This window comes from Microvirga pudoricolor (assembly GCF_016892705.1).
In the GTDB taxonomy this organism is placed as follows: domain Bacteria; phylum Pseudomonadota; class Alphaproteobacteria; order Rhizobiales; family Beijerinckiaceae; genus Microvirga; species Microvirga pudoricolor.
Genome location: NZ_JAFEMB010000001.1, coordinates 845,248 through 957,274, shown reverse-complemented (window position 1 = coordinate 957,274; position 112,027 = coordinate 845,248). Strand labels below are relative to the sequence as shown.

The window sequence follows — 112,027 nt, the reverse complement described above, 5'->3', positions numbered from 1 at the left end:
TTTCGCTTCCGACGCGAACGCCAGGCAGGCCAAGGCGAGGATGGACGCGGCGAGACGCATGAGGCACCTATCGTACGGGAAGGTCCCTTGTAGCGGAGCAGGCGCGACCACGCATCCCTGATGAGGCGTCAACCTTAACGGCGAGACGAAGCCGTCTCAGGGTTTCCGCAAGCGGCGGACATTGGCCCGGACGTGGCGGCGATACCCCCTCACCACCTTCTGAGGCGAGCCGCCGGCCGCCAGGGTGAGCATGGCTTCGGAAAAGGCCGCCATCTTCTCCGTGACCATCAGCATGGATTCGGCCGGCGTTCCCCGCCCAAGGGCAATCTGCGACAGGCGGGTCCAGATCACGCTTTGGGATTCCATCATGAGGAGCGTGGTATTGAAGGTCAGTTGCATCCAGGGCAGCATCGGGAATCCTTCGAGGGCTTGCAGGAGATAACACCCCCGGCACGACATCCGATCCCGCGCCGGACGCAAGGGAGGTCTGCAAATCCTCCTTCCGCAGGCCGGCCCGGCCGTCGACGGGTTGGCGGAGCGCCGGTTTTGTGGCCATTCTTCTCCCGGAGCCGGAACGCGGCATCGTCATTCCCTTCTCCGCGCGTCGAGGGTGAATATTGGACTGGGACAAGATCAGGGTCTTCTACGAGGTTGCGGAAGCCGGGAACTTCACGCGGGCCGGAGAAAAGCTCGGGGTCAACCAGTCGTCGATCAGCCGCAATATCGGCGCCCTGGAGCGGGACCTGAAGGTGCCTCTCTTTCACCGCCATGCCCGCGGACTCATCCTCACGGAGCATGGGGACGTGCTCTACAGGGCCGCCCGCGAGATGCGGATGAGGCTGGAGGCCACGCGCCAGCGACTGGCGGAGACCAGCGAGGTCCCGTCCGGAGACCTGCGGGTGACCGCCACGGTGGGCATCGGGGCGATCTGGCTCGCGCAAAGGGTCTCGGAGTTCCTCGATCTCTATCCCAGCATCAACGTCCACCTCGTCATCACCAACGAGGAGCTGGACCTGGCCATGCGCGAGGCCGACGTGGCGATCCGCCTGCGCCGCCCCGCCCAGCCAGACCTGATCCAGCGCCGGCTCTTCACGGTGCATTATCACGCCTATGCGGCGCTTTCCTATATCGAACGCTTCGGCGAACCGCTGACGATCGAGGACCTCGACCGGCACCGCATCCTGTGCCTCGGCGGCGATCAGCCTGCCTTCATCCTGGCCATCCACAGGCTTTCGACCATCGGGCGTGGCCCGAAAGACCCGCGGCCGCGGCATTTCGTGGTCAATGACAGCCTAGCCTTGCGCCAAGCCATCGAGACGGGCGGCGGCATCGGTATGGCGCCCGCCTATTCTATGGACGCCAATGCCAAGGTCACGCGGGTCCTGCGGGATGTGGAGATGCCCACCTTGGACAGCTATCTCGTCTATCCCGAAGAGATGCGATCCGTCGCCCGCGTGCAGGTTTTCCGCGACTTCCTGGTCGCGAAGGCGCAGCGCTGGACCTACTGAACGCCCCCCTGCACCGATCCCGTGACGATCTCTGGCTCGAGGAACTCGACCGGAACTCCCGGCTCCACCAGCCGGACCAGCTCCTTGGCGTCCCAGTTGGTCAGGCGCACGCAGCCGTGGCTGTTCGTTTTGTCGATCTTGCTCGGTTCGGGCGTTCCATGGATGCCGTAGGTCGGCTTGTCGAGGCCGATCCACACGGCTCCCACGGGGTTGTTGGGGCCGGGGGGCAGGCGCAAGGCCTGGGTGTTGTTGCCCTGCTGGAAGTTCACCTTCGGCCGGTACCAGTATTCCGGATTGACCGCGACGGCCTTCACGGCATGCACGCCGCTCGGGGACGGCATCGCGGCGCTCCCGATGGTCGCCGGATAGGAGACCACGAGGGCGCCCATGGCATCGTAGCCGAAGAGCTGCTTCTTGACCTTGTCGGCCACGAGCCGCGCCACCTTGCGGGATGCGGGCTTGCCGACATTGGCTACCGTGATGGTCGCCCCCGCTTCCGTGAACGTCACGTCGGGGTTGATCTGGCGCAGAACGTCCTCGTCCATGTGGAACTTCTCGGCCAGGGCTTCAGCCGCATTCCGGTAGGCGAGGGTCTCCAGCTTGGCGAGTTCGGCGTAATCCTTGGGCAGGTCGGGAACGAAGGGCCCGGCCACGTCCTGGGGCTGGATGACGTAGGTCACGAGGGGCGGCGAGGGGTCGAGGCTCTCCAGCGCGCTCCAGACCTGCGCGTCCAGGATCCCGTTGACGGGAAGCCCCTGCATGGCCTCGAAGGCGGAGATCGCCTTGGCGACGTTGTCGCCGTAATAGCCGTCGATCACCCCTGGCGACGCATGAGCGCGCTTGAGCATGACCTGAAGCTTGAGGATCGCCGGACTCTGGTCCGCCGAGCGCAGGGCGACGGGCGTGAAGCCCGCCCCATTGGCGCCGGCGATGAGGTCGGCCCCGCTCATCCTGGTCTTGCCCGGGCGGACGGCCTCCCTGGGGGCCTCGCGGGCCGGCCGCGCGGCCTCCGGAACAGGCGCGGTCGGGCTCGGGACGGGGGCGGCTCCCAGCGGAGGCAGGGGGCTGACCTCGATCAAGGCCCTGACAGGCTCGTTGGCCGATGCCGGTCCCGTGATGAACCCCGAGGCCGCAAGGATGAACGCCAGATGAGATGCAGCATAACGCCCGAACATGAAACAAGCCCGCGAGAACAGAAAGGATCCGGTTGGTCTAAAATCATCTCTCCTGGTGCTTAAAAGAGCGTTTAAATGCGCCCGTCGGCCCTCCAATGCTGTCCTTTGTCGTAAGGATAAATCCCTAGATGATTTTATATTGTCAGGTGGTCCGATTTCCTCAGCTGTAGTCTCCCACAACGAAAATTCGAAAAAATCCGCAGATCTTGGGATTAGGGCCGTGGCCGCCCACGTATACGGATCGTGAGCATGCCCCCGAACCCCGATGTGATCGACCTCCTGCCGCGTCTGCGCCGCTACGCGCAGGCCTTGACGCGCGACAGCGCGGCCGCGGAGGATTTGGTCCAGGATGCCCTGGTGCGCGCCTACGAGCGCCGTCACACCTTCCGGCCCGGCGGCAACCTGCGCGGTTGGCTGATGTCGGTGCTCCACAACGTATTTGTCGACGGCCGCCGCCGCGCTCAAGCGGAGACCCGGAAGGTCGAGGGCGCGGCCGGCCTGGCCGACGAGGCATCCCAGCCGGATCAGGAGTGGCACGTCCGCCTCAGGCAGGTGGGGGAGGCCTTCTCGAACCTGCCGGACGAGCAGCGCGAGGCCTTGTATCTCGTGAGCATCGAAGGGCTGTCCTATCAGGAGGCCGCCCAAACCCTGGAGATTCCTGTCGGAACCCTGATGTCGCGCCTCGGGCGTGGCCGGGCTGCCCTGCGCGCTTTCGAGGAGGGCCGCGACGGCGCCGACACGCTTCGCCCCCGTCCCCAGCTGCGCGTCGTAGGAGGTCAGCATGAGTGAGCCCGTCACCAACGCGGATCTCGAGGCCTATATCGACGATCAGCTCGATCTGGGGCGCCGCATCGAGGTCGAGGATCACCTGTCCCGCAACCCTGGCGCGGCGGCCCGCATCATGGCGGATCTGCGCGCCAGAGACGCCTTGCGCGTCCTCTTCGCCGAGGCGCCATCCCGTCCCTCGGAGGCGACGCTCGATGCCGCGCGGCGCCTGAATCGGGGACTGGCCCGGCAGCGCGTCGCCCTCGCGCTCCGGCGTGCCGCAGCGGTGGCGCTCCTGGTCGGCCTCGGTTGGTTCGCCCACGGGCAGAACGGCTTCCTGGGCATCTCGGAAAGTGACGCGTCTCCGAAGCCGCCTGCTTTCGTCGAGGATGCGATCCACGCCCATCAGACGGCTCTGGTGCGTGCCCGCATGGCCTCCCAGCGTGAGGCGTCGGATTACGATCCCGCCGAGATCCTGCAGGAGACGGGCGTGTCCCTGCCGGCCCTGCCGAAGGATTGGCGCGTCAAGGACGTGCAGGTCTTCCCGGCACGGGCGGGGCATGGCGTCGAGCTCTCCGTCGATGCGCGGGAACTGGGGCCCGTCTCCCTCTATGCCGCCCGGGCCGGCACCTTCGGGGTCATACCGCCCTCCATCGCCCGAGGGCCCAACGGGCGCACGGTCTACTGGCAGACCGGAGAGCTCGTCTACGCCCTGACGGGCAGCGCCCAGGAGCCGTCCCTCGAGAAAGCCGCAGGCCGCCTCTCGGCCAGCCTGCGCTGAACCTTTTCAACGATCGCCAATGCACAAGGAAGCATGACATGAATACGCCTTTCGCCTGGAACAACACTGCGACGCGGGTCGGCTCCGCGGCGTTCGACGAGGGCCTGCGCCAGCACATGCTGCGGGTCTATAACTACATGGGCCTCGGTCTCGTCATGACGGGCGTCGTGGCGTTCCTGGTCTCGTCGACGCCCGCGCTGTACGTTCCCATCTTCTCCACGCCGCTCAAGTGGGTGGTGATGCTGGCGCCGCTCGCCTTCATCTTCTTCTTCTCGTTCCGGGCCCACGCTATTTCGGCCGCGACGGCTCAAACCCTGTTCTGGGTCTTCTGCGCCCTCATGGGCCTGTCGCTCGCCTCCGTGTTCCTCGTTTTCACGGGCACGAGCATCGCGCGCACCTTCTTCATCACGGCGGCGATGTTCGGCGCCACCAGTCTGTGGGGCTACACCACGAAGCGGAATCTCGCGGCCATGGGGTCGTTCCTGATCATGGGCCTCATCGGCGTCCTGATCGCGTCCGTGGTGAACATCTTCGTCGGCTCGAGCGTGCTGCAATTCGCCATCTCGATCCTCGGCGTCGTGATCTTCACGGGACTGACGGCCTACGACACGCAGTCGATCAAGGAGCAGTACGCGGAGGGCTTCGGCACGGAGGCCAACAACAAGCTCGCCGTGCTCGGCGCGCTCTCCCTGTACCTCAACTTCATCAACCTGTTCCAGCTTCTGCTGAGCCTCACGGGCCAGCGGGAAGAGTAATCGGTTCATCACGACAGGAGACACATTCGTGAACCATCAAGACCGGCATGCGATTGAACAGCTTTTCGGCAAGCTCGCCCAGGTGGAAACGCAGGCGTCGGCACCCGACGCCGAGGCGGCCTCGCTCATCCGTTCGCAAATCGCCCAGCAGCCCCAGGCTCCGTACTTCATGGCCCAGACCATCATCGTGCAGGAGCAGGCGCTCAGCGCCGCGCAAGGGCGCATCCAGCAACTGGAGCAGCAGATCGCCAGCCGTCCGGCCGGTGGAGGCGGCTTCCTGTCGGGACTGTTCGGCGGAGGCGCCCAGCCGGCTCAACGTCAGCCCCAAGCCAACCCGATGATGCAGCCGGGCCAGCCCTCAGGGCCCTGGGGCGGCGCTCCCGGCGCCCAGCCCGGCATGGTGCCGGGGCGTGGCGGCGGCGGCGGGTTCCTGGCCGGCGCGGCTCAGACCGCCATGGGCGTGGCCGGCGGTGTGATGCTCGGCAACATGCTCATGGGCGCTTTCGGCGGCGATGATGCGAAGACGGCCGATGCGGCAGGAGCGCAGCCCGAGCCGGAGCAGACCGCAGCCGCCGACGAGGGCGGCGGCATGTTCGACGGTTTCTTCGGCGGGGAAGACGAGGCTTAAGGCTCCGCTCATCTCAATGACATAATCCTCCGGCACGTCGCGGGTCCCGCGACGTGCCTTCCTTTTTTCCAGGAGATCTTCGTGCTCGATCAGGCGATGGCCGATATCGGCGGCTTCATCACGACCCATCAGGCTTGGGCCGGTCCGATCATGGGCGCCGTGGCGTTCGGAGAATCCCTGGCCTTCGTGGGCCTTCTGGTGCCAGCCACGGCCCTCATGCTCGCGGTGGGCGGCATGATCGGCACGGGCGCCATCGATCCGGTACCGGTCCTGGCCTGGGCCATCGGCGGAGCCGTGCTGGGCGACGCGGTCTCCTACGTGATCGGTCTGACCATGGGCATGGGCGTCTGCCGGCGCTGGCCCCTCAACAGGCATCGGAGCGCCGTCGCCCGCACGCGCCTGTTCTTCCGACGCTACGGCTTCGCCACGATCTTCCTGGGCCGTTTCCTGGGGCCGATCCGCTCCACGGTGCCGCTGGTGGCTGGCGTCCTGCGCATGGACCACCGGGCATTCCAGGTCGCCAACGTGCTGTCCGCCATCCTTTGGGTGCCGCTGATGCTGTCTCCCGGCTACCTCGCCGCCAAGAGCATCGCCGGGCAGGAGGGATCGCAGGAGGCCGACTGGATGCGGCTTCTCACGGTCGCGATCCTCGGCAGCATCCTTGTCACGTGGCTCATCGCCCGGAAGGTGGGGGCAAAGCCCCGGTTGCGGTCGGCCGCCGCCCGATCCCCGGCGTCTTGAGCTTCCGTCCCCTCCGGCCGGGATCGCGGGATTTCACACGTGGAGCGCTGTCGGCCCGGCCGCAATCCTCTCGCCGAGCGCCCCGTCAGGCTTCCGGTCCGTCACGAGGTCGGACAGACCGTCCAGGGGGCAGATCCGTTCGAGATGACGGCGGCCGAATTTGCTCGAATCAAGAAGCAGAACCTGACGCTCCGCCCTGTCGATCATGCCGCGTTTGACCCAGGTGGCGCCGGTCTCCACGTCCGTCGGCCCATCAACCGTCAGGCCGCTCGCGCCGATGAAGGTGACGTCGGCGTAGAAGCCCTTCAGGAAGGCGCAGGTCTCGGAGCCGTAAACGCCCCCCTCGCGACCTGAGACGTCCCCAGGGCAGAAAATGACCCGGGCGGCGTCGTTCATCGCGAGGGCCTGCGCCACCGCAAAGCAATTGGTGATGACCGTCACGCGGATCGCCGCGCGCGCGAGGGCATGGGCGAAGCGGGCCGTCGTGGAGCCGGAATCGATCATCAGCACATCGCCCGCCTTCACGAGGCCGACGGCCTTGGCGGCGATCGCATCCCTCTCCTCGACCGCAAGGGCCTCGCGCTCCTGATAGGCGGGCTGAAGGCCGAGCTGCCGCCCGGCGGCACCCCCATAGGTCCGGCTGACGAGGCCCTGCTGGGTCAGCTCCTCGATGTCCCGGCGAACCGTTTCGACCGAAACCCCAAGTCGTCGCGCGAGGTCCGAGGTGCGGACGGTCGGGCTGAGGCCGAGTTCGGACACGATAGCCCGTTGGCGGCGCGCCTTCTTTCCCTCAGGCAGGTACATAAGAATGATGTCCTGTGACCTAATAATGTGGTACTTTCCTCTAAAACGTTGGCATATTCAACATTAGTCTGCTTGATATCCCACATTTCCGTTTCTAGTCTCATCCATCGCCAAAGGCCTTCAATTCGTGTCCAGCGCCCCGTTTCAGCCCTTCACCGACGAGTCCTCCCGCATGAGGCCGCTCTCGAGCCTGCCGACATCGGCGGCCGCAGGCGTGCGGGTTGTCTTGAGCGACATCGACGACACCATTACGACGGACGGGGTTCTGAGCGCAGCCGCCTACGAGGCGCTCGAGCGGCTGCACGCGGCCGGCTTCCTGGTGATCCCGGTGACCGGTCGGCCGGCGGGCTGGTGCGACCATATCGCCCGCATGTGGCCGGTGGATGCGGTCGTGGGCGAAAACGGCGCTTTTTATTTCCGATACGACCGGGCGGCCCGGACAATGCTGGAGCGCTTCTGGGTGGACGGGGCGCAACGGGAGCTCAACCGTCAACGGCTCGCTGGCTTGAAGCACCGGATCCTCGACCAGGTGCCCGGCGCGGCGACGGCGAGCGACCAGCCCTATCGGCTGGCCGACCTCGCCATCGATTTCTGCGAGGATGTGGAACCGCTGCCCGAGGCTGAGATCGACAGGATCGTGTCCCTGTTCGAGGAGGCGGGCGCGCAGGCCAAGGTGAGCTCCATCCACGTCAACGGGTGGTTCGGCGATTACGACAAGCTTTCCATGACGCGCGTTCTGTTGGCGCAAGAGTTCGGAATCGACGAGGCGATGGCCGATACCTGCGTCATCTATGCGGGTGATTCTCCCAACGACGAGCCCATGTTCGAGGCGTTCCCGCTCAGCGTCGGGGTCGCCAACATCCAGGCTCTCGCGCATCGCCTGAGAACCAAGCCTGCCTATGTCACACGGGGCCACTCGGGCGAGGGATTCGTCGAACTCGCCGCCCTGCTGCTGGAGGCCCGGGGCGCGGCAGGAGGCAGGACGTGACGGGACTGTCATCAAAACAGGATCTGGCCGTGGTAACGCCGGCCGAACGGGTGGCGCAGATCGTGGGGGATGCGTTTCCCGCGCCGCGACCCGAGTCCTGTCGGCACGACGGCGACTGGCGGCTGCGACTGGTGACGAAGCCGGCGCGCAGCTTCGATCCCCTTTCCTGGTTCCGCAAGGCAAAACCCCATGTCTGAAATCGTCGTTGACGCCGTATCGAAAACCTGGGGCGGCGTCGGTGGCGTGGACCGGATCGGCTTCAAGGCGGATGCCGGCCAGCTTCTGGTTCTCCTCGGGCCTTCCGGTTGCGGCAAGTCGACGACGCTGCGCCTCATCGCGGGCCTCGAGGAAGTCGATGCCGGCACGATCATGATAGGCGGACGGGACGTGACGGCGCTGTCGCCCGCCGAGCGCCGGATCTCCATGGTGTTCCAGTCCTACGCGTTGTTCCCGCACCTGAATGTGGCGGAGAATATCATTTTCGGCCTTCGGGTGCGGGGCGTCGGGCGCGGCGAGCGCGACGCCAAGCTCAGGAAGGTCGCGGATCTCGTCGGACTCTCGCATCTGCTCGATCGCAAGCCGTCCCAGCTCTCCGGGGGGCAGCGCCAGCGCGTGGCGCTGGGCCGGGCGATCATTGCCGAGGCCCCCGTCTGCCTGATGGACGAACCGCTCTCCAACCTGGACGCCAAGCTGCGCCACGAGATGCGCACGGAAATCCGGGGCCTGCAGCAGCGCCTCGGTATGACCATGGTTTACGTCACCCACGACCAGACCGAGGCCATGACCATGGCCGACCGGGTGATCCTGATGCGCGACGGTCACATCGAGCAGAACGGCGCTCCCCACGAGCTCTACAACGAACCGGCCAGTGACTTCACGGCCCGCTTCATCGGAACGCCTCCGATGAACATCATTCCCTGGAAGGACCAGCTTCTCGGGGTGCGGCCGGAGCACGTGGTACTCATGGAGCGCGACGGCCTCCCGGCCCAGGTGAGGGCCGTCGAGTATCTGGGAGCGGACAGCATCGTGCTGTGCGACCTCGAAGGCGAGACCATGGCGGTGCGCCAGGCAGGCTATTGTTCCCTTCAGCCGGGAACCAAGGTCGGGCTCGGATGGGATAACCGTCACATTCATCTGTTTGAGAAGGACGGCGGGAAACGCCGCCATGACGGCGCGCGTCCTCATTGATCGTCTTGCCTCGGATGACGACGTCGCCCGAGCAAGGCAGCGCATGACAGGGAGGGTCTGATGAAGTTCTACACCAAGGCGTTACTGGCGGCCGGGATGATAACGGCCGCGGGCTGGGGATCTGGCACGGCCCACGCGGTCGACCTCACCATGTACTATCCGGTCGCCGTCGGCGGCCCCTTGACCAATGTCGTCGACGACATGGTTCAGCGTTTCCAGAAGGAAAACCCCGACATCAAGGTGCAGGCCGTGTATGCCGGCAACTACACCGACACGATGACCAAAGCCATGACGGCCATGAAGGGCGGCCAGCCGCCCCAGCTCTCGGTCTTGTTCTCCACCGATCTGTTCACCCTGATGGACGAGAACGCGATCGTGCCGATCGACGATCTGGTGGGAGCGGACGGCAAGGGTTGGCTCGACAGCTTCTACCCGGCCTTCATGGAGAACGGAAGGATTGGCGAGAAGACCTGGAGCATCCCCTTCCAGCGTTCCACCATCGTGCTCTACTACAACAAGGACGCTTTCAAGGAAGCCGGTCTCGATCCCGAGAAGCCGCCGGCGACCTGGGCCGAGATGGCCGAGATGTCCAAGAAGCTGGTCAAGAAGGATGCTTCGGGCAACGTTACGCGTTGGGGCGTCGAGATCCCGTCCACGGGGTACGGGTACTGGATGTTGCAGGCTCTCGCGATCGAGAACGATCAGCGCCTCATGAACGAGACCGGCAACAAGGTCTCGTTCAATGAGAAGAAGACCGTGGAGGCCCTGCAATACTGGGTCGACCTTTCGCGCAAGGATCAGGTGATGCCGACAGGCGCCATCGAATGGGGTACGCTGCGCACGGACTTTCTCGAAGGCAAGACTGCCATGATGTGGCACACCACCGGTAATCTGACCGCCGTGAAGGATGCCGCGAAGTTCAACTTCGGCGTCGCCATGCTGCCCGCCAAGGAACGGCGCGGGTCTCCCACCGGCGGCGGAAACTTCTACGTGTTCAAGAGCGCCACCCCCGAGCAGCAGAAGGCCGCGGTGACGTTCATCCGCTGGATGACCTCACCGGAGCGCGCCGCGGAATGGAGCATCAAGTCGGGCTACGTCGCCGTGACGCCTAAAGCCTACGAGACGGAGGCGATGAAAACCTACGTGCAGGGCTTCCCGCAGGCTGTCGTGGCCCGCGATCAACTGCAATATGCGGTTCCGGAACTGTCCGTCCACGAAAACGGCCGCATCTACAAGATCGTCAACGACGCCGTTCAGGCGGCCGTCACCGGTGCTCAGACGCCTCAGGACGCTCTTGAAAGCGCCCAGAAGCAGTCCGAGCGGGTCTTGAACCGCTACCGCTGATCCATGGCACTCAAGGAGCCGCGGCTACGGCTGCGGCTCCTCACCCCGGAGAGGATACGATGGTCGCCGCCGCCATGATCAGTGCTCGGCCAAAGACTGCGAAGCGGCTGCGCTGGGCTGCCAATGCCAATGCCTGGCTCCTGCTGCTGCCTGCGCTGGTTCTCCTGGCAACCTTCACCCATTACCCGATCCTGGCGACCCTCTATCACAGCTTCTTTTCGCTGGGGCGCAGCGGCCCCGCCACTTTCGTCGGGATCGAGAATTATCAGGCGATGCTGGAGGACGACGTCTTCTGGCAGGTGCTGCGCAACAATCTCGTCTTCGCGCTCGCCACGGTGCCGGCCAGCATCGCCCTGGCGCTGCTGATGGCGGTGTGGGTCGATCGAAAGATCACAGGGCGCTCGTTCCTGCGCCTTGCCTTCTTCACGCCGACCGTCCTGCCGATGATCGCGGTGGCGAACATCTGGCTTTTCTTCTACACGCCCGATTACGGATTGCTCGACCAGATCCTCCGGTTCTTCGGGTTCTCCGGCCATAACTGGCTCGGGGATCCCGGCACCGTCATGACGTGCTTGATCGTGATGGTGGTTTGGAAGGAAGCCGGCTTCTTCATGATCTTCTATCTGGCTGCCCTGCAGACGATCCCGCCGGAACTGAAGGAGGCCGCCTCGGTGGAAGGCGCCGGACGCTGGTATTTCTTCCGGCGCGTGACGTTGCCGCTTCTGATGCCCACAACCCTGTTCATCTCGATCAACGCCCTGATCAACTCCTTCAAGCTCGTGGATCAGCTTGTCATCATGACCAAGGGCGGTCCCAACAACGCGAGCTCGCTGCTGCTCTATTACATCTACGAAGTGGCGTTCAATTTTTGGGACACGACCTACGCGGCAACGCTCACCGTGACTCTCATCGCCATCCTGGCCGTCATCGCGATCACGAAGTTCGTCTATCTCGATCGAAGGATTCACTATCAATGAGGCATGATGGATCCCGCATCGAGACCGTTGCGGCCTGGACGCTGGCGCTATTGTGGCTTTTGCCACTCGCCTATTGCTTCTGGAGCGCCTTTCACCCGGCCGAATACGCCACGCGCTTCGACCTCACGGCGCCCCTGACCCTGGAAAATTTTGCGCGCGCCTGGCGTCAGGCCCCTTTCGCGCGCTATTACCTCAATACGGTTCTGCTCGTCACCATGGTGCTGGCAGGCCAGCTGGTCATCGCCACCCTGGCGGCCTACGCCTTCGCGCGGTTCCGATTCGTGGGGCGCGACATCGTGTTCGGGCTCGTGCTGGTCCAGCTCATGATCATGCCGGACGTTCTGATCGTGGAGAATTACCGGGTCGTCAGCGGCTTGAACCTCCTCGATACGATCCCGGCCATCGCTTTGCCCTACATGGCCAGCGCGTTCGGCATCTTCCTCCTGAGGCAGACTTTCAAGAGCGTGCCCAACGAACTGGTCGAAGCCGCTCGCGTGGAGGGGGCTTCATCCTTCGGTGTGCTCTGGCGGGTCTTCGTGCCGCTCGGGAAGACCACCTATATCGCCTTCGGCCTCGTCTCGGTCAGCTATCACTGGAACAACTTCCTGTGGCCTCTCATCGTCACGAACTCCGTCGAGAGCCGCCCCCTCACCGTCGGACTCGCGGTCTTCGGGGCGCCTGAGACGGGCGTCGACTGGTCGGTCATCACGGCTGCCACCATCATGACGATGGCGCCGCTCCTTCTGGCGTTCCTGCTCTTTCAGCGCCAGTTCGTCCAATCCTTCATGCGCGCGGGCATCCGCTGATGAAGCTTCTGACGTGGAACATCCAATGGGGGCTCGGCTGCGATGGTCGCCTCGACCTCGCGCGGATCGCGCGAACCGCGCGCGAGTGGTGCGATGCGGACGTCTTTTGCTTCCAGGAGGTTTCCGCGAATTTCGAGGCGCTGGATGGCGGCGAGAACCAGCCCCGCGTCCTGGCGGATCTGTTTCCGGACTACAGGCCGATCTTTCGTCCCGCCGTCGAGCTTGGAGACCGGGACGGCCGGTCGCGGGTCTTCGGCAACATGATCCTGTCCCGGTTGCCGGTCCTGCAGGTCACGAGCCACATGCTGCCCTGGCCCGCCGAGGAGGGACGCAGCATGCAGCGGCAGGCGCTTGAGGCCGTCGTGGCATCCAATCTCGGTGCCGTCCGGATCATGACCTGCCATCTCGAGTACCATTTCGAAACCCATCGGCAGGCGCAGGTGGCCCGCATCCTGGAGCTGAACGAGGAAGCTCAGCAACGGTCACGCCTGTCCTACCGCGACCCGTCGGACGGCCCCTACCGGGATCAGGACCGTCCCGTCGGCACCGTTCTCTGCGGAGATTTCAATCTGGGGCCGGACGACCCGCTCTACGAGGCCATTCTCACGCGCCGGTCTCCGGGCCAGCAGTCATTCGTGGATGCCTGGAGAGTTGTTCACGGCCAGCGCCCTCACGAGCCGACGGTGGGAATCGCCGATGCCAAGCAATGGCCGCAAGGTCCCCATTGTCGGGATTACGTCTTCGTCACGGAAGATCTTGCCCCTCGCATCCGATCGGTTCGCGTGAATGGCGTAACGACGGCATCCGATCATCAGCCGATTGCCGTAGAGCTGACCTGAGACAACCGTCGTACAGGTTCAGACGATCCAAAAGGACGAGTGGCTCAGGTTCACGTTGCCGACGATTGCGAATGCGACCGGCGCGGCGCCACCGGTGCCGTCGGGGTCGAAGAAGAGGACGCCCGCATCCTTGTTGTAGATGATCCGATCGGTGGCGTCATGCGCCTGAGCGCCTGTCCAGAACGCGTCGGGGCTGAGTTGTCCCTGGCCACCGATGCCGCCGAAGACCGAGGCCTTGAGCCAAATGGTATCCTGGCCGGGATTGAAATCGGTGATGACGTCCACGTTCGTTCGGCCATTGAGTTTCGTGTCGAAGACGAAGACGTCGCTGTCCTTGCCGCCTGACAGCGTGTCGTTGCCGGCACCGCCATGGAGCGTGTCGTTGCCACCATCCCCATTGAGGCGGTCGTTTCCATTGTCCCCCTTGAGAAGGTCACGGTGATAGCTGCCGTAGAGCGTATCTTTACCGTTGCCGCCCGACAGGGTGTTGTCACCGAGGCCACCATAAAGCTTATCGTTGCCGTCGCCGCCACAGAGCTTGTCGTTGCCCATGTCGCCGTAGAGGATGTCGTTGCCTTTGCCGCCATCGATGGTGTCGTTGCCGGTTCCGCCGAACAGGCGATCGTTTCCGTCCCGTCCGTAGAGCTTGTCCTTTCCGATGTCTCCATAGAGCCAATCGTTGCCCGCTCCGCCGTCCACGGTGTCGTTGCCGGGGCCGCCATAGAGCCGATCGGCGCCGTTCCCGCCAAAGAGCTTGTCGTGCCCTTCGGCGCCATAGATGGTGTCGTTCCCATCCAGCCCGTAGAGGGTGTTCCGGCCCGCATTGCCCGTCAGGGTGTTGGACAGGCTATTGCCGGTCAGATCGACGGGGCCGATACCAGCGGCGGACATCCGCGCGATGTCGTTCCCGTCGTTGAGCGAGTAGCTGACGCTGGCCAGGATGATGTCGTCGCCTTGCCCGATCCCTTCGATCACCTGCGTGGCCGCGTTCTGAACGATGTAGGTATCGTTCCCCCAGCCGCCCTGTAGGATGCTGACACCGCCGCCATCGTTGAGGGTGTTGTCGCCATCATTGCCGATGATGTAGGATCCGAAGGCATTTCCCGTCAGGGACAAGGGTGCCGTCCCGACGGCTGCCTGCAGGCGCTCGATCTCCGATTGTTCGGCCAGCGCGTAGTTCGCCCATGTGATGATCGTATCGTAGCCTTGCCCGGGATAATCGAAGACCCGGTCGGTGCTGAGGTCGACGTAGTAAAGATCGTCGCCCGCTCCGCCCTCCATCGTATCCTCGCCGGCGCCACCATTGAGGGTATCGTTGCCGGCATATCCGTCCATGTAGTCGCCGTTCGGCGACCCGGTGATGGAGTCGTTGCCGTTCATGGCGATCGCGGCGGCAAACGAGCCCGCCGCGTGAAACCTCCACAGGTCGCCGGCGTAGGAGAAACCATCGGATCCTGAAGATGCGTAGGTGATCCAGTTGGCGCCGGTGGCCGAGAACTGTAGCTCGGAAACATTGCCGCCGTTGGGGGCCGTCAGGTTCACTCCACGGTAGATGACTTGGACCTCAAGCGAGTCGTAGACCTTCTCTTGGATGGTCGCCTGGGTCGCGGCGTTGTTGATCTGTACGTTTGTGGGCGCGACGAACAAATCCCTCAGGCGGATGCCGGCCGGCATGTTACTGTAGAACTGAACGTTTGCCATTCTGCCTGATCCGCATGCGTGAGGCCGGGGCGCTACTCAATGCAGCGTTCCGGCGGGAGCGCAACCGCTTTCGTCTGGGACATGTTGCCTCGAACCGGCGGGACACGGACGTCCCGCCGGCCGGTCTCCATCAATCACCGAGGTTGAGCGGATCCAACTTCGCCGAGGAGTAGTAGAGGCCGTATTGCGTATCGCGGGAGGACTGCTTCTTGTCCATGGAGGCGAACTGGTCCCGCGCCTTGTCGTACTGGTTGAGCTGGTAGAGTGCCCAGCCGCGCAGGACGCCGAGGCCCTGATCTTCCTTCGACACCGCCGCCCGCTTGTCGAGGGTTGCGAGCGCCTCCTTGTAGTTCCCGTCCTTGAACTGGGCCACGGCCGCCTCGGCGAGCTGGCCGGCCTGTCCGCCGCCATTGCCGCCACCTCCGCCGCCGCCGCGCTTCGCCACGCGGGTGCCGCCCTGTCCCTTCGAGCCCGGCTTCTGGTCATATGCCTTCAGCGCGGCCACTGCCGGATACTGGGTGCCGTGCTCGGCCAGAACCTTCTGGAACAGGGCCCGGTCCTTCATGCGGTTCGCCGCCAAGGCCAGTCCGAGGACGTTGGTCTCGTTGGCGCCCCATGCCACCGACTTGGAGAACCAGGGGCTCGCCTTCTGGAAGGCGCCGGTATTGTAGTAGTACCAGCCCATGGCCTGAGAGCCGTTGACCGACTGCGCGGCCTCGATCACGCTTTCGGTGCGAGCCAGGCGCCCGGCGTCCATGGCGGCGGGCTTGGGCTCGGTGAGGGCGGTCGCGAGGATCTCGATGTAGAGCTTCGCGATCAGCGGGTCGGCGTCGCGCCATTCGTAGGAGAGGGTCTCGGCTTCGGCGAGCTGGCCCTGCTGGCGCAGCGCCAAGGCATATCCCTCGACCGCCTTCGGGATGCGGTCCCAGCTCATGGCTTGCTTGAACCAGGTCTGCGCCGTGGGCCAGTCCTTCTTGGAATAGTAGTACCAGCCCAGAAGGACGGCATCGTTGGCGGCCTTCTTCTGCGTGGTCAGCGTCTCGAAGCTGCGCAACTCACTGGCGATCACGGGCTCGCCCGTCGGATCGGCGGCGAGCTTGCCGACCTGGCGGCGCAGGAGATCGAGTTGAACCGACTCGAATTCCCGTCCCGCCCCCGGCCGGCGCTGGCCGACCGCGATGAGGGGCTTGATGGCCGTGGCCGGCAGAAGCTCAGCGGCCTTCTGGATCGTCGCAAGGCGCTCGGCCGGGTTCGGGCAGCGGGTCAGGATGTGCTTGTAGAGGTCCTGAGCGCGATCAACCTCGTTCGTATGAACCAGGGCTTCGGCTACACGCCACATGACGTCCACGTCCGCGCAGACCATCATGTCGGGGTGCGCCTCCGCGACGCTCAGCACGGATGCCGAGTCCTTGGCGTCGGAAGCCGCCACGAGCTGCTGACGCAGCTCCGCCAGCTCGAACTTCTTCACGAACTCGGCCGAGGGCTGCCAGGTCGGGTCGGTCGCGCGAATCTCATCCACCGCAGCGCGAACCTCGTCGAGGCGGCCGGTCCCGAAGAGGTCCCACAGCTTCTGATCCATGGCGGGATCGCGCGCTTCGTCGAACAGGTTGGTTGGCGGCTCCCAGGAGGGATTGAGAACCTTCAGGCGCTTGATCTCCATGGAGACCCGAGCGGCGTCGTTCTGCGAGGCGTAGAAGCGCAGCGCGCTCTCGTCCACGCTGCCGGCTGCGGCTTCGCGTTTCGGCTGAACGAGAGAGCGGCCCGCGCGCGGAGCGGTGAGCGCGCTCGTCCCGGACAGGGATTCGGACAGGCTGGGCTTGGCGGCCGCAGAGACGGCCGGACGCGCATTCAGGTCGAAGGGCGCGTCGGTATCGGTGCTCTCGGTTTGGACGGACGACAGCGATGCGAGAGGACGCTTGAGGCTGTCGGCCGCTTGAGCGCCGGACAGCACGAAGGCGGATCCGATGCAGCCGAGGATGAGGGCCATGTGCTTCATAGACATTCCGGATACCTTTCCTGCAAGGCGATGAGAGACAGGATGTGAAGGGTGGTGGGGTAATAGGCACCCATCTCCACGGTGCGGAGAGAGGGGTCGAGCTTCTGCTTGTCGAGGGCGCATTTGGCGGTGGCGATCACGGCCCTGAAGCCGGTTCCGCCAAAGGTGTCGAGGGCCCCGCCCGTCGCCAGATCCACCTCGAACGGACCGAGATTCAGTTTCTCGTTCCACAGGCCAGCGAAAGGCCGGAGAAGGTCGGGCTGTGGGACCTTCGCCCACGCCAGGTAGAGCGGGATGCGGATCGCGTTGTAGCTGAACCGCGCCGGAAACGACTTGGCGGGTGCCGGAGGCGCGGAGCCGACCGCGATCCAATCGGCGGGCAGCCGCATGGGGCTGAAGCGGCTGTCGCGGATCAGGCGCAATCCCGTGGCTTGGATCTCTGCCCAATCGGTCTCAGGTCCCAAACCCTTCAGGCGGTCGAAGGCCGGAAACACCCAATAGGACAGGTTGAGCACCATGCCGTCCGGGTGGTCCTCGGCCTGGAAGCCGACGCGGCCGGGAATGAGGGCCAGTCCGGCCGGGGTCTGGGCGGTGTTCAGGCGGCCGAGGGCTGCCACGATGGCGCGGGCGTCATCGACATACTCCGCCTTTTGCCATTTGGCGCCGGCCTCGATCAGCGCCCAGGCGATCAGAACGTCGCCATCGGAGGCGTTGTTGCGGTCCGTGACGTTCGGGCTGGCCTTCTCCTTCCACTGCCAGGCGGCAAGGCCGCTGGCGTCGATGTAGAGTTCCTTCTTGGTCCAGGTCCAGATCTCGTCGAAACCGGCGCGGTCGCCAGCCTTCACGGCGATGAGCATGCCGTAGCCTTGACCCTCGCTGTGGCTGATCTTGTTCACGTCGTCGATGACGCGCCCCGAGCGGACGAAGCGCTGCTTGTACTTGGCCCAGGCCTGCTGGAGCCAGCCGGCGGGAAGGCCTGCCTCGGCCGGAGCCTGCGTCTCGGTCGCCTGGGCGAGCGAGAGGCCGGTCCGGGGTTCGGTCTTGGCCGCGGCGCCCGTTGCGAGGGTGATCGCCGCGAGGCCCAGGAGAGCGGTGCGGAGCGCGATCATTCCCGCACTCCCGAGGAACGCAGCACGCGCTGGACCGCGAAGGTCAGCACCAGGAAGATGCCGAACAGGGCTGCCAGATAGACCGGAATGTTGCGGGAGAGCCAGCCGGCCGCGATGAGCCGGGTGTTCTCGACGTCAAACGGGGCGGTGGGGACGAGAAGCACCTCGCCGGACACGCGCGTCTCGACCGTGCCGTCATGGGCGTTGAAAACGGCGGCCTGGCCGACGAGGCGCTGCCAGAGCGAGCCCGACAGCAAGGTGTAGACGCTGTTCGACAGCTCGTCCGTGGTGGGCGCCAGGATGAGGGTCGTGGATTCGACCTGCGGCATGAGCTTCGCGCTCCAGCTATGGTCGAGGGCCTTCGACTGTGCTCCCTGGGCGACAACCAGCGTGGATTCCGGCGTGATGATCAGTTCGGGGGAGGGTGCCTTCACGAGACCGGCCCGGTCGAGGGAATGCATCACGACATCCTGCAGTCCCGCAAAAGCCGACCGCGCATAGGCTTCGAGGCCCGTGCTCCTGATGTTGCCGATGAAGCCCGCGGCATCCGACAAGGGACCGCTCGCCTGTGCGATCTGGGACGTCAGGCTGCCGACGGAAGCGGTCTGCTCCGCCTTCGCCAGGATGGCATCCGGCAGAGAGACCTGCTCGCCGATGGAGGCCACCTGAACGGCCTGCCCCAGGGAGCTCACGGGGGCGGCCTGAGCAGGGGCACCCTGCCAAGCCTGGCTGAGCTTCGCCGGGTTGATCCCGGCGGCCCGAATGGTCGCCTCGGGCATGTCGCCGTAGGCGCCGATCGCCAGGACGTGGGCCACGCCTTCCGGAGCGCGATCCAGATGGAAGCTCGCCTTGGTGACCTGGCCGGACAGGCTTGCCATCTTGGCCAGCATCGAGAGCGAGGTTTCGAGGGCCTGCGGCCGGGCACGCGGGACGAAGAGGTTCAGGTCCCTGGCTTCCGACATCCGCGAGAGACCGCCGGGGATGGCCGAGGAGATGTTCGGCATCGCACCGATGCGCGCAAGACCCGGGATTTGAACCTGGCTCGTCCCGGCCAGAAGGAAGCGTTCGCGCTGGTCGCCGAGAGCGACAGGCTCGCACTTGTCGTCATTGGGCGTCAGCGTCCGGGCTTCGATGTCGATGGTGTTGAGGCCCGGCTTGAACGCGCCCATGGGCAGGTAGATGCGGCGCTTGTCGAGAATTTCGCCGGATTCCTTTGCCATCAGAATGTCGGCGATGGGCGCACCGTTCACGCGAACCGTGAGCTTGTTTCCGGCCGCGAGATGGGGCGCGTAAGCCGCGTCCGCATCGAGGATCACACGCCCGTAATCCGCCGCCAGAAGGTCGGACGGGAGCTGAAGGCGCAGAGTCTGCCTGTACAGACGGCCGCGAAAGGCTTCCGACTCGAGGCCGAGATCCTCGAACGTCAAGGTCTCGCCGCCCTGTACCACGCGACCGTTCAGGTTCGCGAGCGCGCGCAGGCCGGCCGGGGAGCCCTGAGCCTTCGCGTCCTGAGCACGGGATGCGAGCGATGCGAGTGCCATGTCGAGCTCGGCATCATTTTCGCCCGTGACAATCAGCGTCGCCCTGCCGGTCTGCGCGTTGTAAAGGAGCTGCTCGCGTGAGCCCGTGCCGGGGATATGAAGGCCGGTGGCGTCCTTGACCTCGGCGGCGGTCCCCACCACCACGTCGAGACCCGCCTCGTTGGCGGAGTCGGGATTGATCTCGACGATGGTGTTGGCGAAGCGGCCGAACAGCACCGCGGCCTGGACTGCACGGGAGGCGCGGTTGAGGCTGTCGGAGTCGCGGCGATCCGCAAGGCGCACGGCAATCCGCGTGGCGCCGTTGATGTCCGGCTTGATGGCCGGAAGATCGGTCAGTTCGCGGATGTCGCCCGACACATTCGAGAAGACGAGCTCGCTCTTCTCCGGCATCAGACGCGTCCACAGCTCGTAGGTCGAGTCCGGCGAGCAATCGACGCGATGAGACTGGCGAACGGTCACTCGAACCGAATTGAACCCCGCCACGAGAAGACCGGGCGGAATGTTAAGGCTCAAGGTCTCAGGCCTGCCGGCGGTCTGCCGCGAGGTTTCACCCACGACCACGTCGTTGACCTTCACGATCATCTTGAAGGTTTCCGGCATCACCGAGATGGCGTTGACGTAGGACAGCTTCAGCTTGGCGGGCCGGTTCGCCTCGCCGGTCGTCATGAAGACGGGGAAATCGCGGACTCCCGCCTCGCCGTTGAGTTGACCGTCCTCGGCGCTCAGCGAGAGAGGACGGTGCCATTCGGGCAGGTTGATGGTGAGAGACGATAGACCCTGGGAGGTGGGGCGCGGGGTCGCTTCCGCCGCCAGGGCTTGCACCGAGACAAGGGACGTTGCGAGGATGAGGGCCGAGGCAAGACGCATGGGAGGCTCCAGATTCGGTTGAACCGTTGACGGCTTCCTAGTGATGGGAGTTGGCGCCGGCAGCACCGGAGCGGCGGAAGAGTGCGAAGTAGAGGCCGCGTAGGGTCTGCCTGAGGCCCCACCCCAAGAACTGGCCGGTGCCGAGAATGATGCTCCGGCCCCCCTGCCGCGCCGCGCGGATCCCGCGCAGGACGGAGAGGTCGCCATACATCAGCCGGGCGACGTAGCTGTACTCGGCCGCACCCATGGACGCGAAGGTCAGGCCGATCATGCGATCATCCTCGTTCGTCCGAACGCTGGCGATCTTGACCGGCAGGTAATGGTAAGCGGAACCGCTTCCCTGCTCGGCCGGAATGGCCAGCCGCGCCGAGGATTGCAGCCGCACCTGTCCGGGGCCGTGGGCCCGGACGAGCATGCCGCCCTGGGACACGTCGACGATCTGAACCGTCAGGATCGTATCGTCCACCTGGAGGGCGCCGCGGCCCTGGGCCGGGACGCGGTGGTTGCGGCGGCGCTCACGGCGCTCCGACACCACACCGAGCGCCAGGCCCGCCATGATCAGGTTGAACAGGTTCCACAGTCCGACGATCCCCAGAAGCCCGGCGGCGTCCGGCTCGTTGTGCAGCCGGTAGCCCACCATCACGGTCGCGGCCAGCAGCACGCCGAAGATCGCGAAGTAGGGCCAAGCCAGATCGGACAGACGGTCGTCGTCGGTCGCATCGCCCTTGGCCGTGACGTTGAAGGTCGGACGGCGCGGATTGCGGATGACGCTGATGATGGCGGGGAAGAGGTAGACGGACTGGACGTACTCGTAGAGTTCCGAGACCCAGGGCCAGCGGACGCGGCCATAGGCGTAGCTCTGCATCAGGAGGGCCGCCACCAGGTAGGTGAGGGTGTAGGCACCGAACTCGGCGACCGTCGCGTTGTAGATCTTCAGGTCGAAGAAGATGAACAGCAGCGGGGCAGCCAGGAAGATCATGCGCGGGATCGGGAAGAGCCAGAACATGCAGGTCGACAGGTAGCAGATACGCTGCGCCAAGCTCAGGCCCCGCTTGAAGACCGGGTTCTTCATGAGGAAGATCTGCAGCATGCCCGTGCACCAGCGGGTTCGCTGACCGATGAAGGACGCGAAGGTCTCGGGCTGCAGACCCGCGATGAGCGGCTTGTCCACGTAGAGGCTGGTCCAGCCCGACGAATGCAGCTCGAGCGCCGTCTCGCAATCCTCGGTGATCGACGTGCCGGCGAAGCCGCCGGCCTGCTCGAGGGCGGTGCGCCGCAGCACGGCTGCCGAGCCGCAGAAGAACGCGGCGTTCCACTTGTCGAGGCCCTTCTGGATGATGCTGTAGAACATCTCGTTCTCGGAGGGCATCCGGTCGAAGGTCGCGAGGTTCTTCTCGATCGGGTCGGCATTGATGAAGAAGTGCGGGGTCTGCACCAGGAAGAGCTTGGGATCCTCCGAGAAGTACCCGACCGTCTCCTTCAGAAATTCCTTCGTGGGGGCATGGTCGGCGTCGAACACGACCACGAGCTCGCCCGTGGACTGCAGAAGGCCGTTCGAGAGGTTTCCGGCCTTCGCATGGACGTTGCGCTCGCGGGTGAGATACTTCACGCCCAGCTTGCGGCAAAGCTCCTGGAGCTCTTCCCGGCGGCGGAGGGCCGTCTCGGAGACCTTCGGATTGGGCGACTGGACCTTCTGGTCGGTGCCGCCGTCATCGAGCAGGTAGACCGTCAGTTTTTCCTTCGGGTAGTCCATGTCCTTCGCGGCCGAGAGCGTAATGGCCAGAAGGCTCGCATCCTCGTTGTAGGACGGGACGAAGACGTCGACGGTCGGAGCCCTGTCCCGCGTCAGCTGCGGCGCCCGCGGCCGGGTGATGGGCCGGGCGATGACGAAGAGGCTCATGGCCAGCATGACCACGCAGAACATCTCGGCGCCGTAGATGATCACGCCGGGGATGAAATCCTGCAGGCTTGCCATGCTGGGCAGCGTGAGGGTGGTGCGCCAGTAGACGAAGCGCAGAACCACGAGAGCGCCGAGACCGAAGAACAGGTGCCGCCAATACCCCTTGAGGTTCAGCAGCTTGATGGCCAACATGCCCAGAAGGCAAACTTCCGCGATGGCCCATTGCGCGTCCGTGCCCACGGGCTGCAGGACGAGAAGGAGTGCCGCGCCTACCGCGACCGTCAGGAAACCTAGCGAAATCGCTCGCAGCATCAGCTGCCTCCTTTGCTACACACCGGAATCTGTTGTCGAAAGCAAATATTGGCTTTCGTCTGAGTATTCGCAGGCTCAGGTCCTAGGCATGAGCCGTCATGCGTCGTGCCGTTCGGAGGCCGCGACGTATTCATGCTCATGTCTTGTTGTAACTTGTTGCCCGCTACGCGTTTTTGCGTTGCGGTAAACTGTCAACAAATGTGACTTTCAGCAATCATCCTTAGTCCGAAGCGCTCATACGAATATGTGGTACTGGGAGAAGTGTCCGGTCCTCAAAAGGGAGTAGGGGGTCCTAAGACCGGTCGAGGCCGCGTCGCTTGGGGCTATCCCTAATGTGGGGCTTTGCGGGCAAAGCGACGCATACCCCTTCGGCGCCGTTTCGAAATTGTTCCGTTCAGGCATAAATCGCCTGCAAAGCCTTTGCAGTGCACCTTCGCGCCTCAAATGTCCGTCCCGGCGTCCGGCGTGACGTCTTCCCGTCCATGACGAGTCCTCGCCAGAAAGCTGGAACGCATGAGTAATTTTCTCAGCACGCGCGGCAATCAAATCGTCGATGGGCAGGGTCGGACGGTGAAGATCTCGGGCGTGAACTGGTTCGGGATGGAATCCGACCGCTACGCCCCTGACGGCCTTCACGCGCGGAACTACAAGGACATGATGACCCAGATGGCGGATCTGGGCTTCAACACCATCCGCCTGCCATTCTCCGACCAGCTCTTCGAGGCCGGTAGCCGGCCCAGGGACATCAACTACGGCCTGAACCCGGACCTGTCCGGTCTCACGGGTCTGCAGATCATGGACAAGGTGGTCGCTTACGCCGGCACGCTGGGCCTGAAGGTCATTCTCGACCATCACCGGTCGGCGGCCGGGAGCGGGCCGAATGCCAACGGGCTCTGGTACGACGGTGCCTATACCGAGCAGAAATGGATCGATAACTGGAAGATGCTGGCGGTGCACTACGCCGGCAACGACACGGTGATCGGCGCCGACCTCCACAACGAGCCGCATGGTGATGCCAGCTGGGGAGGGGGCGGATCCACCGACTGGGCGGCGGCGGCCGAGCGCGCCGGCAACGCGATTCTCGCCTCCAACCCCAATTGGCTCGTCTTCGTGGAGGGCGTCGAAGAGTATCAAAATACCTATTATTGGTGGGGCGGCAACCTCATGGGCGTGAAGGATCGCCCTATCCGTTTGAATGTGGGCAATAAGCTCGTTTATTCGGCTCATGACTACCCCAACTCGATTCATGAGCAGCCCTGGTTCAACGGCTCATCATTCGCCGATAATCTGCCGGCCAAGTTCGATCAGATGTGGGGCTACATTTATAAGAACAACATCGCGCCGGTTTATATTGGCGAGCTTGGCACACGACTTTCAGATCACAAGGACAAGCTATGGCTCGACAAGATCAAATCCTACCTGTCTGGTGACTTTGACGCCGACGGCAGGATCGACATCGCGCAAGGTCTGGAGGGCATCGGCTGGACGTGGTGGTCGTGGAACCCAAACTCGGGCGATACCGGCGGAATCCTGGCCGATGACTGGAACTCCGTCCTTCAGAATAAAATGAGTCAGATCTCCGGCCTGCTTTGGACGGGGCAGTTTCCGCGTCTAATCGTAGGCACATCGGGCGATGACGAATTGACCGGCACGTCGAGGGCTGACGACATGGATGGTTTGGCCGGCAACGACCGGCTCTACGGAGGCGACGGCGACGACGATCTCGACGGTGGCTCCGGCATGGACTACATGGCCGGTGGCCGCGGCAACGACACCTATCACGTCGACCATGCCGGGGATGGGATCGCCGAGAATGCCGGGGAGGGCCAGGACACGGTCCTCACTCAGGTCAACTACCGGCTTCCCTTCGGGCAATTCATCGAGAACCTTACGAGCGCGTCCGCTGGGCTGACCCTGATCGGAAACGAACTGGCCAATACCCTCACGGGCGATGCGGGATCGAACCTTCTCGACGGCGGCGCCGGCGCCGACATCCTGCAGGGGCTTGGCGGCAACGACACCTATCTGGTGGACAACGCCCTGGATGTGGTCATCGAAGCGGCGGGTGGCGGATACGATGTCGTCCGGGCCAGCGCGAGCGTCACCCTCCCGAGCTCCTCCGAGGTGGAACTTCTCACGGTCGCCACCGTCAAGGGCACGGCGCCGATCAACCTGACCGGATCCGATACGCCCAACATGATCGTCGGCAACGATGGACCGAACGTCCTGGCAGGAGCCGGGGGCAACGACACGATCTATGCCGGGAGCGGCAATGATCGGGTCAATGGCGGGGCCGGTCACGACATGCTGTTCGGTCAATGGGGAAAAGATGTCCTGACGGGCGGCGGCGGCCGGGACGTTTTCGTGTTCGACAGCAAGCCCCACGCGGCGAATGTGGACCGTATCGTGGATTTCGTCGTTCGGGACGACAGCATCTATCTTGAGAACAGCGTGTTCAAAGCCTTGGGCAAGAAGGGGTCCCTGGCCAGCCCCGCCCACCTGAAGAAAGAGGCCTTCTTCGCCGGCTCCGCCGCGCACGATGCGTCGGACCGCATCCTCTACGACAAGAAGACGGGCGTGTTGTGGTACGACAAGGACGGAACCGGCTCCGCCGCCGCCGTGAAGATCGCCCAGCTGAGCAAGAACCTCAAAATCAAGGCTACGGACTTCTTCGTCATCTGACCCCTCGGTCATCTGAGCCCTCGCCTGCGGGCCCTGGCCGCAAATTTATTTGCGGGTCCTGTCGGATCAGGACATTGTCACCCGTCTTTCAGGGTGATGAGATCATTTTCCATGCGTTACGCCATTCTCTGTTACGATTCGGAAGACGTCGTCGGCTCCTGGACCAAGGACGAGGACGCGGCGGTGATGGCCCGGCTTGGAGCGGTTCAGGACAAGCTGGCCGAGAAGGGACGCCTCGGTCCCGTAGCGCGTCTCCTTCCGACCACGGCAGCCACGACGATCCGGAAAGGCCGGGAGGCCCTGGTCATCGACGGGCCCTTTGCCGAGACCAAGGAGCAGCTCCTGGGCTTCTACGTGGTGGATTGCGAGACCCTCGATGATGCCATCGCGGTCGCCCAGGATCTGGCGAAGGCCAGTGGCTCCGCCGGAGCCTTCGAGTTGAGGCCGATCAGCTCCTTCAATCCGGGAGGCGAAGCGGCGTGACGGAACTGGCCTGGATCGACGCAGCGCTGACGTCGGCCCGTCCCCAGGCCCTGGGCGCCCTCCTTCGCTATTTTCGGGATCTCGACACGGCCGAGGAAGCGTTCCAGGAGGCTTGCCTTCGTGCGCTCAAGAATTGGCCCGTGAACGGGCCGCCCCGCGATCCTGCGGCCTGGCTCATCCTGGTCGGACGCAACGCCGCCCTCGACCATGCGCGCAAGCGCAGCCGGCTCGAAGCACTGCCGGAGGAGGAGCGGATCTCCGACCTTGGCAATGCCGAGGACGCGCTCGCCGAACGCCTCGACGGCGCTCACTACCGGGACGACGTCCTGCGCCTCCTGTTCATCTGCTGTCATCCCGAGCTGCCCGCGACCCAGCAGATCGCGATGGCGTTGCGGGTCGTGTCGGGTTTTTCCGTGAGGCAGATCGCGCGGGCCTTCCTGGTCAGCGAGAGTGCCATGGAGCAGCGCATCACCCGCGCGAAAGGGCGCGTGGCACGGGCCGGCGTACCGTTCGAGCCGCCCGGAGCCGTGGAGCGCTCCGAACGGCTCGCCGCCGTCATGGCCATGGTCTACCTCCTGTTCAACGACGGTTATTCCGCTGCGGACGATGCCGTACCGATGCGGGCTCAGCTCTGCGACGAGGCCATCCGGCTGGCGCGGCTCCTCTTGCGCCTCTTCCAAACCGAGCCCGAGGTCATGGGCCTCTTGGCTCTGCTCCTGCTCCAGCATTCTCGCGCTCCAGCCCGATATGCCGCGAACGGCTCCGTGGTGCTTTTGGAGGACCAGGACAGGGCATCGTGGGACCGGAAGCTCATCGGCGAGGGGCTGGCATTGGTCGACAAGGCGATGCGGCATCGAAAGCCCGGACCCTACCAGGTCCAGGCCGCCATCGCGGCGCTCCATGCGCGGGCCGCGCGGCCCGAGGAAACGGACTGGGCGCAGATCGACCGGCTCTACGCCAGCCTGGAGCGCCTTCAGCCCTCTCCCGTCGTCACGCTCAACCGGGCGGTGGCCCACGCCAAGGTTCACGGCCCCGATGCGGCGCTGTCCCTGATCGGGCCGCTGGAGGCGCAACTGTCCGATTATTTCCATTTCTTCGGAGTCCAAGGCGCGCTCCTGCTTCAGACCGGCCGTCATGGGGAAGCGAAAACCGCCTTCGACCGGGCCATCGGGCTCGCCCGCACGGCCGCGGAAGCCGACCACATCCGGATGCATCTCGACAGGCTGATGACGGACGCCCAGGGCTTCGGCGCAGGGCTCGCTTGAAAAGGGCGCAGGCTGCCGAGGGAGCCCTTGATGTCCTCCCTCGGCAGCCCGATCAGCGGGACAGCTTGTCGAGGGCCCTAATCAAGGCGCTGGCGTCGGGGCCAAGGGAGGACATCAAGCGGGCCTCGAAGGCCAGGGCTCGAGGGACGATATCGTCATAGGCCTGTCGACCAAGCGGCGACAGGGACAAGATCTCCTCTCGGCGATCCTCCTGGCTCTCCCGCCGTCGCAGCCAGCGGCGCTCCTCCAGGGCCCTGACGGCCCGGCTGACTTTCGTCTTGTGCATGGACGAGTGGGCCCCGATGGCCTTCGCTCCCATCTCGTCGAACTGCCCCAGGGTCGCCAGAACGCGCCATTCGGGGATGGTCAGGTCATGGTGTGGGCCATAGACGGTCCGGAAAGCCTGGGAGACAGCAGTGCTCGCCCGGTTGAGCCGGTATGGAAGGAAGTCCTCGAGGTCGAGCTTGATCATCGCGTTGTTAGTTACAAAATAGACGGTTACACATGTAACGGATTTCAGCGAGGTCGGCACCATGAATATGCAGGATATGGCGCAGCGGGCATCCGGCGCGGAGCGGGTCGAGAGCGCGATCCGGCGGGATTACATGTCCGGCTTCGGAAACGGGTTCGAAACGGAGGCCCTGCCGGGGGCGCTGCCCATTGGCCGGAATTCTCCCCAGAAATGCGCGTATGGCCTCTATGCCGAGCAACTGAGCGGCTCGCCCTTCACCGCGCCGCGCACGACGAATGAAAGGTCATGGCTCTATCGGATCCGCCCGACGGTTTCGCATTGGGGGCACTTTGAGAAAGTGGATGCAGGGTTCTGGCGGACGGCGCCGGCGCCCGAGGTCGATGTTCCGATTGCCCCGATGCGGTGGGATCCTCTGCCGCTTCCCGCCGAGCCGGTCAGCTTCGTCGAAGGCGTGCACTCGATCACCACGGCCGGAGATGCGGGCAGCCAGGCCGGCATGGGCGCTCATGTCTACCTCGTCACGCGCTCGATGGAGGACGAATACTTCTACAATGCCGATGGCGAATTGCTGTTCGTGCCGCAGCAGGGCAGTCTCCGCCTCTGGACCGAGTTCGGCATCATCGAGATCGAACCTGGCGAAATCGCCGTCATTCCGCGCGGTGTGAAAATGCGGGTCGAACTGATCGACGGGCCTGCGCGTGGCTACATCTGCGAGAATTACGGTGGAGCGTTCACGTTGCCCGAGCGCGGTCCGATCGGAGCCAACTGCCTGGCCAATCCCCGCGATTTCCTGACTCCCGTCGCCGCTTTCGAGGACCGTAAAGCGCCCTCTCGCATGTATGTCAAATGGTGTGGGTCAATTTGGGCTTGCGAGATCGATCGCTCGCCCCTCGACGTGGTCGCATGGCACGGCAACTATGCGCCCTACAAATACGACCTGCGGCGGTACTCTCCCGTGGGGCCCGTTCTCTACGACCATGCGGATCCGTCGATCTTCACGGTTCTGACATCGCCATCGGAAACACCCGGGACGGCGAACGTGGATTTCGTCATCTTCTCCGACCGCTGGCTGGTGGCCGAGAATACGTTTCGGCCGCCCTGGTATCACATGAACGTCATGAGCGAGTTCATGGGCCTGGTTTACGGACAATACGATGCCAAGCCCCAAGGTTTCGTCCCAGGCGGCATCTCGCTTCACAACACGATGCTGCCCCACGGGCCGGATGTGGAAGCTTTCGAGAAGGCCGGCAATGTGGAGCTGAAGCCTCATAAGCTTGAAGGCACGATGGCCTTCATGTTCGAAACGCGGTTTCCTCAGCGGGTGACCGCCTTCGCGGCCGGCTCGGAGACGCTGCAGAGGCATTATGGCGGCTACGGCCACAAGCTGCATACGCATTTCGACCCCACCCGGCCCTGACTGGAGGAGGCTCCGCTCGAAGATTTCTAGGCCGAAGCCGCAAAGGTCATAGGCCGTCTCTGCTGTGCTGCCTCGGCCGTCCTCGATAAGGATTCGAGGCGTGCCTCGTGCGCCTTCGCGGCGGGCATGTCGAATGTGGCCAGAACCTGTGCCCAGCGATGAGACCAGTCGTGGCGCAACAGGGACTGAACCGCATTGGAGTGGCTCGCCTGGTAGAGCCGATCGGGATCGCGTTCCAGCTTCCGAAGAAACGCGGGCACGTCATCGACGTCGAGCGGGAGGTCGATCACCGCATCGGTCCAGTCGAAATACTCGTCGAACTCCGGGCAGTCGGGCCTCGATCCCAGCATGACGGCTCCGCCGGCCGCTCCCTCGAAGTACCGGGTCGACAACGAGCGCTCTTCGCCGGCCTTCTTGATCTTCAAGCCGCTGGAGACCGTGTGGTCATAGGCGATGAAGAACTTGCTGCGCTTGATCAAGTTCATCGTCAGCGCGCGGCTCGACCGCCAGTCGGGCACCACACCGTGCTTCCAAACGTCATAAACGTAGAAGCGGCCATCGTCCTGCATCATGCGCAGGAGCTGGTCATGAATGACCGGGGAGCGCCGTCCCATGCTGTAAACGTCCACGTCGCGACGAGGCGGATTTGGGAAGGGACTTGCCTTCAGGCAATCGGCAGCCGTCGCCAGGAACGAGCAGGGCGCCTTCGTGTAGGATCCCAGAGCCTCAATGCTCGATTTGTTGAGGACAAAGACATGATCGAAGTCGTCGAGAAGCTTAAGTTCGCCACGCGTGGTATGAAACAGGCTCGACCAGCTCTCCAGAACGAAGGCCGCCGCCTTCTTCGATCGCTTGCGCCAGCCCTTGATGTTTTGCAGGTTCGCGAGATCGTTCGGGAACTGGCACATGTAGAAGAACAGGTCATAGTCCTTCTCGACCGAGACCGGGCTGAAGCTCGGAACGCGTGGGAGGCCTAAAAACGTCTTGGCTGCTGATGCTAGTCGATAGGCAAGGTCGCTGGCCAGGAAGTGCGGACTTGGCCTCGTTTTCCAGCCATCCGTATAGGGTCTGCCGAACGGAGCGATGACATCGACGGCCTCGACCGACGAGATGACGTCGAAGAATTCGAAGCTCTGACTGTTGAAGGGTTCGCGCCAAGCGTTGAAGTTGGAAGCCAGCAGGATCCTCGGGGCTGACATGACCATAGAGCTCCAAGCCTGAAATGAGAGCTTCGTTGCTTATCACAAACCCGAATCTACCGTAAGAGGTAGGTCGAGAGTATCCGGGACTACTCCGAATTGATCGCGCAAACCCGGGCAGCTCTGCGATCGCTGCGGTTCTGGCGACTCCCGCAGCTTGGTGGCCCTTCCGCGCGCTTGCGCCCAAGGCTCCCCGTTCACATGATCGTAAGGTCCCATTCCGCTTTGCCGAATGACCATGAAGGAAGCGGTTTCCTCGCTGAGTATGCCAGCGACACCATCGGTATCGGAATTTGTGCTCTGGCAACCTCGTTTGCTGGAGGGGCTGTGATTACCACGAATGAGGCGCTGCTCCACCTGTAAGACTGGGAACGATCAAACATTTGATAATGCGAATTTTCAAAAGTGCAGTTTAAATTCACACGGATTGCTCGAAATCAAGAACAATACTTTCTACGAGAACCTATCGGCGGGGCTGTGACTAGACAAGCATGAATTTGCTTGACCGAGGAGAGATCATGAAGGTCGTCATTCTGGCGGGCGGGTTCGGAACGCGGATCAGCGAAGAAACGGTTACCCTGCCGAAGCCCCTCGTCGAAATCGGCGGCAGGCCAATCCTCTGGCACATCATGAAGCTTTACGCCCATCACGGGTTGACCGACTTCATGATCTGCTGCGGCTACAAAGGTCACCTGATCAAGAAATACTTTCTAGAGTACTTCGAACGCAATTCAGATGTAACGGTCGACCTTCGCAACAACACGGTCGACGTTCACCGGGCGGCTGCCGAGCCATGGCGCGTGACCCTCGTGGACACCGGCCTGAACACGATGACGGGCGGTCGCATCAAACGGATGCGCGACTACGTCGGTGACGAGCCGTTCTGTCTGACATACGGCGATGGCGTCAGCGACATCGACATCAGTTCCCTTATCCAGTTCCACAGGCAGCAGGCTGCCCTAGCGACGGTGACGGCCGTCGCTCAGCCGGGTCGTTTCGGCGCTCTCGACCTGTCCTCCGATCGCCCCCGCGTAACGGGATTTCGTGAGAAGTCCGGCATGGACGGCCACATCATCAATGGCGGGTTCTTCGTGCTGGAGCCGGCCGTGTTCGACCTGATCGACGGAGACGACACGGTTTGGGAGCAGGAGCCCATGCGTCGCCTCGTTTCCGAGGATCAGTTGGCCGTGTATCGCCACCAGGGGTACTGGCAGAACATGGATACGCTGCGCGACAAGCATCTTTTGCAGGAGCTGTGGGACAGCGGAAAGGCTCCCTGGTACGTGTGGCGCGATGCCAAAATGCCTGCGCCCGCCCATGAGACGACGGCCTCGCGCTGAAAACCCCGAACGAAAGCTGAGGATGACATGAAGGTTCTATTCACCGGAGCCGACGGATACATTGGTGCCATCTTGGGCCCGAAGCTGCTCGAGCGCGGGCATGAGGCAGTCGGCCTTGATACCGGCTTTTATCGTCGCGGCTGGCTGTTCAACGATCACCGCACCCGGCCCATGGTGATGACCAAGGACATTCGTCAGGTGACGGCGGAGGACCTCGAAGGCTTCGACGCCTTCGTGCATCTGGCGGAATTGTCGAACGATCCGCTCGGGGAGAACGACCCTGAGCTGACGTCGATGATCAATCATCTCGGGTCCGTGAGGCTGGCCGAAGCGGCCCGCCGCGCCGGCATCCCGCGCTTCATCTATGCGTCGTCCTGCAGCATCTATGGCGCTGGAGGCGACGATGTCCGGACGGAGACCTCACAGGTCAATCCGCAAACCGCCTACGCGCGGTGCAAGGTCCTGGTCGAGCGGGACGTCGGCGCGATGACGGATGAGCACTTCGCTCCGGTCTTCCTGCGCAATGCGACCGCGTTCGGAGCAAGCCCGCGTCAGCGCTTCGACCTGGTCCTCAACAATCTGGCCGGATGGGCCTGGGCTTACAAGGAAATCCGGATGACGAGCGACGGATCGCCCTGGCGGCCGATCGTTCACATCGAGGACATCTGCGAGGCCATCCTTTGCGCTCTGGAAGCACCGCGTGAAGCGGTTGCCGGGCAGGCCTTCAACGTTGGCGACGACGCGCAAAACTACCGCGTGAAGGAAATCGCCGAGATCGTGGCCTCCACGTTTCCGGGATGCGAACTGTCCCTCGGCACCGACGGGGGTGATACCCGGAGCTATCGGGTCTCGTTCGCCAAGATCCGGGAGCATATGCCGAACTTCCGTTGCCGCTGGAACGCCGAACGAGGCGCCGACCAGCTGCGTACGGTCTTCGAGCATATCGGCTTGACCAAGGAGATGTTCACGGCCTCGCCGTTCACGCGTCTGCTGGAGCTGAAGTATCTCCAGGAGACAGCCCAGGTGGACCAGCGTCTCTTCTGGACCGCCATGGGCGCCAAGATCCCAGCCTCGGTGGCCGCCTAAACGGCGGCCCAGGCGGCGTCCTTCGGTGAAATGACCGTCACGGGCTCGGGCCAAGCGATGCCGAATGCCGGATCGTCGTAGCGCACGCCACCTTCCGCAGCCGGTGTATAGGGATGCGATACCTGATAGATGACATCGACGTCGTCGACCAGCGTCTGGAACCCGTGGGCGAAGCCGCCAGGCACATAGAGCAGGCGGCCGTTCTCGGCCGTCAGCTCGAAGCCCTCCCACTGCCTGTAGGTCGGAGACTCGGGCCGCAGGTCGATGATCACGTCCAGGATCGCGCCGCGGATGCAGCGCACCAGCTTGACCTCCTCATGAGGGGCCTTCTGGAAGTGCATGCCGCGCAGCGTGCCCCGCGCCCGGTTGTAGGAATGGTTGGCCTGGACGAACTCGCTCACGAGCCCATGGGCGGCGAACTCGTCCCTGCACATGGTTCGGGCGAAGTAGCCCCTGTCGTCACCTCTCTTCTCGATGTCGATCAACATCGCGTCTTTCAAGGTGGTCGGCGAGAACTGCATGGGATCCCTCGGAGGAAGAAGAGCTGAGGCCCCCAATGTTCAGCAGGGTACGAGCCTTGGCAAGGACGTAATCCCTAAGAGACAAACCAGCACAGTCGTTCAAAGAGATGGAGTTGACCCATGATGATCGTCGATACGGCCCTCACGAGGCGGATCGCAGAAGGGCATAAGCCGATCCGGGTCGCGATGATCGGGGCGGGCTTCATGGCAAGGGGTGTCGCGCTGCAGCTTGCCACCGCGTTCAAAGGCAGCATCCGGCTCTCCGCCATCGCCAACCGGACCCTGGACAAGGCACGGCAGGCCTATGCCGAGGCCGGTGAGCAAGACGTCGCGGTCTGTTCGACAGGGGCGGACGTCCAGGCGGCGCTTGCGGCGGACCGGGGCATCATCACCACCGATCCCATGTTGCTGGCCGAGGCTGCCGGCTTCGATGTCCTTCTCGAGGTGACGGGCGCCATCGAAGAGGCCCTGCCGGCCGTTCTCGCAGCCATCGAGGCGCGCAAGCACGTGGTCCTGATGAACGCCGAACTCGACGGGACCGTGGGACCGATCCTGAAGGTGAAGGCCGACAAGGCAGGCGTCGTCTACACCAATGTCGACGGCGATCAGCCCGGCGTCATCATGAATCTCTATCGGTTCGTTCGGGGAATCGGCGTCCGTCCCGTCCTGTGCGGCAACATCAAAGGCCTGCAGGATCCTTATCGGACGCCGACGACCCAAGCCGAGTTCGCCCGTCGCTGGGGCCAGAAGCCCAGCATGGTGACATCCTTCGCGGACGGCACCAAGATTTCCTTCGAGCAGGCCATCGTGGCCAATGCCACGGGGATGCGGGTGGCCAAGCGAGGCATGCACGGCTTCACGGTTCCAGCCAACACCCCCATCCAGGACGCCGCTCAGCTCTACTCCGCCGACGAGTTGCTGGAGGGCCCTGGCATCGTCGATTACGTGGTGGGGGCCTCCCCGGGCCCCGGCGTCTTCGTCCTGGGGACCATCGAGGACCCGAGGCAGCGCCACTATCTCAATCTCTATAAACTGGGCGAAGGTCCCCTCTACTGCTTCTACACGCCCTACCATCTCTGCCATTTCGAGGTCCCCAACACCATCGCGCGTGCTGTCCTCTTCGGCGATGCGGCCATCGCGCCGCTGGGAGCTCCGCTAGTCGAGGTGATCACGGTGGCCAAGCGCGACCTCAAGGCCGGCGAGACCATCGACGAGCTGGGTGGCTACATGGTCTATGGCGTTGCGGAGAACGCCGAGGCCTCGATCCGCGAGGATCTCTTGCCCATCGGCGTTGCGCCGGGCTGCCGTCTCAAGCGCGACATCCCGAAGGACCAAGCCTTGTCCTATGCGGATGTCGAGCTTCCGGAGGGACGTCTCTGCGATGACCTCCGGCGCGAACAGGCCGATTACTTTTTTGGTGGTCGAAACGCCGCGAGTGAGACGCTTCCCGCAAAGTCGCCGGTCATGGCCTGAGGGCCCTGACCGCTATCGCTCAGGCGTCGCGTAAGCTTTGCCGACCGTCAGGGCCTCCCGGACCCCCGCATCGTCATCGATGAAGACGGATTCCGGCTCGGCCCCGACCGCGTCGAAGTAGCGGCTCACGAAGCAGCGGAACGATGCGCACAGGGCGATGTCGCAGATCTGCCGATCCGTGAAGCCGGTCGATCGGAGGCGGTCGATGTCGTCCTGGGTGATTTTCGATGCGTCCGTGGCGATCTGCTCCGCGTAGGACAGCATGGCGACGTCCTTGTCGGGCAGCCCGGCCGTGCGGAAGTTCTTCTGCACCGCCAGAACGTCGTCCATGGATCCCAGGTCCGACACCAACTGCTTCGCGTAGACGTAAGAGCAATAGGTGGATGGAACCTGCTTTGCGGCGATCAGGGTGATCAGCCGCCATTCCCTGAGGCCCAGCGAGAAGCCCGCACGGATCCGATCCAAGAAATCCGTGTAGATCGGCAGCAAGTCGGGACGAGGCGTGAAGCTCTTGGCTGTCTCCATTACGAATCCCAGCTGAGATCTCTGCGCTGCGTAGATCTCGGCGACCCGGTCGGTGGCCTCGGGCTCTGAGATGGTTTGCAAATACATGGCTGGCTCTCGGCGACATCTTTCGGCAGCGGCAGCTTACCAGCAAATGCAGTCCGGTGCTTCAGGGCAGCGACACATTCTCATCGGAACCAAAAAACCTCGCCGATGCCTGAGCGGGGCCGAATCCGCTCTTTTCTTGGTGTGCATTTTGTCGCATGCTTTCGCTTCAAGGGCTGTGCAGGTCTTTGCAGGCGCAACGCCGCACCATATTGCTATAACGCTATATGATTGCAAATTTCTGCTTTGAAACACATTGACTATTGGGGGGCGTTGTTGTGACGGCATCGCAGGAAGGCGCCAGCAGAGACCTTTCACGGAATCGCCCTGCAATCTCGAGCCCTCGTGGGCATCGCATTGCTGCATTCTCGGCGTTCTTCGTCCTCGCCGTAGCGCAAGCTGGGTCCGCAGCCTCTCAGCAACCTCCCGCACCGTCGGTCGTCGTTGCTCCCGTCGCACTTCAGGACGTCACGGATCGGGTGAATTTCGTCGGCAACATCGAGGCGATGCAACAGGTCGATTTGCGAGCGCGCGTCGAAGGATTTCTGGAGACCGTTGCCTTCTCTGAGGGCGCCTTCGTCCAAAAGGACGCCCTTCTCTACCAGATCGAGCGCGCTCCCTATACGGCCGCCCTCGATCAGGCGCAGGCCAGCGAGGCGGCTGCCGAGGCGCAATTAGCCTCGGCCAATGCGACCTTGAAGGAAAAGCAGGTCGCGCTCGAGCGGCAGCAGACCCTGGCACGGCAGCAATTCGCCTCCCAGGCGGTTCTCGACCAGGCGACCGCCGAGCGCGATCAGGCCGCGGCGGCCGTGCAGCAGGCCAACGCTCAGATCCAATCGGCCAAGGCGCAGATCGAAACCGCAAACCTCAATCTGTCCTACACCACCGTGAAGGCTCCCATCGCAGGGCGGATCGGCAAGACCGCCTTCACGGTCGGCAATCTTGTGTCGCCCAGCAGCGGAGTGCTGGCCACGATCGTGCAGATGTCGCCGATCCGGGTGTCGTTCCCCATCGCCGAGCGGGATTACGTGACCATCACGCGGTTCCTGGCCAGTCCCGAAGGCAAGGCCGCGCAGGGGTCGGACGATCTGTTCAAGCCGCAGCTGGTCCTGCCGGACGGCTCACCCTTTCCCCAGCCGGGACGGATCGAGTTCATCAACAACCAGGTCGATGTCACGACGGGAACCGTGTCGGTCCGGGCCGTCTTCGAGAACCCCGAAAACCTGCTCCTGCCGGGGCAATACGTTTCCGTCACGGTCCAAGTCGGGCAGGCGAAGTCGCTCCCGGTCGTCCCGCAGGCGGCCGTCCTGCGCAACCAGCAGGGTCCCTACGTATTCGTCGTCGACAAGGACAACCGGGCCCAGATCCGCCAGATTCAAACGGGCATCACCACCGAAACCGGTTACGCCGTCACCAGCGGCCTGCAGCAGGGTGAGAACGTCATCGTCAACGGCACCCAGAAAGTGCGTCCGGGCGTCGTCGTTCAGGCGACTCCCGCGCCGCCGGCGGGCCGATAGCCATGCTGTCCGGAATCTTCATCTCGAGGCCGCGCCTCGCCCTCGTCATCTCCATCGTGATCACGATCGCGGGCCTGTTGAGCCTCATCAACATTCCTGTCGCCCAGTATCCGACCATTACGCCACCGGTCGTACAGGTCTCGGCCACTTACCCGGGCGCTGACGCCTCCACGATCGCCGCCACAGTCGGCGCTCCCATCGAGCAGCAGGTCAACGGCGTCGAAGGCATGATGTACATGTCTTCGACCAGCTCGTCCTCGGGAACCTACAGCCTTCAGGTCACCTTCGAGGTCGGCACCGACCCGGACATCGCTCAGGTCAACACGCAGAACCGCGTGGCTCTGGCCGTTTCGCAGCTGCCCGCCATCGTCAACAGTCTCGGCGTGAGCGTCCAGCAGCAATCCACCAGCATGCTGGGCGTCATCAACGTCTATTCCGAGGACGGATCCCAGGACCCGATCTCGATCTCCAATTACACCAGCATCAACGTGCAGCCCGTCCTGGCCCGCGTTCCTGGGGTCGGCTCGACCACCCTGTTCGGAGCTCTCAACTATTCCATGCGCATCTGGCTCGATGCGGACAAGATGACGGCGCTGGCCATCACGCCGGGCGATGTCTCGGCCGCGATCCAGAGCCAGAATCTGCAGGCCTCGCTCGGTCAGATCGGCGGGTCTCCCGCGCCGCCTGACCAAGTCATGCAATATACCATCGAGGCCAAGGGGCGGCTGCTCGAGCCCTCTGAGTTCGAGAACATCGTGCTCCGCACGGGCAGCGGAGGAGCGGTCGTCCGCATCAGGGACGTCGGGCGGGTCGAGCTCGGAGCCCAGTCCTACGGGCAGAGCTCCCAGCTCAACGGCGAGCCCGCGACGGCGCTGGCCCTGTATCAGCTGCCCAATGCCAACGCCTTGGCCGTCGCCAAAGCCGTCCGCGTCGAGCTCGCGGAACTCCAAAAGCGGTTTCCGACCGGCCTGAAAGCCGAGATCGTTTACGACTCGACGCTGTTCGTCTCGGCATCCATCGAAGAAATCGTCGAGACGCTCGCGATCACGGCCGTGGTGGTTCTGCTCGTCGTCTTCATCTTCCTCCAGGATCTCAAGGCCACGATCGTGCCGGCCGTCACGATCCCGGTCTCCCTGATCGGTGTCTTCGTGATCTTCCAGATCGTGGGCTTCTCCGCCAATACGATCAGTCTCTTCGCGATCGTTCTCGCCATCGGCCTCGTGGTCGACGACGCCATCGTCGTTGTGGAGAATGTCCAGCGCGTGATGGAGGAGGATGGTCTCCCGCCGGCCGAAGCCACCCGGAAGGCGATGGAGCAGGTGACGGGCCCCATCATCTCGACGACCCTCGTCCTGTTCGCCGTCTTCGGCCCTGTCGCGTTCCTGCCCGGCATCACGGGCGAACTCTATCGTCAGTTCGCCGTCACCATCTCGGCCGCCGTTGCGATTTCGGCCATCAATGCCTTGACCCTGTCGCCCGCCCTTTGCGCCCTCGTGCTCAAGCCGCCCAAACCCCACAAGCGCGGCCCCTTTGCCCTGTTCAACAAGGGGCTGGACTGGACGCGAGGACGGTACGTATCGTCGGCGGGCTTCATCGCCCGCCGCTCCCTGATCGCCGGTCTCATCATCGTCATCGCGGGTGCGGCGGCTGGTTACACGTTCCTGAAGCTCCCGACATCCTTCCTGCCCAATGAGGATCAGGGCGTCCTCTTCGTCGATGTCCAATTGCCCGATGCCGCAGCCTTGCCGCGCACCAACGCCGTCTTGAGCGAGGTGGAAGCGATCGCCAAAACGGTGCCGGGCGTCGCCAACGTCATTACCGTTTCGGGGTACAGCCTTCTGACCGGGTCGCCATCTTCCAGTAGCGGCCTCGGCATCGTGGTGCTGAAACCCTGGTCCGAGCGCACGACGGCCGAGACGGGGTTGAGGGCCATATACGAGCGGCTCGGTGCGGAATACGCGGCCCTGCCGGGCGCGAACGTCACGCCGTTTCCGCCACCGGCCATTCCGGGGCTTGGCGCCTCGGGAGGTTTCGACTTCCGGTTGGAGGCTCTTGGGGGGCAGCCTCCGGAGGAACTCGCCATAGCCCTGCGCTCAGTCGTTGCCGCCGCCAACCAGGATCCACGCGTCTCGCGGGCCTATTCCACTTATTCGGCGTCGGTCCCGCGCCTCTTCATCGACTTGAACCGCACCAAGGCGGAAAGCCTCGGTGTCGCTGTCAGCGACGTCTTTGGAACCATGCAGGCCATGCTGGGGTCGCTGTACATCAATCAGTTTAACTATCTCGGGCGGACGTTCCAAGTGAACATCCAGGCCGATACGCCGTTCCGCTCGAGCGTCGCGGATATCTCGCGTCTCTATGTCCGCAACAACCAGGGCCAGATGGTGCCGATCCGCACTCTTGCAGAGGTGAAGATGCGGCTGGGGCCCGATCTCGTCTACCGGTATAATCAGAACCCCTCGGCGCAGATTTCCGGCAACGCCGCTCCTGGATACAGCTCAGGCGACGCCATGACGGCCCTGACTGACGCCTTCAACAAGACCTTGCCGACCGGCTACACGTTCGAGTGGTCCGGCCTTTCCTTCCAGGAGGCGAGCCAGACGGCGGGCGGCATCGCGTTCGTCTTCGCTCTCGCCATGACGTTCGGCTACCTGTTCCTCGTCGCGCTCTATGAGAGCTGGATGGTGCCGCTCGCCGTCGTCAGCTCCATCGTGATCGCCGTGCTGGGATCGGTGCTGACGGTCTCGGTGCTCGGACTCGGGAACGATCTGTATACCCAGATCGGTCTGGTGTTGCTCATCGGGCTTGCGGCCAAGAACGCCATCCTGATCGTCGAGTTCGCCCTTGAGCAGCGCGCAGCCGGAAAATCCCGCTATGAGGCGTCTCTGGCAGGCGCGCGCATGCGCTTTCGGGCGGTGCTGATGACGGCGATCGCCTTCATCATCGGCCTAATCCCGCTTGTGATCGCGTCAGGTGCAGGTGCCGCCAGCCGTATCCATCTCGGCTTTACGGTCCTGGGCGGCATGGTGGCGGCCACGATCTTCGGCATCCTCGTCATCCCAGGCCTGTATGTGCTGTTCCAATGGATGGGAGATAAGGCCTTCGGCATTCCGGATGAGGGAGCCTCTCCGGCCGTCCCGGCCCGGGAGGACGACGGGAGCCTGCCGAAAGCTCCCGTCGGGTAAGAGGCTTAGTGCCCCGGCCCTAGAGTTGCTTGATCCAAGTCTGCGCCAAGGTGATATCGGCCTGCGATAGGCCGTGTCCCACGGGGAGAATCCGGTGCTGCACCAGAGCGCCGTTGGCCGCCAGGGAGGCCGCAAGACGTTCCGCATTCTCGGCCGGAATGATTGGATCGACGGCGCCCGAGACGATCAGAACCGGAAGGCCTTCCAGGTTGCTCGCCGGTGCATCCTGGAGCGGGACCATCGCGCGCAAGAGAATCGCACCTGCAAGGGATTGCGGACGGAGCTGGAGCATCGCGGCCGCGATGTTGGCGCCGTTGGAAAACCCGAGCGCGATGGGAGCGGGCAGCCCGTAGGCTTCCTGGGCCTCCGCCACGAAGTCCGCCAGTTCCAGCGCTCGGCGTCTCACGTCCTCCTCGTCGAACACGCCCTCGGCGAGCCGGCGGAAGAAGCGCGGCATGCCGCCCTCCAGGACCTTTCCGCGCGGCGACAGCAGGGCCGATCCCGGAGAGATCATTCGCCCGAGGGGGAGAAGGTCATCCTCGTTCCCGCCCGTGCCGTGCAGAAGAAGCAACGGGGGCGCACTCTCCTCTGTCGCAGGGACGAAGCGATGGATGAAGGACAGGTCGGTTGTGGGGGTCATGACGGACCTCTTGAATAACACGGCTGGGTGGCTGCGCCGCCCGGACCGGGCGGCGCAAGGAGCGTCGCGTTCAGGCGACGACGGGCAGGACGGACTCGATGGCCTCTCTCCGGCTTTCCAGAAAACCGGGAAGCTTCAGCGACTGACCCAGCGCGTCTGCCGCTTCGTCGACCGCGAAGCCCGGATCGTCGGTGGCGATCTCGAACAGCAGACCGCCCGGCTCCCGGAAATAGACGGCCCGGAAGTAATCCCGATCCTTCTTTTCCGTAGTGCGGATCCCATGATTGCGGGCAAGCTTGTCCACCATCTCGGCCTGGACCGCGTCGCTGGCGGCCCGGAAGGCGATGTGATGGACCGTCCCGGCGCCCGGGCGTCCCGGGAGGAAGCCACCCGCTTCGCGCAGATCCACGATGCCTCCCGCAGACGCGTCCGAGACCTTGTAGCGGGTCACGGTGCCCTCCCGTCCGACTTCCGTGAAGCCGAAGACGTCGCTCAGGATGGCTCCCGTGGGGGCTGTCTTCTCGAGGAGGAGGCTGACGCTGTGAAAGCCCCGGATCGCATGCTCGGCTGGGATGTCGGACCCGTCCCAGGCGGGCTCGCCGTCGATGCCCGGAACCGCCACGAGGGCGAGCCTCATGCCGTCGGGATCCCGGAAAGACAGCACGGTCTCGCCAAAACGCTTCTGCGGGACCTCGTGCGAAACGCCCTTTTCGACCAAGCGGTGAGCCCAGTAGCCCAGCGAGTTCTCGGGGACGCGGAAGACCGTTTCCTGCGTTTCGCCGATGCCGATCCGGCCGGCAGCGGCGTGTTCCCAGGGAAAGAAGGTCAGGATCGTGCCGGGATGGCCTGCCTCGTCGCCATAGTAGAAGTGGTAGGTGCTGGGATCGTCGAAATTGACCGTTTTCTTCACCAAGCGCAGCCCGAGCGTCCGGGTGTAGAAGTCGAGATTGCGACGGGCCGGGCCAGCCATGGCGGTGACGTGGTGGATGCCGTTCTGACGCATGGGAATGTCCTCGTGACAGAGGGGCGCTGCGCCCCGTTGATCCAGAGATATGCCAATTTCGGCCCGGCGCCATGGAAACTCGATTGCGTCGGCGCAATGTTAGAAGTGCATGTCTGAAGATTGAATTGCACTGTTGCCGCGAGCATTGTCTTGCCACTGCGGACCAGCCCGGTCCAGGAGACACAACCATGATCGACAATCGCCTCGCTCCTTTCGGTGCGTTCATTCTCCGTGCCGCCCTCGGCATCATGTTCATCGCCCATGCCTACCTGAAGATTGCCGTCTTCACCGTTCCAGGCTTCGCCGGTTTCCTGACTCAGGTCGGCTTTCCGGCCTTCCTGGCATGGCCCATCATCCTGGCCGAACTCGTCGGCGGGGTGGCGATCCTGATCGGCTTTCATTCCCGGATCGCGTCGGCCGTCCTGCTGCCCGTGCTGCTCGGCGCCCTCGTGGTGCACGCGCCGAACGGATGGGTGTTCAATGCCCCCAACGGAGGCTGGGAATATCCTGCGTTCCTGGCCTTTGCCGCTCTCGCCCATATTCTGGTGGGTGACGGCGCATTCGCGATCAAGACCATGATTTCGGGTTCGCCGAGCCGCGAAGCACCTTTGCATCGGGTGGCGTAAGGTCCCAACCCCCGGATCCGGCAGCACGGGCGTGCCGCCGGATCCGGACGAGACAGGAGACGCGATGGGCGAGCCCTTCAAGAACTTGGCCTGGGACGATTTTCGCCTCATCAAGGCCGTTGCCGATATGCGAAGCCTGCCCGCAGCGGCGGCACAACTCGGCGTCAACCACTCGACCGTCTTTCGCCGCCTCGGCCAGATCGAGGCGGCGCTGGGCGTGACGCTGTTCGAGCGTCACCGCGCGGGCTATGCCCCGACCGCGGCTGGCGAGGAAATGATCGCGTTGGCGCAAAGGGTCGACCAGGACATCACGGCCTTCACTCGCAGGATCGCAGGCCGCGAGATCACGCCCGCCGGGGAGATCCGCGTCACGACCAACGATTCCCTTCTGATTCATCTTCTCACGCCGCTCTTCGTCGCCTTCAGGCGACAGATGCCAACCCTGCGGCTCGACGTGGTTCTGGCCAATCAGGCTCTCAATCTGTCCAAACGCGACGCGGACGTCGCCATTCGCGCCACCGATCACCCGCCTGAAAACCTCGTCGGCCGACGCGTCGCTACCATCGCATGGGCACTCTATGGGCGCAGAAGCGAATTCAGGTCACCGGAGTCCATCGACCCAGATCGTCTGTTCGACCATGACTGGGTGTCGTTGGGCGAGAGCCTCATCGGGCTCAAGGCGGTGAAGTACGTTCAGGATCACGTCGCGCAGACGCGCATCGGATACAGGGTCAATACGGTGCTCGGCTTGGCCGAGGCAATCCAGGGAGGTCTGGGGATCGGCCACCTGCCATGCTTCATCGGCGACGCGAGACAGGACCTCGTTCGCCTCGGGCCGATCCGGCAGGAGTTCTCGGCGGACCTGTGGCTGCTGACCCATCCCGACCTGAGGCACTCGGCCCGGATCCGTGCGTTGCTCGACTTCCTGGCGGCTGAGATCGCTCACCGCAAGTCCTTCATCGAGGGAGCTCACCCGATCGCGCCCCCGGCAGATGGGTAAACGCATCTAGGCGGTCAGATCGGAAAACGCCGTCACCTTGTGCAGGAACCCATAATTCAGGATGGTGCAGCCGCCTTTTTCAAGCCTGAGATGACCGGCATCCTCCCATTCCCGGAGACACTTGTTGGTGCTCTCGCGGGAAAAGCCGACGGTCCTGCCCAGTTCCTTCTGAGTGATCGTGATGCGGTTCGGGCGGATGCCGCCAGGGCTCTCCCTCTGCTGATCCGAGAGCCAGAGGAGCGCCTTGGCAAGTCTCGTCGGCAGGTCGGCGAAGGCGATCTCCTCGACCTGCTCGCTTGTCCGGCGCAGGCGGCTGCTCACGAGCGACAACACCTTGAGGGCCATGGAGGGGTTGCCGGACAGGGTGGCATTGAAGTCCCGACCGTCGACGGTCAGAAGATGGCATTCGGTAAAGGCAACCGCATCGGCCGTTCGGGTGTTCCCGTCGAGCAGGGCGATCTCCCCGAAGACCTCGCCGGGTCCGATCAGGTTCAAGACGATACCGGAACCGGCAGGCGATAAGGCACGGATCTGAACCAGACCCGACAGGACCCCAAAGAGCCCCAGTGCCGTATCGCCCTTCTCGAAGATTCGTTGACCCGGCGTGCAGTGACTCATGCGAACATGGCTGGCGAGCCGTTCCATCAAATCCGGCGGGATATCGCGGAAGAGCGCAAGCTGCTTCAGCAAGAGCCGCCTATCGGACGCCGCAACCCTAAGATCCACCGAGGAACTCCCGCGCGAGGCTTGTTCATGTCAACATAAAACTATTATCGATCTTTTGAAAGTTAGGCTTCCAATGTCGAGAACCGGACGCCGCTCTTGAAGCGTATGCTTTGTCTGTTGCGTCGAAATCATACCGGCGGCTCATTCGCAAACTAGGACCACATGAGTCGCTGGACCGTGCTCGCGAGCATCGTGGCTCCCAGAACGGCGAAGATGAGACCGGCGGTCTTGTTCGTCAGGTTGAGAAACCGGTTCGACACATAGTTTCGTGCAGCGGCGACGCCCGAGCTCAGGACGATCCACCAAGTGGCGGATCCGATGAAGACCCCGATGGTAAGGGGCAAGGGCATCAGGTGATGGCCCGGCAACGTCACGGCCGGGAGTGCCGCTGCGAACAGCAGGATCATGAGGGGGTTAGTCAGGCTGTAGGCAAGCGCGCTGACGTAGTGGCGAACCCATTCGCCCTTCTGCGCCTTCGGCGTCTCCACCGCGACGCTCCGGCGAAGCATTCGGGTGGAGAACCATATGAGGATTCCTGCCGAGATGACGGAGAGCCATGGGGCGCTGCCTCTGGACCAGGTTTCGAGAAGGGCGTCGAGGCCCAGAGCGACGGCGGCCCCGAACACGACATGAACCGTCGCGGCGCCAAATCCGGTCGCCAGTCCCGCCGATAGGCCGTAGCCGAGCGTTCGCTGGATGCAGAGCAGTCCCATCGGACCGATCGGAACGGCCACCATCAAGCCAACGATGATTCCGGACATGAGCGTCGTTGCAAACCCTGACATCCGGCGATCCTCTTCTGGTGCCGGATATGTATTCCCAAACAGGTTGGACTGGATGTGAAGGCGGTCACACTTCGTCGAAGGAAGTTTAGTTTGTGTCTCGCAAGCAGAAAGACTTCTCAAGCCGTCGCCTGCACTTCCCATCACGGTTTCTTGCGCGACAGACCCGCTGCCACGTGAGAGAAAGCTTTTCGTGCGTCGGACCGACCAGATCTTATACGAAAGAGATGTACGCCATCGCTGACTGACCGACTACCATGGCAGCTGAGAACACGACGACCGGCGGGCGTCTCGCTCCTCCGTTCAAAGAAGGTTCCACATCAGGAGGATACGATGTCCCATCTTACACGCCGTGGCGTGCTGGGCGGCCTGTCTGGCGCCGCCATCCTTTACGGAGCAGGAGCTCGCGCCCAGACCGCCAAGCTCCCCGCCAATCCCGTGACGCTCAACATCATCGATGTGGCCGGAAACCTGCAGCTGACGCAGGTTGCGATCGAGCGCTTCGCCCGCGAAAACCCGAAGCTCGTGTCGCGCCTGACCTTCAGCCGCGCGCCGTCGCCCGAGTTGCCGGGCAAGCTCAAGGCCCAGCAGGACGCGAACAAGGTCGATATCGATCTGGTGCTCACGGGGCCTGGCGCGATGTCCGACGGCATCCAGCAGGGCCTGTGGGTTGACGTGTGGAAGTCCCACGCGGCCAGCTTGCCCAAGCCCGAGGATACTTATCACGAGCAAGCCCTCATGATGCAGCGGAACTTCGGGCAGGATCAGGGCGTGGCCGTGGTCTATTCCCCGTCGGGTCCGTTGTTCGAGTACATGCCCGACAAGGTCAAGTCCGTCCCGAAGACGGCCGCCGATCTGCTCGCCTGGGTCAAGGCCAACCCCAAGCGCTTCACCTATGCGCGGCCCGTCAATTCCGGTCCGGGCTGGACGTTCCTGATGGGTATGCCCTACATCCTCGGCGACAAGGACCCGAAGGATCCCATGAACGGATGGGACAAGACTTGGAGCTACCTCAAGGAACTCGGGACCGGCATCGACTACTATCCGGCCGGAACGGGCGCCACGATGAAGGAGCTGGGGGAGGGGACCCGCGACATGATCGTGACGACCTGCGGCTGGGACATCAACCCTCGCGCTCTCGGCATCGTGCCGAAAGAGGCGAACGTGTTCGCGCTCGACGGAACCCGCTGGATTCCCGACACCCAGTTCATGTGCATCCCGAAAGGCGTGCCGGACGAGAAGATCGCCGTTCTCTTGAGCCTGATGTCGTTCATGCTCAAGCCCGAGCAGCAGGCCGTGACATACGATAAGGGCTATTTCTATCCGGGCCCCGCCGTCAAGGGCGTTACCCTCGCCATGGCGCCGGAGGAAAGCCGTGCGGTTCTCCAGGAATACGGCCGGCCATCCTACGACGAACTCATCACCAAGCTGCCGACCGAGACGCCTCTCACGCCCGAGCGCCTGGTCGCGGCCTTCCGGCGATGGGATCAGGAAATCGGCAGCGCAGTGAAGTAAATCCATGCGCTTTGCCGTCATCGGACTCGACCACCGCCATATCTATCATATGGTCGGTGGTCTCCTGGAAGCCGGCGCAACCTGCGCCGGCTACGATCCGGCCTCCAGCGATCCGCGGGTCCTGGAGGGGTTCCGGGAACGATACCCGACTCTGTTACCTGTCAGCGACCGCCGACGCCTGATGGAGGATCCGTCCGTCGACGTGATCCTGTCCGCTGCCGTTCCGTGCGATCGCGCGGGCATCGCCGTGGAGGCCATGGGGCACGGCAAGGACGTGATGGTGGACAAGCCCGGCGTCACATCGCTCGATCAGCTCGCCGCGGTCGAACGAGCGGTTGCGGAGACGCGGCGGATCTTCTCGATCTGCTTTTCCGAGCGGTTCATCGTTCCGGCCACTCTCGTGGCGGAGAAGATCATTCGGGACGGCACGATCGGTCGTGTCGTTCAAACCCTGGGCATGGGCCCTCATCGCCTCAACCGGGCCATACGGCCGTCCTGGTTCTTCGACGCGCGGGCCTATGGCGGCATCCTGTGCGACATCGCCTCTCACCAGATCGACCAATTCCTGCATTTTACCGGTTCGACGGACGCCAGCGTCGTCACGTCGTCCGTCGGGCATTTCGGATCCCAGGACCTGCCGGACTTCGAGGATTTCGGCGAGATCCTTCTCCGCAGTCCCGAGGCCAACGGGTACGTCCGGGTCGATTGGTTCACGGCCGACGGTCTGCCGACCTGGGGGGACGGGCGTCTTTTCATCCTGGGGACGGAGGGCTCGATCGAGCTGCGCAAATATGTCGATCCGGCCGGACGCTCGGGAACGGACCATGTGATCCTCGTGGATCGGAATGGCACCCGCCACATCGACGCCAGCTCAGAGCCCCTGACCTACTTCCACAATTTCGTCGCCGATGTCCGGGACCGCAGCCAGACCGCCATGCGCCAGGACCACGTCTTCGCCGTGTGCCGTCTCGCCCTCGAAGCGCAGGCCCAGGCGGCGCGGCTCCGCCTTCCCCCCGCCAACGCCCTTCAGGACAACGCCTCGCCATGACAAAAATCGGTCTGGCCGTCATCGGCCTGGGGCCTGCCGCGCAGCCCCATTCCAAGAGCCTTTTGGACCTCGCCGATCGCGCCGAGGTGATCTGGGCGGCCAGCCGCTCGCAGGAGCGGGCCGAGGCCTATGCGAGGCAGTTCCCGTTCCGAACGACCACCGACATCGAGGCCGCCATCAACGACCCGGCCGTCCAGGCAGTTCTGGTGCTGACGCCTCCGAGCACGCATCTCGACGTCGCGGAGCGATGCTTTGCGGCGGGCAAGCATGTTCTGGTCGAGAAGCCGCTGGAGCTGACCCTGCAAAGGGCGGAGCGCCTCGTGGCCGCGGCGCACGCCGCGAATGCGTGTTTCGGCGTCGTTCTCCAGCATCGCTTCCGGCCCGGCAGCGTGAGATTGCGAGAGGCCCTGGCCTCGGGAGAACTCGGATCCGTCCAGGCAGGCTTCCTGGCCGTCCCCTGGTGGCGTCCGCAGAGCTATTACGACGAGCCGGGACGCGGCACCTTGGCGCGCGACGGCGGCGGTGTCCTGCTGACGCAGGCCATCCATTCGCTGGACCTGTTCCGGTCCCTCGTCGGCGTCTCGGACGTCGTCGCGGCGGATGTGACGACCACGAGCCTCCACCGCATGGAGACCGAGGATTACGTGGCGGCGCTGCTGCGCCTGGGAAACGGCGCTCCCGGAACCCTGATGACGACGACGGCTGCCTATCCGGGACATCCCGAGCGCATCGAGATCATCGGCACCCAGGGCTACGCGTCCCTGATCGGCGGAACGCTCCAAATCTCCTTCCTGGACGGTCGAAGTGAAACCGTCGAGGCCGAGGGGAAGACAGGCAGCGGCGCCAGCATCATGGATTTCCCGCACGATGCCCATCGGGCCGTGATCGCTGATTTCCTCGATGCGGTTCAAGAACGGCGCCAGCCGCGGGTCTCCGGTGCCGAAGCCCTGGAGAGCCAGCGTCTTGTCAACGCCATCCTGCAAAAAGGCGTAACACCCTAGGGCTCACCGAGCCGGCTCACGAGCGCGTCGACGTCGTCCATGTTCTGGTAGATCCCGAACCCGATGCGCAGGCGGTCGTTCCGGTAATCCGTCACCACGTTGCGGGATTTCAGAAGCCCATAGACCTTTCCGGCATCGGACATCTCAAGAGAGAGGAAGTTCCCGCGGCGGTCCCGTGCGGGCAGCCCCGCATGCGCCTGAGCATCAAGCCCGAGCGCCCGGGCACCGGAGACGAGGAAGCGCTCCTGCAGGTCGAGGGAGTGCTCGTGAATGATCTGGGGCGTCATGTGCCGCTCGGACAGCCAGCGCATGACGGCGTTGAAGCGGTAGAGGCCGGACGGATCGAAGGTCGACCCCATGAACCGCCACCCGTCCTCGCTGTAGCCAATCCAGCCGGATTGCGCGCCGGTCAGGTTCCCGAAGGCCGCAAACCAGCCGGTGTCGCGCGGCCTCGGGCCCCATCCCGGCGGGCAATGCATGAAGCACGCGCCTTCGCCTGCCATCGCGTATTTGTACCCGCCGGCGAGGTAGAAGATCCTGCTGGCCAGAGATGCCACCGAGGTCGGGCGGGCCATGAAGCCATGGTAGCCGTCGACGACGATCATGGCGTCCTCCGGAGCCTCCAGGAGGCGATCGATGTCCACCGCGAAGCCGGAATTGAAAAAGACCTGGCTCACGAAGATCAGGTCCTGTCCGGCGGCCTTTGCCAGAAGGCGGTCTTCGAACGTGTCGAAGGGCTCCGCCGGCACCCGTGTGACAGAGACGAGCCCGTCTTCTTCCAGCCGCGCCACCTGGCGGCTGAAGGAATGGAATTCGCTGTCGGTGGTCAAGATGCGGGTGGGACGTCCGTCCGGAAAGCAGGAGAGGATCCGCTTGACGAACTCGTGGGTGTTCGGCGCGATGGCGATCGTGCCCGGATCCGGAAGGGACAGATGCGCCGCCGCATGGGCGCGGAATTCCTCCAGCACGGGTCCCAGCACCGTCTCCCATTTGTCGTCCATCAGCCGGGCCGCGTCCTCCCAGGCCTGCAGGTGCGCCTCCCGCGTCACGTCCGGCCAGGGGTGATGACTGTGCGCCGCGAAATGCAGGCGGCCGGGATCGGAGCCGAGAAAGCGGGAGAAGTCAGGGCGCAGGTCGAGCATGGATCTTGCCGTCTCTAGAGTTTGGTGCGGACCGACCAGAGTTCGGGAAAGAACGACTTCTCCAGCGCGTGGCGCAGGTAGCCGACGCCGGCGCTACCGCCCGTGCCGCGCCGCATCCCGATGATCCGTTCCACGGTTTTCATGTGGCGGAAGCGCCATTGCTGGAAGGCGTCCTCCAGGTCCACGAGCTCTTCGGCCAGCTCGTAGACGTCGAAATGCGCATCCGAGTTCTTGTAGATCTCGATCCACACCCGCTCGACGGCCTCATTCGGCTCATGAGGTTTCGACAGGTCGCGGCCCAGCACATCCTCCGGGATCGCATAGCCCCGGCGGGCCAGAACCCGCATCGTCTCGTCATAGAGGCTCGGTGCGTGCAAGGCGGCCTCAAGCTTTGCCAGAAGATCCTCGCGGTGCCGGTGAGGCCCGATCTTGCCGGGATCCTTAGCGCCGAGCTTGAACTCGACAAGCCGGTACTGCCACGACTGAAATCCCGAGGAGCGTCCCAGGGTCTCGCGGAACCGCAGGTAATCCGAGGGCGTCATGGTCGAGAGCACCGTCCAGGCTTGGATCAGCTGTTCTTGGATGCGGTTGACGCGGGCAAAGCACTTGAAGGCAGGCTGGAGCTCGTCGGCCCGCAGGTGGTCGAGAGACGTGTCCAGCTCGCGGTTCAGGAGCTTCAGCCATAGCTCCATCACCTGATGGATGACGATGAAGAGCAGTTCGTCGTGCTCGTTCGTCAGTGTGATCTGGGCGGACAGAAGGGTGTCGAGCTGCAGATAGTCGCCATAGCTCATATCCTTGGAAAAGTCCGTCTGAATGCCTTCCTGTTCCCGGGACATGCAACTCTCCATGACTTGGCTTGCCGGCCCACGGCCTCAGGCGCGTTCCGCCAGCCGCACAAGGTGGTCGACCAGATTATCGCCGGGATCGACGAGACCGTCGAGAACGTCGAAGTGATGAGCTCCGGCCACCTCATGGAACCGAGCCGCGACCCCCGCCTCGCTCCAGCGCTCGACGATGTCGCGGGACTGGCGGTGGAACTCGCTGCTCTCGGCCCCTCCGACGATGGCCTCCAGATGCCCGGATGCCGGAGGCGGCCAAAGGATCGGGCTGAGCCTGCGGGCGTCGTCCACGCTCAGGCCGAGAGCCTTGTTGATCGAGGTCGGCACGAGGGGGCTGAGATCGAACAGGCCGGAGATCGGCATCGCGGATTTCACGGGGCGCCGGGGAGCGTCCGTTCGCGCCATCAGGCAAGCCGCGAGATGGCCACCCGCCGAATGTCCCGTCGCCACGATCGGGCACCCTGTCCGTTCCATGACGAAATCGGCCGCCCTCTCGATATCCGCTACGATCTCGGCAAGGGTCACCGCCGGAGCCAGGCGGTAGCTTGGGATGGCGACCGTCAACCCGCGCTCGTTCGCGCCGCGCGCCAGATGGCTCGCGGAGGACTTGTCCAAAGCCTGCCAGTACCCGCCGTGAATGAAGAACACGATGGGGCCGTTCCGGTCTCCGTTCGAGGCGAAGAAGAGATCCAGCCGATGCCGTTTCTCCGGTCCATAGGACAGGTCGAGTTCGCAGGCGGCAACCTCCCTGTAGGCGGCCGCGTCGCGGTGCCAGCCGGCGATGTTCTCTCCGTGCCCCGGGACCCGCGCACGGTTGTTGTATTCGGCTTCGAGGTCGACCGCTTCGGACATGGGGGCGCGGGTTCCGTTCATACGTGGAGGTAACGATCCTTGAGGGTGGAATCGGACATCAGTTCGGCGCTCGTGCCGGACCACACGGAGCGGCCTTTCTCGACGATCACATGGCGGTCCGCGAATCCCGCCAGCACATCCACGTTCTTGTCGATGACGAGGATGGACTGGTTCTCCGATCGCAGGCGCTTGAGGCAGGCCCAAATCTCGGCCCGGATGAGAGGCGCCAGGCCTTCCGTGGCCTCGTCCAGGATCATGAGTTTCGGGTTGGTCATGAGAGCCCGGCCGATCGCCAGCATCTGCTGTTCGCCGCCCGAGAGCTGCGTGCCGAGATTGGCGCGGCGTTCCTTCAAGCGCGGGAACAGGTCGTAGATCGCGTCGAGGGTCCAGCGGCGTACGCCGCTGCGCGCCGCCGCCGTCGCAACGAGATTCTCCTCGACCGTCAGCGTCGGAAAGATCTGCCGCCCTTCCGGAACGAGGCCGATCCCCGCCTTCGCGATGCGGTAGGGGGCGAGGCCCGCCATCGGGGCGCCCTCGAAGCGGATGTCGCCGCTCCTCGCCGGGAGAAGACCCATGAGGGTTCGTATGGTGGTGGTCTTGCCCATCCCGTTACGACCCAGGAGTGTCACGACTTGGCCGGTTCCGACCTCGAAGGAAATGTCGAACAGGACCTGCGCAGCCCCATAGGAGGCCTGCAGATTGCGCACGGACAGCATCAGGCCGCCTCCTCTCCGAGATAGGCGCTGCGCACCTCCGCATTGGCCCGGATGGCTTCGGGCGAATCCGTTGCGATCAGACGGCCATACACCAGCACGCTGACGCGGTCCGCAAGAGAGAAGACGGCGTCCATGTCATGCTCGATCAACACGATGGTGATGCGCCCTTTGAGGCGTCTGAGGGTCTCGACGACCCGTTGAGCGTCCTCATGGCCCGTTCCGGCCAAGGGCTCGTCGAGAAGCAGGACCTTAGGCTGCGTCGCCAGCCCGATCGCGAGTTCGAGCTGTCTTTTCTCGCCGTGGGACAAAAGCCCGGCCGGGATCGCGGCGCGGGCTCCAAGGCCGACGAGATTCAGGCACTCCATCGCAGGCTCGTTGAGGTCCGCCTCGAGCGAGGCATCTCCAAGGAACCGAAAGCTCGAGCCGGAGCGGGCCTGCACCGCGAGGGCGACGTTGTCCAGGGCCGAGAACTTCGGCAGGATCGAGGTGATCTGGAACGAGCGGGCCAGGCCATGACGAACCCGCTTGTGCATCGGCAGGCCGGTCACGTCCCGTCCATCGAAGAGCACCTGACCGGAATCCGAGGATGCAAGCCCCGAGATCTGGTGGATGAGCGTGGTCTTGCCGGCCCCGTTGGGGCCGATGATCGCATGGAGCTCGCCCGCCTGCACCGTCAGGTCCACGCCGTCCGTGACCACGAGGGCTCCGTAGGCCTTGCGCAGGTTGCGAAGCGCGAGCTGAGGCTCATTCATGGCGGCCTCCCAGCATTCCCATGATGCCGCCGCGGGCAAACAGCACGATGAGGATGAGGAGAGGACCGAAGACCATCTTCCAGTTCTCGACCAGCCTGGCCTGCATGTCGGTGCTCAACATGAAGCCGAGCATGTGAAGGATCTCCGGCAGGAATTCTTCGAGAAGGAGAAAGGCGGCGGCGCCGAGGACCGCGCCGTGAAGCGATCCGAGGCCGCCGAGCACCACCATGAAGATCAGCTCGCCGGATCGTTGCCACGTCATGAAGGCGGGGCTGATGAACTCGGCCTGATTGGCCAGAAGGCAGCCGGCCAGGCCCGCCATCATGCCACTGATCATGTAGGCGACGAGCTGGTAGCGAAACGGATGAAAGCCGATGGCTTCCATCCTGGTCGCATTCTCGCGGGAGCCGCGCAGGACGCGCCCGAAGCGGGACGCCACGATCGACCGGGCCAGCACATAGGTGCCGAGCAGGCAGACGAAGCAGACCCAGTACAGGGCGAAATCGCCCTTCAGGAGCGGCAGGCCCGCCACGAGGCTGCGGGCTGCGAGGGTCATGCCGTCATCGCCGCCATAGGACGCGAGCGAGGTGGCGAGGAAATAGAGCATCTGGCCGAAGGCCAGGGTGATCATGATGAAATAGACGCCCTTCGTGCGCAGCGAGATGGCGCCGGTAACGAGACCGAACAGCGCCGAGGCCGCCAGAGCCACCGGCACCTGGACCAGCGCGTCCTCGACGCCGTGGGCCGCCAGGATGCCGACCGCATAGCCGCCGATGCCCAGGAAGGCCGCGTGGCCGAAGCTCACGAGCGCCCCGTAGCCGAGGATGAGATCGAGGGACATGGCCGCGATGCCGAAGATCATCACCCGCGTCAGGAGCGACAGCACATAGCCTTCGGCGCCCGAGAACGCGGCGAAGACGGGCGCCAGCACGAAGGCTCCGAACAAGATGACGGGAAGCCATTCGACACGCCGTCGCTGGCCTGTGATCGCAACGGGACGCGTTTCGGCGATTGGGGACATGCGACGGCCTTAGCGTTTCGCGGGAAAGAGGCCGGCCGGCCGGAAGAACAGGATCGCCGCCATGAAGATGTAGATCAACATCGGCGCGATGGCCCGGCCGGTCTGGCTGGCATTCGCCGGATCGAGAACCAGGCGAAGAAGGTTGGGCGCGAAGGAGCGTCCCACGGTGTCGACGAGGCCGACCAGGATGGCGGCGAGGAAAGCCCCGCGGATCGACCCGATGCCGCCGATGACGATGACCACGAAGGCCAGGATCAGGATGTTGTCGCCCATGCCGGGCTCGACGGACAGAATGGGGGCCACCATCGCGCCGGCGAAGCCCGCCAGCATGGCTCCGAACCCGAAGACGATCATGAACAGCCGCTTGATGTTGACGCCGAGGGCCGCCACCATCGGGGCATTGGAGGCGCCGGCGCGCACCAGCATCCCGACCCGCGTGTGGCTCACGAGACCGTAGAGCAGCGCCGCCACCGCGAGGCCAGCCGCGATGATCGCAAGGCGATAGACCGGATAGAGCAGGCCGTCGGCGATTTCGATGGAGCCCGAGAGGATCTCGGGCACGGGAACGTTCAACGGGGCCGCTCCCCAGACGAACTTGACGCCCTGGTTCAGGAACAGGATCACGCCGAACGTGGCGAGAACCTGATCCAGGTGGTCGCGGTCGTAGAGATGGCGGAAGATCAGCACTTCGAGAAGAAGGCCGAAGGCTAGCGCGGACGGGAGCGCCAGGAGGAGGGCGAGGCCGAAATTCCCGGTCCAGGCCGTGAAGGCGGCGGCCAGGTAGGCGCCGACCATGTACTGGACCCCGTGCGCCAGATTGATGAAATCCATGACGCCGAAAACCAGCGTCAGTCCGGCCGCGATGAGGAACAGAATCAGGCCGAACTGGAGGCCGTTGAGGGCCTGAACGAGAAAGAGGGTCGCTGTCATCGGCTTTTCATGGGCAAGCGATCTCCAGGGCGCGGAGGGAGCGGGCGGAGGGAAGGAGCGGACCCGCCGTTCCGGTGGCGCCGGGGGAGCACAGGCCCCGCCCCGGCCAAGGGCCGGGACGGGCACGAGAGAGACCGCTCAGTTCGTCGCGGCGCATTCCTTCGCATAGGCGTCCACGTAGTCGTCGAAGACCTTCTCGACGATTTCAGTCTGGAACTTGCCGTCAGGGCGCTTGGCGGCTTTCACGAGGTAGAAGTCCTGGACCGGGAAGCCGTTGGCACCGATCTTGAAGTCACCGCGCAGGGACTTGAAGTCGGCTTTCTTGAGGGCGGCCCGCACCGCGTCCTTGTTGTCCATCTTGCCGCCCGTCGCCTTGAGGGCGGTGTCGATCATCTGCGCCGCGTCGTAGGCATGCATGGAATAAGACCCCGGCACCGAGTTGTAGGCGGCCTCGTAGGCCGTCACGAACTTCTTGTTCTGGGGCGTGTCGAGATTGGGGGCCCAGTTGGAGCCGCCGAGCATTCCGATGGCGGCATCCTGTTGGGCCGGAAGGGTGGATTCGTCGACCGTGAAAGCGGACAGGAACGGGATCCGATCCGCAAGTCCGGCCGCGCGATACTGCTTCACGAGGTTCACACCCATGCCGCCCGGCATGAAGGTGAAGATCGCGTCGGGCTTCATGGAGGCGATCTTGGCGAGCTCCGACTGGAAGTCCAGGTTGTTCAGCGGCACATAGGATTCCTCGACGATCTCGCCCTTGTAGTGGCGCTTGAATCCTGCGAGCGCGTCCTTGCCGGCCTGGTAGTTGGGGGCAAGCAGGTAAACCTTCTTGTAGCCGCGGTCCTGAGCTACCTTGCCCAGAACCTCGTGGTTCTGGTCGTTCTGATAGGACGTCGCGAAGAAGTACGGGTTGCAGCTCTTGCCCGCGAGATTGGACGGGCCCGCATTCACGCTGATGTAGAAGGTCTGCGCGTCCACGATGGGCTTGTGGACCGCCACCGCGACGTTCGAGAAGATGGGGCCGACGACGAAGTCGACCTTGTCGCGCTCGATGAGGCCCTTGACCTTGGTCACCGCCACATCGGGCTTCAGCTCGTCATCCACCACGATGACCTCGACGTCGCGTCCGCCGAGCTTGCCGCCCATTTCCTTGACGGCGAGCTGGAACCCGTCGCGCGCCTGCTGCCCGAGCACGGCGGAAGGGCCCGACAGGGTCAGCAGCAGGCCGACCTTCAACTTTTCCTGCGCCAGAGCCGGGACGGCGGCCAGGCTGAGGGCTGCCGTCAGGCCGAGGGACTTCATCGTAGGATTCATCATGCACTCCCGAAAGTGGCTGTTCCCCGCGCACGGTTTGCCGTGCTGCGATTGCTCTCCGGCTGGGCGTTGTGAGTCGCCTTGCCGGTCTCCGGCGGTAATCTGCCGCAATTCCCCGGCCGTTGCTACTCGGGCTCCCGTCCTATGGTTTCCATGCGCGTTTCGGCCACTGGTCCATGATCGTTCTGATGTTCAGGATTGCCAAGTATTATTTTAAGCTTTAAATATTTTGAGAGCTTCGGCAAGCGGATTTCCGCGTGAATTCAAGCGCGTCCGCTAACGGTTGCGTGACCTTGCCGGCTGCCGTCAGCGGCAGCCGGGAGCGTGCCCGGCTGGTGCGAGGGATCATGGCGAGGGGAGCGGGTGATGGCGCATACGGCTCATGTGGACACCTTCGCGAGAGACAACCTGCCGCCCCAAGATCAGTGGCCGGAATTCCTCTTCGCCCGCCCGGAGCTTCAGTATCCCGAGCGCCTGAACTGCGCGACGGCCTTTCTCGACCGGTGGGTGGACGAGGGCAGGGGGGAAGCGCCTTGCCTGATCAGCCCGACGGAGACGCTGACCTATCGGGCGTTGCAGGATCGCGTGAATCGCATCTGCAATGTGCTGGTGGACGATCTGGGGCTCGTTCCGGGCAACCGGGTACTCCTGCGTTCCGGCAACAACCCCATGATGGTGGCGCTCTACCTGGCTGTACTGAAGGCCGGGGGCGTGGTCGTGGCCACCATGCCGCTCCTTCGCGCCAAGGAAATCGCCTACCCGATCGCCAAGGCGAAGATCTCCATCGCGTTCTGCGATCATCGCCTGATCGACGAGATGGAGCGGGCCAAGGCGCTCTCGCCGGGCCTGGGACAGGTCGTGACTTTCGGAAGCGGCGCCCCCGACGGCCTGGAAGCGCGGATCGCGGCCGCGTCCCCGATCTTCGAGGCGGTCGACACGGCGGCTGACGATGTCTGCCTCATCGGCTTCACATCCGGCACGACGGGCGAGCCGAAGGGCACCATGCATTTCCATCGGGACATGCTGGCGATCTGCGACGCTTACGCCGGCAACGTGCTGAAGGCCGAGCCCAGCGACCGCTTCATCGGCTCGCCGCCGCTCGCCTTCACGTTCGGGCTCGGCGGAATCGTTCTCTTCCCAATGCGCATCGGTGCGTCCACGATCCTGTTGGAAAGGGCCGGGCCCGACGACCTGCTGCCCGCTATCGGACAATACGGCGCCACAATCTGCTTCACGGCGCCCACGGCCTATCGGGCGATGCTGCCGAAACTCGCGGAGCATGACATCTCGACCCTGCGCAAATGCGTGTCGGCAGGGGAGGCGTTGCCGAAGGACACGTTCGAAGCCTGGAAATCCGCCACGGGCCTCAAGCTCATGGACGGCATCGGCGCGACCGAGATGCTGCACATCTTCATCGCGGCCGCCGAGGACGACATCCGCCCCGGTGCCACGGGCAAGCCCGTGCCGGGCTATGAGGCCAAGATCATCGACGAGAACGGCCAGGACGTCCCGCCTGGAACCGTCGGCCGCCTCGCCATGCGCGGACCGACCGGTTGCCGCTATCTCGCGGACGATCGGCAGCGCAAATACGTCCAGAACGGTTGGAACGTCAGCGGGGACAGCTACCTCATGGATGAGGATGGGTACTTCTGGTACCAGGCCCGCTCCGACGACATGATCGTGTCCTCCGGCTACAACATCGCGGGCCCCGAGGTGGAGGCGGCGCTTCTGTCCCATCCGGCCGTGGCCGAGTGCGGCGTCGTCGGGGCGCCCGATGACGGGCGGGGCATGGTCGTCAAGGCCTACGTGGTCCTCCGTCCCGGCACGCAGGCCTGCGCCGAGCTGACGCGGGCGCTGCAGGATCACGTCAAAGCCGAGATCGCCCCCTACAAGTATCCGCGGGCCATCGAATTCGTGGACGCCCTGCCACGTACGCAGACGGGCAAGCTGCAGCGCTTCGAACTGCGCAGGATCGCGGCCGAGCCCAGCCCGGAGGACGCGCTGGCGGGCTGAGGCAGCGGACGCCCCGCCTCGCATCAGGCGGGGAGGGTTGATGCGAAAATGTTTTAAGCTTAAAATAAATCAGACACGCGCTCGGGGTTGGAGCTCTCATGAAAACGGCGATCATCGGCGGCGGCCCGGCTGGGCTCTATTGCGCGATCCTTCTGAAGAAACAGTGGCCGCAATGGGATGTGGCCGTCTATGAGCGCAACCGGGCCGACGACACCTTCGGGTTCGGCGTCGTGTTCTCGGACGCGACCCTCGACAATTTCGAGAGGTACGACCGCCCGAGCTACGACCGGATCACCCGCGAATTCGCCTATTGGGACGACATCGCCATCCATTTCCAGGGAACGGAGCACCGCATCGGCGGCAACGGCTTCTGCGGCTGCTCGCGCCGCACGTTGCTCCTGATCCTGCAGGACCGGGCGGTTGAACTGGGGGTCAGGCTCCACTACGAGACCGACGTGGACGACGAAGCCCTGGTCGCCGACGCGGATCTCGTGGTGGTGTCCGACGGCATCAACAGCCGCTTCCGGGACCGGTTCGCGGAGCATTTCCAGCCCGAGGTGGACCTGCGGCCCAACAAGTTCACCTGGATGGGGTCGACCAAGCCCCTGGACGCCTTCACGTTCATCTTCCAAGAGACGGAGTGGGGACCGTTCATCGCCCACGCCTATCAGTACGAGGCAAACCGCTCGACCTGGGTGTTCGAGACCGATCCGGAGACCTTCGAGCGCGCCGGGCTCGAGGGTAAGACGGAGGCCGAGGCGGCCGCTCTCATGGAGAGCATCTTCGGCTGGTTCCTGGACGGGCACCGCATCCTGACCAACCGGTCGATCTGGCGCAATTTCCCCATGATCCGCAACAAGCGCTGGGTGATGGGGAACAGGGTCCTGCTGGGCGACGCGAAGGCGACGGCGCACTTTTCCATTGGTTCGGGCACCAAGCTCGCCATGGAGGATGCCATCGCGCTCTATGAGGCCCTCCTGCGGGAACGGAGCGTGGCGGACGCGCTCGCCCTCTACGAGACGGGCCGGCGGGAGGAGGTCGAGAAGACCCAGCATGCCGCCGACGTGTCCCTGGTGTGGTTCGAGCACGTGGCGCGCTTCTGGGGGTTCGACCCCGTCCAATTCGCGTTCGGGGTCATGACCCGCGCCAAGGCCATCACTTACGACAATCTGCGCCTGAGAGCGCCGGACTTCGTCGCGGCCGTCGACCGTTCCTTCGCGGAACGCGTCAGACGCAACGGCTTCGACGTCTCGGTCGACAAGCCCGTCGTTCCGATGTTCCAGCCTTTCCGCCTGCGGGACATGGTTCTGGAGAACAGGGTCGTGGTCTCGCCCATGGACATGTATTCGGCCCGGGACGGCGTGCCGGGAGACTGGCACCTCATGCATTACGGCGCCCGCGCGGCCGGCGGTGCAGGCCTCGTCTTCACCGAGATGGCCTGCGTGTCCCCGGAAGCGAGGATCACCCTGGGCTGCGCGGGCCTCTGGAACGACGAGCAGGAAGCGGCCTGGAAGCGCATCGTCGACTTCGTCCATGCTCATTCGGCCGCGAAATTCTGCCTCCAGCTCGGCCATGCCGGCCGGAAGGGGGCGACGAAGCTCATGTGGGACGGGATGGATCGGCCCCTGGACGAGGGGGCGTGGGACATCGCATCCGCGTCGGCCATCCCTTATTTTCCCGACAGCCAGGTCCCGCGCGAGCTGTCCCGCGCCGACATGGAGGTGATCACGGAGCAATTCGTCGAGGCGGCCCGCCGCGCCGAGCGCGCAGGCTTCGATATGATCGAGCTTCACTGCGCCCACGGCTATCTGCTGGCGAGCTTCCTGTCGCCGCTCACCAACCGGCGCACAGACGCGTATGGCGGGACGCTCGAGAACAGGCTGCGCTTTCCGCTGGAGGTGTTCGAGGCAATGCGGGCGGTCTGGCCGGCGCATAAGCCCATGTCGGTGCGCATTTCCGCGACCGACTGGGCCGAGGGCGGCGTGACGGGGGACGATTCGGTGGAGTTCGCCCGCGCCTTCGCCGAGCGCGGCGCCGATCTGGTGGACGTGTCCACGGGGCAGACCGTGCGCGAGGCGCGCCCGATCTACGGCCGCATGTTCCAGACGCCCTTCTCGGACCAGATCCGCAACGAAGCCCACGTGGCGACCATGTGCGTCGGCAACATCACGACCGCCGACCAGGTCAACACGATCCTGGCGGCCGGTCGCGCCGACCTCGTGGCGCTTGGGCGCACGCATCTGGTCGACCCGTCCTTCACCCTGAAGGCGGCGGCCTGGTACGGCGCAACCTCGATCCATTGCCCGCCGCAATACCTGCCGGGCCGCGACCAGATCTTCCGCAACAGCGTCCGCGACCGGCAGGATCTCGAGGACCTCAAGATTCGGGGCAAGCCGAAGACCCGGGCCGAACTCAAGATGGAAGGGCGCGAGAAGCCCCTGGCGGCGGAATGACATGAGAAGCGATTTTCAGGGCCGCCACGCGCTGGTGACCGGAGGCGGGCGCGGCATCGGGCGCGCGATCGCGTCGAGCCTCAAGGACGCCGGCGCCAGGGTCACGATCCTCGGCCGGGACCGGGCCGCCCTGGATCGCGCCGTCTCCGAAGGGGGCGCTCATCGAGGCCTCACGGCCGACGTGACCGATGCCGCCAGCGTGCGCGCCGCCATGTCCGAGGCCGCTGCATCGGATGGACCGATCGACTTCCTGATCGCCAATGCGGGCGCCGCCGTCTCGGCGCCTTTCTCAAGATCCGGCGAGGACGTGTTCCGCCGGATGATCGACGTCAACTTCATGGGATCCGTCCATGCCGCCCAAGCGGCGCTGGAGCCCATGACGAAGCGGGGTTTCGGCCGCATCGTCGCCATCGCGTCCACGGCCGGCCTCAAGGGCTATCCGTATGTGAGCGCCTACTGCGCCTCCAAGCATGCCGTCGTGGGCTTCGTCCGGTCCCTCGCCTTGGAGACGGCCAGGACCGGCGTCACGGTCAACGCGGTCTGTCCGGGCTTCGCCGAGACCGATCTCGTGGAAGAGAGCCTCGACCGCATCGTGAGCAAGACCGGACGCTCCCGGGAGGAGGCCTTGAGCGAGCTGGTCAGGCACAACCCGCAAGGCCGGTTGATCCGGCCCGACGAGGTCGCCGGCACGGTCCTGTGGCTGTGCGGTGATGCGGCCGCCTCCGTGACCGGGCAGGCCATCGCCGTCGCCGGAGGGGAGATTTAAGATGAGCTCGCAAGTCCTGCCTCTCGATGCGGAGACGAAGGCGGCCGAGAGCCCGGAGCACCACCGTGAGGAATTGCGCTTGTGGCTGCGCCTTCTCACCTGCTCGACCATGATCGAGGGAGAAATCCGCCGCCGCCTGCGCGAGCGGTTCGACGTGACGCTGCCCCGTTTCGACCTGATGGCCCAGCTCGACAAGGCGCCGGACGGAATGACCCTGTCGGACCTGTCGCGGCGCATGATGGTGTCGAACGGAAACCTGACCGGTCTCGTGGAGCGGCTCGCCGTGTCGGGGCACCTCGACCGCCGGGTGTCAGCGACGGATCGCCGGGCGCAGATCATCAGCCTGACGGAGGCCGGCCGGGCGGAGTTTCGCGCCATGGCGGCCGCGCACGAGACCTGGATTGCCGAGTTGTTCGGCGACCTGAGCGCGAAGGAGCAGAAGGATCTCATGCGGCTCCTCGCCCGCACCAAGTTTTCCGCCCGCAACGCCATGACCGGTGAGACCGTATGACCCGCTATGCCAATTCCGTCACCTTGCCTCTCTCGGCCTTCACGCCGCGGCATTTCCGTCTCGCGGTGAACGGACCGGTGGCGACCGTGACCTTGGATCGTCCCGAGAAGAAGAACCCCCTGACCTTCGAAAGCTACCGGGAGCTGACCGACTTCTTCCATGCCTGTGCCCATGACGACGAGGTCAAGGCCGTGGTCATGGCGGGGGCCGGGGGCAATTTCTCGTCCGGAGGCGACGTCTTCGAGATCATCGGACCCTTGGTCGACATGGACACGAAAGGGCTCACGGCCTTCACGCGCATGACCGGCGAACTGGTCAAGGCCATGCGGGCCGCGCCGCAGCCCATCGTGGCGGCCGTCGAAGGCATCTGCGCCGGGGCCGGGGCCATCGTCGCCATGGCGTCCGATCTGCGCATCGCCGCGCCGGGCGCCAAGGTGGCGTTCCTCTTCAACAAGGTGGGCCTCGCGGGCTGCGATATGGGCGCTTGCGCGATCCTGCCTCGCATCATCGGCCAGGGACGGGCTTCGGAGCTTCTTTATACGGGCCGTTTCATGAGCGCCGAGGAGGGCGAGCGGTGGGGCTTCTTCAGCCGGCTCGTCGAGTCCGCCTCCTTGCTGGGCGAGGCGCAGGATCTCGCCAAAGCCATCGGCACCGGCCCGACCTACGCCAACACCATGACCAAGCGCATGCTCGCCATGGAATGGGCGATGTCCGTCGAGGAGGCCATCGAGGCGGAAGCCGTCGCCCAGGCCCTGTGCATGACGACCGAGGACTTCGCGCGGGCCTACCGGGCCTTCGCGGCGAAGGAAAAGCCCGTTTTCAAGGGAGACTGACGTGATCGACGCCAGCTTCCTGGCTTGGCCCTTCTTCGAGGACCGCCATCGCGAATACGCCGCCCGCCTCGGTCCATGGGCCGAGACGGCCCTGCAGGGCGCCGTCGACCATCACGATGTGGACGGCACGTGCCGGGGGCTCGTGCGGCTGCTGGGCCTGGACGGATGGCTGAAGGCCGTCGTGCCCGAAGCCTATGGCGGACTGTTCCCGGCGTTCGACGTGCGGACCCTGTGCCTGACCCGGGAGATCCTCGCCTACCAGGAAGGCCTGGCCGATTTCGCCTTCGCCATGCAGGGGCTTGGCACCGGACCTATCACGCTGTTCGGCTCGGAGGAGCAGAAGCGGCGCTATCTGCCGCGTGTGGCGGGCGGGGAGGCCATCGCGGCCTTCGCGCTGTCCGAACCGGAGGCTGGGTCCGACGTGGCCGCCCTGAGCACCACCGCGACGCCGGACGGCCCGGATCACGTCCGTCTCGACGGCGTGAAGACCTGGATCTCGAACGGCGGCATCGCGGACCATTACGTGGTGTTCGCCCGGACCGGCGAGGCGCCGGGTGCGCGCGGGCTATCCGCCTTCATCGTGGATGCCGACACCGCGGGGCTGTCGGTCGAGGCGCGCATCGAGGTGATCGCCCCCCATCCGCTGGCGACGCTGCGGTTTTCGGGGTGCAGGATCCCGCTCTCCCGGCGGATCGGAGGCGGGGGCGAGGGCTTCAAGATCGCCATGGCGACCCTGGACGTGTTCCGTTCGACCGTGGGAGCCGCGGCCCTCGGGTTCGCCCGCCGGGCCATGGACGATGCCCTGCGCCATTCCTCCACCCGCCGGCTCTTCGGTGCACCTCTGAGCGACCTGCAATTGACCCAGGCGGCGCTTGCCGACATGGCGACCGGGATCGACAGCGCGGCCCTCCTCGTCTACCGGTCCGCCTGGACGAAGGACGGGGGCGCGGCTCGTGTGACGCGAGAGGCCGCCATGGCCAAGATGTACGCGACAGAGACCGCCCAGGAGATCGTGGACAAAGCCGTTCAGATGATGGGCGGCCTCGGTGTCACGAGAGGCGTGAAGGCCGAAGAGCTGTACCGCGACGTTCGCGCCTTGCGGATCTACGAGGGAGCGACCGAGGTCCAGAAGATCGTCATTGCCCGTGAGATGCTGAAGATGGCCGTTACGTCCGCTTCGCGCACCAACACGACCGATAATACCCCTGCCACGTCCAAGGCGTAACAGGGAACGTGCGAGGAGAAATGCCGTGATGGACACGAGAGCGGAACCGGCCCCTGCCGACGGGCACGAGACCCTGAATCCGAAGAACTGGCCGGTTCCCAAGGGTTACGCCAACGGCATCCTGGCGGACGGGAAGCTCCTGGTCACGGGCGGGATCATCGGCTGGGACGAGACGGGCCGCTTCCCCGACGGGTTCGTGGCGCAGGCCCGCAAGACGTTGGAGAACATCAAGGCCATCCTGGCGGAAGGAGGGGCGGAGCCGAGGCACCTCGTGCGCCTGACCTGGTACGTCGTGAGCATCGACGAATATCTTGCGCACCTTCGGGACCTCGGCCAAGCCTACAAGGAGGTCCTCGGCCGGCACTATCCCGCCATGGCTCTCGTCCAGGTCGTGAGACTCGTCGAGACGCAGGCCCTGGTCGAGATCGAGGCGACGGCGGTCGTGCCTCGGTCGGCTTGACCGCCGCTTCACGGTTTGTTGAAGCGGTTTCGTGATCGCGCCACGGCACTCGGCCTCTGAGCGGCAGGCGGGCGTTCCCGCTTGCCTCGTCCGAGCCGCAAGGGGCGCTGAGGGTGAGAAATTGGGCGGAACTCGGGCCAGTCCCGAGGCCATGGAGTCAAGTTCCATGCCGAACGCGCCCTCAGATCCCTCGGGCGGTGTACCGCCTATGAGCCGGTCGTTCGTTCTTGCAGTCGGACTCGTTCCTTCTATCCTCGTCGAATGGATTGTCTCACGCCGCCATAGCTGACGCTGCAGCCTGTCGATCAGACCTCACTTCGAGGAACGAGATCGCACGTCCATGGATGCCCGAGCCCAGGTGCCGCATCCTCAATTCCCAAGAACCAAGCAGCGTTCTGCAACGGGCCATGATTCATGAAGAGCCTCAACTCATCCTATATTCCGGCTGTCGATCACATCCGGGCCTTCGCGGCCGTTCTGGTGCTGTTTCAGCATTGCTACACGCGGATCGGCGGACGGCTCGCGGAGGGCTACGGCGGTGAACTCATCGGGACGCCGGCGCAGAACCCGCTCCAGTCGCTCATGATGGAGGGGCATACGGGCGTTGCGCTCTTCATGGTGCTGAGCGGTTTCATCTTCACGCACATTGCCTACGGGAAACGCATCCTCTACGGGCGCTTTCTGGTGAACCGGATTCTGCGTATCTATCCCCTGATGCTGGCGATCTTCGTAGTCGGTTGCATCGTTCGCTTCTCGGAGGTCGAGCCGCTCGGCGTCTTGGCGGTGCTGGCCATTCCGTTCCAGATCCTGGATCCCGTCGATCTCTGGTTCGTGCCCGATCTCTATCCCTTCACGACCCTGTTCTGGACGATCGCACCGGAATTTCAGTTCTACCTGCTGTTTCCCCTGCTCCTGGCGCTGGTGTACCGAAACGGCCCGGTCGTTCTGGCCGTGATGATCGGCGGAGCGCTTCTCCTGCGCGGGCTTCTCGTCCTCGACGGTGCGGATGCCCATGACATATCGTACTGGACGATCTTCGGCAGGATCGACCAGTTCCTCATCGGCATGGGCGCCGCCCTGGCCTATCGGGCGTGGTCCGGGGCATGGGTCGGGCTGCTTTGCCCGGTCGCGGTGGGCGCCATGCTCACCCTGCTTTACCTGTACAATCAGGCGGGCGGACTGCCCAACGCGCAGATGTGGAAGATTGCCTGGCCGCCGGTCGAGGCGGTGGGATGGGCAGCCTTCATCATCGGGTATCTGACGCTCGCGCCGGGCCTGCCGACGCGCTTGTCCGCCTTCCTCGCGTCGATCGGCGAGATCAGCTTCTCGATGTACCTGCTCCACGTCTGCGTCATTGCGGCGGTGCTTCAGCTCGGCCCGCTCGACTTCGGACTTCAGCCCTTCGGCGCGTCCTTGGTCAACGGGCTTTTTCTTGTCCTGCCAGGAACGATCGCCGTCTCCTGGGTCACCTTCCGCCTGATCGAGCGCCCGTTCCTGCGCATGAGGGTTCGGTATCTCCAGGAGATGCCGCAACCGTCCCCGGCAGGCCTCAAGGCGGCCGTGCCTGCCGAGTGACTGTTTCGCTAGATGACGAAGAAATCCTTGTAGGTCATCTTCAGATCCTTTGAAACCTGGGCGAACTTGATCTGCTCGGCCGAACCCGTTCCATCCGGGTCGTAGTAGAGCGCTCCGGTCTTCTTGTCGTAGATGATCCGGTCGCTCGCGTCGTGCGCCTGTTCGCCCTTATGAAAAGCGGACTTCATGAGTTCGCCGGCCTTGCCGACCTTCTTGAAGAACGCGTTCTCGAGGTAGATCGAGTCGTCGCGAACGTTGAAGTCGGCAATGCGGTCGACATTGTGCTTGCTGGGCTTCGTGTCGAACACGAAAGCGTCCCGGCCGCTTCCGCCGAACAGGTTGTCGTGGCCGCGTCCGCCGTGCAGCCAGTCGTTGCCGCCGCTGCCGTAGAGCCAATCGTCCCCGCCGCGACCGAAGATATGGTCGTTCAGGTCGGACCCGCGCAGGCGGTCCGGCCACCACAGCCCATAGATCCAGGCATCCGTTGCGGCGGGCTGTTCGGGCACGGCGCCCGAGGGACCGCCAGGCGCGGGGGCCTCCGAGACCGGCGGAAGGGTGACCCCCGGATCGTTGCCGTTGTTCGGGGGCTGCTGGACGTTCGGAACGAGTTCCGTGATGTTGGCGGTCCCGTCCTGGAACCGGATGGCCTCAATCCCGATCAGGGTGTCGAGGATCTCGCCGGCGCCGTTGCGAACGAGAACGGACCCATCGGTCTGATACGTGAAGGCGTAGTCGTCTCGGCCGCCGTCGAGGATGGCGGTGTCGAAGCCGGAGCCGCCGTCGAGGTAGTTGCGCCCTGCGCCTCCGGCCAGCATGTCGTTGCCGACGCCGCCGAACAGCCGATCGTCGCCGGAGCCGCCGTAGAGCCAGTCGTTCCCGTCATTGCCAAGGATGATGTCGTTCCCGGCATACCCGTAAACGATGTCGTGGCCGTCCCCCGCTTGGATCACGTCGTCGTAGTTCGTGCCGTAGAAGGTGTCGTCCCCTTCGTTGAGCCGGTGCACCCAGTTGCCGAGTTGGTACTCCGTCGCCGTGAGAGCCAGATCGAGGCCCGTCACGGTGAGCGGCAGGCCGCCGAATTCCACGGACTTGATCGTCGGGCGCCCGCCTTGGGCGTCCACGGAGTAGGTCGCGCTCATCGTGTCGGCCGCGCCGTTGTGGATGTTCCAGCGGCTGACGCTGAGCGAAACGTCTCCCGATGTGCTCGCCGGGCCGTCAGCCCATTTCTGGAACGAAAGGCCCAGCCTGTCCTTGGCGAAGCCGAAGTCGCTCTCCATCAGCATCGACATGTCGATGCCGTACCCTGCCGTGCTGCCTAGAGAAAAAATGGCCAAGGGACACCTATCCGTTTAACAAGTTACTTTCAGCCCATATCGCAAAGTGAGTATATGTTCATCCTAAGGTCAGTTATTGACGATAGGTACCGATCATAACACTGTCATTTGCAGCTATGTCTGACGGCGTTTAAATTATATTTCCGGCTCGAATGGTCAATTTACTAACAAGTGTGAAAAATTATCTTCTGCATTAATTACATATGATATGAGAATTCATTGGGCGTACTCCAGGGCCTGGGAGTGGTTAGGCCGTTGGTCTGTCGCCTTGGCACCCGGCCGTCACGGCCGCGCCCGGGGGGATTCCTCTCCGAACTGGGGGCGAGGCCAGACTTTTCCTCGAAATCCGAAGATGGCGGCTGTAAAGCACCGTCTGAAACGCTATGTCCGTGATTTTGGTAAGCAGGATGCTGGCCGCGGCATGGCGCGAGCCGATCCTGGGAGGTCACCGAGCGTTGGAACGTCCACCCTCAGCGTTGTCCCCTTTCCGGCATCGGATTTTCCGGGACGTCTGGTTCGCGAGCCTCGCGTCGAATTTCGGAGGTCTGATCGAGTCGGTGGGAGCCGCCTGGCTGATGACGTCTCTCGGCACTTCGGCCGGCATGGTCGCCCTGGTACAGGCCTCGACCACGCTGCCGATCATGCTGTTCTCCCTGGCGGCGGGGGCGATCGCGGACAATTTCGACCGGCGCAAGCTGATGCTGACGGCTCAGATCTTCATGCTGGTCGTCTCCGTGGGCCTGACGGCGTTCACCTATTTCGGCCTCATGACGCCTTGGCTCCTTCTCACGTTCACGTTTCTCGTGGGATGCGGCATCGCCTTCAACGGACCGGCCTGGCAGTCTCTCGTCGGCGAGATGGTGCCCCGTTCCGATCTGCCCGGCGCGGTCGCCCTCAACAGCATGGGGTTCAACATCGCCCGAAGCGTCGGACCGGCGATCGGCGGCGCGATCGTGGCGGCGGCCGGCGCCTTCGGGGCCTTTGCGGTGAATGCCGTCAGCTACGTCGGTCTCATCGTCGTGCTGGCGCGCTGGCGCCCCGAGGCCCCGCCAAGGCTTCTCCCTCCGGAGTCGCTGACCACGGCCATGTCGGCGGGCGTCCGTTATGTTGCCATGTCTCCGAATATCGGCGCCGTCCTGATCCGCGGCGCGGCGTTCGGACTCGCGGCCATCGCCATCCAGGCCCTGATGCCGCTGATCGCCCGCGATCTGGTGGGCGGAGGACCTCTGACATTCGGGCTTCTGCTGGGCGCGTTCGGTGTCGGCGCGGTCTGCGGCGCCTTGGGAAGCGCCCGGTTGCGCCAGTCGATGTCCATCGAGGCCATCGTGCGGCTCGGCTTTGCAGGTTTTGCGGCCTGTGTGATCGCCGCCGGCCTGAGCCGATCCACACCCCTCACCATGGGGGCACTGGTGATCGGAGGGGCCAGCTGGGTTCTGACGCTGTCCAGTTTCAACGTCACCGTGCAGTTGTCGGCGCCCCGCTGGGTGGTTGGCCGCGCCCTCGCGCTCTACCAGATGGCGACCTTCGGCGGGATGGCCTGCGGCAGTTGGATCTGGGGGTCGCTCGCTGAGCGCTATGGCGTCGGGTCCGCCCTTCTCATCGCGGGCGCCGTTCTTCTTGCCGGAGGCGCATTGGGGCTGCTTTACCGGCTGCCGGAACTGCAATCCCTCAATCTCGATCCGCTGCGCCGCTGGACCCAGCCGAACATCGCGCTGGACATCAGACCGCGCAGCGGACCGGTCGTGGTGACGATCGAGTTTCTGATCAGGGAGCAGGATGTCGTGACATTCCTCAGCGTGATGGCAGAGCGGCGCAGGGTGCGGCGCCGCGACGGCGCCCGTCATTGGACGCTCCTGCGCGACCTGGAGAATCCGGAGCTTTGGATCGAGCGCTACCACTTGCCGACCTGGGTCGAATATGTGCGCCATAACCAGCGGATCACGCAGGCCGATGCGGCCATCGGGGAGAAGCTGTGGGCGATGCATCAGGGCTCGGGACGGCCGAGGGTGCATCGCATGATCGAGCGGCAGCCGAGCTGGCTGATCCCTGATCCTCTGTCATCCGTTCCGGACAACCCCCGCTCGGTTACGGACACGACCGGACTGTCCGGACCGTGAATGCCCTTTCAGGCAGCGGGATGGGTTGAGTTTTCCGGCCCGGGGGCCGATCCGCGACACCCTCATGCGGCTCGCGTGGACCAAGCGTAAGAACACCGTTCACCCTGCGGCGAGCATCTCGTCCAATTGATACTTGATCGTCCGGTAACACTCGCAGGTAGCCTCTTCCAGGGACGCTGCGTCGTCAATTCGAACATATCCTCTCCCCGAGGCGAGCCCATATTTCCTGAGAGATTTGAGCGCCAGCGTCACGGCGGGCCGATGGACCCCCAGCGCCTCCGCGAGATACTCGTGGGTGACGCGCAGCTCGGACTTCCTGATCCGGTCGCGTGCCATGAGGAGCCAGCGTCCCAGACGGGATTCCAGGGGGTGAAGGGCGTTGCAGGCCGCGGTCTGGAGCATGGTGAACACCACGATTTCGGCGTTGCGCATGGCCATGTCCCGGATCCCGGCGCTCTCCTCCACCAGCTGCTTCAGGCGGATGGCGCTGATTTTCAGGGCCTTCCCTCCGAATTGGACGATGCCGCGCCGAAAGGGACGCCGGGTGCCACCGGCTCCGGCGACCAGACCGAGAGCGCCCTCGAACCCGACGGCCCTGCCTTCGAACGCACTTCCGTCCGACATGATCATGATCACCGAGATGGAGCCCTCCAGAACGAAATGAACATCGTTCACGGGAATGCTGACATCGAGCAATTCGTCTCCTCGCCTGAGATCGACGGGAACCAGATCTCGCGCGATCCGCCTCTGGTCCTCTCGCGGCAGGAGGTTCAGCAGCCGGTTTTGCTGTAAATCCTGGATTGTCGCGGCCATTTCGTTCCATTCCGCCTGGTAAGACTAAGTTCTAACGTCTTTTGATGAAAAAAGGGCCAAAAACGGTACGCTTCCAGACAGACTGATAGGCCGTACTTTGGACAATCTTCAATCTGTGGTCGACAAAATCAGGGTCCTGCAAGGGACCTTAAAGGGTCGCCCAGCATAGCCCAACATCAATTCTTAAGGGTTGCCTTATGCATCAGGACGAAGTGGAGGCGGTTGCTCGAGCGTTCTATTATACCAATGAAAACGCCCGAGGGTGGCATCTGGAGCCGGAACGGCTCAAGCTAAGCTTTCTGGAGAAAGCTAAGGCCGCCGTCACGGCCATCGAGGATTTTCGGCCGCCCCTCCCTGTTCGGCAGAACCTTGAGAACGGCGAGGAGCGCAGTCCGGCGGACAAGCTGGCCGAAAGGCTCCGTCTGGCACCCGCCAAATTCATTGCCGTGCTGACGGGGCCCCGGCATGTCTTCCACATGGCCAATCATCCCTATCGCCATCTCGTCGGCCGGCGCGCCCTCACGGGGCGCCCCGTCCGGGAGGCCTTCCCGGAGGTCGAAGGGCAGGGCTTCTTCGAATTGCTCGACCGAGTTTACGAAACGGGGGACGCCTTCACGGGAATCCGGCTGCCTTTCCTGGTCCAAGCACGGCGCGGACGCCCGCCGGAGCAGCGGCTCATCAACCTGACCTATAAGCCGATCACCAGCGAATCGAGCGATCGCCTCGGCATCCTGGTCGAGGGGCGTGACGTGACCGGCTTGATCGCCGTCCCCTAGGGGACGCGCCTCAACGTTCCTCGTACAATTCCAATGGAAGCCCGTCGGGATCCGAGAAGAACGTGAAGCGTCTGCCCGTGTGCTCGTCGATGCGGATTGTCTCCACGGCAATCCCATGACTCGCAAGATGCGCCGCGACAGGCTCGATCGCATCCACTGCGAAGGCCAGATGGCGGAGGCCGCAGGCTTCCGGGCGACTGGGCCGTTCCGGCGGGCACGGGAATGAGAACAGCTCGATTTGGGCGGCGCCGAGCCGGAGATCGCACTTCCACGATTGCCGCTCCGCCCGCCACACCTCCCGAATGATCGGAAGACCCAGAACATTCGCGTAGAAATGCTTGGAAGCCGCGTAGTTCGAACAGATCACCGCGACATGGTGAATGGCCTTCAGCATGAGGGAGCTTCCTTGGGATGATCGCCGCAGCCGGATGTGCTAGCCACGTTTCGGCTGTGAACCGGCGGGTTCGGCCGATCTAGCAGTGCCACGCAAGGTGGGCGGAGCGCCGACGGATTGGCGTGCAATGAAGGTCGTCGGCAGAACTCGCCGCGCCGGAGTCTCCGACTGTCCGGTAATGCGATCGATGAGAACCGCCGCACTGCTCGCTCCCAGATCGTAGACGGGCTGTGAGATGACGGAGATCGGCGGGCTCGTCACGCTTGTCCAATCCGCATCGTGGAAGGCGATCAGAGAAAGATCCTGCGGAATCGTCATGGCCAGGGAGCGGATCGTCTTGAAGACCTCGAAGGCCACGACATTGTCCGAGGCCAGGATCGCGGTCGGGCGTTCGGGCCCCGTCAGGAGATCGGCGATGATGCGGCTTGCCATGCCCCGCCGGGCCGCTCCGAGACGGATGTAGCGTTCGGGCTGGTCGATGCCTGCATCCCGGCTGGCGGCCAGAAAACCTTCGATGCGCTCCAGGACCGTGCTCAGGCTGATCTGGTGGGGTCCGCGATAGACCGGGTCGTCCGACGCCGTGGCGGAGATGTAGGCAATGCGGCTATGACCTGCGGCGAGCAAAACGCGCGTCGCAGCCGCCGCGGCGGCGCGATCGTCGGTCACGACGGCATCCACCGTGACGTCGGGCAGGGAGCGGTCGAGCAGGACGAGAGGGCGCCCCGAGCGCTGCACGTCCCGCAGATGCTGCGTGTCCGACATGGATGCCGGGGTGACGATGAGGCCGTCGACGCGCTTGCCGAGCAGAACCTGCACGGCCGATCTCTCCTTCGCGGCGTCTTCTCCGGAATTGGCCAGAAGCACGTTGAATCCGGCCGCGAGGGCGGCGTCGCTGATCCCCCGTACGGCTTGGCCGAAATAGGGGTTCTCGATGTCGCCTACGACGACGCCGATCGTCTGGGAGCGGCCCGTGGTCATGCTGCGGGCCAACTCGTTGGCCCGGTAACCCAACCCGCGGGCGGCCGCCAAAACCTTCTCCTTCACGGCCGGGCTCGCGGTGCCGTAATTGCCCAGCACCCGAGCGGCCGTGGCTTTGGAGACGCCGGCGGCGCGGGCCACGTCCTGGACGGTAACCAGCCGCTTGGGGAGGATGGATGAATTCATGGGCCGAGACCTAAGGGACATTTAGGAAAACCGTCAAGCAAATCGCGCTATTGACAAGTGAGACCGGTCTCAAATAGCCTTGAAACCGGTCTCAAGCCAGCATTTCTTGCTTTGTCTTCGGGGAAGCTTCGATGCGGACGGTTCGCCTATCCTGTAGTGTCATCCGCGGGTCATCACCCATCCGGTCGGTCCGGACCTTGGGTCACCGGTTGCGGATCCTCCGCGACGGATGGGCCGCGTGGATGTCGGTCGTGATCGAGCGCTTGTGCGATCCCGTTCCGTCTCGACCCTTGCCGCTTCCGATCCGGATCGGGACGCGATCCACCCCATCCCGCAATCCGTAAAGGTCTCTGGTCCGTGTCGAAGAAAGTTCGGTGGGGTGTGCTGAGCACCGCTCAGATTGGACGTAATCATGTGATCCCGGCCATGCAGGCGGGTGAAGCGACCGAGATCGTGGCCATCGCGTCGCGGGATGAGGCGCGAGCCCGGCAGGCGGCGACGGAGCTCGGCATTTCAAAAGCTTACGGGTCCTATGAAGCTCTGCTGGCCGATCCCGAGATCGACGCCATTTACAATCCGCTCCCGAACCACCTTCACGCCGACCTGACGATCTGGGCCCTTGAGGCCGGAAAGCACGTGCTGTGCGAGAAGCCCATCGCTCTCGACGCCAGTGAGGCGCGCGCCATCGAGGCGGCGCAGACGCGCACCGGCCTCCTGGTGGCGGAAGCCTTCATGGTGCGTTTCCATCCGCAATGGCGAAAGGTCCGTGAGATCGTCGAGAGCGGCCGAGTGGGAGAGGTTCGCGCCATCCAGACGATCTTCTCCTATTACCTCACCGACCCCGAGAATATTCGCAACCAGCCCGATATCGGTGGCGGAGGGCTCTACGACGTGGGTTGCTACGCCATCAACACCGCCCGCTACGTCTTCGGCTCCGAAGCCGAGCGGGTGATCGGGCTGTTCGATCTCGATCCGGATCTCGGAACGGACCGGATGACGAGTGGTCTTGCGGAGTTTCCGGGACGTCGGCACCTGGCCTTCACCTGCGCGACGCAACTCGTCCCAACCCAGAGCGTGACGATTCTCGGCACCAAGGGCCGTCTCGAGATCGCCATCCCGTTCAACGCCCCGGCCGGAGCCGAGACGACGATCGCCTTCGACGACGGAAGAGACCTGAACGGCGGCGGACGCGAAACCATCACGATCCCGGCGAGCGACCAATACACGCTCCAGGGCGACGCCTTCTCGCGGGCCGTGCTGGGAGAGGAGCCGCTGCCATGGGGCCTCGCCGATGCCGTGCTGAATATGCAGGTGCTCGACGCCCTCTTCCGTTCGGCGCAATCGGGCCAATGGGAGCGCGCCGGCTGAGGTGCATCGCGGACATTTCGGATTCATTCGAACACGACGAAAAGCCAAGAAGGGAACATCACTTGACACCGTCCTCATCCTTGCGGGTCGCCGTCATCGGCGGCGGCATCTTCGGCGTCTCCTCGGCCGTTCAACTTGCACGCCTCGGAGCGCAGGTGACGCTCGTCACGGAAGCTGGGTTCGCCAGCCAGGCATCCGGGCGTTCATTGGCATGGCTGAACTCGGCGCGTTTCCGGTCGGCCGAGTACCACCAGCTGCGCCTTATCGGCATTGATCGGTACCGCACCTTGGCGGCGAAAAATCCGGGCGTGAACTGGCTGCGCTTCGACGGCGGCCTGACATGGGATGCGGACGACGCTTCCAACAAGATCGCCGACGCTTTCGCACATGAGCAGAGCATCGGCTACGATGCCCAACTCCTGGCGCCCGACGAGGTGGCCGCCGTGACCCCTGGCGTGGACCCGAAGGCGATCACCCGGCAGGGTGCGATCTTCAACCCCGGCGAGGGATGGGTCGATCTGCCCTCGCTGATCGGCGTCCTGCTGGAAGAGTTCGCCGCACGAGGCGGCAAGGCCATCGCGCAAGCCGGTCGGGCCTCGGTGGAGTTCAAGGCCGGCCGCGCCGTGGGAGTTTCGACCGCTAACGGCACCCGCGTCGAAGCGGACGCCGTACTCGTCGCCACGGGCGCCGCCGTTCCGGAGGTTGCAGCCCAGGCGGGATACCGAATTCCGGACGCGACTCCGATCTCCCTGCTCGTGAAGTCGAAGCCCCTCAAGGTCGCGCTGCGGGCCGTGCTCAACACGCCGAACGTCGCGCTCCGTCCGACGCCCGACGGGTCGGTCGTCTTCGACTCCGCGTGGTCCGAAGAAGAGGTGAGCAAAGGGCCCAGGGACGTGCGCGAAGTGCCGGGCTCCGTCATCGAGCGCCTCGCCGCCGAGGCGTCAGCCGTGCTCGAGGGCAATCCCAAGATCGAGGTCGAATCCTACGGTGTCGGACCGAAGCCCGTTCCGCTCGACGGCGAACCGGTTCTTGGAGCGGTCGAAGGCATTCCCGGCTACTACGTGGCGTTCAGCCACAGTGGCGCCACGATGGGCCTGATCGCCGGCGAACTGGTGTCCCGGGAGATCGTGACAGGCGAAGTGAGCCCGCTCCTGGCCAGGTTCCGTCCGAGCCGCTTCCCGCAGGAGACACAGGCCTTGGCCTCCTGAGGCCGGGACCTCAAGGGAGAAATCCATGAAGGATAACGATCGCCGCGACGGATGGACGAAAAGGCCGGAGGTTTGCGTCGCGCTCACGGGCGTGGACAAGTGGTTCGGCGCCGTCCAAGTGCTCCACGATATCAACCTTGAAGTGCGCAAGGGTGAGAAGGTCGTCGTCTGCGGTCCCTCGGGATCGGGCAAGTCGACGATGATCCGATGCATCAACCATCTCGAGAAGCATCAGAAGGGCCGCATCGTCGTCAACGGGACGGAGTTGACCGATCACAACCGGGACATCGACCGGGTTCGCCGCGATGTCGGCATGGTATTTCAGAACTTCAATCTCTACCCGCATCTCACCGTTCTGGAGAACTGCACCCTTGCGCCTCGCTGGGTGAAGGGTGTCGCCAGGAAGGACGCCGAGGCCTTGGCGCTCGGCTATCTCGAGCGCGTGAGGATTCCCGACAAGGCTCACTTCTATCCCAGCCAGCTCTCCGGAGGGCAGCAGCAGCGCGCCGCCATCGCTCGCTCGCTGTGCATGAACCCGAAGATCATGCTCTTCGATGAGCCGACATCGGCGCTCGATCCCGAACTGGTGCGCGAGGTCCTGGACACGATGGTTCAGCTTGCGCGCGACGGGATGACGATGGTCTGCGTCACCCACGAGATGGGCTTCGCCCGGCAGGTAGCCGACCGCGTGATCTTCATGGATGCAGGGCGCATCGTGGAGACGGCTGCGCCGGAAGAGTTCTTCGGCAATCCACGCGAGAGCCGGACACGGACGTTCCTCAAGCAGATCCTGCATTAGGGCCGTCGATCCTCCGCGGCCCCCCAGGAAGCCGCGGCAACAACCAACGGGCGAAGAACGTCCACCATCGAGAAACCGAAAACCCAAGGGAACAGTGACTATGACAAACCTTTCCAAGATCCTCAGAGGCACGGTCGCGTCGCTTGGCTTCGCGGCTGCTGTCGCAAGCTTCGCCGCGTCCGCCTCCGCTCAATCCCTTCCGCCGGTGCCGAAGGCCATCAAGGACGCGGGCGTCATCAAGATCGGCGTCAAGTGCGACTCGCCCCCCTTCGGCTCGTCAGGCCCGGACGGAAAGCCGCTGGGCATTGAAGTGGAGATGGCCAAGCAGATCGGCACCTACGCCCTCGGATCGCCCGACAAGGCCGAACTGAGCTGCGTGGCCACCGACGCGCGAATTCCGTCCCTGACCGGCGGCAAGATCGATCTGATCATCGCGACCCTTGGCAAGACGCCGCCGCGTGAGCAGGTCATCGATTACTCCGACATCTACTATTGGGGCAGCAGCCGCGTGATCGTGCCGAAGGACAGCGCGGTGCAGAAGCTCGCCGACCTCGACGGCAAGTCGATGCTGATCGTGAAGGGCGGGTCCCAGCTCAAGTGGCTGAAGGATCGCATCCCAGGGATCCAGTTCGTGCAGCTCAACACCAATGCGGACAACATCCAGGCCCTCCAGCAGGGCCGTGGCGACGGGTATGTGGGAGACGCGATCACGATCGCGACCCTCGCCAGCAACTACCCGAACCTGCGCGTCCTCAATGAAGAGGTGGATCTCGGCTTCAACGGCGTCGGCATCCGCAAGAACGAGCCCGAGCTGAAAGCCTTCGTCAACGCCGTTCTGAAGAAGCTGAAGGACGAGAAGTACTTCTCGAAAACCGTCCCGACCTTCGTGACAGACCCTGTCGTGGCCAAGGAAATGATCAAGTCCTTCGAGACCAATCCTCCGGCAACGAACTGAGCCACGCGTCTTGTCCCCGGCGGCTCGCCGCCGGGGCATGATGCTGTCTCGCTTACGGCTTCACCTTGGGAAGGCGGACGACGATGGACTTCACGTACATTCTCGATGCCCTGCCGGATCTCATGTCCGGCCTGAAGATGACCTTGATGGTCAGCGGTCTTGCGATCATCCTGTCGTGCCTCATCGGCGCCCTGGGGGCTGCCCTGAGGACGAGCGGCTTCAAGCCGGCGGAATATGCCGTGAGGGGCTATGTCGAGTTCATTCGCGGCACGCCCTACCTGGTCCAGATCTTCTTCATCTTCTACGGCCTTCCAAGCTTGGGGCTGCGGTTCTCGGTCTTCTGGTCAGGCGTCATTGCTCTGACTGTTTGGGCCAGCGCGTTCCAGATCGAGAACTTCCGGGCCGGCCTGGCTGCGGTCGGCCGCGGCATGAACGACGCGTCCGCGTCCCTTGGACTTCACCGGTGGCACCATGCCTTGTTCGTGGTCCTCCCGCTCGCCGCCCGAGCGGCCCTGCCGTCGTCCATGAACACCCTCGTGGCAACCGTGAAGAATTCCGCCTATCTGCAGGCCATCGGCCTCGTCGAGCTCACCTTCGTGGCCGTGGACCGGATCGCCTATGACTTCCGCGCCATCGAGATGTTCTTCACCATCTGCGTGATCTACCTGCTCTGCGTCTTCGCCCTGTCCGGGCTGGGACACCTCGTCGAGCAGCGGCTCAACCGACCGTTCGCCGGGAGATAGTCGATGCTTCTTCTCGAGTTCAAGTCATTCCTGCTCGATGGGCTGGCGCACACCCTCCTCCTGTCCCTCGTCATGATCCTCGGCGGAACGTTCTTCGCGATCCTCTTCGCCGGTGGACTGTCCCTGAAGTCGAAATGGCTCAGCCGTCCGGTCTACATGCTGGTCGAGTGCTTGCGCGACATTCCCCTGATGGTGACGGTGCTGCTGGTCTACTTCGTTCTCCCCAATGCGGGCATCTCGCTCAACCCGTTCTGGTCGAGTGCGCTCAGCGTTTCGGTCTGGGGTGGCGCGAACGGCGCCCATATCATCCGCGCCGGACTGGCATCGGTTCCGAGCGGCCAGAGGGAAGCGGCTCTGGCTTTCGGGTTGAGGGGCTGGAAGGGGCTTCTTCTCGTTGTCATCCCGCAAGCGATGCCCGTCATCCTGCCGCCCTATGTCAGCCTCGTGACGGGCCTGGTTCAGGCAAGCTCTCTCGGCGCGGTGATCGGCGTCAACGAACTCCTGCGCTCGGCTCAGATCCTGATCGAGCAGACGACCATCTCCCGCGGTGGAAGTCCGGCATACCTGATCTATGGGACGATCCTGATCGTCTATTTCGTGCTGTGCTGGGCGATATCGGTGCTGGGGGCCAGGCTCGAACGTTACTTCGCAAGGCCTTATCAGAGGCAGCCGAGTGTCCAAGCCAAGCAAGTCGAGGGCCAGACCCTGCCGGCCGCCATGCTCGACGTCAAGGCTTGAAACGGATCTGGCGCAGGCCCGTGGGAGAGGGGAGCCGCCTGTTGGGCTCCCCTTGTGCGTTCAGGACTTCACGAGGCCGACGGACTTGAGGATCTCCCCGACGCGGCTCTGCTCGTCCTTGATGAAAGCCTTGAAGGGATCGCCGGCGAGATAGTAGTCCTCCCAACCGCGAGCTTTGAGGATCTCGGCCCATTCCTTCGACTTCACGACCTTCTCGATCGTTTCCGCAAGAGCCTTGCGTTGATCCGCCGTGATGTCCGGGCCCGCCATCACGGCGCGCCAGTTCACAACCTCGACGTCCATGCCCTGTTCCTTGAGAGTAGGGACATCGGCGCCGGCCATGCGCTTGCCGGACGAGAGGGCGAGCGCCCGCAATTTGCCGGCCTTGATCTGGCTTTCGAACTCACCGTAGCCCGAGACGCCCGCCGTCACCTTGCCGCCCAGCATGGCCGCCAGCGCCTCCCCGCCGCCCGAGAACGCGATGTAGTTCACCTTGGCCGGGTCGGCGCCGGCCGCCTTCGTGAACAGGGCTGCGAGAATATGATCCGCGCCGCCTGCGGAACCGCCTGCCCAGGTGACCTTGGCCAGATCGGCCTTCACGGCGGCTTCCAAATCCTTCACGGTCCTGATCGGTGAAGTGGCGGGTACGACGATGACAAGCGGATCGCCCGTCAGCCTTGCGATGGGAGTGACCTGATCGAGATTCACGGGTGACTTGTTCGACAGGATCGCGCCCAGCATCGTGATGCCGTTGACCATGAGCTGGTTCGGATCTCCCTTGGCCGTATTGACGAACTGGGCCAGTCCGATGGTTCCGCCCGCGCCCGTGACATTGGTGACCTGCACATTCTTGGAGAGGCCGGTTTGCGTGATGACCTGCTGAAGCGAACGCGCGGCGGCGTCCCAGCCTCCCCCGGGGCCAGCCGGGGCCATGATCTTCAAGTCCTGCTGCGCGAGCGCCGAGGATGCGAAAAGGGCGAATGCCGCGATGGCGGCGCCGCGGATCGTCTTGGACATATGGCTCACGAGTTCCTCCCTTGGGTTGCGTGAGATGATGAAAGCCGATCGAGGATTCGATCAGCCTCCCTTGGACGGCGTTGCAGTTCGCCGCAGGGAGTCACCGTCGCCGGTGATCTCCGGTGCATGTGGCTCGCGGCTTGTCGTCTCCGCGTTGGTGACACGATGCAGAATGAGGGGGATGATGCCGCCGCCACGCAGGATCTCGACCTCGAGCCGCGTCTCGATGGCCGCCATGGCGTTGAAGGTCTCGCTTTCGCCCGAAACCCGTCGGATCGTAACGGACACGGAGCGGCGCGGCCCAATCTTTTCCGGATCCGCATCGACTTCGATGAGGTCGCCGGGCTTCAGCCCGAGCGTGTTCGGGTGCCGGTCCGCCGGCAGGCGCAAAGGCAAAACTCCCATGCCGATCAGGTTCGATCGGTGGATGCGTTCGAAACTCGACGCGAGAACAGCCCGCGCGCCCAGAAGGGCGACACCTTTGGCGGCCCAGTCGCGGGACGAGCCCATCCCGTAGCGCTCGCCCGCCACCACGACGAGGGAGGCCCCTTCCCGGGCGTAGCGCCCGGCGGCTTCATGGAGCGGCAGTCTTTCTCCGGTCGTCGCGTGAACCGTGAAGCCCGGTGCGATCCCAGGCACGAGAAGATTGCGGACGCTTCGGTTCGTGAACAGACCCCTGACCATGGCCTCCCAGTTGCCGCGCCGCGCCGCGAACACGTTCAGGTCGCGACGATCCTCGCCTCGCTCGACGAGGTAATCGGCAGCCTCGCTGGCCTGCGGAACCTGTCCGGCCGGGGAGATATGATCGGTCGTGATATCGTCCCCGAGGACGAGAAGCGGGTGGGCGGCGTACGTGCCCAGCAGCGTGCCTTTGTCGAAGCTTGCGAAGGGTGGGCGCCGGATGTAGGTGGATCGCGGATCCCAAGGGAAGAGCGCGGTGGCGGGAGCGTCGAGCACGCGCCATGTCTCGCTGGCTTCCGCCTCCTCGTAGGACAGGTCGTAGTCGCTTCTCTCGCGTGCCGTGGCCAAGGCGGCGTCGATTTCGTCGCCCGTCGGCCACAGGTCCGACAGATGAACGCTCTGCCCGCACGACGAGCGCCCGATCGGGTCCAGGAGGATGTCCCGGTTCACATCGCCTGCCAGCGCGAAAGCGATCACGAGCGGAGGAGAGGCCAGGAAGCCGGCTTCAAGCTGGGGGTGGACCCGCCCGGGGAAGTTGCGGTTGCCGGACAGCACGGCCACGGGAACTATGCCGCGTTCCTGGATGGCGTGCTCGATCGGAGAGGGCAGGGGCCCCGAATTCCCGATGCATGTGGTGCAGCCGTAGCCGACGATGCCGAAACCAACCGCTTCCAAATCCTCCAGCAGACCGGATCGGCGCAGATAGCGCTCGGCGGTGGGGGAGCCGGGTGCCAGCGACGTTTTCACCCAAGGCGGCGGCGTCAGGCCCAAGCGGCGAGCCTTGCGGGCGAGGAGGCCCGCCGCCACCAACAACCTTGGATCGGATGTGTTGGTGCAACTCGTGATGGCCGCGATGGCGACCGCGCCGTTGCCGGGCGTTCGCGCCGGGGCGTCGCCGCCACGGCCCGCCAGCAAGGGCGCCAGAGCCTGCACGGTCGCGCCGGCACGGATCCGATCCTGTGGACGGCTCGGGCCAGCGAGGCTGACCTCGACGTCATTCAGGTCGATCTCGATCGTGCGGGTGTAGCGCGGAGCGGCATCGGGATCGAACCACAGGCCCTGGTGCTTGGCGTAATGTTCGACGAGGAGAACCTGGTGTTCCGAACGACCGGTCTCCCGGAGGTAGCGCAGTGTCTGGGCATCGATGGGAAAGAACCCGGAATTGGCGCCGAACTCCGGCGTCATATTGGCGATGACCGCGCGATCGCCCGCGGACAGGCTCGTGACGCCCGCGCCATAGAATTCCACGTAGCGGTCAGCGAGATCGATCTGGCGCAGCCTCTCCGTGACAGTCAGCGCGAGATCGGTGGCCAGCACACCCTGCTTCAGTTGTCCCACGAGGCGAACGCCTACCACGTCCGGGACGCGGATCATCACCGGCATCCCGAAAAACACGCTCTCGGCCTCAAGGCCTCCGACGCCCCAACCCAACACACCGATGCCGTTGATCATGGGAGTGTGGCTGTCCGTGCCGATCAGAGTGTCGGGCATGGCCCAGCGCACGCCGTTCCGGTCCACACTGCTCACCACGGTCGCCAACCGCTCAAGATTGAGAGTGTGCATGATGCCTGTGCCCGGCGGATGAACGCGAACGCCCGATAGGGTGCGCGTCGCCCATTTCATGAAACGGTAGCGTTCCGCGTTGCGCGCGAATTCGCGCTCCATGTTGCGCTGCAAGGCGTCGGCTGAGCCGAACACGTCCACGGCCAGGGAGTGGTCGGTCGACACATCGACCGGAAGAACCGGGTTCAGGCGCCTTGGGTCGTGGCCGGCCTCAGCCAGGGAGGCGCGCATTCCGGCGATGTCGACCAGAGCAGGCCCACAGGTCGTGTCGTGCATGAGCACCCGGCCTGGAAAGAATGGAATCTCGTCCTGGCTGCATGCCTCCCGAAGCCAGCCGAGAATGGCAGCTTTCGCGCGAGAGGCATCCGACCCCGCATTGCGCAGGACGTTCTCCAACATGATGCGCAGGATGTGGGGCAGTCGCGGCAGCGCGTCGCCCGCCGCCTCAGGGAGGTTGACAACAGAATAGCACTGCCCGGCAATCGTCAGCTTCGCGATTGGAAACATCGACAAGCGGCGCTCTCCCTACGGCGATCAAAGGGTCCCCGTTGTGATGCTTCGTCTCTCGCGGACTATCCTAGATGCATTAGGCGTCGCGGAGGTTTGACGGCCGATCACACTAACTTCTTATCGATTACATTAAATATATATAAAATGCAATGCATAATGTGAAGAAGAAATGCAAAACTCGATTGGTCGTATAAAGAATTAGCTGGCGGCCCGGGGACCGGTTTCGGCGGACGGCTAGCCGAGCTGTGGGCTCTTGATGGCGCTCGCCCCCAGAATGTGGGTTCTCAGGAAATCGGATGCTTCCTGGCGCTGGCCCGCTTCGATCAAGTCCAGGATCTGCAGGTGCTCGCGGGATTGGACGGGCAGACGAGAGCGATCGACGGTCACCCGGTACTCGATCAGCCGCCGCAGGCGGTTGACCCGTCGGACGGCGTCCAGGAAGAAGTCGTTGTGTGCGCAGGCGATAAGCATTTCGTGAAATTGCGAGTTGGCCTGAAAGAGGTGATTGCGGGACATGCGTTCGTACCCGCCATCGAGGATGGCCTGCTGCTCCGCGCGGGCCGCGCGAAAGCCCCTTCCGTCGATCCGGAACGTCTGCAGGAGAAGAGCCTGCGACTCGATCGCGGCTCGGAACTGGTAGGCCTGTTCGTAGCCCTCCCGCGACGTCAGGCCGGCCCGAAAGGCCCAGCCGTTCCCGGGGAGCCGCTCGACCCAGCCCTCCTCGGAAATCCGGTGCAGAACCTTGAGGAGGCGGCTTCGAGCGACGGCGTAGAGCCGCATCAGCTCGTTCTCGGTCACGCGATCCGGCAATCCTCCGGAGAGGCGATCCTCCGCGATCCGGAAATACAGGTCGTCCTCGGGCTCTGGATCCAAAAGGCCCGCGCCGCTGTCCGGCGCGAGGTCCCGTGCGTCCTTGGCCAGAAAATAGCCGCGGTAAGGCTCGAGCCGCACGATCTCCAGCTCTTCGAGATGCTTCAAGGCCGCCGCGATCGGCGCGCGCGACACCCGCAGCGCGTCGGCGAGGGTCTGGGCCGGCAGGTGCTGGCCGGCGGATAGATTGTTCTCACGGATGTGCTCAATGATGCGAGCGGTCATCTGAAGCGAGAGACTAGGCCGGGCCATCCTGTTGCAACCTCATCCGCCAGGGTGTCGGAGCGGCGCAATGTAGCGGGAAGCCAAGGGCTTTCAAACCTGCTTCCGTTCGAGACGTCTCAAGAGCGGTAGGGTTTCGACAGCCGCCATCTCGGAGGATCATGCCTGGACGAGTGACGAGCTGGGCTCCATGTCCGGACGGGCGGCCCCCGAGATGCTGCGCACTCTCCCAAGGAGACCGCAGGGCAAATTCCGTAAGGAAGCTTGATCTCATGCCGGGCCGAAACCTATCCCGGAAAAACCACCGTCTTGCGTCCGTTCAGGATGACGCGGTCTTCCAGGTAATAGCGCACGGCCCTCGCCAGGACGCGGCGCTCAATATCCCGGCCTTTGCGAATGAGGTCGTCGGGCGTGTCACGATGGCTGATGCGTTCGACGTCCTGATCGATGATCGGCCCCTCGTCGAGGTCGGACGTCACGAAATGGGAGGTCGCTCCGATCAGCTTCACGCCACGTTCGTGAGCTTGGTGATAAGGCTTGGCCCCCTTGAAGCCGGGCAAGAACGAGTGATGAATGTTGATGCAGCGTCCGGCCAGCTTGGCCGACAATCCGTCCGAGAGGATCTGCATGTATCGCGCAAGCACAACGAGGTCGGTCCGGGTCTCACGCACCAACTCCCAAAGCTGCGCCTCCTGCTCCATCTTCGTGGTCTTCGTCACGGGCAGGTGATGAAACGGGATCGCACCAAACTCGTCATGAGCATAGCTCTCGCGGGGGTAATTCGACACGATGCCGCTGATGTCCATGGGCAGCTCGCCGATCCGCCAGCGATAGAGTAGGTCATTCAGGCAGTGGTCGAACCGCGATACCAGGAGCATGACCCGTTGTCGCCGGCTCTGGTCCTGAAGTTTCCATGCCATGTCGAAGCGGGACGATACAGGTTCGAACGCCGCCCTCAAGTCCCCGGCGGTACTCGCGTTATCGGCAGTCGCGTTGAAGACGACCCGCATGAAGAAGTGGCCGCTCTCCTCATCGTCGAATTGCTGGGCATCGAGGATGTTGAACCCGCTGTCGTAGAGGTGGGTCGACACCGCCGCGACGATGCCCGGAACGTTCCGGCACGACAGGGTCAGAACGAAGGACTGGGTCGACATGTCCGGCGGTCCTTGGAAAGGCGGTCAGGCGCTCGGTTATGGCACAGGGCGGCCCGCCTCTTGCGGAGGCGGGTCGACATGGACGGGGGCAGGCCTCTAGGGAGCCACGCCAGGATCGGCCTGAGCCTCATACGTCTCGGTCTCACGGTTGATCAGAAGGCCGCTGGCCGGGTCCTTCTCGACCACTCGCATGTAGACGTTCTGGACGATGTCCCGGGTGGCGGGATCGATCCGGATCGGGCCGCGTGGGCTTGTCCAGGCCAGGCCCTTGACGGCCTGGATGGCCTTATCGGGATCGGGTTTGCCGCCGGTGGCCTTGATCATCTCATAGAGCACGTGCGTCCCGTCATAGGCTGCGACAGCCGCCGGGTTCGATACCGCCCCCGGATGGGTCTTCGTGAGGGCTGCGACGAACGCCTTGTTCTCGGCAGAGGGATGGACGGCGGAATAGTGATAGCCCGTCTCCAGTCCCAGAGCCGCTTGGCCTTGCTCCTGGAGGTCGGTCTCTTGGGTCTCCGAGGTGCCGAGAAAGGCGATTCCCTCCTTTTTGAGGCCGTTTTCATAATAGGCTTTGACGAAGCTGTAGGTAGGGGGGCCATAGGGCAGGAAGACGAACAGGCCGTCCGGCTTCTGCGCCCGGATGCGCTGGAGGATCGGCGTGAAATCGGTAGTGTTGAGCGGCATGCGGATCGCCTCGACGACCTGGCCGCCCCCCGCCTCGAAGGTCTTCTTGAAAGCCGCCTCCGAGTCGACGCCAGGCCCATAATCGGCGACCGCCGTAACGACCCGTCTGATCCCCTTCTTGAGGGCATTCTTCGCCACGGGGATCGTCACCTGCGGCAGGGTATTGGAGGTGCGCACGAAGTAGTCGGACTTGCTCACGACGGCGGAGGCCGAGGCGTTGAAGATCACGGTGGGGATCTTGGCCTGGCTGGCAAGTGGAGCGACCGCAAGGGCGTTGGGGGTGAACACGAAGCCCGCGAGGTACTGAACCTTGTCCTTGACGATGAGCTCCTGGGCGATCGCCCGCGACTTCTGGGGGTCGGTTTGGGGCAGATCCTTGAAGATCCATTCGATCTTGATGTCCGGCGAGGGCTCGCCGTGCTGGGCCACATAGGTTTCGACCCCTTGGCGGAAGGGGGTTCCGAAGGATCCTGCGAAGGGGCCTGAGAAGGGCCCGATCACGCCGACCTTCACGGTCTCGGCCGACGATGCAGTACCGGTCAATGCCAGTACGGCAAGCGCGCTACCGATCCAGACGCAACGCCTGATGCCCATGTTTCGCTCCCGTGCATTTGAGGTTTTAGCGTTCGTAGCGTATACGTATAGCTGTTTAACGGTCAACAATATCCCTTGGTATGAGCCAATCTTAACCTACAGAGATGTTCACCAAGAGATAAACCGTATACATAGCGAATGCTGAAGGTCTCGATGAGCTCATTGATGGCTTAGAGGGCGAAGGACCGAATGAAGCTGGAGAAAACCGCATGAGCGACGATTCGCAGTCTCAGACGCTCAGGGCCATCCTGGGCTTGCGCGGCATGATTATCGATGGCGAATTGCCTCCCGGTTCCCGCGTTTCGGAGACCGTGGTGGTGGAGGCGCTGGGAGTCTCCCGCACGCCAGCCCGCATGGCGCTGGTTCGGGTCAAGGATGAAGGGCTGCTTGAGCAGCTGCCCAGTGGAGGTTTCGTCGTCAGCAGCTTCACGGAGGGCGAACTCCTGGACGCTATCGAGATTCGCGGAACCCTGGAGGGCATGGCGGCCCGCTTCGCGGCCGAACGGGGCGCGCCATCCTCGGTCCTGGGCCAGATGGAGCGCTGCGTGGCCGACCTGGATCGAGTGGTATCGAAGCTCGATGACACCCTCGATCTCGACGATTACATGATTTTGAATGATCGCTTCCACGAGCTCCTGCTCGAAGCCTCCGGAAGCGCGATGGTCACGCGTTCCCTGGACAGGATCAAAAGCCTCCCGTTCGCGGCTCCCAACGCCTTCGTGAAGTCGTCGGGTTCGGACAGCCCCCAGGTCAAGACCATCCTGTCCGTCGCGCAGGACCAGCACCGCTATATCCTGGAGGCGATCCGCAATCGCCAAGGAACGCGCGCTCAGGCACTGGCCATCGAGCACTCCTTCTCGGCCACGAAGTATCTGCGCTTGGCTCTGGAGAGCGAAAGATCGTTGGAGAATGTCCCGATCCTGCGGCTTCTGCGGCTGCGGACAGTGGGCTGACGTCAGACCTTCCGAAGCGGTCCGACGCCCGGGCACCCAGAGCCTGCGGCATTCGCGGCAGCCGACAAACTCATACGACAGGGAAGACCGATGAACATTCAGGAAATGCGCAGGACGCCGGCCGGTTACTTCACCACGCGGTGGGGCCTGCCCGAATACACCGACTGGATCGACGAGAGCATGTCCTGGAAGGAAAATTGCTATATCGGCGACTGGTCCTTCCTGTGGGAGCGGCGCTTTCGCGGGCCGGATGCTCTCAAACTGTTCTCCGACACGTCGGTCAACTCATTTGCCAAGTTCGACATCAATCAGTCCAAGCACGTCATCCATACGACGGAACAGGGCAAGGTCATCGCCGAGGGAATCCTGACGCGGCTGGGCGACGATGAGTTCATGCTCTTCGGCCGGGGCACGTTCTGGGTCGATTACAAGCTGCGTCACGGCACCTACAACGCGACGTCCCAGGTGGATGACTGGTTCAACTTCCAGGTCTCGGGTCCCAAAGCTCTGGCGGTCGTCGAAAAGGCATCGGGCCAGAATCTGCGCGACATCAAGTTCATGCGCAACGGTAACATCACGATCAACGGTCGCGACGTCCTGGCCTTGCGTCAGGGCATGGCGGGAGAACCGGGCTTCGAGCTCCAGGGACCGACGGAATACGCGGCCGAGATCTATGACGCCATCCTGAAGGCCGGAGAGGAATTCGGCATCCGCCGCCTCGGTGGCCGTGCGGCATTCATCAACCACCTCGAGGCCTGCTTTCCCACCATTGTCACAGACTACCTCCCGGCGATCTTCCATGACGAGATGAAGGAATATCTGGCCGAGTTCAAGGCGGCGATGCCCGGCTTTGCCTCGACCTTCAACATCGCGGGCAGCTTCGAAGCCGACGACGTCTCGGCGTGGTACCGGTCTCCCGTCGAACTCGGCTGGGCCAAGAACATCAAATTCGACCACGACTTCATCGGCCGGGAAGCCCTCGAACATGAAGTGGCCAACCCGAAGAGGGTCATGCGAACGCTGGTCTGGAACCCGGACGACGTCGTGGACGTCTACGCATCCCTGTTTCGCAAGGATCGGCCCTACCACTTCATGGAGATGCCGCGGGATCAGCGTGGCTTCATGTACGCCGACAAGGTGGTGCAGAACGGGGTGGAAGTCGGGGTGTCGACCTCGCGCGGTTACAGCTATTACTTCCGCGAGATGCTCTCCCTGTGCACGATCTCGGTCGAGAAGAGCGAGCCCGGTACTCAGGTGGACGTCGTGTGGGGCAACCCCGGTGAACCACAGAAGACCGTCAGGGCGACGGTGGCGCCGGCACCATACAAGGAGGATCACCGCCGCGTCGACTTGGCCAAGTTCTGATTGCCCATCGCCTAACTTACGCCAACCGTCGCAAGCGGGACTGCTATGCCCCGCTTGCCCGTCGTCCGGCGCGCCTGCTCTGCAAAGCGCTGCCTGAAGCCCCTCTCACGCTGCGCCGGGGAGTTGGGTGATCAGCTTGTCGAGAGTGATCGGGTAGTTTCTCACGCGGATGCCGGTCGCGTTGTAGACCGCATTCGCGACCGCCGCGCCGACCCCGCACAGACCAAGTTCGCCAACGCCCTTCGCCTTCATGGGTGAGGACATCACGTCGACCTCGTCGAGGAATATCACCTCCTGGTGGGGAATATCCGCATGCACGGGCACTTCGTAGCCCGCGAGATCGTGATTGACGAAGAAACCGCGCCGCGTATCGACGGCGAGCTCTTCCATCAGGGCGCCACCCACACCCATGGTCATCGCGCCGATCACTTGGCTGCGGGCGGTTTTCGGGTTGAGGATGCGGCCCGCCGAGCAGACCGATAGCATGCGTCGCACCCGCGTTTCGGCCGTTGCCGCATCGACGCCCACCTCCACGAAGTGGGCCGCGAACGTTGACTGCTGATGCGTCTTCCTCAGATCCCCGAACTCGATCGTATCCTCCACGACGACCTCACCGTTGCTGGCGGCCTGGGTCAAGGGTGCCCGCCGGTCTCCCGACCGGACTTCGCCGTCGGCAAAGACACAGTCCTTGGAGTTAAAGCCGAGCCTCTGCGCCACAGTCTCACGCAACTTCACGCAAGCCGCATACACACCGGCGGTCGCGCTGTTGGCACCCCACTGGCCGCCGGAGCCTGCCGCGGCCGGGAACGTCGAATCGCCAAGTCTGACCTCGACCCGCTCGATCGGAAGGCCCATCATCTCAGCCGCTGTCTGGGCGATGATCGTATAACTGCCGGTACCGATATCGGTCATGTCGGTCTCGACCGTCACGACGCCGCGACCGTCGAGCCTGACCCGGGCGCCTGACTTCATGGTCAGGTTGTTGCGAAACCCGGCGGCAACTCCGATGCCCTTGAGCCAGCGTCCCTCCCGTACGGTCGCAGGGCGGGCGTTGCGGGCCGACCAGCCGAAGCGCTCCGCGCCGATACGCAGACATTCCACAAGTTGACGATGGGAGAAAGGCCGGTTCGGATTGCCGGGATCGACCTGCGTGTCGTTGATGACCCGAAAATCAATCGGATCGAGCCCGAGCCTCTCGGCCATCTCGTCCATGGCGATCTCGAGCGCCATCAAGCCGGGAGCTTCGCCCGGCGCCCGCATGGCATTCCCCTCAGGCAGGTCGAGCGTTGCCAAGCGGGTGCCTGTCAGGCGGTGGGCGCCCGCATAGAGCAACTTCGTCTGATCCACCGCGTTCTCGGGCTCGCCGTCCGGCAGGTTGCCTGACCATCCCTCGTGAGCAATGGCCGTGATCTTGCCGCCCCGTTCGGCACCAATCCTGATCCGTTGGATGGTGGCCGGCCGGTGGGTCGTGTTATTCATGAGAAACGGCCTGGGCAGCGCGATCTTCACGGGACGCCCGGTTGCGCGAGCGCCAAGGGCCGCCAGGATCATGTCCGACCGAACGAATAGCTTCGACCCGAACCCGCCGCCGATATAAGGAGAGACGACGCGCACGTCCGCGGGTGGGATCTTGAGGGTTTTCGCGATGTCCTCGACACTCCAGGCAATCATCTGGTTGGATGTCCAGATCGTGAGCTTGTCGCCATCCCAGGAGGCGAGGGACGCATGCGGTTCCATCATCGCATGCGACTGGTCCGGCGTTGTGTACGTTTCGTCGAGCCGCACGGCCGCGTTTGCGAAAGCCGTTTCGAACTCACCGACCTTGTCGTCCGACCCGGTCGGTCCCAGGCCCTCTCTTTCGGCAGCTAGGTCAAACTTGCCGTCCGCCGCTTGGTACGTCACCTGGATGAGAGAGGCAGCTGCGCGGGCCTGCTCGAAACTCTCTGCCACCACGATAGCGATGGCTTGATGGTAATGCTCGATGTCGGGGCCGCCCAGGAGCGTCGCGACATTGCGGGAGCCCTTGCCCAGTTCGCCGGCCTCTTCGGCCGTTACGACCGTCACGACTCCCGGTGCGGCCCGGGCGCGCGAGAGGTCCATGGAGACGATCCGACCTTTGGCAATCGTCGACCCGACCGGGTAGCCGTAGGCCAGCCGCGAATCCGGATCGTGCCATTCATAGGCATAGGTCGCGGTGCCCGTGACCTTGAGAGGGCCGTCGACCCTGTCGACCGCCTGGCCCACGACCTTGAGCTGGTCGATCGGGTTCGTCGTCTCCGGCTTGTCGAATTTCATGGCTCAGCTCCTCGTCTCGTCCAATACGGAACCGAGCGCTCGCTCGACCAACGGCATTTTGAAAGCGTTATCATGCGTGGGCTTTGCGCCTGCCAGCAACCGTTCGGCCGCTGCCTTCGCCCCCCGAGGGAGCTCGGCCTCGGCGGCCTCGACTCGCCAGGGCTTGTGCGCGATGCCACCCACGGCCACGCGGCCGGTTCCATCCTGCTGCAGGACCGTCGCCACCGACACCAGGGCGAAGGCATAGGAGGCGCGGTCGCGAACCTTGCGATAGACGTGCTTTCCGCCGACCGGGGACGGCAGGGTGACCGCCGTGATGAATTCGCCTGGTTCCAGTACAGTTTCGATATGGGGCGTATCGCCCGGCAGGCGGTGGAACTCCGCGATGGGGATCCGGCGCGTCGTGGCATCCGGCTTGACCGTCTCGATCGTCGCGTCGAGAACGCGAAGACCCACGGCCATGTCGGACGGATTGGTGGCAATGCAGGCCTCGCTCGTGCCGACGATGCCCAACTGACGCGAGAATCCCCCGATGGCGGAGCAGCCCGAGCCGGGCTGACGCTTGTTGCAGGGTTGAGCCGTGTCGTAGAAATAGGGGCACCGGGTCCGCTGAAGGAGATTGCCGGCCGTCGTTGCCCGATTGCGGAGCTGCCCGGAGGCGCCGGCGAGGATCGCCCGCGAGAGCACGCCGTAATCGCGCCGCACCCGCTCATCGGCGGCGAGATCGGTATTTCGCACCAATGCTCCGATCCGCAAACCGCCCTCGGGTATGGTTTCGATCGTGTCGAGCCCCAGCCCGTTCACGTCGATCAGGTGGGAGGGCGTTTCGATCTCGAGCTTCATCAGATCGAGCAGGTTCGTGCCGCCCGCGATGAACTTCGCGCCGGGGTTGGCAGCGGCCGCAGCAGCCGCCTGGACGGGGGATGCGGCTCGTTCGTAGGTGAAGGCTCTCATCCTTGCCTCCCGGCGACTTCCGTCATGGCCTCGACAATGTTCGAATAGGCTCCACATCGGCAGATGTTGCCGCTCATCCGCTCTCGGATCTCCTCGTCGCTCGCCGTGACCGGCTGCATGAGGTCGGGCGTCACATGGCTCGGGATTCCAGCCTTGATCTCGCCCAGCACGGCTACACCGGAACAGATCTGTCCGGGCGTGCAGTAGCCACACTGGTATCCGTCATGCTTGATGAAAGCTGCCTGCATGGGATGAAGCTGATCGGGTGCGCCGAGGCCTTCGATCGTGGTGATCTCCATGCCTTCGTTCATGATCGCGAGCGTGAGGCAGGAATTGACGCGGCGTCCGTCGATGAGAACCGTGCAGGCACCGCACTGGCCGTGATCGCACCCCTTCTTGGATCCGGTGAGGTGCAGATGCTCGCGCAGGGCGTCGAGAAGGGTCGTGCGGGTGTCGAGTTCAAGGGCGTGGGCCTGACCATTGACGGTCAGCGATATGTTCGACAAGGCGGCTCCTCCGGTTGAATTTGGCTGGGCTTTTACCGCAGCAGGGACGGCGGTCATGGCCGCCAAGGTGCTCCCGCCGACCATCAGGTCGCGACGGTTGAGTTCAAAATCGTGGGGGACCGACATGGCGGGTCGAAGCTCCTTGCGTAGAGGGGCTGGCGGTCTATCGCAGGCGGGGGCGCCACCTGATTCATGGACACAAATTGCGTCTGGTTGGAATTAGTCTAGGGTAAGGCCTGCGGAAAGATTGTGCCGCCACTAGGATGGAGTGCTGTCCGAGACCAGCGAGCGGTCCCGCCACCCATGCAAAGCAGTCGACCTTCATCGAGACGCTTGGCCGTCCCCGGAGTCAGATTACGGACTGAAAGGACTGACTCACGATGTCGTGACGCAGAGCCGGTCCAGGGGCTATCTTAGGATAGAGCCAGGGGAGGCGAATTTGCAGTCTGGCGGGCAGGGCCGAGCGGTTGCCCATTGTAAGAGGGAGGCGCTGCCCTGATGCAAGGCAATCGCGGCGGATCGTGCCGCAGGCCGCCGACCCCGTTCAAAAGTGTGCAGCCGCAAGGACTTGTGTACAGGCTCCCGCGGGACGCACTTGTTTCAGGCCATATATGCAACCGCATAATATTTGAAGGTTGTCTTCACCAGATCGCCGCCGCTATGTTCCGCTTATGTTCTAGAACAATACAGCCTGGCAAATCGTAAGAACGCTATTCGATAAAAATCTGATGCTTGATATATCAGATTTCAATGCTTAGGATGTTTATCAGGTCGAGCAAGAGGCATCATGGCGGAGAGTGAACGGGTCGTCCCGGTCCATCCTATCTTTCTGGCAAATCTGCGCGATCATGTGCATCACAATCTCCGTGACGCAATCGTCGCAGGGCGATTCCAGGACGGAGAGCGCCTCAGCGAGCGCGACTTGGCGCGCGAACTTGGGGTCAGCACGACGCCGCTGAAGGAAGCGCTCAGGCAACTCGAATCCGAGGGCCTCGTCCGAACCGAGGCTCGTAGAGGGGTTTATGTCACCTTCGGCGCACAGCAGGCGGAGGAGATGTCCCTCGCACGAGCCGCTCTGGAAAGCATGATCGCGCGTCTGGCCGCCAAACGGGCTGAGCCCAGCGACGTCGAGCGGCTGAGAGATCTCGTCCGGCGCATGGAGGGGGCGACGGCCGCAGGCGATATCACCCTCCTCATCGACCTCAACGAGGCGTTTCATGGTCATATCCATGAGGCGTCGGGCTGCGACTACCTCTGCCGGCTTCAAGCCAAGCAGCAGATGTACAATCACACGATCAGAGTCGGACTGCTTGGCGAAGCGGAAGAGCGGGGTCTTGCGCTCGGCGAGCACAGAGCCATCGCGGAGGCGATCGCAACAGGTGACCAAGACGCTGCGGAACGGATCATGCGCGATCATGTCGTGCGGTCCGGCCAACGGCACGTCCAGACCGTATTCGGCGCAACGCGCCTGGGAGACACGATATGACGATGGAACGTGTGCGCGCCTCATTGCACGGCATTTCCGGTATTCACGTTACGCCCTATTCGCAGGATGGAGGGCTCAACGAAGCCCTCGTGCGGCAGATCGTTCGGCGGATCGCCGATGCCGGCATTCACAACATCGTGTCTGGCGGTAACACCGGTGAATTTTTCAGCCTGACATATGACGAAGTGGTGCGCTTGCAGGCTGTCGCGCTCGAAGCGATGGGTCCGAACGCCGTGCGCACGGCTGCCGTCGGCCGGTCTCTGTCAGAAGCCATAGCGACCGGCCGACATGCGATTGCGGCCGGCGCCGAGGCTTTGATGATTCATCATCCCCTCGATCCCTTTGCGGCGCCCAGCGCCCAAAGCGCATACTTCCTGTCGATCGCGGAAGCCGCCACTGTCCCGGTGATGGCCTATCTTCGGTCCGATGCGCTCCCCGTCTCGGAATTGGTCCGCATCGCCCTGCATCCGAATGTGGCAGGCATCAAGTTCGCGACCCAGAACCTGATGCTTCTGGCGGAGTGTATCCGGGGAACGGAGGGCTCGCCGGCGGTATGGGTGTGCGGGCTTGCCGAAGGCTGGGCTCCGGCTTTCTACGCGATGGGTGCGAGAGGCTTTACGTCGGGATTGGTGAACGTGGATCCGGAGCGATCTCTTGAGATCTGGCGGGCACTGGACGAAGGTCGCTATGCCGACGCGCGAGGACTCATCTCTCCCATCGCGGCATTCGAGACGCTGCGCACAGGGCACAACAACGGTGCGAATGTGACCGTGGTCAAGGAAGCCCTGATGCTTGAGGGATGGGACGTTGGGGCCGTGCGCCTGCCGGGCCTGCCCCGGCTTTCCGAAGCGGACCGTACGAAGCTCGCATCGGTTCTGTCGGATCTAGGGCGGCCCGTCGGACTGCCTTCGGCAGCTGAGTAAATATCTGAAATGACAAGAACAGGCGTTCGAACGCCGGAAGATCCGAGCATCTGGAGAGGGAAACATGACGAAAAATCCGCGTGATCTGTCGCGCCGCCACGTATTGGGCGGTGCTCTTGGTTTGGCCGGTGCGGCAGGCCTGAACCTCCCTGCATTGGCGCAGGTGGCAAAGCCAAAGAGCCCCCTTTCGATCAATATCATCGATGCGGCCGGAAATCTGGCGCTCACCCAGCCGGCATTCGACAACTACCGGAAGGCCAACCCGGACCTGATCTCGCGGATGACCTTCACCAAGGCGCCGTCCCCCGAGCTCCCAGGCAAGATTCGTGCACAGCAATCGGCCAACCGCGTCGACATCGATCTCGTCATCATCGGGCCCGACGCCCTCTCGGCAGGACTCGCGGACGACATCTACCTCAACGTCGTCGAGGAGCATCGAAAATCGCTCCCGGACCTTCAGGCGATCTATCTTGATCCCGCATGGCGCATGCAGGAGCTCGCGAAGGGACGCGGGGTCGTCGTCAGCTACTACCCGTCGGGCCCGCTGCTCGAATATGCCCCGGATCGCGTGAAGACGCCACCGACGACCGCCGAGGAACTCCTTGCCTGGGCGAAGCAAAATCCGAAGAAGTTCATCTATGCGCGTCCGGCCAATTCCGGTCCCGGCCGCACGTTCCTGATGGGGCTCCCGTATCTCCTCGGGGATTCGAACCCGAAAGATCCGATGAAAGGCTGGGACAAGACCTGGGCCTACCTGAAGGAACTGAACAGCGCGATCGAATACTATCCGGCCGGCACCACGGCTACGATGAAGGAGTTCGGCGACGGCACCCGCGATATGCTGGTGACGACCACGGGCTGGGACATCAATCCCCGAGTTCTCGGCATTGTGCCGAAAGAGGCTAAGGTTGCTTCCCTCAAAGGCTTCCACTGGGTCGTGGATGCCCACTACCTCAGCATCCCGAAGGGCGTAGCCGCCGAGCGGATCCCGGTTCTCGTCGACTTGATCGGACACATGCTCAAGAAAGACCAGCAGGCCTATGCTTATGACGAAGGCTATTTCTATCCGGGCCCGGCGGTGAAGGACGTGCCGCTCTCGATGGCTCCTCAGTCGAGCCAGGATGCGATCCGCGAATACGGCCGCCCGGAATACGAGAAGCTCATCGCCGACAATCCCAAAGAGCTGCCGCTCGAGCCCGAGCAACTCGTCCAAGCCTTCCGGCGATGGGATGAGGAGATCGGGTCGAAAAAGTAATGGCCCATGACCGCGCTCGCTCCAGCAAAGCGAGCGCGGTTGCCCCTGATTTCCATGGCCGGACAATTCAGGCTTACCTGAGCGATATGAAATTTGCCGCGGGCTGGGCCGGGGAGGCGGCCCCTCTTCTGAACTGATGTCAGAGGCAAGCTCCCCGGTGATCCTATCAAGGCCAGGAGCGTAACGACAGCTTGGCATCTGCGGAACTTTGAATATGAAGATAACAGCTCTCGAGACAATCCAACTTCCCCACCTCAATAATATCCTCTGGCTACGCATTCACACTGACGAAGGATTGATCGGTCTCGGAGAAACGTTCCGCGGTGCGGATGCGGTCGCCACCTATCTGCATCGCGAGGTTGCGCCCATTCTCGTCGGTCGAGATCCCCTGGAGATCGACGCGATCTCGAAGACACTCACCGAGACTTATGTCGGATTCCGCTCTTCAGGGGTGGAAATGAGAGCGGCCTCGGCTGTCGACATCGCCTTGTGGGATCTGTTCGGGAAAGCCGTCGGACAACCCGTGCATCAGCTGCTCGGCGGTCTGTCGCGCCCCCGCATCCGGACTTACAACACCTGCGCCGGATACACGTACAACAAGTCCGGCGCGCGCCGCTATATCGGCGACCGGGATACCCCTGCCGAAGGCCCATACGAGGATCAGATCGCGTTCACCCGCGATGCCGGCGCCCTGGCTCAGAGCCTTCTCGAAGAGGGGATCACGGCCATGAAGATCTGGCCGTTCGACCCTTACGCGGTGACGAGCGGCGGCAATTTCATTCACCGGTCGGATCTCGACAAGGCGCTGGAGCCGTTCCGGCTGATCCGCGACGCGGTGGGTGACAAGATGGAGGTGATGGTTGAACTCCATTCCATGTGGGATCTTCCCTCCGCCCTTGCGATCGCCAGGGGATTGCAGGAGTTTCGGCCCTTCTGGGCGGAGGATCCGATCAAGATGCAGGATCCTGAAGCCCTGGCGACGTATGCCATGCGGTCCGGCCTGCCGGTCTGCGCCAGCGAGACCGTGGCGACGCGCTCTCAGTTTCTCGAACTGCTCCGCAAGGGGGCGGCCGACTATGTCATGCTCGATGTCTCTTGGTGTGGCGGCCTGAGCGAAGCCAAGAAGATCGCCACCATGGCGGAAGCCTTCCAACGCCCCGTCGCTCCACACGATTGCACCGGACCGGTGGTGTTCGCAGCCTCGATCCATCTCTCCCTGAACCTACCAAACGCCATCTTTCAGGAATCGGTCAGGGCCTATTACAGCTCTTGGTATCGGGACCTCGTCACGGTGATGCCGCGTATCGTGGACGGCCACATCCATCCCTTCGAAGGTTCAGGGCTCGGACTCGAACTCAGCCCCTTCGTGCTTGACAATCCGGATGCCGTCATTCGGCGAACCGGCAGAGGGGACCTGTGATCCCGTTCCGGCAACTTGGATCTCTGCGCAGCCAGGTCGGCGAATCGCCGGTCTGGGATGACAGGCGCGGTGTGCTGTTCCTGTGTGACATCCTCGGGCCGGCGATCCATCGAGTGGCATTGGACGGCACCCTGGAAGGGAGCTGGCAGTTCGACCGCGCGGTCGGGGCCTTGGGTTTGACCGAGAGCGGCCGGCTCGTCGTCGCGCTCGGTCGCGACATTGCGGTCTTCGATCCGGAGACGGGAGAAACGTCTCCACTGGCAAAGGCTCCAGAACCCGAAACGAACCGCCTCAATGACGGCAAGGTCGGTCCAGACGGATGCTTCTACGTCGGCAGCATGGACGATCGGCCCTCGAAGGAGCCGCTTGGGTCGCTCTACCGCGTTCGCGCCGACGGATCGGTGGAGAGGGTCGCGCAAGGCTTCAAGGTCTCGAACGGCCTCGCTTGGTCTCCTGACGGGCGCCGGCTGTATCACAGCGACTCGAGAGGGCCGACCATCGAGACCTACACGTTCGATCCGGTGAGTGGAGCCCTGTCGGACCGCCGGAGGTTCGCGGACTTGGACGATGCCGCCGGCAGGCCCGACGGAGGTGCCTGCGACCGGGAGGGCTGTTACTGGAGCGCCGGCGTCTCGGCCGGCGTGCTGAATCGTTTCGATCCCGGCGGACGGCTGATCGATCGCTGTCCCGTCCCAGTGCAGGCCCCGACGATGCCCTGCTTCTGCGGCCCAGATCTGCGCCTTCTTGCGGTAACCTCCCTTCGCATCGGCCTCGACGGGGACGGAGCCGACGGCGGTATCTTCATCGCCGAATCGGCGGTTGCCGGAGCAGCCGTCGCCCGGATGAAAGGTCTTTAGATCGATGGTCGGGAATAGTATCGAAGCGGGAGAAGGGGCGGGGCGTCCGCATGCGAAGCGGATTCTCGTAACCGGGGCGTCGGGGACGCTTGGACGAGTCATCGTGCCGGGCCTCGCGCAGGCTGGATTCCGGCTGCAGTTGAACGATCTCGCGCATTTTCCCGATGAATTGCCGGACGGGGTCGACTTCGTCGCCGCCGATCTCACTGACCAAGGAGCATTGGCGGCGGCCTGTCCGGAGGACGTTACGGACATCATTCATTTCGGCGGTATCAATACCGAGCTGTCGTCGAAGGCGATCCTCGATGCCAACATTCTAGGATCCCTGAACGTCTTTGAAGTCGCCCGAATGCGGGAGGCTAGGGTGATCTACGCGAGTTCAAACCATACGATAGGGTTTCATCCCCGCGGCGCAACGCTGACGATCGATGATCCCTATCGTCCCGACGGCTATTACGGGCTCTCCAAAGCCTATGTCGAGCTACTGGGACGGTTGTTCTACGACAAGCACGGGGTCGAGAGCGTGCATCTCCGGATCGGATCCTGTGTGCCGGAGCCGGTCGACACGCGGCATCTGGCCACGTGGCTGTCCTACCCGGATCTCGTCCGGCTGATGATCGCCGCTCTGACAGTGCCGAACCCGGGTTATGCGGTTGTCTGGGGCATATCGCGCAACACGCGACGCTGGTGGATCGGTGACGATGCACAGCGCATCGGCTACTTCCCACAGGATGACGCCGAGGCCTATGCGGATCGGGTCAATGCAGAGACGGGCGAAGCCGTCTCCTTGGCGTTCCAGGGTGCATCGCATTGTGCCATCGGATACACACGAGACGAACCGGGTGAGAGGCTGTGACCCAGGTCAACCTTTCAGCCCAAGGTTTCCGCCTGTCCGTTGCGCCTGATTTCGGCGCCAACATCACGGGCCTGGATTGGATCGACGAGGCAGGGCGCGCGGTTTCCATTTTGCGATCCTGCAGCGACGATCAACTCGTGCCCCATGCGCCATCGCCCGTGGGATGCTTTCCGATGGCTCCATTCGCCAACCGCATCGACGGCGGAATCTTCGCTTTCGGAGGACGCACGCATCGGCTTCCTGTCAACCGCCCGGACGAGAATGTCGCTATCCACGGACTGTCCCGGTTCGAGCGATTCGAACGGATCTCGCAGACCGATTCGAGCCTGCGTCTCCTTCATCGGTGCCGGCACGATGTCTTTTCCTACGATCTCGTCCAGGCGATCAAGCTCGACCCGTCAGGCGTGTCCGTTCAGTTGACCATCCTGAACCGCGGCGACAGGATGCCCTTCGGACTGGGGCTGCACCCCTACTTCGTGCGCGAGGAGGCTGCGAGCCTTCAATTCCACGCGTCCTCCCTGTCGCAGGCTGAAGAGCGCCATCTGCCGTCCCGCTTCATCTCCAGTCACTCGGGACCACCGTTTGCGGCCGGAGCGCTCCTGGACGGGCTCGAGGACTTCGACGGTCACTATGCCGGTTGGGAACCGCGCCGTGTCGTACTGGAGCGACCCGGAGCCGGGATACGGGTGAGCCTGTGCGCGACGGATGCGTTCTCGAACCTCCATGTCTATGTGCCACCCGGAGGCGATGCCGTCTGCATCGAGCCCGTCAGTCATGTTCCGAATGTGCATAACCAGGCCAAGCTCGCCAGCTTTGGCGACCTCGTCGAACTGAACTCCGGCGACGCATTGAGCGGCAGCATGCACGTTTCGGTGTCCCAACTGAGAGCCTGACCTCCGGGCGGCCTCTCCCGCTTTGTGGGATGGCCTCTGTCCCCTGGAGTTACATATCCCTGAAGTGCGCGAGCATGCGATCCGCATCCGGCTCACGGCCTGTAAAGAGCCTGAAAGCCCCGACGGCTTGGAAAACCGCCATGCCGCCTCCGGACATGGTGCGGCAGCCTCGGGCGCGGGCCACGCGAAGCAACTCCGTTTCCAGGGGAAAATAGACGATGTCGGCAACCCAGAGATCCGGGCGCAGAAGGTCGGCCGACAGGGCCATGCCTGGATGTTTCGTCATGCCGAGCGGCGTCGTGTTGACGAGGCCGTCGGCCGCCCTCAGAGCCTCCACGACAGAAACATCTGTCGATGCGCGGGCTCGGCTGAAGCGCCCGCGCAAGGCCTCTACAAGGTTCCTGGCGCGACCGGAGTCGGTATCGATGATGACAACTTCGCCCACACCGAGCGTCAGGAGAGCGTGAGCGACGGCGGCGCCGGCGCCGCCAGCGCCGAATTGAACCACGCGGTCGCGGCGCACATCCGGCAAATCACGCCGGAAGGATTCAGCAAAGCCCCACCAGTCGGTATTGTGTCCTACGCGCCGACCGTCCGTCAGCACCACCGTATTGACCGCACCCAGATTTGCCGCGTCAGGCGATAAGGCATCGAGCAGGGGTATGATCGACTGCTTGCAGGGATGGGTAACGTTCAGGCCGGAAAAACCGAGCCGCTGTGCGGCCGCGAGAATATCCGGCAGCGCATTGGCATGAAGTCCCAGCGATTCCAGATCGATCAGCTTATAGATGTAACGCAGGCCCAGCGCGGCACCTTCGCGCTCATGCAGCGCGGGCGTCCGCGACGCCTGGATGCCGGCGCCGACCAACCCGACCAGAACAGAGGGCGCGTCCCACATGTCGGAAGCTTTGTAGGCTGAGGATCTGAAGCCGGGAGAGTGCCCTCGAGACACGGGGATCAGGTCTTTGACGGAGCGGCGCCGATCATGTCGAGCAGCGCCCGAACCGCGATGGCGTAGCCGCTGGTGCCGAGACCTGCGATGACGGCCGTTGCAACCGGCGACACGTAGGATTTGTGATAGATTGGCTCACGCTTGTGAATGTTCGAGATGTGCAACTCGATGATGGGTCCTTGAAACATCTTCAACGCATCCATGATGGCCATGGATGTGAACGTGAAAGCGGCTGGATTGATGATGATTCCGCTACCTTCATCGATGGCCTCATGCACCCACTCGATGATCTCATACTCCCTGTTGGATTGACGAAAGACCACGGTCCGGCCAGCGGCGGCCTCCCGGCAGGCCGCCTCGACCTCCGTCAGAGTGGTGCGACCGTAAATCTCTGGCTCGCGTGTTCCGAGGCGATTGAGATTGGGACCATTGAGAATGTAGATCGAGGCACTCATGACGTCGTTTCTTTTACGGTAGAACCGATCATCCCTGGTAGCCGAAAAGGCGCGGGAGCCAGAGAACGGTTTCAGGCACGAAGGTGAGAATTGCGAGAGCGACGATCATGGCGAAGAGAAAGGGAAGCGTATCGCGGACGATGTACCGCAGGGGCTCCCCTGAAATGTTCGCCATGATGAAAAGAAGCAGGCCGTAAGGCGGCGTGATCAGGCCGATCATGATGTTCACCACCACCACGACGCCGAAATGCACGAGATCGATGCCGAGGGCCTGGGCGGTTGGAACGAAAACCGGGACCACGATGAGCAGGATCGCCGTTCCCTCCAACACGCAACCCAGCAGGAGAAGCAGGATATTGACGAGGATGAGAAAGCCGACGGGAGATAGGTTCCAGCTTGCGAGCAGAGCCTTGACGCCCTCGGGGATGTTCTCGACCGTGACGACATAATTGAACACAAGCGCACCGGCTATCAGCATGCCGATCGATGCGGTCGTGCGGGCGCTGACGGCCAGCGACTGATAGAAGGCACGCCAGCTCACGCTGCGATAAAGGCCAGCCGAGATGATGAGCGCATAGGCCGCTGCCACCGCGGCAGCCTCGGTCGGTGTCATCACGCCGCTGTAAATCCCTCCGAGGAGCACGACCGGCATCATCAGAGACGGGAACGCCGCCCACGTGATCCGCGGGAGTTCGCGCAAGGGGACCGGTTTCTCGACCGGGAAGTTCCTGCGGCGCGCCGTGACGAAGACGATGATCATCTGGCTCAAGGCCATTAGCAGCCCTGGGATCACGCCGCCCAGGAATAAGAATCCAATCGAGGCGTCGGAGACGAGAGCGTAGAGCACCATCGGGATCGAAGGCGGGATGATGGGCCCGATGACGGAAGAGACGGCCGTCAAGGCTGCAGCATAGCTGGCCGGGTAGCGACCGTCACGGGTCATCATGACCTGCATCATGCGCCCCGTTCCGGCGGCATCGGCGATCGCCGAACCGGACATGCCTGCGAAGATGATGCTCTGCAGGATGTTGACGTGGGCCAATCCCCCGCGGAAGCGCCCGACCAGCGCGTTGCAGAAGGCCATGAGCCTGTCGGTCATGCTGCCAATATTCATGAATTCGGCAGCCAGAATGAACAAAGGCACGGACAGGATGATGTAATTGGAATACATCCCGTTCAAAAGCTGCTCGGCAGCGGTTCCCATGTCCAGGCCGGCCAGGAACAGATACAGGATGGAGCCCGCGATCATGGCGTGACCGATGGGCAGCCCAAGAAAGGCCAGAAGCGTGATCGCGACGATGGCGAGCGAGAAGGGGCTTGTGAGGTTCATACGCCGGAACTCGCCTTGGTGGGATCGAACTCCTCCGGTGCCACGCCTCGTAGGGCCTGCCAGCCGAGCCAGATGTATCGAACGATGCTGGCCACCACGAAGATGATATAGATCGAGAACAACCAGTCGAAGCGGATCTTCAGATAGCTGGTCCTCTCCACTTTCATGAAGGTGACGTAGTCCAGAACTGATGGAAACGAGATGGCATAGAGCGTGACCAGCGCCACGGCCGTGATGACGCACATCACCCGTCGGGCTCTGGGCCCGACCGATCCGTAGATGATGTCGAAGCGGATCTCTTCCTTCTCGGTGACGACGACGGCTGCTCCCCACAAAACGAGCCATATCCAAAGGATCGCGCTCGCCTCATGCGTCCAGCCGATGGGCAGGCCGAGTACATAGCGAAAGACGATTTGGAGGAGGAAAGCCAGAAACATCGCTGCCAGCATGGCGGCCGCGACGTTCTCAGCCCGTCGAGCCAGCCACGAGCCGGCAGCTCTCAACCCTGCGGTCATGGGGATCCATCCCTCATATTACTCGAATGGGCGATCAGGATGCGGACAGCCGCCGGAGCTTTCATGTCCGGCGGCCATCGGAAAGGCGCTACAGGGCGTTGATCTTGTCCAGCATGCCGGGCGTCCAGGCCTTTGCCAGATCCGACGCGAGATATTTCTTCTGGGCGAATTCGCGGAAGGCCTTCAGGTCAGGCGTGTAGACGTTGAGACCCTTCTCCTTGAGGAAGCTGACGAGTTCGGCCTCCTTCTTCAGGTGTTCCTGGGTGCTCCATTCGATCGCCTTGTCGGCCGCAGCTTGAAAGGCGGCTTGTTTCTCCGGCGACATGGCGTTCCAGACCTTATTGGAGACGGCCAGCAGATCGAAACCGACCAGATGAGAGGTCAGGGCCACCTGCGACATCACCTCGTAAAACTTCATGTTCTGTACGTTTGGGAGCGGATTGTCCTGTCCGTCGATCGCGCCCGTCTGCAAGCCGGTATAGACCTCCGCATAGGCCATCGGCGTCGGGTTCGCGCCGATCGCCTGCCCCAGGAACTGCCAAGCATCCCCGCCGGGCATGCGAAGCTTGATCCCGGCCATGTCGTCCGGCGTGTTGATCTTCTTGGTAGGCTTCAGCCCAACCTGACGGGCTCCGAAATAGGTTGCGCCGAGGATATGAATGCCCAACTGGTCCGATGCCATCTTCTTGAGCTGCTGCCCGACGTCGCTGGCAAACACCTTCTTCAAGTGATCGGCGTCGCGGAACAGATAGGCGGAGGTGACGATGGACCAGCCTGGGATCTGGTTTGAGATGTCCTGCGGGGCAATGTTTCCCATCTCCAGGTTGCCGCGCTGCATGGCAACGAGCTCGGTGCCCTGCTTGAACAGGTTGCCGCCGTAATAGGGCTGAAGGTTGAAGCCCTGAGCCTTAACCTCCTCGCCGAACCGCTTCATCATCTCAGCCCGGATGTCCTGCTCCGAAAACACTGCCGAGAACCGGAGGTTCGCAGGAGATTGGGCTGCGGTCGGCCCCGCCGCGCTCCACGCCAGCAAAGCCGCGCCTGCCGCCACCAGAAAGCGGCGATTGATTTCAAATGCCATGAGTTCCTCTCCTTGTCGTGCCGCGCAGTCCGCTGCGTCTTAGGTGCACTATCGGCTCCGACAATCTTTAAATCAATAGTCATTATTGAAATCATCTGATATTTTGGATTTAAACATATTTCTTAAGGCATGGCGGATTGGCGAAGGGTCGGGCAAACCTTAAGTTCCGGGGACCTTCGGGTCGTGGAGAGCAGATGAGCATCGAGTTGCTGGCGACATCCATTGCGGATCGGGCCTATGATCGGATCCGGACCGATCTCGTGTTCGGTCGCCTGGCGCCGGGAGCGCGCCTCAGGCTCGACCGGATGTCCGGCGAATATGGCACGAGCGTCAGCACGTTGCGGGAGATCCTGAGCCGGCTGTCGTCGGAGGGCCTCGTCATCGCGGAGGGGCAGCGGGGCTTCCGGGCCGCCCCCGTTTCGCCAGCGGGGTTTGAGGATGTCGCCGCGATGAGGCTCCTCCTGGAAACCTATGCTCTGTCCCTCTCCTTCGCGGCGGGGGATCTGGAATGGGAGAGCCGCGTCGTGGCCGCCCATCACAAGCTCTCCTTCATGGAGCGGCGAATGCTTGCCGGGGACCAGGCCGGCACGGAACTTTGGAAGCGGTACGACCGGGAGTTCCACCAGTGCCTGATCGAGGCCTGCGGTTCTCAGACCTTGCTCGATCTCTATGGCGGCGTTTTCGACCAATATCTGCGCTACCAGATGGTGGCTGTCGTGTTTCGTGGAGAGATCGCGGCCGAGGAGCATCGCGTGCTGCTGAACTGCGCCTTGACCCGCAACGCCGAGGAAGCCTGCCGGCTGCTCACACAGCACGTCAACGGATGCGTGGCCTACACGCTCGAGAGCGGAGCGCTGACATGACCGGCGATCTGCAGGCCACCGCTCCGCCCTCGACGGTCGGCGAGAGCGCCTACCAGAGGATCCGGGCCGACATCATCTTCGGCCGTCTTCCGCCCGGCAAGAAGCTGAAGCTCGAACGCCTGAAGGCGGATTATGGGGCGAGCGTCAGCACGCTCAGAGAGATCCTGAACCGCCTTCACTCCGAGCGGCTCGTCGCGGCCGAAGGCCAGAAAGGCTTCGAGGTGGCGCCTGTCTCCATTTCGAACCTGCGGGAGATCGCAGCCCTGCGTCAACTCCTCGAATGCCGCGCCCTCGAGCAATCGTTTCGGGCCGGCGATATGGATTGGGAAGGACGTGTCGTCGCAGCCCATCACCGCCTGGCCCGAATGGAAGGCCAGATGGCCGACGGGGACAGAAGCCACACCGAGGAGTGGAAGCGGTATGATTGGCAATTCCACCAGGCTCTCATATCGGCCTGCGGATCGAGGATGCTGATCGACAACCACGCATCCGTCTTCGACAAGTATCTGCGCTACCAGATGATTGCCCTGAGCTATCGCGGCGAGGTCGCCGCGAGGGAGCATGCTCTTCTTCTCGAATGCGCTCTTGCCCGCGACGCCACCCGTGCCTGCGAGATTCTAACCCACCATGTGGCCGGTGGCGTCGAGCATGCGCTTGCGACGGGCACGATCACCTGAACGGAAGGAGCGCGCTCATCGGGCGTCTCGCTCCCACGCCTTTGAGAGAAAGTGGATCGACGATCATGCGCACAGCCATTGCCACCGTTTGCCTGAGCGGGACCCTTACGGAGAAGATCGCAGCCATTGCGGCCGCGCAGTTCAAGGGCGTGGAGATTTTCGAGAACGATCTTCTGTCCTTCAACGGAACACCTGCTGATGCGCGACGCATGATCGAGGGGCTTGGTCTCGAGACAGTCACATTCCAGCCTTTTCGCGATTTCGAGGGCATGCCGGAGCCGCAACGGTCCAAAGTCTTCGCCAGGGCCGAGCGCAAGTTCGATGTCATGCAGGAACTCGGCTGTGACCTGCTGATGGTATGTAGCAGCGTCTCACCGGACTCGCTCGGCGGGATCGAACGTGCAGCCGCAGACTTTCACGAGCTTGGGGAGCGAGCCGCCAAGCGGGGCATGCGCGTCGCCTTTGAGGCATTGTCCTGGGGGCGGCACATCCACGATTACCGCGATGCCTGGGAGGTGGTGCGGCGCGCCAGCCATCCGGCGGTCGGGCTTGTTCTGGATTCCTTTCATGTCCTGGCCCGTGGGACGGACCTCTCGGCCATTCGCTCTATCCCGGCCGACAGAATATTCCTCGTGCAGATGGCCGACGCACCGAAGCTCGACATGGACTATCTCTCTTGGAGCCGTCATTACCGCTGTTTTCCAGGCCAGGGCGACCTTCCCATCGACGCGTTCATGGATGCTCTCCATGCAACTAAGTTCGATGGCCTCTTGTCCCTCGAGATCTTCAATGATCGTTTCCGGGCCGGTTCCGCCCGTAGCGTCGCCATCGACGGGCAACGCTCGCTCATCGTCATGCTCGACGAACTGCGCCATCGCACCGGAGCACCTCTTCCCAGTGTTCCGGAACTACCACCTAAAGCGGTCTGTTCGGGGATCGAGTTTCTCGAATTCGCCGTGGACGAGCGCAGCGCGGTGTCATTCGAGCAGACCATCAGCGGGCTCGGATTTCAGAAGGCCGGTCGTCATCGTTCCAAGGCCGTGACACGCTGGCGGCAGGGCGACATCAACATCGTCGTCAATGCGGAGAAAGAAGGTTTCGCTCATTCGTTCAATATAACGCATGGGACCTCTGTCTGTGCCCTAGCGCTCCGCGTCGATGACGCACCGGGAGCCGTCAGCCGTGCCATCGCTTTGCTGGATCAGCCTTTCCAGCAGCCGGTCGGCCCTGGCGAGATGGATATCCCGGCGGTCCGAGGTCTCGGAGGCAGTCTTCTTTACTTCGTTGACCGACGAACCGGATTGGATCGGCTTTGGGATGTCGATTTCGAGCCCGTGGAAGCAGACGACTTCACAGGGGCCGGACTGAGATCCTTCGATCACGTCTCGCAGTCGATGCATTATGAGGAAATGCTCACCTGGCTCCTGTTCTATTCCTCGCTTCTCGACGTGCGAAAGACACCGACTCAGACAGTGATCGATCCGGGTGGGGTCGTGCAAAGTCAGGCGATCGAGAGCCGTGACGGCGCATTGCGCCTGATCCTCAACGCGTCTCAGAGTCAGCGCACCTTGTCATCTCGCTTCCTCAGTGAACTTTTCGGGTCTGGCGTTCAGCATGTCGCCCTCGAGACCGGCGACATCGTCACCACCGTCGAGCGCTTGAAAGCGAATGGCGTTGAACTCCTGCCTATACCAGATAACTACTATGACGATCTTGAGGTGAGAACCGACCTCTCGATCGGTGAGGTCAAAAAGCTCAGAGAGGCCAACATCCTCTACGATCGCGAAAGCGATTCCGAGTACTTCCAGGTCTATACCGGAATCCTCGAGAGCGGATTTTTTTTCGAGATCGTGGAGCGTCGGGATTACAAAGGATATGGAGCCGTAAATGCCCCTATCCGGTTGGCCTCACAGACCCGCCTCGCAGCAACCCCGGTCGTCTCAGGTTTGTAAGGTGACAAAAGGCCTCGATCATGAGGGCTTAAAAGATTGGGCTGACTCCCTCGACACAGACAAGCTCCTGGCCAGACGGCCAGGAGCAGGGAGCATGAAGGATCAGCTGTGGTTCTTATGGCTATCTGGCACTTTGCCACCATTCTCTTCCAGCTTGTGCATGACCTGCTTGTGCAGCCAGACATTCATCGTGGCGGAGTCGTTCGTGTCGCCGGTGTAGCGTAACTCCTCGGCCAGCTGCTTGCGAGCGGACAAACTGCTGTCCATGTCGAGCAGCTTCATCAGATCCACGATCGAAGTCTGCCAGTTCAGCTTCTGGCCGGACTTGGAAGCCAAACCCGCAAGCGCCTTTTCCACGTCGACGGCCTGAGCGGGGGCGCTGGCCTGCGGAGCGGTCGCAGACGGGGCAGTGGGAACTGGAGCGGCTTGGCCCTCGGCGGCAGAGGGCGGCGCCGCCGCCGGGATGCTCGGCGCAGGAGCCGCATTAGCCGAAGTGGTGACGGATGGGGCTCCTTCGCCCTCCTTCTTGGGGTGGATCCCCTGTAGGTTCAGGATCTTGGTCACGATCGATCCGATTAAACTCATGGCAGAGCCCTCCATTAGGGAAATGTGCCTGAGGCACGACCTTGGCCTAACGTGAACTTCCGGGCTGCGTTCCCCATAAGGCCACGCTGAAACCGATCCGGAGCGAGGCTGTTGTCCCCCGGCAAGGGACATGTAGGCAGATGATGGATGTCGTTATGCCATTCGAAGATCCTCTCGATCCGACGGAGAAACTCACCTTCTCGCATGAGTATGTGGATGTGATCCTGAGACAATCCGTTCAACGTGAACTCTACCCCTTTCCCCTGTCCTTCAACCTTCAACGTCTCATCGATCGTATCGGTGCGGGCGAGCCGGATCCTGAGGCGGACGGTTAGGATCGAGCATCGAACGACCATGAAAAGATTAGGGACCTGCTTGGAGGTCTCGGCTTGGATTGTTCAAAAAATCGCACAGCCTGTACGCTGACGCTCTGTTCTTCGGACGATGGATCCGTCGTAGACAATGACCGTCACAGAAGGAAGCGACCATGAGCGTCATTGATCGGGCAGGCACATTTACCCTCGGCGACAGGACTGTAAGGCGGCTTGGTTACGGTGCTATGCAACTCGCCGGCCCGGGCGTGTTCGGACCTCCCAAGGATCGTGCCGCCGCCGTCGCGGTGCTCCGCGAGGCCGTTGCGCTGGGTGTCGACCACATCGACACCAGCGATTTTTATGGCCCCCATGTCACGAACCAGATCATCCGCGAGGCCTTGCATCCTTATAGCGACGACCTTTTAATCGTTACCAAGATATCTGCTCGAAGAGGCGAGGACGGCTCCTGGTTGCCGGCCTTCTCCCGTGAAGAACTGACACAAGCCGTTCATGACAACCTCAGGAATCTCGGATTGGATATCCTTGAGGTTGTAAATCTGCGTGCCATGTTCGACGTCCACGGGCCGGCCGAGGGGTCCCTTGAGGCTCCGCTGACGGTCCTGGCCGATCTGCAGCGGCAGGGCTTGGTGCGCCACATCGGCCTTAGCAACGTCACGGCTACTCAAGTCAAGGAAGGGCGTCGGATCTGCAAGATCGTCTGCGTGCAGAACCAATACAACTTGGTTCAGCGGGAGGATGACGGCTTGGTCGACGCCCTCGCGCAGGAGGAAATCCCCTATGTGCCGTTCTTTCCCCTCGGCGGCTTCAATCCGCTTCAATCCTCGACATTGGCAGACGTCGCCAATCGCATTGGAGCCAAGCCAATGCAGGTCGCCCTCGCATGGCTGCTGCGCCGGTCGCCCAACATCCTCCTGATCCCAGGCACATCTTCGGTGGACCACCTGCGCGAGAACATCGCTGCAGCCGATGTCCAGATCCCGCCAGGCGCAATGGACGAATTGGATCGGCTTTCCCACTAGACGGGCTTTGGAAGTATTGAGGGGTTGTAGCAGGCTTTCAGCCCCTCTCCCGTAAGGTCCAGCCCGTTACAGCGATCCGCCATCAATGGCGAGGGTCTGCCCGGTCACGAAAGTAGCCGCAGATGCCAGAAACAAAATCGATGTTGCAACCTCGTCCGGGGTTCCGATGCGCCCAAGCAGGGCGCGTTCGGCAGCACTCTTTTTGCGCTCTTCAGGCCAATCCGCGATCCATTCGGTCGATATCAAGCCAGGAGCGACAGCGTTGACACGCACATCCGGCGCGAGAGCCGTCGCCAAAGTCTTCGTCAGATTGATGAGACCAGCCTTGCTGGCCGCGTAAGCGATACTGCTGCCTCGCAAGCCCAATCCTGCAACCGACGCCGTATTGACGATAGCCCCGTGCGACGCCTTCAAGGCCGCCGAAGCGGCATGAGAGCATCGAAATGGCCCGATCAGGTTCGTCGACAGGATCTTCGCCCAGAACGGTTCCGTCATCGCATCAAGTTCCGAAAAGGGAATGGGACGGTGTGTTGCGGCCGTTCCGGCATTGTTGATGAGAAAATCCAATCCTCCCATCTCATCAATGGCGCGCGAGACGCAGGATCGCGCATCGGCCGCATCGGAAACATCACCCGGCGCATCGAGAACGTTGAGGCCCTCTCTTCGGAGGCGCCGCAAGGTTGCCACAGCAAGAGGATCGTCAGGCAGGTAGTTGATCGCGACCGTTGCGCCATTCGCGGCGAACAGTGAGGCGGTGGCAAGACCGATACCGCTGCTTCCTCCGGTTACAAGAGCACGTTTGCCTTTCAGATCCAGTGAGAACAACCATTCTCCCCCACAAGCTTGAGTGGATACCTGCTTTGTCCTGCTGCCCAGTCCCAGCCGGGATCTAACCGCATGTCTCTCTTGACCAGCTTAATCGGGTGCTGATAGACAGTCAAGACTAGTGGAAATAAATACCGTTAGATGGAATATAGCTAAACGTGGGTGCTAGTGTCGGGTCGGAGACGACCAAGGCAGATTGGGTGCAACTAGGTTTCGCGCGGATTTGCATTGCCATTGCAGTGTCGACGGTAAGGGAAATGGATGGCCTTCCTCACTGAACCTGCTCCCGAGCGTGGCGTAGCGCGCGAAATAGGACCTGGCATCCAGCGGATTGTCGCTCGCAATGCAAGCCTGATGACGTATCACGGAACCAACACATACCTGGTCCCAGGACCGTCCGGCTATACCGTGATCGATCCTGGGCCTGACGACTGCGTCCATGTGAACGATATCCTCGTGGCAGCAGGAGGACATATTGCGATGATTGTCCTCACCCATACCCACTCGGACCACCGCGGCGCCTGCGATGAACTGAAGGAGAAGACCGGAGCACCCGTCGCAGCGTTTCATGCCAGCGCAGCCCCAGACTTCACTCCGGACATTCCGCTCCATGACGGCGACGAGATTGCCGGGATGAGCGCTATCCACACGCCCGGCCATGCAAGCGACCACCTCTGCTTCGCCAGACCCGACGGAATCTTGTTCAGCGCCGATCACGTCATGTCGTGGTCGAGCACGATCGTATCTCCACCTGACGGTGACATGGCCGACTATTGCGCAAGCCTCCAAACCCTGCTGGAACGCAACGATGCCATCTATCTGCCCGGACACGGTCCACCAATCCGTGAGCCCAAATCCTATGTCGCCGGTTTGCTGAGCTACCGAATCGAACGTGAACGAGCCATCGTTGAAGCGCTGAAACTTTGCCCTTCCAACAGCTGGAATCTAGTGGACCGCCTGTACTCGAAAACGGATCCCTGGTTGAGAATGGCTGCCGAAAGAAACGTTGTTGCACATCTCCTGAAGCTCCGACGCGAAGGCAAGGTGGAGGAATGCTCTGAAATCTGGCGCTCGACGTCGCTCCAGAATGCGCATGTCAGCTGATCCACCCATGGCGGAATCGCAAGCCTAAGCAGTCAGTCACTTGTGGATGGGCGATGAGCACCGGCGTCTGACGTGATGATGGAATGGGCGCTCAGGCACTTCCCAGGGCTCGGCAGATGCGTGCGGCAAGTGCGACGAGGTCTCGTCCCACCGTTTCGAGCATATCGGTCTGGAGGATCAAAGCGGAGCCTCCACAGTTTAAGGCATAGGTTTGCGCGCCGTGAAGGATCAGCGGCACGCCGACGGAGTTGACCTCCTGCTTCCATTCGCCAACGGAGGTTACGAAACCGTGCCGCCGATACTGCTCGACAGACCGCTGAACGCCCTCTCGCATGAGAGTGCCTGTCTCATCGGACGGGCAGAGTTCTGCCAGGAGGCGTTCACGATCCGCCGGATCGAGGCTCGCGAGATAAGCCCTGCCCATCGCCGAGGTCGCCATCCTGATGTGGGAACCGACTTCGATGCCGATATGCAGAGGGCTCGAACCGCGGCAATGCTCGATGTACACCATCGTCCGGCCATCCGGCGCCCCAATCGCCACTGAGCATCCGACACGGTCCGCCAGCTCCTGCATCATCGGGCGCGCGACGTCGCGGATCGCGAGCCCGCCGAGAGCGGTGAAGCCGAGCGCCAAAGCTGAAACCGAAAGAGAGTAGCGCCCGGTGACGGGCGAGTACTCCAGATACCCGAGCCGACTGAGAGTGTAGGTCAGTCGTGAAATCGTGGACTTCGCGAGCCCTGTCCGGTCGGCGAGTTCCTGGTTGCCCAGGCCCACATCACCCCGCTTGAAGGCTCGAAGCACACTGAGGCCGCGTGCAAGCGCTGTCACGAAGCGCGGGTCCTGGTCGTCGGCGAGGGCCGCTGTCGCGACGACGCTGTCTTTTCGCTTCCGCATCGGCACCCTGCCAAAAACTATCACGACACCCCTTGACCTAATCCGCGGCAACGGGCAACGTCAATCACAGCTTTGGAATATAATTCCGCGAGGCGAAATTGGCAATAGATAGTGAAGTTTTTCAACAGCTTCTGGACACCGTGGAGCGTTTCGTCCGGGAAAAGCTCCGGCCGCGGGAGCTCGAGGTCGCCCTCAACGACGCCGTGCCGGCCGATATCATTCAAGAAATGCGCAACCTCGGTCTCTTCGGGT

General features: G+C 63.5%; 104 protein-coding genes (2 of these 104 running past the window's edge). 59 read left to right on the top strand and 45 right to left on the bottom strand.

Annotation, left to right across the window (positions count from 1 at the left end):
• Both ILT42_RS04460 and ILT42_RS04455 read right to left on the bottom strand, forming a co-directional pair.
• Positions 1 to 60: the start of a hypothetical protein gene (locus ILT42_RS04460; RefSeq protein WP_204214107.1), read on the bottom strand. It extends 246 nt beyond the left edge of the window; the window shows 60 of its 306 coding nt (coding positions 1–60); the start codon lies at positions 58 to 60; its stop codon lies beyond the left edge, outside the window.
• A 96-nt stretch (positions 61 to 156) separates the two neighbouring features.
• The gene (locus tag ILT42_RS04455) at positions 157 to 411 is read right to left on the bottom strand and encodes a hypothetical protein (RefSeq protein WP_204214106.1); all 255 of its coding nucleotides are present in this window, start codon (positions 409 to 411) and stop codon (positions 157 to 159) included.
• Positions 412 to 617: 206 nt separating this feature from the next.
• On the opposite strand from ILT42_RS04455, the gene ILT42_RS04450 reads away from it, so the two are divergent.
• The gene (locus ILT42_RS04450) at positions 618 to 1,508 is read left to right on the top strand and encodes a LysR family transcriptional regulator (RefSeq protein WP_204214105.1); all 891 of its coding nucleotides are present in this window, start codon (positions 618 to 620) and stop codon (positions 1,506 to 1,508) included.
• Here the strand turns inward: ILT42_RS04450 and ILT42_RS04445 are convergent.
• Positions 1,502 to 2,683, bottom strand: a complete 1,182-nt coding sequence (locus ILT42_RS04445) for a L,D-transpeptidase family protein (protein ID WP_204214104.1) — start codon at positions 2,681 to 2,683, stop codon at positions 1,502 to 1,504. The two genes, ILT42_RS04450 and ILT42_RS04445, sit on opposite strands and share 7 nt — an antisense overlap.
• Before the next feature lie 249 nt (positions 2,684 to 2,932).
• On the opposite strand from ILT42_RS04445, the gene ILT42_RS04440 reads away from it, so the two are divergent.
• The 5 genes from ILT42_RS04440 to ILT42_RS04420 all read left to right on the top strand — a co-directional run bounded on the left by ILT42_RS04440 (position 2,933) and on the right by ILT42_RS04420 (position 6,353).
• Positions 2,933 to 3,472, top strand: a complete 540-nt coding sequence (locus ILT42_RS04440; RefSeq protein ID WP_204214103.1) for a sigma-70 family RNA polymerase sigma factor — start codon at positions 2,933 to 2,935, stop codon at positions 3,470 to 3,472.
• Positions 3,465 to 4,229 carry an anti-sigma factor family protein gene (locus ILT42_RS04435; protein ID WP_204214102.1) on the top strand — a complete coding sequence of 255 codons (765 nt, stop codon included), beginning with the start codon at positions 3,465 to 3,467 and terminating at the stop codon, positions 4,227 to 4,229. Before ILT42_RS04440 ends, ILT42_RS04435 begins: the two co-directional genes overlap by 8 nt.
• Before the next feature lie 38 nt (positions 4,230 to 4,267).
• On the top strand, positions 4,268 to 4,984 hold the full coding sequence (locus ILT42_RS04430; RefSeq protein WP_204214101.1) for a Bax inhibitor-1/YccA family protein: 717 nt from the start codon (positions 4,268 to 4,270) through the stop codon (positions 4,982 to 4,984).
• 28 nt (positions 4,985 to 5,012) lie between these two features.
• The gene (locus ILT42_RS04425) at positions 5,013 to 5,612 is read left to right on the top strand and encodes a DUF2076 domain-containing protein (protein ID WP_204214100.1); all 600 of its coding nucleotides are present in this window, start codon (positions 5,013 to 5,015) and stop codon (positions 5,610 to 5,612) included.
• 96 nt (positions 5,613 to 5,708) lie between these two features.
• A complete protein-coding gene (locus ILT42_RS04420) occupies positions 5,709 to 6,353 on the top strand; it encodes a DedA family protein (protein ID WP_229428466.1) in 645 nt (214 codons plus the stop codon).
• Positions 6,354 to 6,386: 33 nt separating this feature from the next.
• Here ILT42_RS04420 and ILT42_RS04415 read toward each other — a convergent pair whose 3' ends face one another.
• Entirely contained in the window at positions 6,387 to 7,157 is a 771-nt protein-coding gene (locus tag ILT42_RS04415; protein ID WP_204214098.1) for a DeoR/GlpR family DNA-binding transcription regulator, read from the bottom strand.
• A 172-nt stretch (positions 7,158 to 7,329) separates the two neighbouring features.
• On the opposite strand from ILT42_RS04415, the gene ILT42_RS04410 reads away from it, so the two are divergent.
• The 7 genes from ILT42_RS04410 (at position 7,330) to ILT42_RS04380 (ending at position 13,299) form a co-directional block, all read left to right on the top strand.
• On the top strand, positions 7,330 to 8,145 hold the full coding sequence (locus ILT42_RS04410) for an HAD-IIB family hydrolase (protein ID WP_204214097.1): 816 nt from the start codon (positions 7,330 to 7,332) through the stop codon (positions 8,143 to 8,145).
• A complete protein-coding gene (locus ILT42_RS04405) occupies positions 8,142 to 8,342 on the top strand; it encodes a hypothetical protein (protein ID WP_204214096.1) in 201 nt (66 codons plus the stop codon). The genes ILT42_RS04410 and ILT42_RS04405 overlap by 4 nt, the downstream gene beginning before the upstream one ends.
• Positions 8,335 to 9,333 carry an ABC transporter ATP-binding protein gene (locus tag ILT42_RS04400; protein WP_204214095.1) on the top strand — a complete coding sequence of 333 codons (999 nt, stop codon included), beginning with the start codon at positions 8,335 to 8,337 and terminating at the stop codon, positions 9,331 to 9,333. The genes ILT42_RS04405 and ILT42_RS04400 overlap by 8 nt, the downstream gene beginning before the upstream one ends.
• Before the next feature lie 96 nt (positions 9,334 to 9,429).
• Entirely contained in the window at positions 9,430 to 10,677 is a 1,248-nt protein-coding gene (locus ILT42_RS04395) for an ABC transporter substrate-binding protein (protein ID WP_407664534.1), read from the top strand.
• 74 nt (positions 10,678 to 10,751) lie between these two features.
• Positions 10,752 to 11,654, top strand: a complete 903-nt coding sequence (locus ILT42_RS04390) for a carbohydrate ABC transporter permease (RefSeq protein WP_204215115.1) — start codon at positions 10,752 to 10,754, stop codon at positions 11,652 to 11,654.
• Positions 11,651 to 12,460, top strand: a complete 810-nt coding sequence (locus ILT42_RS04385) for a carbohydrate ABC transporter permease (protein WP_204214093.1) — start codon at positions 11,651 to 11,653, stop codon at positions 12,458 to 12,460. The genes ILT42_RS04390 and ILT42_RS04385 overlap by 4 nt, the downstream gene beginning before the upstream one ends.
• Complete coding sequence (locus tag ILT42_RS04380; protein ID WP_204214092.1) at positions 12,460 to 13,299, top strand: endonuclease/exonuclease/phosphatase family protein; 840 nt, start codon at positions 12,460 to 12,462, stop codon at positions 13,297 to 13,299. The genes ILT42_RS04385 and ILT42_RS04380 overlap by 1 nt, the downstream gene beginning before the upstream one ends.
• Positions 13,300 to 13,317: 18 nt before the next feature.
• On the opposite strand, the gene ILT42_RS04375 is transcribed toward ILT42_RS04380, so the two are convergent.
• The 5 genes from ILT42_RS04375 to bcsA form a co-directional block, all read right to left on the bottom strand.
• On the bottom strand, positions 13,318 to 15,000 hold the full coding sequence (locus tag ILT42_RS04375; protein WP_204214091.1) for a calcium-binding protein: 1,683 nt from the start codon (positions 14,998 to 15,000) through the stop codon (positions 13,318 to 13,320).
• A gap of 130 nt (positions 15,001 to 15,130) precedes the next feature.
• Complete coding sequence (locus ILT42_RS04370; protein WP_204214090.1) at positions 15,131 to 17,002, bottom strand: hypothetical protein; 1,872 nt, start codon at positions 17,000 to 17,002, stop codon at positions 15,131 to 15,133.
• Positions 16,993 to 18,105 carry a glycosyl hydrolase family 8 gene (locus ILT42_RS04365; RefSeq protein WP_204214089.1) on the bottom strand — a complete coding sequence of 371 codons (1,113 nt, stop codon included), beginning with the start codon at positions 18,103 to 18,105 and terminating at the stop codon, positions 16,993 to 16,995. Before ILT42_RS04365 ends, ILT42_RS04370 begins: the two co-directional genes overlap by 10 nt.
• Positions 18,102 to 20,513 carry a cellulose biosynthesis cyclic di-GMP-binding regulatory protein BcsB gene (locus tag ILT42_RS04360; protein ID WP_204214088.1) on the bottom strand — a complete coding sequence of 804 codons (2,412 nt, stop codon included), beginning with the start codon at positions 20,511 to 20,513 and terminating at the stop codon, positions 18,102 to 18,104. The genes ILT42_RS04365 and ILT42_RS04360 overlap by 4 nt, the downstream gene beginning before the upstream one ends.
• Positions 20,514 to 20,550: 37 nt before the next feature.
• Positions 20,551 to 22,725, bottom strand: coding sequence for a UDP-forming cellulose synthase catalytic subunit (gene bcsA, locus ILT42_RS04355; protein WP_204214087.1), 2,175 nt, complete (start codon positions 22,723 to 22,725; stop codon positions 20,551 to 20,553).
• A gap of 513 nt (positions 22,726 to 23,238) precedes the next feature.
• Between bcsA and ILT42_RS04350 the strand changes: the two genes are divergently transcribed.
• From ILT42_RS04350 to ILT42_RS04340, 3 genes are all read left to right on the top strand, one after another.
• Entirely contained in the window at positions 23,239 to 25,407 is a 2,169-nt protein-coding gene (locus tag ILT42_RS04350; RefSeq protein WP_204214086.1) for a cellulase family glycosylhydrolase, read from the top strand.
• 111 nt (positions 25,408 to 25,518) lie between these two features.
• A complete protein-coding gene (locus tag ILT42_RS04345; protein ID WP_204214085.1) occupies positions 25,519 to 25,890 on the top strand; it encodes a YciI family protein in 372 nt (123 codons plus the stop codon).
• Entirely contained in the window at positions 25,887 to 27,155 is a 1,269-nt protein-coding gene (locus ILT42_RS04340; RefSeq protein ID WP_204214084.1) for an RNA polymerase sigma factor, read from the top strand. Before ILT42_RS04345 ends, ILT42_RS04340 begins: the two co-directional genes overlap by 4 nt.
• A gap of 52 nt (positions 27,156 to 27,207) precedes the next feature.
• On the opposite strand, the gene ILT42_RS04335 is transcribed toward ILT42_RS04340, so the two are convergent.
• Positions 27,208 to 27,627 carry a MarR family winged helix-turn-helix transcriptional regulator gene (locus tag ILT42_RS04335; protein ID WP_204214083.1) on the bottom strand — a complete coding sequence of 140 codons (420 nt, stop codon included), beginning with the start codon at positions 27,625 to 27,627 and terminating at the stop codon, positions 27,208 to 27,210.
• 76 nt (positions 27,628 to 27,703) lie between these two features.
• On the opposite strand from ILT42_RS04335, the gene hmgA reads away from it, so the two are divergent.
• Positions 27,704 to 29,044 (top strand): homogentisate 1,2-dioxygenase, encoded by a 1,341-nt coding sequence (gene hmgA, locus ILT42_RS04330; RefSeq protein WP_229428464.1) that lies wholly within the window; start codon positions 27,704 to 27,706, stop codon positions 29,042 to 29,044.
• Positions 29,045 to 29,070: 26 nt separating this feature from the next.
• Here hmgA and ILT42_RS04325 read toward each other — a convergent pair whose 3' ends face one another.
• Positions 29,071 to 30,243, bottom strand: coding sequence for a glycosyltransferase (locus ILT42_RS04325; protein ID WP_204214081.1), 1,173 nt, complete (start codon positions 30,241 to 30,243; stop codon positions 29,071 to 29,073).
• Between the two features lie 518 nt (positions 30,244 to 30,761).
• Between ILT42_RS04325 and rfbF the strand changes: the two genes are divergently transcribed.
• Together rfbF and ILT42_RS04315 are read left to right on the top strand one after the other, a co-directional pair.
• On the top strand, positions 30,762 to 31,583 hold the full coding sequence (gene rfbF / locus ILT42_RS04320; RefSeq protein ID WP_204214080.1) for a glucose-1-phosphate cytidylyltransferase: 822 nt from the start codon (positions 30,762 to 30,764) through the stop codon (positions 31,581 to 31,583).
• A 27-nt stretch (positions 31,584 to 31,610) separates the two neighbouring features.
• The gene (locus ILT42_RS04315) at positions 31,611 to 32,669 is read left to right on the top strand and encodes an NAD-dependent epimerase/dehydratase family protein (protein WP_204214079.1); all 1,059 of its coding nucleotides are present in this window, start codon (positions 31,611 to 31,613) and stop codon (positions 32,667 to 32,669) included.
• Here the strand turns inward: ILT42_RS04315 and rfbC are convergent.
• A complete protein-coding gene (rfbC, locus tag ILT42_RS04310; protein ID WP_204214078.1) occupies positions 32,666 to 33,190 on the bottom strand; it encodes a dTDP-4-dehydrorhamnose 3,5-epimerase in 525 nt (174 codons plus the stop codon). The genes ILT42_RS04315 and rfbC overlap by 4 nt on opposite strands.
• A gap of 120 nt (positions 33,191 to 33,310) precedes the next feature.
• Between rfbC and ILT42_RS04305 the strand changes: the two genes are divergently transcribed.
• Entirely contained in the window at positions 33,311 to 34,663 is a 1,353-nt protein-coding gene (locus ILT42_RS04305; protein ID WP_204214077.1) for an NAD(P)H-dependent oxidoreductase, read from the top strand.
• A gap of 12 nt (positions 34,664 to 34,675) precedes the next feature.
• Here ILT42_RS04305 and ILT42_RS04300 read toward each other — a convergent pair whose 3' ends face one another.
• Positions 34,676 to 35,275: a carboxymuconolactone decarboxylase family protein gene (locus tag ILT42_RS04300; protein WP_204214076.1), complete on the bottom strand. Its 600-nt coding sequence runs from the start codon at positions 35,273 to 35,275 to the stop codon at positions 34,676 to 34,678.
• A gap of 275 nt (positions 35,276 to 35,550) precedes the next feature.
• Here ILT42_RS04300 and ILT42_RS04295 point away from each other — a divergent pair, with 275 nt between their 5' ends.
• Positions 35,551 to 36,789: an efflux RND transporter periplasmic adaptor subunit gene (locus ILT42_RS04295; protein WP_204214075.1), complete on the top strand. Its 1,239-nt coding sequence runs from the start codon at positions 35,551 to 35,553 to the stop codon at positions 36,787 to 36,789.
• 2 nt (positions 36,790 to 36,791) lie between these two features.
• Positions 36,792 to 39,974 carry an efflux RND transporter permease subunit gene (locus ILT42_RS04290; RefSeq protein WP_204214074.1) on the top strand — a complete coding sequence of 1,061 codons (3,183 nt, stop codon included), beginning with the start codon at positions 36,792 to 36,794 and terminating at the stop codon, positions 39,972 to 39,974.
• Between the two features lie 19 nt (positions 39,975 to 39,993).
• On the opposite strand, the gene ILT42_RS04285 is transcribed toward ILT42_RS04290, so the two are convergent.
• Both ILT42_RS04285 and ILT42_RS04280 read right to left on the bottom strand, forming a co-directional pair.
• Complete coding sequence (locus tag ILT42_RS04285; protein ID WP_204214073.1) at positions 39,994 to 40,614, bottom strand: alpha/beta hydrolase; 621 nt, start codon at positions 40,612 to 40,614, stop codon at positions 39,994 to 39,996.
• Between the two features lie 70 nt (positions 40,615 to 40,684).
• Complete coding sequence (locus ILT42_RS04280) at positions 40,685 to 41,617, bottom strand: ring-cleaving dioxygenase (RefSeq protein ID WP_204214072.1); 933 nt, start codon at positions 41,615 to 41,617, stop codon at positions 40,685 to 40,687.
• Positions 41,618 to 41,805: 188 nt separating this feature from the next.
• Here ILT42_RS04280 and ILT42_RS04275 point away from each other — a divergent pair, with 188 nt between their 5' ends.
• A complete protein-coding gene (locus tag ILT42_RS04275; protein WP_204214071.1) occupies positions 41,806 to 42,243 on the top strand; it encodes a DoxX family protein in 438 nt (145 codons plus the stop codon).
• A 64-nt stretch (positions 42,244 to 42,307) separates the two neighbouring features.
• Positions 42,308 to 43,243 (top strand): LysR family transcriptional regulator, encoded by a 936-nt coding sequence (locus ILT42_RS04270; RefSeq protein WP_204214070.1) that lies wholly within the window; start codon positions 42,308 to 42,310, stop codon positions 43,241 to 43,243.
• A gap of 6 nt (positions 43,244 to 43,249) precedes the next feature.
• On the opposite strand, the gene ILT42_RS04265 is transcribed toward ILT42_RS04270, so the two are convergent.
• Together ILT42_RS04265 and ILT42_RS04260 are read right to left on the bottom strand one after the other, a co-directional pair.
• The gene (locus ILT42_RS04265; protein WP_204214069.1) at positions 43,250 to 43,933 is read right to left on the bottom strand and encodes a Crp/Fnr family transcriptional regulator; all 684 of its coding nucleotides are present in this window, start codon (positions 43,931 to 43,933) and stop codon (positions 43,250 to 43,252) included.
• Between the two features lie 188 nt (positions 43,934 to 44,121).
• On the bottom strand, positions 44,122 to 44,754 hold the full coding sequence (locus ILT42_RS04260; protein ID WP_204214068.1) for a LysE family translocator: 633 nt from the start codon (positions 44,752 to 44,754) through the stop codon (positions 44,122 to 44,124).
• 330 nt (positions 44,755 to 45,084) lie between these two features.
• Here ILT42_RS04260 and ILT42_RS04255 point away from each other — a divergent pair, with 330 nt between their 5' ends.
• From ILT42_RS04255 to ILT42_RS04245, 3 genes are read left to right on the top strand one after another with little or no spacing between them, the layout of a single operon-like run.
• The gene (locus ILT42_RS04255) at positions 45,085 to 46,266 is read left to right on the top strand and encodes an extracellular solute-binding protein (RefSeq protein WP_204214067.1); all 1,182 of its coding nucleotides are present in this window, start codon (positions 45,085 to 45,087) and stop codon (positions 46,264 to 46,266) included.
• A 4-nt stretch (positions 46,267 to 46,270) separates the two neighbouring features.
• A complete protein-coding gene (locus ILT42_RS04250; RefSeq protein ID WP_204214066.1) occupies positions 46,271 to 47,314 on the top strand; it encodes a Gfo/Idh/MocA family protein in 1,044 nt (347 codons plus the stop codon).
• Positions 47,311 to 48,315: a Gfo/Idh/MocA family protein gene (locus ILT42_RS04245; RefSeq protein ID WP_204214065.1), complete on the top strand. Its 1,005-nt coding sequence runs from the start codon at positions 47,311 to 47,313 to the stop codon at positions 48,313 to 48,315. The genes ILT42_RS04250 and ILT42_RS04245 overlap by 4 nt, the downstream gene beginning before the upstream one ends.
• Here the strand turns inward: ILT42_RS04245 and ILT42_RS04240 are convergent.
• The 8 genes from ILT42_RS04240 to ILT42_RS04205 all read right to left on the bottom strand — a co-directional run bounded on the left by ILT42_RS04240 (position 48,312) and on the right by ILT42_RS04205 (position 55,884).
• On the bottom strand, positions 48,312 to 49,457 hold the full coding sequence (locus tag ILT42_RS04240) for a kynureninase/PvdN C-terminal domain-containing protein (RefSeq protein WP_204214064.1): 1,146 nt from the start codon (positions 49,455 to 49,457) through the stop codon (positions 48,312 to 48,314). The genes ILT42_RS04245 and ILT42_RS04240 overlap by 4 nt on opposite strands.
• A 14-nt stretch (positions 49,458 to 49,471) precedes the next feature.
• On the bottom strand, positions 49,472 to 50,296 hold the full coding sequence (gene kynA, locus ILT42_RS04235; RefSeq protein ID WP_204214063.1) for a tryptophan 2,3-dioxygenase: 825 nt from the start codon (positions 50,294 to 50,296) through the stop codon (positions 49,472 to 49,474).
• Between the two features lie 36 nt (positions 50,297 to 50,332).
• On the bottom strand, positions 50,333 to 51,151 hold the full coding sequence (locus ILT42_RS04230) for an alpha/beta hydrolase (RefSeq protein ID WP_204214062.1): 819 nt from the start codon (positions 51,149 to 51,151) through the stop codon (positions 50,333 to 50,335).
• A 17-nt stretch (positions 51,152 to 51,168) separates the two neighbouring features.
• Positions 51,169 to 51,867 (bottom strand): ABC transporter ATP-binding protein, encoded by a 699-nt coding sequence (locus tag ILT42_RS04225; protein WP_204214061.1) that lies wholly within the window; start codon positions 51,865 to 51,867, stop codon positions 51,169 to 51,171.
• On the bottom strand, positions 51,867 to 52,619 hold the full coding sequence (locus tag ILT42_RS04220; RefSeq protein ID WP_204215114.1) for an ABC transporter ATP-binding protein: 753 nt from the start codon (positions 52,617 to 52,619) through the stop codon (positions 51,867 to 51,869). Before ILT42_RS04220 ends, ILT42_RS04225 begins: the two co-directional genes overlap by 1 nt.
• Positions 52,612 to 53,640, bottom strand: coding sequence for a branched-chain amino acid ABC transporter permease (locus tag ILT42_RS04215; RefSeq protein ID WP_204214060.1), 1,029 nt, complete (start codon positions 53,638 to 53,640; stop codon positions 52,612 to 52,614). The genes ILT42_RS04220 and ILT42_RS04215 overlap by 8 nt, the downstream gene beginning before the upstream one ends.
• A gap of 9 nt (positions 53,641 to 53,649) precedes the next feature.
• Complete coding sequence (locus ILT42_RS04210) at positions 53,650 to 54,570, bottom strand: branched-chain amino acid ABC transporter permease (RefSeq protein ID WP_204214059.1); 921 nt, start codon at positions 54,568 to 54,570, stop codon at positions 53,650 to 53,652.
• A 138-nt stretch (positions 54,571 to 54,708) separates the two neighbouring features.
• Complete coding sequence (locus ILT42_RS04205) at positions 54,709 to 55,884, bottom strand: ABC transporter substrate-binding protein (protein WP_204214058.1); 1,176 nt, start codon at positions 55,882 to 55,884, stop codon at positions 54,709 to 54,711.
• A gap of 366 nt (positions 55,885 to 56,250) precedes the next feature.
• On the opposite strand from ILT42_RS04205, the gene ILT42_RS04200 reads away from it, so the two are divergent.
• The 8 genes from ILT42_RS04200 to ILT42_RS04165 all read left to right on the top strand — a co-directional run bounded on the left by ILT42_RS04200 (position 56,251) and on the right by ILT42_RS04165 (position 65,720).
• On the top strand, positions 56,251 to 57,897 hold the full coding sequence (locus tag ILT42_RS04200; protein WP_204214057.1) for a benzoate-CoA ligase family protein: 1,647 nt from the start codon (positions 56,251 to 56,253) through the stop codon (positions 57,895 to 57,897).
• Positions 57,898 to 57,995: 98 nt separating this feature from the next.
• A complete protein-coding gene (locus tag ILT42_RS04195) occupies positions 57,996 to 60,350 on the top strand; it encodes a bifunctional salicylyl-CoA 5-hydroxylase/oxidoreductase (RefSeq protein ID WP_204214056.1) in 2,355 nt (784 codons plus the stop codon).
• A gap of 1 nt (position 60,351) precedes the next feature.
• Positions 60,352 to 61,116, top strand: a complete 765-nt coding sequence (locus tag ILT42_RS04190) for an SDR family NAD(P)-dependent oxidoreductase (RefSeq protein WP_204214055.1) — start codon at positions 60,352 to 60,354, stop codon at positions 61,114 to 61,116.
• 1 nt (position 61,117) lies between these two features.
• Complete coding sequence (locus ILT42_RS04185; protein ID WP_204214054.1) at positions 61,118 to 61,627, top strand: MarR family winged helix-turn-helix transcriptional regulator; 510 nt, start codon at positions 61,118 to 61,120, stop codon at positions 61,625 to 61,627.
• Positions 61,624 to 62,460, top strand: coding sequence for an enoyl-CoA hydratase family protein (locus ILT42_RS04180; protein WP_204214053.1), 837 nt, complete (start codon positions 61,624 to 61,626; stop codon positions 62,458 to 62,460). Before ILT42_RS04185 ends, ILT42_RS04180 begins: the two co-directional genes overlap by 4 nt.
• Before the next feature lies 1 nt (position 62,461).
• Entirely contained in the window at positions 62,462 to 63,685 is a 1,224-nt protein-coding gene (locus tag ILT42_RS04175; RefSeq protein WP_204214052.1) for an acyl-CoA dehydrogenase family protein, read from the top strand.
• A 28-nt stretch (positions 63,686 to 63,713) separates the two neighbouring features.
• Positions 63,714 to 64,145 carry a RidA family protein gene (locus tag ILT42_RS04170; protein ID WP_229428462.1) on the top strand — a complete coding sequence of 144 codons (432 nt, stop codon included), beginning with the start codon at positions 63,714 to 63,716 and terminating at the stop codon, positions 64,143 to 64,145.
• A gap of 414 nt (positions 64,146 to 64,559) precedes the next feature.
• The gene (locus tag ILT42_RS04165) at positions 64,560 to 65,720 is read left to right on the top strand and encodes an acyltransferase family protein (protein ID WP_204214050.1); all 1,161 of its coding nucleotides are present in this window, start codon (positions 64,560 to 64,562) and stop codon (positions 65,718 to 65,720) included.
• Positions 65,721 to 65,728: 8 nt separating this feature from the next.
• On the opposite strand, the gene ILT42_RS04160 is transcribed toward ILT42_RS04165, so the two are convergent.
• On the bottom strand, positions 65,729 to 67,054 hold the full coding sequence (locus ILT42_RS04160) for a calcium-binding protein (RefSeq protein ID WP_204214049.1): 1,326 nt from the start codon (positions 67,052 to 67,054) through the stop codon (positions 65,729 to 65,731).
• Positions 67,055 to 67,509: 455 nt separating this feature from the next.
• Between ILT42_RS04160 and ILT42_RS04155 the strand changes: the two genes are divergently transcribed.
• On the top strand, positions 67,510 to 69,171 hold the full coding sequence (locus ILT42_RS04155; RefSeq protein ID WP_204214048.1) for an MFS transporter: 1,662 nt from the start codon (positions 67,510 to 67,512) through the stop codon (positions 69,169 to 69,171).
• A gap of 99 nt (positions 69,172 to 69,270) precedes the next feature.
• On the opposite strand, the gene ILT42_RS04150 is transcribed toward ILT42_RS04155, so the two are convergent.
• Positions 69,271 to 69,984: a Crp/Fnr family transcriptional regulator gene (locus ILT42_RS04150; protein ID WP_204214047.1), complete on the bottom strand. Its 714-nt coding sequence runs from the start codon at positions 69,982 to 69,984 to the stop codon at positions 69,271 to 69,273.
• Positions 69,985 to 70,181: 197 nt separating this feature from the next.
• Between ILT42_RS04150 and ILT42_RS04145 the strand changes: the two genes are divergently transcribed.
• A complete protein-coding gene (locus ILT42_RS04145; RefSeq protein WP_204214046.1) occupies positions 70,182 to 70,760 on the top strand; it encodes a PAS domain-containing protein in 579 nt (192 codons plus the stop codon).
• Between the two features lie 10 nt (positions 70,761 to 70,770).
• Here the strand turns inward: ILT42_RS04145 and gloA2 are convergent, their stop codons facing one another.
• Positions 70,771 to 71,154: an SMU1112c/YaeR family gloxylase I-like metalloprotein gene (gene gloA2, locus ILT42_RS04140; protein ID WP_204214045.1), complete on the bottom strand. Its 384-nt coding sequence runs from the start codon at positions 71,152 to 71,154 to the stop codon at positions 70,771 to 70,773.
• 39 nt (positions 71,155 to 71,193) lie between these two features.
• The gene (locus tag ILT42_RS04135) at positions 71,194 to 72,318 is read right to left on the bottom strand and encodes a LacI family DNA-binding transcriptional regulator (protein ID WP_204214044.1); all 1,125 of its coding nucleotides are present in this window, start codon (positions 72,316 to 72,318) and stop codon (positions 71,194 to 71,196) included.
• A gap of 357 nt (positions 72,319 to 72,675) precedes the next feature.
• Here ILT42_RS04135 and ILT42_RS04130 point away from each other — a divergent pair, with 357 nt between their 5' ends.
• From ILT42_RS04130 to ILT42_RS04105, 6 genes are all read left to right on the top strand, one after another.
• Positions 72,676 to 73,686: a Gfo/Idh/MocA family protein gene (locus ILT42_RS04130; RefSeq protein WP_204214043.1), complete on the top strand. Its 1,011-nt coding sequence runs from the start codon at positions 72,676 to 72,678 to the stop codon at positions 73,684 to 73,686.
• A gap of 62 nt (positions 73,687 to 73,748) precedes the next feature.
• Positions 73,749 to 74,894: an NAD(P)/FAD-dependent oxidoreductase gene (locus tag ILT42_RS04125; RefSeq protein WP_204214042.1), complete on the top strand. Its 1,146-nt coding sequence runs from the start codon at positions 73,749 to 73,751 to the stop codon at positions 74,892 to 74,894.
• A 25-nt stretch (positions 74,895 to 74,919) separates the two neighbouring features.
• Positions 74,920 to 75,693 carry an amino acid ABC transporter ATP-binding protein gene (locus ILT42_RS04120; RefSeq protein ID WP_204214041.1) on the top strand — a complete coding sequence of 258 codons (774 nt, stop codon included), beginning with the start codon at positions 74,920 to 74,922 and terminating at the stop codon, positions 75,691 to 75,693.
• Positions 75,694 to 75,793: 100 nt separating this feature from the next.
• Entirely contained in the window at positions 75,794 to 76,648 is an 855-nt protein-coding gene (locus ILT42_RS04115) for a transporter substrate-binding domain-containing protein (RefSeq protein WP_204214040.1), read from the top strand.
• Positions 76,649 to 76,731: 83 nt separating this feature from the next.
• A complete protein-coding gene (locus ILT42_RS04110; RefSeq protein ID WP_204214039.1) occupies positions 76,732 to 77,391 on the top strand; it encodes an amino acid ABC transporter permease in 660 nt (219 codons plus the stop codon).
• A gap of 3 nt (positions 77,392 to 77,394) precedes the next feature.
• Positions 77,395 to 78,129 carry an amino acid ABC transporter permease gene (locus ILT42_RS04105; protein WP_204214038.1) on the top strand — a complete coding sequence of 245 codons (735 nt, stop codon included), beginning with the start codon at positions 77,395 to 77,397 and terminating at the stop codon, positions 78,127 to 78,129.
• A 60-nt stretch (positions 78,130 to 78,189) separates the two neighbouring features.
• Here ILT42_RS04105 and ILT42_RS04100 read toward each other — a convergent pair whose 3' ends face one another.
• From ILT42_RS04100 to ILT42_RS04080, 5 genes are all read right to left on the bottom strand, one after another.
• Positions 78,190 to 79,146 (bottom strand): Bug family tripartite tricarboxylate transporter substrate binding protein, encoded by a 957-nt coding sequence (locus ILT42_RS04100; protein WP_229428460.1) that lies wholly within the window; start codon positions 79,144 to 79,146, stop codon positions 78,190 to 78,192.
• A gap of 60 nt (positions 79,147 to 79,206) precedes the next feature.
• Positions 79,207 to 81,897: an aconitate hydratase AcnA gene (acnA, locus tag ILT42_RS04095; protein ID WP_229428459.1), complete on the bottom strand. Its 2,691-nt coding sequence runs from the start codon at positions 81,895 to 81,897 to the stop codon at positions 79,207 to 79,209.
• Positions 81,898 to 82,134: 237 nt separating this feature from the next.
• A complete protein-coding gene (locus ILT42_RS04090) occupies positions 82,135 to 83,022 on the bottom strand; it encodes a GntR family transcriptional regulator (protein ID WP_204214035.1) in 888 nt (295 codons plus the stop codon).
• Positions 83,023 to 83,279: 257 nt separating this feature from the next.
• Entirely contained in the window at positions 83,280 to 84,146 is an 867-nt protein-coding gene (gene purU, locus ILT42_RS04085; RefSeq protein ID WP_204214034.1) for a formyltetrahydrofolate deformylase, read from the bottom strand.
• 96 nt (positions 84,147 to 84,242) lie between these two features.
• Positions 84,243 to 85,424, bottom strand: coding sequence for an ABC transporter substrate-binding protein (locus ILT42_RS04080; RefSeq protein WP_204214033.1), 1,182 nt, complete (start codon positions 85,422 to 85,424; stop codon positions 84,243 to 84,245).
• 209 nt (positions 85,425 to 85,633) lie between these two features.
• Between ILT42_RS04080 and ILT42_RS04075 the strand changes: the two genes are divergently transcribed.
• Positions 85,634 to 86,377 carry a GntR family transcriptional regulator gene (locus tag ILT42_RS04075; protein ID WP_204214032.1) on the top strand — a complete coding sequence of 248 codons (744 nt, stop codon included), beginning with the start codon at positions 85,634 to 85,636 and terminating at the stop codon, positions 86,375 to 86,377.
• 90 nt (positions 86,378 to 86,467) lie between these two features.
• On the top strand, positions 86,468 to 87,742 hold the full coding sequence (locus ILT42_RS04070) for an aminomethyltransferase family protein (RefSeq protein ID WP_204214031.1): 1,275 nt from the start codon (positions 86,468 to 86,470) through the stop codon (positions 87,740 to 87,742).
• 105 nt (positions 87,743 to 87,847) lie between these two features.
• Here the strand turns inward: ILT42_RS04070 and paoC are convergent, their stop codons facing one another.
• The 3 genes from paoC to paoA are packed head-to-tail and all read right to left on the bottom strand — an operon-like array spanning position 87,848 to position 91,623.
• A complete protein-coding gene (gene paoC / locus ILT42_RS04065; protein ID WP_204214030.1) occupies positions 87,848 to 90,037 on the bottom strand; it encodes an aldehyde oxidoreductase molybdenum-binding subunit PaoC in 2,190 nt (729 codons plus the stop codon).
• A gap of 3 nt (positions 90,038 to 90,040) precedes the next feature.
• Complete coding sequence (locus tag ILT42_RS04060) at positions 90,041 to 90,991, bottom strand: FAD binding domain-containing protein (protein WP_204214029.1); 951 nt, start codon at positions 90,989 to 90,991, stop codon at positions 90,041 to 90,043.
• Complete coding sequence (paoA, locus tag ILT42_RS04055) at positions 90,988 to 91,623, bottom strand: aldehyde dehydrogenase iron-sulfur subunit PaoA (RefSeq protein ID WP_204214028.1); 636 nt, start codon at positions 91,621 to 91,623, stop codon at positions 90,988 to 90,990. Before paoA ends, ILT42_RS04060 begins: the two co-directional genes overlap by 4 nt.
• A gap of 661 nt (positions 91,624 to 92,284) precedes the next feature.
• On the opposite strand from paoA, the gene ILT42_RS04050 reads away from it, so the two are divergent.
• The 7 genes from ILT42_RS04050 (at position 92,285) to ILT42_RS04020 (ending at position 99,187) form a co-directional block, all read left to right on the top strand.
• Positions 92,285 to 92,983 (top strand): GntR family transcriptional regulator, encoded by a 699-nt coding sequence (locus tag ILT42_RS04050; RefSeq protein ID WP_204214027.1) that lies wholly within the window; start codon positions 92,285 to 92,287, stop codon positions 92,981 to 92,983.
• Complete coding sequence (locus tag ILT42_RS04045; RefSeq protein ID WP_204214026.1) at positions 92,980 to 93,906, top strand: dihydrodipicolinate synthase family protein; 927 nt, start codon at positions 92,980 to 92,982, stop codon at positions 93,904 to 93,906. Before ILT42_RS04050 ends, ILT42_RS04045 begins: the two co-directional genes overlap by 4 nt.
• A 64-nt stretch (positions 93,907 to 93,970) precedes the next feature.
• Positions 93,971 to 95,161, top strand: a complete 1,191-nt coding sequence (locus ILT42_RS04040) for an extracellular solute-binding protein (RefSeq protein WP_204214025.1) — start codon at positions 93,971 to 93,973, stop codon at positions 95,159 to 95,161.
• Between the two features lie 214 nt (positions 95,162 to 95,375).
• Positions 95,376 to 96,581: a mandelate racemase/muconate lactonizing enzyme family protein gene (locus tag ILT42_RS04035; RefSeq protein WP_204214024.1), complete on the top strand. Its 1,206-nt coding sequence runs from the start codon at positions 95,376 to 95,378 to the stop codon at positions 96,579 to 96,581.
• The gene (locus ILT42_RS04030) at positions 96,578 to 97,438 is read left to right on the top strand and encodes an SMP-30/gluconolactonase/LRE family protein (RefSeq protein WP_204214023.1); all 861 of its coding nucleotides are present in this window, start codon (positions 96,578 to 96,580) and stop codon (positions 97,436 to 97,438) included. Before ILT42_RS04035 ends, ILT42_RS04030 begins: the two co-directional genes overlap by 4 nt.
• A gap of 4 nt (positions 97,439 to 97,442) precedes the next feature.
• Positions 97,443 to 98,294 carry an NAD-dependent epimerase/dehydratase family protein gene (locus ILT42_RS04025; protein WP_204214022.1) on the top strand — a complete coding sequence of 284 codons (852 nt, stop codon included), beginning with the start codon at positions 97,443 to 97,445 and terminating at the stop codon, positions 98,292 to 98,294.
• Positions 98,291 to 99,187: an aldose epimerase family protein gene (locus ILT42_RS04020; protein WP_204214021.1), complete on the top strand. Its 897-nt coding sequence runs from the start codon at positions 98,291 to 98,293 to the stop codon at positions 99,185 to 99,187. Before ILT42_RS04025 ends, ILT42_RS04020 begins: the two co-directional genes overlap by 4 nt.
• A 49-nt stretch (positions 99,188 to 99,236) precedes the next feature.
• Here ILT42_RS04020 and ILT42_RS04015 read toward each other — a convergent pair whose 3' ends face one another.
• From ILT42_RS04015 to dctP, 5 genes are all read right to left on the bottom strand, one after another.
• Entirely contained in the window at positions 99,237 to 100,085 is an 849-nt protein-coding gene (locus tag ILT42_RS04015; protein WP_204214020.1) for a shikimate dehydrogenase, read from the bottom strand.
• 59 nt (positions 100,086 to 100,144) lie between these two features.
• The gene (gene aroQ, locus ILT42_RS04010; protein ID WP_204214019.1) at positions 100,145 to 100,594 is read right to left on the bottom strand and encodes a type II 3-dehydroquinate dehydratase; all 450 of its coding nucleotides are present in this window, start codon (positions 100,592 to 100,594) and stop codon (positions 100,145 to 100,147) included.
• A gap of 28 nt (positions 100,595 to 100,622) precedes the next feature.
• On the bottom strand, positions 100,623 to 101,924 hold the full coding sequence (locus ILT42_RS04005; RefSeq protein ID WP_204214018.1) for a TRAP transporter large permease: 1,302 nt from the start codon (positions 101,922 to 101,924) through the stop codon (positions 100,623 to 100,625).
• Positions 101,921 to 102,439 carry a TRAP transporter small permease gene (locus tag ILT42_RS04000; RefSeq protein WP_204214017.1) on the bottom strand — a complete coding sequence of 173 codons (519 nt, stop codon included), beginning with the start codon at positions 102,437 to 102,439 and terminating at the stop codon, positions 101,921 to 101,923. Before ILT42_RS04000 ends, ILT42_RS04005 begins: the two co-directional genes overlap by 4 nt.
• 88 nt (positions 102,440 to 102,527) lie before the next feature.
• Positions 102,528 to 103,520 carry a TRAP transporter substrate-binding protein DctP gene (gene dctP, locus ILT42_RS03995; RefSeq protein ID WP_204214016.1) on the bottom strand — a complete coding sequence of 331 codons (993 nt, stop codon included), beginning with the start codon at positions 103,518 to 103,520 and terminating at the stop codon, positions 102,528 to 102,530.
• A 194-nt stretch (positions 103,521 to 103,714) separates the two neighbouring features.
• Here dctP and ILT42_RS03990 point away from each other — a divergent pair, with 194 nt between their 5' ends.
• The 3 genes from ILT42_RS03990 (at position 103,715) to ILT42_RS03980 (ending at position 107,012) form a co-directional block, all read left to right on the top strand.
• A complete protein-coding gene (locus ILT42_RS03990; protein WP_204214015.1) occupies positions 103,715 to 104,383 on the top strand; it encodes a GntR family transcriptional regulator in 669 nt (222 codons plus the stop codon).
• Positions 104,380 to 105,060, top strand: coding sequence for a GntR family transcriptional regulator (locus ILT42_RS03985; protein WP_204214014.1), 681 nt, complete (start codon positions 104,380 to 104,382; stop codon positions 105,058 to 105,060). Before ILT42_RS03990 ends, ILT42_RS03985 begins: the two co-directional genes overlap by 4 nt.
• Positions 105,061 to 105,125: 65 nt before the next feature.
• A complete protein-coding gene (locus ILT42_RS03980) occupies positions 105,126 to 107,012 on the top strand; it encodes a bifunctional sugar phosphate isomerase/epimerase/4-hydroxyphenylpyruvate dioxygenase family protein (protein WP_204214013.1) in 1,887 nt (628 codons plus the stop codon).
• A gap of 102 nt (positions 107,013 to 107,114) precedes the next feature.
• Here ILT42_RS03980 and ILT42_RS03975 read toward each other — a convergent pair whose 3' ends face one another.
• Positions 107,115 to 107,597 carry a DUF3597 domain-containing protein gene (locus ILT42_RS03975; protein ID WP_229428341.1) on the bottom strand — a complete coding sequence of 161 codons (483 nt, stop codon included), beginning with the start codon at positions 107,595 to 107,597 and terminating at the stop codon, positions 107,115 to 107,117.
• A 155-nt stretch (positions 107,598 to 107,752) separates the two neighbouring features.
• Between ILT42_RS03975 and ILT42_RS03970 the strand changes: the two genes are divergently transcribed.
• Complete coding sequence (locus ILT42_RS03970; RefSeq protein ID WP_204214011.1) at positions 107,753 to 107,932, top strand: hypothetical protein; 180 nt, start codon at positions 107,753 to 107,755, stop codon at positions 107,930 to 107,932.
• 152 nt (positions 107,933 to 108,084) lie between these two features.
• Positions 108,085 to 108,951: an aldo/keto reductase family oxidoreductase gene (locus ILT42_RS03965; protein ID WP_204214010.1), complete on the top strand. Its 867-nt coding sequence runs from the start codon at positions 108,085 to 108,087 to the stop codon at positions 108,949 to 108,951.
• A gap of 66 nt (positions 108,952 to 109,017) precedes the next feature.
• Here the strand turns inward: ILT42_RS03965 and ILT42_RS03960 are convergent, their stop codons facing one another.
• Positions 109,018 to 109,776 (bottom strand): SDR family NAD(P)-dependent oxidoreductase, encoded by a 759-nt coding sequence (locus tag ILT42_RS03960; RefSeq protein ID WP_204214009.1) that lies wholly within the window; start codon positions 109,774 to 109,776, stop codon positions 109,018 to 109,020.
• Between the two features lie 261 nt (positions 109,777 to 110,037).
• Here ILT42_RS03960 and ILT42_RS03955 point away from each other — a divergent pair, with 261 nt between their 5' ends.
• Positions 110,038 to 110,880: an MBL fold metallo-hydrolase gene (locus ILT42_RS03955; RefSeq protein WP_204214008.1), complete on the top strand. Its 843-nt coding sequence runs from the start codon at positions 110,038 to 110,040 to the stop codon at positions 110,878 to 110,880.
• 91 nt (positions 110,881 to 110,971) lie between these two features.
• Here ILT42_RS03955 and ILT42_RS03950 read toward each other — a convergent pair whose 3' ends face one another.
• The gene (locus ILT42_RS03950) at positions 110,972 to 111,775 is read right to left on the bottom strand and encodes an IclR family transcriptional regulator (RefSeq protein ID WP_204214007.1); all 804 of its coding nucleotides are present in this window, start codon (positions 111,773 to 111,775) and stop codon (positions 110,972 to 110,974) included.
• A gap of 98 nt (positions 111,776 to 111,873) precedes the next feature.
• Here ILT42_RS03950 and ILT42_RS03945 point away from each other — a divergent pair, with 98 nt between their 5' ends.
• Positions 111,874 to 112,027 carry the 5' end (the start) of an acyl-CoA dehydrogenase family protein gene (locus tag ILT42_RS03945; RefSeq protein ID WP_204214006.1) on the top strand. 1,022 nt of this gene lie beyond the right edge of the window, so the window shows 154 of its 1,176 coding nt (coding positions 1–154); its start codon is at positions 111,874 to 111,876; its stop codon lies off the right edge, out of view.

What these genes read in the sequence shown, in the direction of transcription:
- ILT42_RS04455 (WP_204214106.1), bottom strand. Translation starts at nt 411, where the DNA reads ATGCTGCCCTGGATGCAACTGACCTTCAATACCACGCTCCTCATGATG.
- ILT42_RS04445 (WP_204214104.1), bottom strand. Translation starts at nt 2,683, where the DNA reads ATGTTCGGGCGTTATGCTGCATCTCATCTGGCGTTCATCCTTGCGGCC.
- ILT42_RS04440 (WP_204214103.1), top strand. Translation starts at nt 2,933, where the DNA reads ATGCCCCCGAACCCCGATGTGATCGACCTCCTGCCGCGTCTGCGCCGC.
- ILT42_RS04435 (WP_204214102.1), top strand. Translation starts at nt 3,465, where the DNA reads ATGAGTGAGCCCGTCACCAACGCGGATCTCGAGGCCTATATCGACGAT.
- ILT42_RS04430 (WP_204214101.1), top strand. Translation starts at nt 4,268, where the DNA reads ATGAATACGCCTTTCGCCTGGAACAACACTGCGACGCGGGTCGGCTCC.
- ILT42_RS04420 (WP_229428466.1), top strand. Translation starts at nt 5,709, where the DNA reads ATGGCCGATATCGGCGGCTTCATCACGACCCATCAGGCTTGGGCCGGT.
- ILT42_RS04415 (WP_204214098.1), bottom strand. Translation starts at nt 7,157, where the DNA reads ATGTACCTGCCTGAGGGAAAGAAGGCGCGCCGCCAACGGGCTATCGTG.
- ILT42_RS04410 (WP_204214097.1), top strand. Translation starts at nt 7,330, where the DNA reads ATGAGGCCGCTCTCGAGCCTGCCGACATCGGCGGCCGCAGGCGTGCGG.
- ILT42_RS04400 (WP_204214095.1), top strand. Translation starts at nt 8,335, where the DNA reads ATGTCTGAAATCGTCGTTGACGCCGTATCGAAAACCTGGGGCGGCGTC.
- ILT42_RS04395 (WP_407664534.1), top strand. Translation starts at nt 9,430, where the DNA reads ATGATAACGGCCGCGGGCTGGGGATCTGGCACGGCCCACGCGGTCGAC.
- ILT42_RS04390 (WP_204215115.1), top strand. Translation starts at nt 10,752, where the DNA reads ATGATCAGTGCTCGGCCAAAGACTGCGAAGCGGCTGCGCTGGGCTGCC.
- ILT42_RS04385 (WP_204214093.1), top strand. Translation starts at nt 11,651, where the DNA reads ATGAGGCATGATGGATCCCGCATCGAGACCGTTGCGGCCTGGACGCTG.
- ILT42_RS04380 (WP_204214092.1), top strand. Translation starts at nt 12,460, where the DNA reads ATGAAGCTTCTGACGTGGAACATCCAATGGGGGCTCGGCTGCGATGGT.
- ILT42_RS04375 (WP_204214091.1), bottom strand. Translation starts at nt 15,000, where the DNA reads ATGGCAAACGTTCAGTTCTACAGTAACATGCCGGCCGGCATCCGCCTG.
- ILT42_RS04370 (WP_204214090.1), bottom strand. Translation starts at nt 17,002, where the DNA reads ATGTCTATGAAGCACATGGCCCTCATCCTCGGCTGCATCGGATCCGCC.
- ILT42_RS04365 (WP_204214089.1), bottom strand. Translation starts at nt 18,105, where the DNA reads ATGATCGCGCTCCGCACCGCTCTCCTGGGCCTCGCGGCGATCACCCTC.
- ILT42_RS04360 (WP_204214088.1), bottom strand. Translation starts at nt 20,513, where the DNA reads ATGCGTCTTGCCTCGGCCCTCATCCTCGCAACGTCCCTTGTCTCGGTG.
- bcsA (WP_204214087.1), bottom strand. Translation starts at nt 22,725, where the DNA reads ATGCTGCGAGCGATTTCGCTAGGTTTCCTGACGGTCGCGGTAGGCGCG.
- ILT42_RS04350 (WP_204214086.1), top strand. Translation starts at nt 23,239, where the DNA reads ATGAGTAATTTTCTCAGCACGCGCGGCAATCAAATCGTCGATGGGCAG.
- ILT42_RS04345 (WP_204214085.1), top strand. Translation starts at nt 25,519, where the DNA reads ATGCGTTACGCCATTCTCTGTTACGATTCGGAAGACGTCGTCGGCTCC.
- ILT42_RS04335 (WP_204214083.1), bottom strand. Translation starts at nt 27,627, where the DNA reads ATGATCAAGCTCGACCTCGAGGACTTCCTTCCATACCGGCTCAACCGG.
- hmgA (WP_229428464.1), top strand. Translation starts at nt 27,704, where the DNA reads ATGGCGCAGCGGGCATCCGGCGCGGAGCGGGTCGAGAGCGCGATCCGG.
- ILT42_RS04325 (WP_204214081.1), bottom strand. Translation starts at nt 30,243, where the DNA reads ATGTCAGCCCCGAGGATCCTGCTGGCTTCCAACTTCAACGCTTGGCGC.
- rfbF (WP_204214080.1), top strand. Translation starts at nt 30,762, where the DNA reads ATGAAGGTCGTCATTCTGGCGGGCGGGTTCGGAACGCGGATCAGCGAA.
- ILT42_RS04315 (WP_204214079.1), top strand. Translation starts at nt 31,611, where the DNA reads ATGAAGGTTCTATTCACCGGAGCCGACGGATACATTGGTGCCATCTTG.
- rfbC (WP_204214078.1), bottom strand. Translation starts at nt 33,190, where the DNA reads ATGCAGTTCTCGCCGACCACCTTGAAAGACGCGATGTTGATCGACATC.
- ILT42_RS04305 (WP_204214077.1), top strand. Translation starts at nt 33,311, where the DNA reads ATGATGATCGTCGATACGGCCCTCACGAGGCGGATCGCAGAAGGGCAT.
- ILT42_RS04300 (WP_204214076.1), bottom strand. Translation starts at nt 35,275, where the DNA reads ATGTATTTGCAAACCATCTCAGAGCCCGAGGCCACCGACCGGGTCGCC.
- ILT42_RS04290 (WP_204214074.1), top strand. Translation starts at nt 36,792, where the DNA reads ATGCTGTCCGGAATCTTCATCTCGAGGCCGCGCCTCGCCCTCGTCATC.
- ILT42_RS04285 (WP_204214073.1), bottom strand. Translation starts at nt 40,614, where the DNA reads ATGACCCCCACAACCGACCTGTCCTTCATCCATCGCTTCGTCCCTGCG.
- ILT42_RS04280 (WP_204214072.1), bottom strand. Translation starts at nt 41,617, where the DNA reads ATGCGTCAGAACGGCATCCACCACGTCACCGCCATGGCTGGCCCGGCC.
- ILT42_RS04275 (WP_204214071.1), top strand. Translation starts at nt 41,806, where the DNA reads ATGATCGACAATCGCCTCGCTCCTTTCGGTGCGTTCATTCTCCGTGCC.
- ILT42_RS04270 (WP_204214070.1), top strand. Translation starts at nt 42,308, where the DNA reads ATGGGCGAGCCCTTCAAGAACTTGGCCTGGGACGATTTTCGCCTCATC.
- ILT42_RS04260 (WP_204214068.1), bottom strand. Translation starts at nt 44,754, where the DNA reads ATGTCAGGGTTTGCAACGACGCTCATGTCCGGAATCATCGTTGGCTTG.
- ILT42_RS04255 (WP_204214067.1), top strand. Translation starts at nt 45,085, where the DNA reads ATGTCCCATCTTACACGCCGTGGCGTGCTGGGCGGCCTGTCTGGCGCC.
- ILT42_RS04250 (WP_204214066.1), top strand. Translation starts at nt 46,271, where the DNA reads ATGCGCTTTGCCGTCATCGGACTCGACCACCGCCATATCTATCATATG.
- ILT42_RS04245 (WP_204214065.1), top strand. Translation starts at nt 47,311, where the DNA reads ATGACAAAAATCGGTCTGGCCGTCATCGGCCTGGGGCCTGCCGCGCAG.
- ILT42_RS04240 (WP_204214064.1), bottom strand. Translation starts at nt 49,457, where the DNA reads ATGCTCGACCTGCGCCCTGACTTCTCCCGCTTTCTCGGCTCCGATCCC.
- kynA (WP_204214063.1), bottom strand. Translation starts at nt 50,296, where the DNA reads ATGTCCCGGGAACAGGAAGGCATTCAGACGGACTTTTCCAAGGATATG.
- ILT42_RS04230 (WP_204214062.1), bottom strand. Translation starts at nt 51,151, where the DNA reads ATGTCCGAAGCGGTCGACCTCGAAGCCGAATACAACAACCGTGCGCGG.
- ILT42_RS04225 (WP_204214061.1), bottom strand. Translation starts at nt 51,867, where the DNA reads ATGCTGTCCGTGCGCAATCTGCAGGCCTCCTATGGGGCTGCGCAGGTC.
- ILT42_RS04220 (WP_204215114.1), bottom strand. Translation starts at nt 52,619, where the DNA reads ATGAATGAGCCTCAGCTCGCGCTTCGCAACCTGCGCAAGGCCTACGGA.
- ILT42_RS04215 (WP_204214060.1), bottom strand. Translation starts at nt 53,640, where the DNA reads ATGTCCCCAATCGCCGAAACGCGTCCCGTTGCGATCACAGGCCAGCGA.
- ILT42_RS04210 (WP_204214059.1), bottom strand. Translation starts at nt 54,570, where the DNA reads ATGACAGCGACCCTCTTTCTCGTTCAGGCCCTCAACGGCCTCCAGTTC.
- ILT42_RS04205 (WP_204214058.1), bottom strand. Translation starts at nt 55,884, where the DNA reads ATGAATCCTACGATGAAGTCCCTCGGCCTGACGGCAGCCCTCAGCCTG.
- ILT42_RS04200 (WP_204214057.1), top strand. Translation starts at nt 56,251, where the DNA reads ATGGCGCATACGGCTCATGTGGACACCTTCGCGAGAGACAACCTGCCG.
- ILT42_RS04195 (WP_204214056.1), top strand. Translation starts at nt 57,996, where the DNA reads ATGAAAACGGCGATCATCGGCGGCGGCCCGGCTGGGCTCTATTGCGCG.
- ILT42_RS04190 (WP_204214055.1), top strand. Translation starts at nt 60,352, where the DNA reads ATGAGAAGCGATTTTCAGGGCCGCCACGCGCTGGTGACCGGAGGCGGG.
- ILT42_RS04185 (WP_204214054.1), top strand. Translation starts at nt 61,118, where the DNA reads ATGAGCTCGCAAGTCCTGCCTCTCGATGCGGAGACGAAGGCGGCCGAG.
- ILT42_RS04180 (WP_204214053.1), top strand. Translation starts at nt 61,624, where the DNA reads ATGACCCGCTATGCCAATTCCGTCACCTTGCCTCTCTCGGCCTTCACG.
- ILT42_RS04170 (WP_229428462.1), top strand. Translation starts at nt 63,714, where the DNA reads ATGGACACGAGAGCGGAACCGGCCCCTGCCGACGGGCACGAGACCCTG.
- ILT42_RS04165 (WP_204214050.1), top strand. Translation starts at nt 64,560, where the DNA reads ATGAAGAGCCTCAACTCATCCTATATTCCGGCTGTCGATCACATCCGG.
- ILT42_RS04150 (WP_204214047.1), bottom strand. Translation starts at nt 69,984, where the DNA reads ATGGCCGCGACAATCCAGGATTTACAGCAAAACCGGCTGCTGAACCTC.
- ILT42_RS04145 (WP_204214046.1), top strand. Translation starts at nt 70,182, where the DNA reads ATGCATCAGGACGAAGTGGAGGCGGTTGCTCGAGCGTTCTATTATACC.
- gloA2 (WP_204214045.1), bottom strand. Translation starts at nt 71,154, where the DNA reads ATGCTGAAGGCCATTCACCATGTCGCGGTGATCTGTTCGAACTACGCG.
- ILT42_RS04135 (WP_204214044.1), bottom strand. Translation starts at nt 72,318, where the DNA reads ATGAATTCATCCATCCTCCCCAAGCGGCTGGTTACCGTCCAGGACGTG.
- ILT42_RS04120 (WP_204214041.1), top strand. Translation starts at nt 74,920, where the DNA reads ATGAAGGATAACGATCGCCGCGACGGATGGACGAAAAGGCCGGAGGTT.
- ILT42_RS04115 (WP_204214040.1), top strand. Translation starts at nt 75,794, where the DNA reads ATGACAAACCTTTCCAAGATCCTCAGAGGCACGGTCGCGTCGCTTGGC.
- ILT42_RS04110 (WP_204214039.1), top strand. Translation starts at nt 76,732, where the DNA reads ATGGACTTCACGTACATTCTCGATGCCCTGCCGGATCTCATGTCCGGC.
- ILT42_RS04105 (WP_204214038.1), top strand. Translation starts at nt 77,395, where the DNA reads ATGCTTCTTCTCGAGTTCAAGTCATTCCTGCTCGATGGGCTGGCGCAC.
- ILT42_RS04100 (WP_229428460.1), bottom strand. Translation starts at nt 79,146, where the DNA reads ATGTCCAAGACGATCCGCGGCGCCGCCATCGCGGCATTCGCCCTTTTC.
- acnA (WP_229428459.1), bottom strand. Translation starts at nt 81,897, where the DNA reads ATGTTTCCAATCGCGAAGCTGACGATTGCCGGGCAGTGCTATTCTGTT.
- ILT42_RS04090 (WP_204214035.1), bottom strand. Translation starts at nt 83,022, where the DNA reads ATGGCCCGGCCTAGTCTCTCGCTTCAGATGACCGCTCGCATCATTGAG.
- purU (WP_204214034.1), bottom strand. Translation starts at nt 84,146, where the DNA reads ATGTCGACCCAGTCCTTCGTTCTGACCCTGTCGTGCCGGAACGTTCCG.
- ILT42_RS04080 (WP_204214033.1), bottom strand. Translation starts at nt 85,424, where the DNA reads ATGGGCATCAGGCGTTGCGTCTGGATCGGTAGCGCGCTTGCCGTACTG.
- ILT42_RS04075 (WP_204214032.1), top strand. Translation starts at nt 85,634, where the DNA reads ATGAGCGACGATTCGCAGTCTCAGACGCTCAGGGCCATCCTGGGCTTG.
- ILT42_RS04070 (WP_204214031.1), top strand. Translation starts at nt 86,468, where the DNA reads ATGAACATTCAGGAAATGCGCAGGACGCCGGCCGGTTACTTCACCACG.
- paoC (WP_204214030.1), bottom strand. Translation starts at nt 90,037, where the DNA reads ATGAAATTCGACAAGCCGGAGACGACGAACCCGATCGACCAGCTCAAG.
- ILT42_RS04060 (WP_204214029.1), bottom strand. Translation starts at nt 90,991, where the DNA reads ATGAGAGCCTTCACCTACGAACGAGCCGCATCCCCCGTCCAGGCGGCT.
- paoA (WP_204214028.1), bottom strand. Translation starts at nt 91,623, where the DNA reads ATGTCGGTCCCCCACGATTTTGAACTCAACCGTCGCGACCTGATGGTC.
- ILT42_RS04050 (WP_204214027.1), top strand. Translation starts at nt 92,285, where the DNA reads ATGGCGGAGAGTGAACGGGTCGTCCCGGTCCATCCTATCTTTCTGGCA.
- ILT42_RS04045 (WP_204214026.1), top strand. Translation starts at nt 92,980, where the DNA reads ATGACGATGGAACGTGTGCGCGCCTCATTGCACGGCATTTCCGGTATT.
- ILT42_RS04040 (WP_204214025.1), top strand. Translation starts at nt 93,971, where the DNA reads ATGACGAAAAATCCGCGTGATCTGTCGCGCCGCCACGTATTGGGCGGT.
- ILT42_RS04035 (WP_204214024.1), top strand. Translation starts at nt 95,376, where the DNA reads ATGAAGATAACAGCTCTCGAGACAATCCAACTTCCCCACCTCAATAAT.
- ILT42_RS04025 (WP_204214022.1), top strand. Translation starts at nt 97,443, where the DNA reads ATGGTCGGGAATAGTATCGAAGCGGGAGAAGGGGCGGGGCGTCCGCAT.
- ILT42_RS04015 (WP_204214020.1), bottom strand. Translation starts at nt 100,085, where the DNA reads ATGTGGGACGCGCCCTCTGTTCTGGTCGGGTTGGTCGGCGCCGGCATC.
- aroQ (WP_204214019.1), bottom strand. Translation starts at nt 100,594, where the DNA reads ATGAGTGCCTCGATCTACATTCTCAATGGTCCCAATCTCAATCGCCTC.
- ILT42_RS04005 (WP_204214018.1), bottom strand. Translation starts at nt 101,924, where the DNA reads ATGAACCTCACAAGCCCCTTCTCGCTCGCCATCGTCGCGATCACGCTT.
- ILT42_RS04000 (WP_204214017.1), bottom strand. Translation starts at nt 102,439, where the DNA reads ATGACCGCAGGGTTGAGAGCTGCCGGCTCGTGGCTGGCTCGACGGGCT.
- dctP (WP_204214016.1), bottom strand. Translation starts at nt 103,520, where the DNA reads ATGGCATTTGAAATCAATCGCCGCTTTCTGGTGGCGGCAGGCGCGGCT.
- ILT42_RS03990 (WP_204214015.1), top strand. Translation starts at nt 103,715, where the DNA reads ATGAGCATCGAGTTGCTGGCGACATCCATTGCGGATCGGGCCTATGAT.
- ILT42_RS03985 (WP_204214014.1), top strand. Translation starts at nt 104,380, where the DNA reads ATGACCGGCGATCTGCAGGCCACCGCTCCGCCCTCGACGGTCGGCGAG.
- ILT42_RS03980 (WP_204214013.1), top strand. Translation starts at nt 105,126, where the DNA reads ATGCGCACAGCCATTGCCACCGTTTGCCTGAGCGGGACCCTTACGGAG.
- ILT42_RS03975 (WP_229428341.1), bottom strand. Translation starts at nt 107,597, where the DNA reads ATGAGTTTAATCGGATCGATCGTGACCAAGATCCTGAACCTACAGGGG.
- ILT42_RS03970 (WP_204214011.1), top strand. Translation starts at nt 107,753, where the DNA reads ATGCCATTCGAAGATCCTCTCGATCCGACGGAGAAACTCACCTTCTCG.
- ILT42_RS03965 (WP_204214010.1), top strand. Translation starts at nt 108,085, where the DNA reads ATGAGCGTCATTGATCGGGCAGGCACATTTACCCTCGGCGACAGGACT.
- ILT42_RS03955 (WP_204214008.1), top strand. Translation starts at nt 110,038, where the DNA reads ATGGCCTTCCTCACTGAACCTGCTCCCGAGCGTGGCGTAGCGCGCGAA.
- ILT42_RS03950 (WP_204214007.1), bottom strand. Translation starts at nt 111,775, where the DNA reads ATGCGGAAGCGAAAAGACAGCGTCGTCGCGACAGCGGCCCTCGCCGAC.